This is a genomic window from Nocardioides zeae (assembly GCF_010686755.1).
GTDB classification, from domain to species: domain Bacteria; phylum Actinomycetota; class Actinomycetes; order Propionibacteriales; family Nocardioidaceae; genus Nocardioides; species Nocardioides zeae.
Genome location: NZ_JAAGXA010000007.1, coordinates 55,141 through 169,594 on the forward strand (window position 1 = coordinate 55,141; position 114,454 = coordinate 169,594).

108 protein-coding genes and 2 tRNA genes (2 of these 110 running past the window's edge) are annotated in these 114,454 nt (G+C 74.6%); 79 read left to right on the forward strand and 31 right to left on the reverse strand.

The window, feature by feature from the left end:
• The 3 genes in view from G3T38_RS11290 to ilvA are tightly spaced (at most 10 nt apart) and all read left to right on the forward strand, a layout consistent with a single transcriptional unit that may run on beyond the window.
• Positions 1-1,316, forward strand: the 3' portion of a protein-coding gene (locus tag G3T38_RS11290) for a glutamate mutase L (protein WP_338037597.1). It extends 97 nt beyond the left edge of the window; the window shows 1,316 of its 1,413 coding nt (coding positions 98-1,413); its start codon lies beyond the left edge, outside the window; it ends in the stop codon at positions 1,314-1,316.
• A gap of 10 nt (positions 1,317-1,326) precedes the next feature.
• Positions 1,327-2,751, forward strand: a complete 1,425-nt coding sequence (locus tag G3T38_RS11295; RefSeq protein WP_338037598.1) for an AI-2E family transporter — start codon at positions 1,327-1,329, stop codon at positions 2,749-2,751.
• A gap of 7 nt (positions 2,752-2,758) precedes the next feature.
• Positions 2,759-3,976: a threonine ammonia-lyase gene (gene ilvA / locus G3T38_RS11300; protein ID WP_163772416.1), complete on the forward strand. Its 1,218-nt coding sequence runs from the start codon at positions 2,759-2,761 to the stop codon at positions 3,974-3,976.
• A gap of 22 nt (positions 3,977-3,998) precedes the next feature.
• On the opposite strand, the gene greA is transcribed toward ilvA, so the two are convergent.
• Positions 3,999-4,502, reverse strand: coding sequence for a transcription elongation factor GreA (gene greA / locus G3T38_RS11305; RefSeq protein ID WP_163772417.1), 504 nt, complete (start codon positions 4,500-4,502; stop codon positions 3,999-4,001).
• Between the two features lie 169 nt (positions 4,503-4,671).
• Positions 4,672-5,091 (reverse strand): DUF4307 domain-containing protein, encoded by a 420-nt coding sequence (locus tag G3T38_RS11310; protein ID WP_163772418.1) that lies wholly within the window; start codon positions 5,089-5,091, stop codon positions 4,672-4,674.
• Positions 5,092-5,132: 41 nt separating this feature from the next.
• On the opposite strand from G3T38_RS11310, the gene mca reads away from it, so the two are divergent.
• Together mca and G3T38_RS11320 are read left to right on the forward strand one after the other, a co-directional pair.
• Positions 5,133-6,014, forward strand: a complete 882-nt coding sequence (mca, locus tag G3T38_RS11315) for a mycothiol conjugate amidase Mca (RefSeq protein ID WP_163772419.1) — start codon at positions 5,133-5,135, stop codon at positions 6,012-6,014.
• 7 nt (positions 6,015-6,021) lie between these two features.
• A complete protein-coding gene (locus G3T38_RS11320; protein ID WP_163772420.1) occupies positions 6,022-6,303 on the forward strand; it encodes a hypothetical protein in 282 nt (93 codons plus the stop codon).
• Positions 6,304-6,327: 24 nt separating this feature from the next.
• On the opposite strand, the gene G3T38_RS22665 is transcribed toward G3T38_RS11320, so the two are convergent.
• Both G3T38_RS22665 and G3T38_RS11330 read right to left on the reverse strand, forming a co-directional pair.
• Positions 6,328-6,966 carry a 4'-phosphopantetheinyl transferase superfamily protein gene (locus G3T38_RS22665; protein ID WP_163772421.1) on the reverse strand — a complete coding sequence of 213 codons (639 nt, stop codon included), beginning with the start codon at positions 6,964-6,966 and terminating at the stop codon, positions 6,328-6,330.
• Positions 6,959-8,503: a fatty acyl-CoA synthetase gene (locus G3T38_RS11330; protein WP_163772422.1), complete on the reverse strand. Its 1,545-nt coding sequence runs from the start codon at positions 8,501-8,503 to the stop codon at positions 6,959-6,961. The genes G3T38_RS22665 and G3T38_RS11330 overlap by 8 nt, the downstream gene beginning before the upstream one ends.
• 137 nt (positions 8,504-8,640) lie before the next feature.
• Between G3T38_RS11330 and G3T38_RS11335 the strand changes: the two genes are divergently transcribed.
• The 3 genes from G3T38_RS11335 to G3T38_RS11345 all read left to right on the forward strand — a co-directional run bounded on the left by G3T38_RS11335 (position 8,641) and on the right by G3T38_RS11345 (position 11,159).
• Positions 8,641-9,384, forward strand: coding sequence for a hypothetical protein (locus G3T38_RS11335; protein WP_163772423.1), 744 nt, complete (start codon positions 8,641-8,643; stop codon positions 9,382-9,384).
• Positions 9,385-9,501: 117 nt separating this feature from the next.
• Positions 9,502-9,852, forward strand: a complete 351-nt coding sequence (locus G3T38_RS11340; protein ID WP_163772424.1) for a hypothetical protein — start codon at positions 9,502-9,504, stop codon at positions 9,850-9,852.
• Positions 9,849-11,159, forward strand: coding sequence for a hypothetical protein (locus tag G3T38_RS11345; protein ID WP_163772362.1), 1,311 nt, complete (start codon positions 9,849-9,851; stop codon positions 11,157-11,159). Before G3T38_RS11340 ends, G3T38_RS11345 begins: the two co-directional genes overlap by 4 nt.
• A 75-nt stretch (positions 11,160-11,234) precedes the next feature.
• Here the strand turns inward: G3T38_RS11345 and G3T38_RS11350 are convergent, their stop codons facing one another.
• Together G3T38_RS11350 and G3T38_RS11355 are read right to left on the reverse strand one after the other, a co-directional pair.
• Positions 11,235-12,392 (reverse strand): acyl-CoA dehydrogenase family protein, encoded by a 1,158-nt coding sequence (locus tag G3T38_RS11350; RefSeq protein ID WP_163772425.1) that lies wholly within the window; start codon positions 12,390-12,392, stop codon positions 11,235-11,237.
• Positions 12,393-12,402: 10 nt separating this feature from the next.
• The gene (locus G3T38_RS11355) at positions 12,403-13,263 is read right to left on the reverse strand and encodes a 3-hydroxybutyryl-CoA dehydrogenase (protein WP_338037599.1); all 861 of its coding nucleotides are present in this window, start codon (positions 13,261-13,263) and stop codon (positions 12,403-12,405) included.
• Between the two features lie 74 nt (positions 13,264-13,337).
• Between G3T38_RS11355 and G3T38_RS11360 the strand changes: the two genes are divergently transcribed.
• Complete coding sequence (locus tag G3T38_RS11360; RefSeq protein WP_163772426.1) at positions 13,338-14,045, forward strand: TetR/AcrR family transcriptional regulator; 708 nt, start codon at positions 13,338-13,340, stop codon at positions 14,043-14,045.
• Between the two features lie 367 nt (positions 14,046-14,412).
• On the opposite strand, the gene G3T38_RS11365 is transcribed toward G3T38_RS11360, so the two are convergent.
• Positions 14,413-15,411, reverse strand: a complete 999-nt coding sequence (locus G3T38_RS11365) for a DUF4349 domain-containing protein (RefSeq protein WP_163772427.1) — start codon at positions 15,409-15,411, stop codon at positions 14,413-14,415.
• Positions 15,412-15,560: 149 nt separating this feature from the next.
• Between G3T38_RS11365 and G3T38_RS11370 the strand changes: the two genes are divergently transcribed.
• The 10 genes from G3T38_RS11370 (at position 15,561) to G3T38_RS11415 (ending at position 25,867) form a co-directional block, all read left to right on the forward strand.
• Positions 15,561-16,832 (forward strand): acyl-CoA dehydrogenase family protein, encoded by a 1,272-nt coding sequence (locus tag G3T38_RS11370; RefSeq protein ID WP_163772428.1) that lies wholly within the window; start codon positions 15,561-15,563, stop codon positions 16,830-16,832.
• Positions 16,833-16,842: 10 nt separating this feature from the next.
• Positions 16,843-18,120 carry an acyl-CoA dehydrogenase family protein gene (locus G3T38_RS11375; RefSeq protein WP_163772429.1) on the forward strand — a complete coding sequence of 426 codons (1,278 nt, stop codon included), beginning with the start codon at positions 16,843-16,845 and terminating at the stop codon, positions 18,118-18,120.
• 112 nt (positions 18,121-18,232) lie between these two features.
• Entirely contained in the window at positions 18,233-19,363 is a 1,131-nt protein-coding gene (gene sfnG / locus G3T38_RS11380; protein ID WP_163772430.1) for a dimethylsulfone monooxygenase SfnG, read from the forward strand.
• Positions 19,364-19,366: 3 nt separating this feature from the next.
• Entirely contained in the window at positions 19,367-20,620 is a 1,254-nt protein-coding gene (locus G3T38_RS11385; RefSeq protein WP_338037600.1) for an SfnB family sulfur acquisition oxidoreductase, read from the forward strand.
• A gap of 9 nt (positions 20,621-20,629) precedes the next feature.
• Positions 20,630-21,826 carry an LLM class flavin-dependent oxidoreductase gene (locus G3T38_RS11390; RefSeq protein ID WP_163772431.1) on the forward strand — a complete coding sequence of 399 codons (1,197 nt, stop codon included), beginning with the start codon at positions 20,630-20,632 and terminating at the stop codon, positions 21,824-21,826.
• Entirely contained in the window at positions 21,823-22,362 is a 540-nt protein-coding gene (locus tag G3T38_RS11395; protein ID WP_163772432.1) for a flavin reductase, read from the forward strand. Before G3T38_RS11390 ends, G3T38_RS11395 begins: the two co-directional genes overlap by 4 nt.
• 64 nt (positions 22,363-22,426) lie before the next feature.
• Complete coding sequence (gene hemG, locus G3T38_RS11400; protein WP_163772433.1) at positions 22,427-23,824, forward strand: protoporphyrinogen oxidase; 1,398 nt, start codon at positions 22,427-22,429, stop codon at positions 23,822-23,824.
• Positions 23,825-23,882: 58 nt separating this feature from the next.
• A complete protein-coding gene (gene hemQ, locus G3T38_RS11405) occupies positions 23,883-24,665 on the forward strand; it encodes a hydrogen peroxide-dependent heme synthase (RefSeq protein WP_163772434.1) in 783 nt (260 codons plus the stop codon).
• A 201-nt stretch (positions 24,666-24,866) separates the two neighbouring features.
• Entirely contained in the window at positions 24,867-25,367 is a 501-nt protein-coding gene (locus tag G3T38_RS11410) for a cysteine dioxygenase (protein WP_163772435.1), read from the forward strand.
• On the forward strand, positions 25,364-25,867 hold the full coding sequence (locus G3T38_RS11415; protein ID WP_338037601.1) for a rhodanese-like domain-containing protein: 504 nt from the start codon (positions 25,364-25,366) through the stop codon (positions 25,865-25,867). Before G3T38_RS11410 ends, G3T38_RS11415 begins: the two co-directional genes overlap by 4 nt.
• On the opposite strand, the gene msrB is transcribed toward G3T38_RS11415, so the two are convergent.
• On the reverse strand, positions 25,839-26,243 hold the full coding sequence (gene msrB, locus G3T38_RS11420; RefSeq protein WP_163772436.1) for a peptide-methionine (R)-S-oxide reductase MsrB: 405 nt from the start codon (positions 26,241-26,243) through the stop codon (positions 25,839-25,841). The genes G3T38_RS11415 and msrB overlap by 29 nt on opposite strands.
• Positions 26,244-26,272: 29 nt before the next feature.
• Positions 26,273-27,115, reverse strand: a complete 843-nt coding sequence (locus G3T38_RS22670; RefSeq protein ID WP_163772437.1) for an adenylate/guanylate cyclase domain-containing protein — start codon at positions 27,113-27,115, stop codon at positions 26,273-26,275.
• Positions 27,116-27,166: 51 nt separating this feature from the next.
• On the opposite strand from G3T38_RS22670, the gene G3T38_RS11430 reads away from it, so the two are divergent.
• On the forward strand, positions 27,167-28,255 hold the full coding sequence (locus tag G3T38_RS11430) for a DNA polymerase domain-containing protein (RefSeq protein WP_163772438.1): 1,089 nt from the start codon (positions 27,167-27,169) through the stop codon (positions 28,253-28,255).
• Between the two features lie 92 nt (positions 28,256-28,347).
• On the opposite strand, the gene G3T38_RS11435 is transcribed toward G3T38_RS11430, so the two are convergent.
• Both G3T38_RS11435 and G3T38_RS11440 read right to left on the reverse strand, forming a co-directional pair.
• Positions 28,348-28,884, reverse strand: coding sequence for a hypothetical protein (locus G3T38_RS11435; RefSeq protein ID WP_163772439.1), 537 nt, complete (start codon positions 28,882-28,884; stop codon positions 28,348-28,350).
• Positions 28,881-30,080 (reverse strand): ATP-dependent DNA ligase, encoded by a 1,200-nt coding sequence (locus tag G3T38_RS11440; RefSeq protein WP_338037602.1) that lies wholly within the window; start codon positions 30,078-30,080, stop codon positions 28,881-28,883. Before G3T38_RS11440 ends, G3T38_RS11435 begins: the two co-directional genes overlap by 4 nt.
• A gap of 44 nt (positions 30,081-30,124) precedes the next feature.
• On the opposite strand from G3T38_RS11440, the gene G3T38_RS11445 reads away from it, so the two are divergent.
• Positions 30,125-31,150 (forward strand): hypothetical protein, encoded by a 1,026-nt coding sequence (locus G3T38_RS11445; protein WP_163772440.1) that lies wholly within the window; start codon positions 30,125-30,127, stop codon positions 31,148-31,150.
• A 198-nt stretch (positions 31,151-31,348) separates the two neighbouring features.
• On the opposite strand, the gene G3T38_RS11450 is transcribed toward G3T38_RS11445, so the two are convergent.
• Positions 31,349-31,423 (reverse strand) — tRNA-Gln (locus G3T38_RS11450).
• Positions 31,424-31,500: 77 nt separating this feature from the next.
• On the opposite strand from G3T38_RS11450, the gene glmU reads away from it, so the two are divergent.
• The 8 genes from glmU to G3T38_RS11490 all read left to right on the forward strand — a co-directional run bounded on the left by glmU (position 31,501) and on the right by G3T38_RS11490 (position 43,659).
• Positions 31,501-33,021 (forward strand): bifunctional UDP-N-acetylglucosamine diphosphorylase/glucosamine-1-phosphate N-acetyltransferase GlmU, encoded by a 1,521-nt coding sequence (gene glmU / locus G3T38_RS11455; protein WP_163772441.1) that lies wholly within the window; start codon positions 31,501-31,503, stop codon positions 33,019-33,021.
• 127 nt (positions 33,022-33,148) lie between these two features.
• Complete coding sequence (locus G3T38_RS11460) at positions 33,149-34,132, forward strand: ribose-phosphate diphosphokinase (protein ID WP_460786238.1); 984 nt, start codon at positions 33,149-33,151, stop codon at positions 34,130-34,132.
• A gap of 226 nt (positions 34,133-34,358) precedes the next feature.
• Positions 34,359-37,226: a hypothetical protein gene (locus G3T38_RS11465; RefSeq protein ID WP_163772442.1), complete on the forward strand. Its 2,868-nt coding sequence runs from the start codon at positions 34,359-34,361 to the stop codon at positions 37,224-37,226.
• Between the two features lie 11 nt (positions 37,227-37,237).
• On the forward strand, positions 37,238-38,518 hold the full coding sequence (locus tag G3T38_RS11470) for an ABC transporter substrate-binding protein (protein WP_163772443.1): 1,281 nt from the start codon (positions 37,238-37,240) through the stop codon (positions 38,516-38,518).
• Complete coding sequence (locus G3T38_RS11475; protein WP_163772444.1) at positions 38,515-40,599, forward strand: protein kinase domain-containing protein; 2,085 nt, start codon at positions 38,515-38,517, stop codon at positions 40,597-40,599. Before G3T38_RS11470 ends, G3T38_RS11475 begins: the two co-directional genes overlap by 4 nt.
• Positions 40,600-41,228: 629 nt before the next feature.
• Positions 41,229-41,897 (forward strand): 50S ribosomal protein L25/general stress protein Ctc, encoded by a 669-nt coding sequence (locus tag G3T38_RS11480; RefSeq protein ID WP_163772445.1) that lies wholly within the window; start codon positions 41,229-41,231, stop codon positions 41,895-41,897.
• Positions 41,898-41,955: 58 nt separating this feature from the next.
• Entirely contained in the window at positions 41,956-42,555 is a 600-nt protein-coding gene (gene pth, locus G3T38_RS11485) for an aminoacyl-tRNA hydrolase (protein ID WP_163772446.1), read from the forward strand.
• Positions 42,556-42,771: 216 nt separating this feature from the next.
• Positions 42,772-43,659: a hypothetical protein gene (locus G3T38_RS11490; RefSeq protein WP_163772447.1), complete on the forward strand. Its 888-nt coding sequence runs from the start codon at positions 42,772-42,774 to the stop codon at positions 43,657-43,659.
• Between the two features lie 25 nt (positions 43,660-43,684).
• On the opposite strand, the gene G3T38_RS11495 is transcribed toward G3T38_RS11490, so the two are convergent.
• Complete coding sequence (locus tag G3T38_RS11495; protein ID WP_163772448.1) at positions 43,685-44,443, reverse strand: TetR/AcrR family transcriptional regulator; 759 nt, start codon at positions 44,441-44,443, stop codon at positions 43,685-43,687.
• Positions 44,444-44,617: 174 nt separating this feature from the next.
• Between G3T38_RS11495 and G3T38_RS20920 the strand changes: the two genes are divergently transcribed.
• The 24 genes from G3T38_RS20920 (at position 44,618) to G3T38_RS11615 (ending at position 75,632) form a co-directional block, all read left to right on the forward strand.
• Positions 44,618-46,021: a sugar transferase gene (locus G3T38_RS20920; RefSeq protein WP_338037603.1), complete on the forward strand. Its 1,404-nt coding sequence runs from the start codon at positions 44,618-44,620 to the stop codon at positions 46,019-46,021.
• Positions 46,021-46,524 carry a glycosyltransferase family protein gene (locus G3T38_RS11505; RefSeq protein WP_163772449.1) on the forward strand — a complete coding sequence of 168 codons (504 nt, stop codon included), beginning with the start codon at positions 46,021-46,023 and terminating at the stop codon, positions 46,522-46,524. The genes G3T38_RS20920 and G3T38_RS11505 overlap by 1 nt, the downstream gene beginning before the upstream one ends.
• Positions 46,521-47,087, forward strand: coding sequence for a glycosyltransferase (locus tag G3T38_RS11510; RefSeq protein WP_163772450.1), 567 nt, complete (start codon positions 46,521-46,523; stop codon positions 47,085-47,087). Before G3T38_RS11505 ends, G3T38_RS11510 begins: the two co-directional genes overlap by 4 nt.
• The gene (locus G3T38_RS11515) at positions 47,084-47,671 is read left to right on the forward strand and encodes an acyltransferase (protein WP_163772451.1); all 588 of its coding nucleotides are present in this window, start codon (positions 47,084-47,086) and stop codon (positions 47,669-47,671) included. The genes G3T38_RS11510 and G3T38_RS11515 overlap by 4 nt, the downstream gene beginning before the upstream one ends.
• The gene (locus tag G3T38_RS11520) at positions 47,668-48,945 is read left to right on the forward strand and encodes an O-antigen ligase family protein (protein WP_163772452.1); all 1,278 of its coding nucleotides are present in this window, start codon (positions 47,668-47,670) and stop codon (positions 48,943-48,945) included. Before G3T38_RS11515 ends, G3T38_RS11520 begins: the two co-directional genes overlap by 4 nt.
• Entirely contained in the window at positions 48,938-50,278 is a 1,341-nt protein-coding gene (locus G3T38_RS11525) for a hypothetical protein (RefSeq protein WP_163772453.1), read from the forward strand. The genes G3T38_RS11520 and G3T38_RS11525 overlap by 8 nt, the downstream gene beginning before the upstream one ends.
• A complete protein-coding gene (locus G3T38_RS11530) occupies positions 50,271-51,227 on the forward strand; it encodes a glycosyltransferase family 2 protein (protein WP_163772454.1) in 957 nt (318 codons plus the stop codon). The genes G3T38_RS11525 and G3T38_RS11530 overlap by 8 nt, the downstream gene beginning before the upstream one ends.
• Before the next feature lie 4 nt (positions 51,228-51,231).
• Complete coding sequence (locus tag G3T38_RS11535) at positions 51,232-52,812, forward strand: lipopolysaccharide biosynthesis protein (protein ID WP_163772455.1); 1,581 nt, start codon at positions 51,232-51,234, stop codon at positions 52,810-52,812.
• Complete coding sequence (locus G3T38_RS11540) at positions 52,809-53,714, forward strand: sulfotransferase family protein (RefSeq protein ID WP_163772456.1); 906 nt, start codon at positions 52,809-52,811, stop codon at positions 53,712-53,714. The genes G3T38_RS11535 and G3T38_RS11540 overlap by 4 nt, the downstream gene beginning before the upstream one ends.
• A 29-nt stretch (positions 53,715-53,743) precedes the next feature.
• On the forward strand, positions 53,744-55,006 hold the full coding sequence (locus G3T38_RS11545) for a YncE family protein (RefSeq protein ID WP_163772457.1): 1,263 nt from the start codon (positions 53,744-53,746) through the stop codon (positions 55,004-55,006).
• A gap of 5 nt (positions 55,007-55,011) precedes the next feature.
• Positions 55,012-56,337: a hypothetical protein gene (locus tag G3T38_RS11550; protein WP_163772458.1), complete on the forward strand. Its 1,326-nt coding sequence runs from the start codon at positions 55,012-55,014 to the stop codon at positions 56,335-56,337.
• 31 nt (positions 56,338-56,368) lie between these two features.
• Positions 56,369-57,226, forward strand: a complete 858-nt coding sequence (locus tag G3T38_RS11555) for a 3'(2'),5'-bisphosphate nucleotidase CysQ (protein ID WP_338037604.1) — start codon at positions 56,369-56,371, stop codon at positions 57,224-57,226.
• Between the two features lie 265 nt (positions 57,227-57,491).
• Positions 57,492-58,502 (forward strand): phosphate ABC transporter permease subunit PstC, encoded by a 1,011-nt coding sequence (pstC, locus tag G3T38_RS11560; protein ID WP_163772459.1) that lies wholly within the window; start codon positions 57,492-57,494, stop codon positions 58,500-58,502.
• On the forward strand, positions 58,499-59,644 hold the full coding sequence (gene pstA / locus G3T38_RS11565) for a phosphate ABC transporter permease PstA (RefSeq protein ID WP_163772460.1): 1,146 nt from the start codon (positions 58,499-58,501) through the stop codon (positions 59,642-59,644). The genes pstC and pstA overlap by 4 nt, the downstream gene beginning before the upstream one ends.
• Complete coding sequence (locus G3T38_RS11570) at positions 59,644-61,296, forward strand: phosphate ABC transporter substrate-binding protein PstS (RefSeq protein ID WP_163772461.1); 1,653 nt, start codon at positions 59,644-59,646, stop codon at positions 61,294-61,296. Before pstA ends, G3T38_RS11570 begins: the two co-directional genes overlap by 1 nt.
• Positions 61,293-63,872, forward strand: a complete 2,580-nt coding sequence (locus G3T38_RS11575) for a hypothetical protein (RefSeq protein WP_163772462.1) — start codon at positions 61,293-61,295, stop codon at positions 63,870-63,872. Before G3T38_RS11570 ends, G3T38_RS11575 begins: the two co-directional genes overlap by 4 nt.
• Positions 63,869-64,783, forward strand: coding sequence for a sortase domain-containing protein (locus G3T38_RS11580; RefSeq protein WP_163772463.1), 915 nt, complete (start codon positions 63,869-63,871; stop codon positions 64,781-64,783). Before G3T38_RS11575 ends, G3T38_RS11580 begins: the two co-directional genes overlap by 4 nt.
• 96 nt (positions 64,784-64,879) lie before the next feature.
• Complete coding sequence (locus G3T38_RS11585) at positions 64,880-66,727, forward strand: Ig-like domain repeat protein (RefSeq protein ID WP_163772464.1); 1,848 nt, start codon at positions 64,880-64,882, stop codon at positions 66,725-66,727.
• Positions 66,728-66,822: 95 nt separating this feature from the next.
• Complete coding sequence (locus tag G3T38_RS11590; RefSeq protein ID WP_163772465.1) at positions 66,823-67,728, forward strand: phosphate ABC transporter ATP-binding protein; 906 nt, start codon at positions 66,823-66,825, stop codon at positions 67,726-67,728.
• Complete coding sequence (locus G3T38_RS11595) at positions 67,725-68,681, forward strand: lysozyme family protein (protein WP_194247573.1); 957 nt, start codon at positions 67,725-67,727, stop codon at positions 68,679-68,681. The genes G3T38_RS11590 and G3T38_RS11595 overlap by 4 nt, the downstream gene beginning before the upstream one ends.
• Positions 68,682-69,078: 397 nt before the next feature.
• Positions 69,079-72,639, forward strand: coding sequence for a transcription-repair coupling factor (mfd, locus tag G3T38_RS11600; protein WP_163772466.1), 3,561 nt, complete (start codon positions 69,079-69,081; stop codon positions 72,637-72,639).
• 36 nt (positions 72,640-72,675) lie between these two features.
• Positions 72,676-73,308: a hypothetical protein gene (locus G3T38_RS11605; protein WP_163772467.1), complete on the forward strand. Its 633-nt coding sequence runs from the start codon at positions 72,676-72,678 to the stop codon at positions 73,306-73,308.
• Positions 73,305-73,547 carry a hypothetical protein gene (locus G3T38_RS11610; protein ID WP_163772468.1) on the forward strand — a complete coding sequence of 81 codons (243 nt, stop codon included), beginning with the start codon at positions 73,305-73,307 and terminating at the stop codon, positions 73,545-73,547. The genes G3T38_RS11605 and G3T38_RS11610 overlap by 4 nt, the downstream gene beginning before the upstream one ends.
• Before the next feature lie 174 nt (positions 73,548-73,721).
• The gene (locus tag G3T38_RS11615; protein ID WP_163772469.1) at positions 73,722-75,632 is read left to right on the forward strand and encodes a beta-propeller domain-containing protein; all 1,911 of its coding nucleotides are present in this window, start codon (positions 73,722-73,724) and stop codon (positions 75,630-75,632) included.
• 67 nt (positions 75,633-75,699) lie between these two features.
• On the opposite strand, the gene G3T38_RS11620 is transcribed toward G3T38_RS11615, so the two are convergent.
• From G3T38_RS11620 to G3T38_RS11630, 3 genes are all read right to left on the reverse strand, one after another.
• Entirely contained in the window at positions 75,700-76,254 is a 555-nt protein-coding gene (locus G3T38_RS11620) for a DUF2867 domain-containing protein (protein WP_163772470.1), read from the reverse strand.
• Positions 76,254-76,952, reverse strand: coding sequence for a nucleoside triphosphate pyrophosphohydrolase (locus tag G3T38_RS11625; protein WP_338037605.1), 699 nt, complete (start codon positions 76,950-76,952; stop codon positions 76,254-76,256). The genes G3T38_RS11620 and G3T38_RS11625 overlap by 1 nt, the downstream gene beginning before the upstream one ends.
• A gap of 162 nt (positions 76,953-77,114) precedes the next feature.
• Entirely contained in the window at positions 77,115-80,870 is a 3,756-nt protein-coding gene (locus G3T38_RS11630; RefSeq protein WP_163772471.1) for an esterase-like activity of phytase family protein, read from the reverse strand.
• 290 nt (positions 80,871-81,160) lie between these two features.
• Between G3T38_RS11630 and eno the strand changes: the two genes are divergently transcribed.
• The 7 genes from eno to G3T38_RS11665 all read left to right on the forward strand — a co-directional run bounded on the left by eno (position 81,161) and on the right by G3T38_RS11665 (position 85,841).
• The gene (gene eno, locus G3T38_RS11635) at positions 81,161-82,438 is read left to right on the forward strand and encodes a phosphopyruvate hydratase (RefSeq protein WP_163772472.1); all 1,278 of its coding nucleotides are present in this window, start codon (positions 81,161-81,163) and stop codon (positions 82,436-82,438) included.
• A 90-nt stretch (positions 82,439-82,528) separates the two neighbouring features.
• A complete protein-coding gene (locus tag G3T38_RS11640; RefSeq protein ID WP_163772473.1) occupies positions 82,529-83,152 on the forward strand; it encodes a septum formation initiator family protein in 624 nt (207 codons plus the stop codon).
• Complete coding sequence (locus G3T38_RS11645) at positions 83,149-83,670, forward strand: DUF501 domain-containing protein (RefSeq protein WP_163772474.1); 522 nt, start codon at positions 83,149-83,151, stop codon at positions 83,668-83,670. Before G3T38_RS11640 ends, G3T38_RS11645 begins: the two co-directional genes overlap by 4 nt.
• Positions 83,667-84,578, forward strand: coding sequence for a Ppx/GppA phosphatase family protein (locus G3T38_RS11650; RefSeq protein WP_338037606.1), 912 nt, complete (start codon positions 83,667-83,669; stop codon positions 84,576-84,578). Before G3T38_RS11645 ends, G3T38_RS11650 begins: the two co-directional genes overlap by 4 nt.
• A 73-nt stretch (positions 84,579-84,651) precedes the next feature.
• Positions 84,652-85,170 carry an ACT domain-containing protein gene (locus G3T38_RS22675; RefSeq protein WP_163772475.1) on the forward strand — a complete coding sequence of 173 codons (519 nt, stop codon included), beginning with the start codon at positions 84,652-84,654 and terminating at the stop codon, positions 85,168-85,170.
• A complete protein-coding gene (gene def, locus G3T38_RS11660; protein ID WP_163772476.1) occupies positions 85,167-85,751 on the forward strand; it encodes a peptide deformylase in 585 nt (194 codons plus the stop codon). Before G3T38_RS22675 ends, def begins: the two co-directional genes overlap by 4 nt.
• 16 nt (positions 85,752-85,767) lie before the next feature.
• A tRNA-Leu gene (locus tag G3T38_RS11665) sits at positions 85,768-85,841 on the forward strand.
• A gap of 3 nt (positions 85,842-85,844) precedes the next feature.
• On the opposite strand, the gene G3T38_RS11670 is transcribed toward G3T38_RS11665, so the two are convergent.
• Genes G3T38_RS11670 through G3T38_RS11685 form a run of 4 tightly spaced genes read right to left on the reverse strand, consistent with a single transcriptional unit; the run spans position 85,845 to position 88,970 of the window.
• Positions 85,845-86,843 (reverse strand): cobalamin-dependent protein, encoded by a 999-nt coding sequence (locus G3T38_RS11670; protein ID WP_163772477.1) that lies wholly within the window; start codon positions 86,841-86,843, stop codon positions 85,845-85,847.
• 26 nt (positions 86,844-86,869) lie between these two features.
• Entirely contained in the window at positions 86,870-88,225 is a 1,356-nt protein-coding gene (locus G3T38_RS11675; protein WP_163772478.1) for a SpoIIE family protein phosphatase, read from the reverse strand.
• Positions 88,222-88,635 (reverse strand): ATP-binding protein, encoded by a 414-nt coding sequence (locus G3T38_RS11680; RefSeq protein WP_163772479.1) that lies wholly within the window; start codon positions 88,633-88,635, stop codon positions 88,222-88,224. The genes G3T38_RS11675 and G3T38_RS11680 overlap by 4 nt, the downstream gene beginning before the upstream one ends.
• Before the next feature lie 26 nt (positions 88,636-88,661).
• Positions 88,662-88,970, reverse strand: coding sequence for an STAS domain-containing protein (locus G3T38_RS11685; protein ID WP_163772480.1), 309 nt, complete (start codon positions 88,968-88,970; stop codon positions 88,662-88,664).
• Positions 88,971-89,083: 113 nt separating this feature from the next.
• Here G3T38_RS11685 and G3T38_RS11690 point away from each other — a divergent pair, with 113 nt between their 5' ends.
• The 9 genes from G3T38_RS11690 to G3T38_RS11730 all read left to right on the forward strand — a co-directional run bounded on the left by G3T38_RS11690 (position 89,084) and on the right by G3T38_RS11730 (position 94,649).
• Complete coding sequence (locus G3T38_RS11690) at positions 89,084-90,145, forward strand: LLM class flavin-dependent oxidoreductase (RefSeq protein ID WP_163772481.1); 1,062 nt, start codon at positions 89,084-89,086, stop codon at positions 90,143-90,145.
• A gap of 316 nt (positions 90,146-90,461) precedes the next feature.
• A complete protein-coding gene (infA, locus tag G3T38_RS11695; protein ID WP_028473450.1) occupies positions 90,462-90,683 on the forward strand; it encodes a translation initiation factor IF-1 in 222 nt (73 codons plus the stop codon).
• A gap of 32 nt (positions 90,684-90,715) precedes the next feature.
• Positions 90,716-90,829: a 50S ribosomal protein L36 gene (gene rpmJ, locus G3T38_RS11700; protein ID WP_028473449.1), complete on the forward strand. Its 114-nt coding sequence runs from the start codon at positions 90,716-90,718 to the stop codon at positions 90,827-90,829.
• Positions 90,830-91,008: 179 nt separating this feature from the next.
• On the forward strand, positions 91,009-91,383 hold the full coding sequence (gene rpsM, locus G3T38_RS11705; RefSeq protein WP_163772482.1) for a 30S ribosomal protein S13: 375 nt from the start codon (positions 91,009-91,011) through the stop codon (positions 91,381-91,383).
• Between the two features lie 62 nt (positions 91,384-91,445).
• Positions 91,446-91,853 carry a 30S ribosomal protein S11 gene (gene rpsK / locus G3T38_RS11710; RefSeq protein ID WP_163772483.1) on the forward strand — a complete coding sequence of 136 codons (408 nt, stop codon included), beginning with the start codon at positions 91,446-91,448 and terminating at the stop codon, positions 91,851-91,853.
• Between the two features lie 31 nt (positions 91,854-91,884).
• The gene (gene rpsD, locus G3T38_RS11715) at positions 91,885-92,493 is read left to right on the forward strand and encodes a 30S ribosomal protein S4 (protein WP_163772484.1); all 609 of its coding nucleotides are present in this window, start codon (positions 91,885-91,887) and stop codon (positions 92,491-92,493) included.
• 118 nt (positions 92,494-92,611) lie between these two features.
• Positions 92,612-93,628, forward strand: coding sequence for a DNA-directed RNA polymerase subunit alpha (locus G3T38_RS11720; protein WP_163772485.1), 1,017 nt, complete (start codon positions 92,612-92,614; stop codon positions 93,626-93,628).
• Positions 93,629-93,741: 113 nt separating this feature from the next.
• Positions 93,742-94,308, forward strand: coding sequence for a 50S ribosomal protein L17 (gene rplQ / locus G3T38_RS11725; RefSeq protein WP_163772486.1), 567 nt, complete (start codon positions 93,742-93,744; stop codon positions 94,306-94,308).
• A gap of 92 nt (positions 94,309-94,400) precedes the next feature.
• On the forward strand, positions 94,401-94,649 hold the full coding sequence (locus G3T38_RS11730) for a hypothetical protein (protein ID WP_163772487.1): 249 nt from the start codon (positions 94,401-94,403) through the stop codon (positions 94,647-94,649).
• 96 nt (positions 94,650-94,745) lie between these two features.
• Here G3T38_RS11730 and G3T38_RS11735 read toward each other — a convergent pair whose 3' ends face one another.
• On the reverse strand, positions 94,746-95,102 hold the full coding sequence (locus G3T38_RS11735; RefSeq protein WP_163772488.1) for a GntR family transcriptional regulator: 357 nt from the start codon (positions 95,100-95,102) through the stop codon (positions 94,746-94,748).
• 59 nt (positions 95,103-95,161) lie between these two features.
• On the opposite strand from G3T38_RS11735, the gene G3T38_RS11740 reads away from it, so the two are divergent.
• From G3T38_RS11740 to G3T38_RS11750, 3 genes are read left to right on the forward strand one after another with little or no spacing between them, the layout of a single operon-like run.
• The gene (locus tag G3T38_RS11740) at positions 95,162-96,103 is read left to right on the forward strand and encodes a PfkB family carbohydrate kinase (protein WP_163772489.1); all 942 of its coding nucleotides are present in this window, start codon (positions 95,162-95,164) and stop codon (positions 96,101-96,103) included.
• Positions 96,104-96,113: 10 nt separating this feature from the next.
• Complete coding sequence (gene truA / locus G3T38_RS11745; protein ID WP_163772490.1) at positions 96,114-96,947, forward strand: tRNA pseudouridine(38-40) synthase TruA; 834 nt, start codon at positions 96,114-96,116, stop codon at positions 96,945-96,947.
• A complete protein-coding gene (locus G3T38_RS11750) occupies positions 96,940-97,551 on the forward strand; it encodes a methyltransferase (protein ID WP_163772491.1) in 612 nt (203 codons plus the stop codon). The genes truA and G3T38_RS11750 overlap by 8 nt, the downstream gene beginning before the upstream one ends.
• Positions 97,552-97,655: 104 nt before the next feature.
• Here G3T38_RS11750 and bla read toward each other — a convergent pair whose 3' ends face one another.
• Positions 97,656-98,615, reverse strand: a complete 960-nt coding sequence (gene bla, locus G3T38_RS11755; protein WP_174267890.1) for a class A beta-lactamase — start codon at positions 98,613-98,615, stop codon at positions 97,656-97,658.
• 118 nt (positions 98,616-98,733) lie between these two features.
• Here bla and G3T38_RS11760 point away from each other — a divergent pair, with 118 nt between their 5' ends.
• Entirely contained in the window at positions 98,734-99,615 is an 882-nt protein-coding gene (locus G3T38_RS11760) for a LysR family transcriptional regulator (protein ID WP_163772492.1), read from the forward strand.
• The gene (locus G3T38_RS11765) at positions 99,612-100,541 is read left to right on the forward strand and encodes a serine hydrolase (RefSeq protein ID WP_338037607.1); all 930 of its coding nucleotides are present in this window, start codon (positions 99,612-99,614) and stop codon (positions 100,539-100,541) included. The genes G3T38_RS11760 and G3T38_RS11765 overlap by 4 nt, the downstream gene beginning before the upstream one ends.
• A 71-nt stretch (positions 100,542-100,612) precedes the next feature.
• On the opposite strand, the gene G3T38_RS11770 is transcribed toward G3T38_RS11765, so the two are convergent.
• The 8 genes from G3T38_RS11770 to trhA all read right to left on the reverse strand — a co-directional run bounded on the left by G3T38_RS11770 (position 100,613) and on the right by trhA (position 108,084).
• On the reverse strand, positions 100,613-101,062 hold the full coding sequence (locus tag G3T38_RS11770; protein ID WP_163772493.1) for a hotdog domain-containing protein: 450 nt from the start codon (positions 101,060-101,062) through the stop codon (positions 100,613-100,615).
• A 4-nt stretch (positions 101,063-101,066) separates the two neighbouring features.
• Positions 101,067-102,119, reverse strand: coding sequence for an FUSC family protein (locus tag G3T38_RS22680; RefSeq protein ID WP_163772494.1), 1,053 nt, complete (start codon positions 102,117-102,119; stop codon positions 101,067-101,069).
• 29 nt (positions 102,120-102,148) lie between these two features.
• Positions 102,149-102,328, reverse strand: coding sequence for an EthD domain-containing protein (locus G3T38_RS11780; RefSeq protein WP_163772584.1), 180 nt, complete (start codon positions 102,326-102,328; stop codon positions 102,149-102,151).
• Positions 102,325-103,704 carry an MFS transporter gene (locus tag G3T38_RS11785; protein ID WP_163772495.1) on the reverse strand — a complete coding sequence of 460 codons (1,380 nt, stop codon included), beginning with the start codon at positions 103,702-103,704 and terminating at the stop codon, positions 102,325-102,327. The genes G3T38_RS11780 and G3T38_RS11785 overlap by 4 nt, the downstream gene beginning before the upstream one ends.
• A gap of 64 nt (positions 103,705-103,768) precedes the next feature.
• Positions 103,769-104,536, reverse strand: a complete 768-nt coding sequence (locus G3T38_RS11790) for a 3-hydroxybutyrate dehydrogenase (protein ID WP_163772496.1) — start codon at positions 104,534-104,536, stop codon at positions 103,769-103,771.
• A gap of 64 nt (positions 104,537-104,600) precedes the next feature.
• The gene (locus tag G3T38_RS11795) at positions 104,601-106,484 is read right to left on the reverse strand and encodes a GAF domain-containing protein (protein WP_163772497.1); all 1,884 of its coding nucleotides are present in this window, start codon (positions 106,482-106,484) and stop codon (positions 104,601-104,603) included.
• Between the two features lie 26 nt (positions 106,485-106,510).
• Complete coding sequence (locus tag G3T38_RS11800) at positions 106,511-107,260, reverse strand: hypothetical protein (RefSeq protein WP_163772498.1); 750 nt, start codon at positions 107,258-107,260, stop codon at positions 106,511-106,513.
• A 59-nt stretch (positions 107,261-107,319) separates the two neighbouring features.
• A complete protein-coding gene (gene trhA / locus G3T38_RS11805) occupies positions 107,320-108,084 on the reverse strand; it encodes a PAQR family membrane homeostasis protein TrhA (RefSeq protein ID WP_163772499.1) in 765 nt (254 codons plus the stop codon).
• Between the two features lie 99 nt (positions 108,085-108,183).
• Here trhA and G3T38_RS11810 point away from each other — a divergent pair, with 99 nt between their 5' ends.
• The 3 genes from G3T38_RS11810 (at position 108,184) to G3T38_RS21035 (ending at position 111,452) form a co-directional block, all read left to right on the forward strand.
• Entirely contained in the window at positions 108,184-108,963 is a 780-nt protein-coding gene (locus G3T38_RS11810; RefSeq protein WP_338037608.1) for an isoprenyl transferase, read from the forward strand.
• 281 nt (positions 108,964-109,244) lie between these two features.
• Complete coding sequence (locus G3T38_RS11815) at positions 109,245-110,579, forward strand: PhoH family protein (protein ID WP_338037609.1); 1,335 nt, start codon at positions 109,245-109,247, stop codon at positions 110,577-110,579.
• 171 nt (positions 110,580-110,750) lie between these two features.
• Entirely contained in the window at positions 110,751-111,452 is a 702-nt protein-coding gene (locus G3T38_RS21035) for an aggregation-promoting factor C-terminal-like domain-containing protein (RefSeq protein WP_194247574.1), read from the forward strand.
• Positions 111,453-111,470: 18 nt separating this feature from the next.
• Here G3T38_RS21035 and G3T38_RS11825 read toward each other — a convergent pair whose 3' ends face one another.
• Positions 111,471-112,898, reverse strand: a complete 1,428-nt coding sequence (locus tag G3T38_RS11825; RefSeq protein WP_163772500.1) for an AMP-binding protein — start codon at positions 112,896-112,898, stop codon at positions 111,471-111,473.
• A 98-nt stretch (positions 112,899-112,996) separates the two neighbouring features.
• Between G3T38_RS11825 and G3T38_RS11830 the strand changes: the two genes are divergently transcribed.
• Positions 112,997-113,272 (forward strand): DUF1490 family protein, encoded by a 276-nt coding sequence (locus G3T38_RS11830; protein ID WP_163772501.1) that lies wholly within the window; start codon positions 112,997-112,999, stop codon positions 113,270-113,272.
• Positions 113,273-113,276: 4 nt separating this feature from the next.
• Positions 113,277-114,454, forward strand: the 5' portion of a protein-coding gene (locus G3T38_RS11835; RefSeq protein ID WP_163772502.1) for a heavy metal translocating P-type ATPase. It continues 1,045 nt past the right edge of the window; the window shows 1,178 of its 2,223 coding nt (coding positions 1-1,178); its start codon is at positions 113,277-113,279; its stop codon lies beyond the right edge, outside the window.

Consider the following 114,454-nt stretch of genomic DNA (forward strand, 5'->3'; position numbering starts at 1 on the left):
GCACGGTGCTCGCGAGCGCCAGCCACCCGACCACGCTCCCCGACGCCGCGGGCCGCGGCGACCTCCTGGACGGGTACGACGCGTGCCGGGCCGCCCTCGCCGCGTCGTACCCGTGCGGGTCGGGCGCTGACGACGTCGTCGTGCTCGCCTGCTCCTCGGCCGGCGGTGGCCTGCGGATCGGGGTGCTCGGCAACGAGGCGCTGGTGACGGCCGAGGCCGGTCGCCGCGTGGCGCTCTCGAGCGGGGGCCGGGTCGTGGCCGTGCACGCGCTGGCCCAGGACGGCACGGACCCGGGTGCGCTGGCGGCAGCCCGTCCCGACGTCGTGCTGCTCACGGGCGGCACGGACGGCGGCAACCCGACGCCCCTCGTCGAGGGCGCGCGGGTGCTCGCCGCGCTGGCCCGTCAGGGGTGGGACGGAGCGGTCGTCGTGGCCGGCAACGTCGACGCGGCGCCGGCCGCGGCCGCGGTGCTCGAGGAGGCCGGGCTGGCGCACCGCACGGCGGGCAACGTCGTGCCGCGCATCGGCGTGCTCGCGCCCGCCTCCGCGCGGGCCCGCGTGCGCGAGCTCTTCCTCGCGCACGTCATCGGCGGACGTCGCCTGAGCCGCCGGCCCGAGCTCCCGCGGCTGCTCCGCGGCGCCACCCCCGACCTCGTGCTCGACGGCGTGGCCCTGCTCGCCGACGTCGTGGGCGACGTCGTCGTCGTGGACGTCGGCGGCGCGACGACCGACGTCTACTCCGCCACCGAGGTCGACCCGGAGCACGCGAGCCGCGAGGTCGTCGCCCGCACGCGGCTCAACCGCACGGTCGAGGGCGACCTCGGCATGCGGTGGTCCGCGCCGTCGACCGTCGCGGCGGCGGACGACCCGGGGGTGGCCCACGACCCGGCGCTGGTCGCGGCCGCGCAGCGCCGTGCCGACGACCCCGCACTGCTGCCCGCGACCCCCGAGGACCAGGCCGTGGACCTGCGCATCGCCGAGGTCGCCGTACGCACCGCCGTGCGGCGCCACGCGGGTCGCTTCGTCGACCGCGACCGCGACCGCACCGACGGCGGCGGCACCGACCTGCGCGAGGTCGCGCTGCTCCTCGGCTCGGGCGGGGTGCTGCGGCACGCCGGGACCGACCGGTCGCGCGCCGTGCTCCGCGCCGCGACGGGAGACGCCGGGGCCGGACCCGGCGGGTGGCTCGTGCCGGCCGCGCCGCGCACGGGGCTGGACGGCTCCTACGTGCTCGCGGCGGTGGGCCTCCTCGCCGCGGACCACCCGGAGGTAGCACGTTCCCTGGTCCGCTCCCTCGCCGCAGGTGCGGCAACGTAACGTGGCGCGGGTGGACGGGGACAGGACCGCCGGCGAGCAGGCCGACGACGGGCGGGAGCCGATCGGCGGCCCCGTGACGAAGGAGCCGGACGACGGCGAGGTGGGCGAGCTGCGGCGTCGGCTCGCCGCGCTGCTGGCCCGGCGCAGCCGCGACGAGGAGCGGCAGCACGAGGAGGCGCTGCGCCGCGACCTCCGCGCGCAGCTCACCGCGCAGTGGGCAGCGGCCCGCGCCGAGCGTCGACCGGTGGGTGCGGCGCCGCTGCCGATCGCCGCCGGGGAGTCCAACCTCGCACGCGCCGAGGTGCCGTGGGGCCTCGACCTCGCGGCCGCCTGGGCGTGGCGCTTCCTCGTGATCGTGGCCGCCACGGTCGTGCTGGTCTACGCCTTCTGGCAGGTCCGCGTCGTCACCCTCCCGCTGCTCATCGCCCTGCTCGTCGCGTCGCTCGGCCACCCCGTCGTGCGGTGGGGCCGTCGGATCAAGGTGCCGGCCAGCCTCTCGGCCATCGCGGTGGTCGTCGGCGGCCTGGGGTTCATCGCGCTGCTCATCACCTTCGTGAGCCAGCAGGTGATCGACGGCATGACCGACCTGGCCGACAAGGTGGTGGCCGGCCTCGGCGAGGTGCGCACGTGGCTCAAGGACGGGCCGCTCAACGCCAGCGACTCGCAGATCGACGGCTACATCAAGCAGGCGCAGCAATACCTGACCGAGTCCGGCGACAGCCAGCAGCTCGTGCGGCAGGTGACCGAGGTGGGCACCACGCTGACCCACATCGCGGCCGGCTTCTTCATCGTGCTCTTCGCGTCGTTCTTCTTCCTGGCCGACGGCGCCCGCATCTGGTCGTGGTGCGTCCGCCTGGCCCCCAAGGGGGCGCGCGAGCAGATCGACAGCTCGGGTCGGGTCGCATGGGTGTCCCTGACGCAGTTCATGCGGGCCACCGTCATCGTCGCCCTCGCCGACGCCATCGGCATCATGATCGTCGCGCTGGTCCTCGACGTCCCGCTGGTGGCCGCGATCGGCGTGCTCGTCTTCATCGGCGCCTTCGTGCCGATGATCGGCGCGACCATCGCGGGGTCGGTGGCGGTGCTCGTGGCCCTGGTGGACCAGGGACCGCTCGTCGCTCTCCTCATGCTGGGCGGCGTCATCCTCGTGCAGCAGATCGAGGGCCACATCCTCCAGCCCTTCCTCATGGGCCGCTTCGTCTCCGTGCACCCGCTCGGCGTCATCGTCGCGATCGGCATCGGCGTGCTGGTCGCCGGCATCGCGGGCGCCCTCATCGCCGTGCCGCTGGCGGCCGCCGTCAACGCCGTCGTGCTCCACCTCGCCGACGAGACGGCACCGCCACCGCCGACGGGCGACGACGACATGGGGGAGGAGCTCGGCGAGGACCCGGGCATCGTCGGCGACTTCGACGCCGTGGGCGGTCGTCCGGAATGATCGCCGGATGAGCATCCCCACCGTCACGCTGGCCGACGTGGAGGCCGCCCACGCGGTGCTCGCCGACATCGTCACCCGCACCCCGATGGAGGAGTCCCGCTGGCTGGGCGACCTGGTTGGCGGTCCGGTCTGGCTCAAGGCCGAGAACCTCCAACGCACGGGCTCGTTCAAGATCCGCGGCGCCTACCTGCGCATGGCCCGGCTGTCGCCGGAGGAGCGCGCCGCGGGCGTCGTCGCCGCCTCCGCCGGCAACCACGCGCAGGGCGTCGCGCTGGCCGCGCGCATGCTGGGGATCTCCGCACGCGTCTACATGCCCGAGGGCGCGCCGATCCCCAAGGAACGGGCGACGCGGGGGTACGGCGCGGAGGTCGTCTTCGCCGGACGCTACGTCGACGACGCGCTCGTCGCGGCCCGCGAGCACGCGGAGCGCACCGGCGCCGTGCTCATCCACCCCTTCGACCACGTCGACGTCGTCACGGGCCAGGGCACCTGCGGCCTCGAGATCGTCGACCAGCTGCCCGAGGCGGCGACCGTGCTCGTGCCGACGGGCGGCGGCGGGCTGGTCGCGGGGATCGCCGTCGCGGTCAAGGGCCGGCGCCCCGACGTGCGCGTCGTGGGCGTGCAGGCCGAGGGGGCCGCCGCGTTCCCGACGTCGCTCGCCCGCGGCGTACCGACGCCCGCGGGGGCGATGGCCACGATGGCCGACGGCATCGCGGTGGGGTGCCCGGGCGAGGTGCCGTTCGCGGTCGTGCAGGCCTCGGTCGACGACGTCGTCACGGTGAGCGAGGAAGGGATCTCGCGCGCGCTCGTCGGTCTGCTGGAGCGCGCCAAGCTGGTGGTGGAGCCGGCCGGGGCCGTCGCGGTCGCGGCCCTGCTCGAGCACCCGGGGCGCTTCGCCACCCCGGCGGTCGCCGTGCTCTCGGGCGGCAACATCGACCCGCTGCTCATGGGCCGCGTCATCCGGCACGGCATGGCCGCGGCGGGCCGCTACCTCTTCCTGCGCGTCACGCTCACCGACAGCCCGGGTGGTCTCGCGGGGCTGCTGGCCGAGCTGGCGGCCGCCGGTGCCAACGTGCTCGAGGTGGCCCACGAGCGCACCTCGCCGGCGCTCGGCATCGACGAGGTGCAGGTGCGCGTCCAGCTGGAGACCCGGGGACCCGCACACACGGAGGCCCTGCTCACCGGGCTCGGTGAGCAGGGCCTCCGGGTGACCCAGCCCTGGTAGGGCCGGGGACAGGTCGTGCGGCTCAGCCCGTGTAGGGCGTCGCGTCGAGGATGACCACCTTGAGGGTCTTGCCGTTGGGCGCCTCGTAGCTGACCTCGTCGCCCTTCTTGGCGCCGAGGATCGCGCCGCCGAGCGGCGACTGCGGCGAGTAGACCTTGAGGCCCTCGGGCTCGATCTCCCGGGCGCCGAGCAGGAACTCCTCGGCCTCCTCGTCGTCGTCGCCGACGAACTTGTAGGTGACCTTCATGCCGGGCTCGACGATGCCGTCGTCGGCCGGGGTCTCGCCGACCTGGGCCTTGGCGAGCATGTCCTCGAGCTGGCGGATGCGCCCCTCGAGCTTGCCCTGCTCCTCGCGTGCCGCGTGGTAGCCGCCGTTCTCCTTGAGGTCCCCCTCGTCGCGAGCAGCGGAGATGCGCTCGACGATCTCCTGACGCGCGGGGCCCTTCAGGTGCTCCAGCTCGGCCACCAGCTTCTCGTGAGCATCGGCGGTCAGCCAGATGACATCGGTGTCGCTGGACTGCGTCATAACCTCTCCTAGCAGCACGGCCGGGAGGGCTCTCGCCGACCCGGCCGATCCGTGTAGTGCGAAGCCCCGCCGGGTGTCGGTGCGCCGTCCCTCGGGGCGGCGCCCCGCGGCGGGGCAGATCAGAACGGTCAGTCTAACCACGACCCGGTGAGAACCGGGGCGTCGCCGCTCAGCGCGGTCGGTTCTGGCTGGCGGTGGTGCAGCCGACCAGCTCGACGGAGGTGGCCTGGGAGATGGTGCGGAACTCGGTCGTGATCTGGCCGCCGTCGGCGCCGCCCGCGTCGGTGGGCACCTGGAGCACCATGTCGCCGACCGCCTCGTGGTCGGCGGCCAGCGCCCGGGCACGACAGGTCGCGACCTCGTCGCCGTCGAGCGCGACGTCGAAGGTGATGCGCACGGTCGTGTCGTCGACGACCTCCCAGCGCAGCAGCTGGGACGACACCGCGGGGGAGCCGTGGAACCAGGCCGTCCACACCAGCCAGCCGCCGCCCACCAGGGCCAGCACGAGGGCCAGGGCGACGACCGGACCGCGCCGGGAGGGACGCTTCTTCCCGTACCTCTCGGCCAGGGCGGGGGCGCTCGTGCTCACCCCTCCATGGTGCCATCCGGCCCGCCACTAGGATTCTCCGCATGCCCAACCGCGCCGGTCTGCGCCTGATGCACGTGCACGCCCACCCCGATGACGAGTCCAGCAAGGGAGCCGCCTCGACGGCCCGCTACGTCGCGGAGGGAGCCGAGGTGCACGTGGTGACGTGCACCGGCGGTGAGCGGGGATCCGTGCTCAACCCGCGCATGGACCGGCCCGACGTGCTGGAGAACATCACCGAGATCCGCCGGGCCGAGATGGACGCGGCGCGCGAGATCCTCGGGATCACCCAGCACTGGCTCGGGTTCGTCGACTCCGGCTGGCCCGAGGGCGACCCCAAGCCCCCGCTGCCGGAGGGTTGCTTCGGCCTGGTCCCGCTCGACGAGGCCGTCGAGCGGCTGGTGCGCCTGATCCGGTCCGTGCGCCCCCACGTCGTGACGACGTACGACGAGCGCGGGGGCTACCCGCACCCCGACCACGTGCGGTGCCACGAGGTGTCGGTCGCGGCGTTCGCGGCGGCGGGTGACCCCGAGCGGTTCCCGGACGCAGGACCGGCGTGGCAGCCCGCGAAGCTCTACTACCACCACACGTTCAACCGCCCGCGCACCCAGGCGCTCAACGACGCCATGGTCGCCGCGGGCCTGGAGTCGCCGTACGCCGAGCGCCTGGCGAGCTGGAAGCCGGAGCCCGAGTGGGACGCGCGCATCACGACGCGGGTCGAGTGCGCGGCGTACTTCGGGGTGCGGGACCAGGCGCTGCTCGCCCACGCCACGCAGATCGACCCGGACGGCGCGTGGTTCGCGGTGCCGCTCGACCTCGCCCAGGAGGTGTGGCCGACGGAGGACTACGAGCTGGTCGTCTCCCACGTCACGACCGAGCTGCCGGAGGACGACCTCTTCGCGGGCATCGACGCGCCGGTGGCATGATGGGCCGGTGCTGCTGACCGCCCTCGTCCACGACGTCACCCACCTGCTCGCCGAGATCCCGGCCGACGTGCTGGGCCTGGCCGCGGACCGGGAGGAGGGCCCCGAGCCCGAGGACGTGAAGGCCGGCTGGACCGGGTTCGCCGTCTTCATCGGGCTCATCGTGGCCGTCGTGCTGCTGCTGGTGAGCATGACCCGCCACATCCGCAAGGTGCGACGCCAGGCGGAGGACGAGGCCGACGACGCGCGGTACGCCGCGGAGCAGCGCGACCTCGCCGACCGCGAGGACTGAGCCGGTCCCTGGCCGCTGGGGTGCTCAGCCGGCGAGCGCGATAGCGGCCAGCACGGCCGGGGGAGTGCCGAGGTCACGCACCCGCACGCCGGCCACCGGCTCCGCGCCCCGCACGTCGAGACGGGCGAGGTCCTCGAGGCCGGCGGCGCCGGTCTTCACGACCGCCTCCTTGCGGGTCCACAGCCGCAGGAACGCGGAGCTCCGGGCCGCGGCCGGGAGCTCGGCGAGCTCCGCGGCCTCGTCCGCGGTCAGCACGCCGTGCAGCGGTGCGACGGGCCTGACGGTCTCGACGTCGATCCCGCAGGGCCTCGTCGCCGCCGCGGCGGCGACCCAGCCGCGGGCGTGGGACAGCGACACGTGCAGGCCGATCTCGCCGGTGACGGCCGGGCGGCCGTGGGTGGCGCTGCCGCACCCGGGGCAGTGCTGCTCGAGCACGAGGTCCTCGGCCCCCACGGCGCGCCCGCCGTCGGCGAGCAGCGCGGCCGCCACGCGGCGTACCAGCACGTGGGCCGCGACGTGGTCGTCGCGGTCGCCGGCCCGCTCGAGGCGGTCGATCCGGGTGCGCTCGTACGGCGCGAGCAGCGCCCACGCCCGCTCGGCGCCGCCCGCTGCGGCGAGCACGTCGGGCGTCGCGTCCACGAGGGAGCGGACGCCGTCAGTCACCCCGCAGCTCGCGCTTGAGCAGCTTGCCGGACGCGTTGCGGGGGAGGGCGTCGACGAAGCGCACGTGCTTGGGGGTCTTGAACCCTGCGAGACGCTCCCGGGCGTGGGCCACGAGGGTGGCCTCGTCCAGCTCGGCGCCAGGACGCGGGACGACGACGGCGGTGACGGCCTCGATCCAGCGTTCGTCGGGGGTGCCGATCACGGCGACCTCGGCGACGTCGGGGTGGGTGTAGAGGGCGTCCTCCACCTCGCGGGACGCGACCAGCACGCCGCCGGTGTTGATGACGTCCTTGATGCGGTCGACGACGGTGATGTAGCCCTCCTCGTCGATCCGCACGAGGTCGCCGGAGTGGAACCAGCCGTCGCGGAACGCCTCGGCGGTCGCCTCCGGGTTGTCCCAGTAGCCGACGCAGAGCTGCGGGGAGCGGTAGACGACCTCGCCCTGACCGCCCGGCCCCACCTCGCGGCCCTCCTCGTCGAGCACGGCGAGCTCGACGAGCAGCACCGGACGGCCGCAGGAGTCGGGCCGGTCGGCGTGCTCCTCGGGGCGGAGCACCGTCGCCAGGGGACCGATCTCCGACTGCCCGAAGCAGTTGTAGAACCCGAGGTCGGGCAGCCGCTCCTGCAGGCGCTGCAGCACCGGCACCGGCATGATCGAGGCGCCGTAGAACGCCTTGCGCAGCGACGACAGGTCGCGGCGCTCGAGGTCGGGGTGCCCCGCCAGCGGTACCCACACGGTGGGCGCGAGGAACAGCGTGCCGAGCCGGCGCTCCTCGACGAGGCGCAGCAGCACGGGCACGTCGGGCGCCTCGACGAGGTGGTTGGTCGCCCCCACCGCCAGGTAGGGCAGCAGGAACACGTGCATCTGGGCCGAGTGGTAGAGCGGCATCGGGTGCAACGGGTCGTCGTCGGCGGCGAAGTCGAGGGCCGTGATCGCCGAGAGGTACTCCGCCACCAGCGCCCGGTGCGTCATCATCGCCCCCTTGGGGCGCGACGTGGTGCCCGACGTGTACAGCAGCTGCACCAGCTCGTCGTCCGCCACCGGGTCCTCGCCCTCGGGCAGCACCGGCCCGTCGCCGGCCTCCCGCGCGAGCTCGAGCAGGCTGCCGGGCGCGTCACGCAGGGGCACGACGTGGGCGACGTCGACGCCGTGGTCGGCGACCACCGCGTCGTACGCCGGCCGCAGTGCCGGGTCCACGAGCACCGCGCTCGCCCCCGACTGCTCGAGGAGGTAGCGCAGCTCCCCGCCCGTCAGCGCGAAGTTGACCGGCACGTGCACGAGGCCGGCGCGGGCGCACGCCAGGTACCCGACGAGGTAGGCGTCGGAGTTCTTCCCGTACGCCGCGACCCGGTCCCCGCGCGCCAGGCCGAGGCCACGCAGGGCGCGGGCCGCGCCCGTCACGGCGGCGTCGAGCTCGGCGTAGGTCCACGACGTGGGGGCGTCGGCGCCGACGACGAGCGCGGTACGCCGCGGGTGGCGCGCGGCGCTGCGGTGGAGGACGGCGTCGACGGTGTGCGAGCGGGTGAGGTCGGTCACCCCGCCATCATGCCCGTTCGGCGAGGTGCCGGTGCAGGCGGATCGGAGGTCGTTTGGCGGTCACCCGCCCCGGTTATCCTCGCCCGCGGGCTCGACGGGCCCGCTGGACGACTCGCTCTGGTCTCGGGAGGGTGCACGTGCGCAGGACGATGCAGGGACGACGGCCGCGGGCCGCGCTGGCCGTGGCGGCGACGCTGGTGCTGACGCTCGGGGCGTGCGCCGACGACGGCGGCGACGAGTCGGAGGACGGCCCGACGTCCGCGTCGTCCTCGACCCCCACGGACGACGCGGAGCCCACCGGGACCGCGACCGACGAGCCCGCCGAGGACCTCCCCGAGGTGGACCCGGACAACGGCTTCACGGCCGGGGGGGTGTGCCGCGGGGAGGCCACCCTGGCGGGCACGCAGCCGTTCCCCGACGATCCCTCGCAGATCTCCGCCCTGCTGCTGCAGGAGACGCTGCCGTTCCCCGACGCGACCACGGACGAGCCCTTCGTGCCCGTCTCGACCTCCTTCGACTGGAGCGTGCCGGGGGCGACGGACCTCACGAACGTGAACGCCATCGTGTGCATGTCGGTCGTGCCGGACTCGGTCGAGGTCCGCAAGAAGTGCGACGCGCCGGTCTACCCCGACCTGCAGCCCGACGCCTGGGAGGTCTGGTCGGCCGACTACGTCGTCTCGGTCGTGGACCCGACGACGGCCGAGGTGCTCGTCGAGGGCGAGCCGTTCTCGTCGGCCGACTTCCTGCCGGTGGACGACGTGGGCTGCGAGGTGACCGCTCCGGTCGGCGGCGCCGACGCGGCGTACGGCTACTCCTCCGACCTGCCCACGATCCGCTACTGGGGCGCGAAGGTGGACGAGACGGTGCAGCAGCTCTACTGACCCGCGACCGATCCGGCATCGGGTCGAGCCCGCCGGTTTACCCGCCCGGCGGTACGGATACAACCCCTCGCGGCGCCTTACGGGGGGCGCCGCACTCTTCGGGAAGGGCGAGACGTCATGGGAAACGTCACGACGCTGGACGAGGCTTCGATCCAGCGCATCCGCAACCTGCTGCTCAGCATGAGCCAGCAGGGCCAGGTGGAGCTCCTGAGCGTCGGGACGCTGCCGAGCATCAGCTTCGGCGGCTCCCCGGCCGCGGCCCGGGTGGCGACGCAGCGCACCGGCGCCGTCTCCACGCAGGGCACCGCCATCCAGCGCGACCTCGGCCAGATCGAGGGGCTCATCGAGGCCTTCGACCAGGCGGCCGCCGAGCTGCGGCTCACGGACGAGTACGCCGAGGCGACCGTGCGCGCCGTCGCCGCCGCGGTCGCGGGGGCCGGCGGCAGCCTGCGGGCGATGCTGGCATGAGCGCGGGCTACTGGGAGACGCGCCTCGTCCAGGCGCTCACGGGCGTGGACGACGTCGCGGTCAACGACGACCCCGTCGTGTGGCAGACCGGCGCCGAGGGTGCGACCACGGTGGGCGAGGGCCTGGAGCAGGCGCTGCAGGACGTGCTCGGCGACGAGGCGCTCGGCGAGAACACCCGCCAGGCGATGGCCGCCTCGGTGACCTCGATGAAGCAGGCCCTGAGCTACCGGTCGGGCCGGCTGACCATCGGCCAGGGCGCGGCGACCGCCGCGGCCGGGGCGCTCTCGACCGCGCGGACGCAGTTCGCCGCCGTCTCCGCGGTGCCGTCCGCTCCGACGCCGGAGACCCCGCTGCCCCTCGCCACGCCCGAGGAGCGCACCGCGATCGAGCAGTCGAACCACCAGGCGGCCAGCCAGCACGCCGCCCAGGTGGCGGCGCGCGAGGAGCAGTGTCGCCAGATCTACCAGGGCCTCCAGACGGAGCTGGACACCGCCGCGGACGAGTACGCCAAGATCAACGCGCAGTCGCCCGCCGGCCCCGGCAACGAGGGCGGCGGCAACGGCCCCGTCGGGCCCGGGATCAACCGGCCCACGCGCCCCGGTGGCCGTGACCGCGGCGAGGTCGACCTGGTCGTCTGGGAGCCGCGCGACCCCGACCGTCCCGACGACTCCGGGGGCGACCCCGACGAGACGCGCCCGACGCCCGTCGACCCGGGCTGGCCCACGCCGACGACCCCGGTCCAGCCGATCGGTCCGGGCGTCATCGGCCCTGGTGGGCCCGGCGAGAACGGCCTGCTCGAGGCCCGGCCCGGCGTCCCGCCCGCCCTCGGCGGCGGAGCCTCTCCGGGCGTCGTCGGAGCGGGCGGCGGTGGTGGCCTCGCGGGCAGTGCCGTCGCGGGCGGCGTGGCGGCCGGTGCCGGCCTGTCCGCCGCGATGCGGGGCGGTGGTCTGCTCGGGGGCAGCGGTTCCGCAGCCGGGTCGAGCCGTCCGTTCGTGGCGGGCGGCGGCCAGGGGGCCGGCGGCGCCCGCGGTGGCGGCGCCACCGCCGGACGCGGCATGGCCGGAGCGGGGGCCAACGGCCGCGGCGGTGCCGGTGGCCGGGGCGGTGCCGGTGGCCGGGGTGGCGCCGGTGGCCGCGGTGGTGCCGGTGGTGCCGGTGGTCGCGGTGCGACCGGTGGCGGGGCGACGGCCGGCCGCGGCACCGGGGGACGCCGCCGCGACCGCGACGAGGACGACCCGCGCTCGTTCCTCGGGCGTGAGGACGACTGGCTCGACGACGACCACACCGGGCCCGCCGTCATCGACTGACGAGCGAGCTGCGACGCACCGACGCCCGCCCCGTTGCTGCAGCGGGGCGGGCGTCGTCGCGTCGGGCGGCGAGCGTCAGCGGGTGAGCAGCTGACGCGCCATGACGACGCGCTGCACCTGGTTGGTGCCCTCGTAGATCTGGGTGATCTTGGCGTCGCGCATCATGCGCTCGACGGGGAAGTCGCTCGTGTAGCCGTAGCCGCCGAGCAGCTGCACGGCGTCCGTCGTCACCTTCATCGCCACGTCGGAGGCGAAGCACTTCGCGGCGGCGCCGAAGAAGGAGAGGTCGGCGTCCTCCCGCTCCGACTTGGCGGCCGCCACGTACACCATCTGGCGGGCCGCCTCGAGCTCCATCGCCATGTCGGCGAGCATGAACTGGATGCCCTGGAAGTCGGCGATGTGCTTGCCGAACTGGCTCCGCTCCTTGACGTAGCCGACCGCGAAGTCGAGCGCCCCCTGCGCCAGGCCGACGGCCTGGGCACCGATGGTCACGCGGGTGTGGTCGAGCGTGCGGAGGGCGAGCTGGAGCCCCGTGCCCGGCTCGCCGATCATCCGGTCGCCGGGGATGCGCACGTCGTCGAAGAGCAGCTCGCGGGTGGGGGAGCCCTTGATCCCGAGCTTCTTCTCCTTCTCGCCGAACGTGAAGCCCGCGTCGCCCTTTTCCACGACGAAGGCGCTGATGCCCTTGCCGCGCGGCGCGTCGGGGTCGGTCACGGCGAGCACCGTGTAGAACTCCGAGACGCCGGCGTTGGTGATCCAGGACTTCTGGCCGGACAGCACGTAGTCGTCGCCGTCGGGCCGCGCGCGGGTCTTCATCGACGCCGTGTCGGAGCCGGCGTCGCGCTCGGACAGCCCGTACGAGAAGAAGCCCTCGCCACGCGCGAGCGGAGGCAGGTACCGCTCCTTCAGCTCGTCCGAACCGCCCAGGACGAGCGGCATCGAGCCGAGCTTGTTGACCGCCGGGATGAGGGAGGACGAGACGCAGGCGCGGGCGACCTCCTCGATCACGATGCACGTCGCGAGGGCGTCCGCCCCGACCCCGTCGTACTTCTCGCCCACGTGCGGTGCGTGGAAGTCCGCGGCGACCAGGGCGTCGTGCGCTTCCTGCGGGTAGCGCGCCTCCTCGTCGACGGCGGCGGCGTGGGGCGCGACCTTGGCCTCGACCACGTCGCGCACGGCGGCGCGCAGCTCCTCGTGGTCCTCGCTGGTGCGGAACAGGTCGAACCGGCTCATCGTCAGCCCCTCACTTGTCGTAGGTGTAGAAGCCGCGCCCGGTCTTGCGGCCGAGCAGGCCAGCCTCGACCATGCGGGCGAGCAGCGGCGGCGGAGCGTAGAGCTGCTCCTTGAACTCCTCGTAGAGCGACTCCGCGACCGCCTTGGTGGTGTCGAGACCGATGAGGTCGGCCAGGGCGAGCGGGCCCTGTGGGTGGGCGGCGCCCAGCACGAGGCCGCGGTCGATGTCCTCCGCCGTCGCGAACCCGGACTCGAACATGCGGATGGCCGAGAGGATGAAGGGGATGAGGAGCGCGTTGACGACGAAGCCGGCGCGGTCCTGGCAGTCGATGGGCTCCTTGCCGAGGCCCTCGACGAAGGTGCGCGAGCGGGCGACGGTGTCGCGGTCGGTGAGGAGGCTGGGCACGATCTCGACGAGCTTGAGCACCGGCACCGGGTTGAAGAAGTGGATGCCGAGCACGTGGGTCGGGCGCGAGGTGACGACCGCGAGCTTCATGATCGGGATCGACGAGGTGTTGGAGGCCAGGATCGCGTCGGGCGACGTCACGATGGTGTCGAGCTGGCGGAACAACGCCGTCTTGGCGGCCTCGTCCTCGACGATCGCCTCCACCACGAGGTCCCGGTCGGCGAGCTCGTCCATGACGGTGACGACCCGGATGCGGGCGAGCACGTCGTCGGCGCTCGGGATCTTGCCCTTGCTCTCGGCGCGACGGAGCGACGCCTCCAGGCGGTCGCGGCCGGCGCTCGCGCGCGCCTCGTCCGACTCGACGACGACGACGTCGTGCCCGCTGCGGGCGGCGACCTCGGCGATGCCCGCGCCCATGAGCCCGCAGCCCACGACGCCGACGTTGGTGGCACTGGTGTGGTTCACCCTGGTCCTCCTTCTCAGTACGGTACTGAGTACCGTACACGTGGTCCGGCGTACACGTGCCTAGGATGCGGACCATGGCGACGAGCGAGGGCGGGCGGCCGCGGCCGACGGTGCGGGAGCGCCTCCAGCAGGCGGCCTTCGAGCTCTTCGACGAGCAGGGGTACGACGGCACCACCGTGGACGCGATCGCCGAGCGCGCCGGCGTCGGGCGCACCACCTTCTTCCGGGCGTTCCGGTCGAAGGAGGAGGTGATCTTCCCCCACCACGACGAGCTGCTCGAGCAGGTGCGGGGACGGCTGGACGCCGCCTCCGAGCGGCACAGCCTCGTCGCCGTCTTCGAGGCGTCGCGGCTCGTGCTCAAGCACTACCTCAACGAGGGCGAGCTGGCGCAGCGGCGCTACGACCTCACGCGGTCGGTGCCGAGCCTGCGCGAGCGGGAGATCGCCGGGATGCAGCAGTACCAGCGGGCGTTCCGCGAGTACATCCGCACCTGGATGGGCGACGAGCTGCGGGCCGAGCTGATGGCGGGCAGCGTCATCACCGCCCACAACGTCGTGCTCCGCCGGTGGCTCCGTGGTCTCGCCGAGGACCCGGTCGCCGAGTTCGACGTCGCCATGACCAAGGTCGTCGAGCTCTTCGGCGACCGGCGCGGGGATCCCGGTGGGGCCGGCGGTGCAGGCGCCACCGTGGTGGTCGTGACCCACGCCGGCGACGACCCGTCCAGCATCGCCGGCGCCGTCGAGGCCGCCCTGCGCAACGACCTGGCGCACCGCGCCCCCTGAGCAGGCGTCACGCGGGTCCGGGCGACCCTCCGGTGCGACGCGTGGCGGCGTGCGCCGCGACCTCGAGGGACCCCGGGAGGCCGAGCTGGGCTTGGACAGAACCGGCACCTCGACCTCGAGGGACCCCGGGAGGCCGAGCTGGGCTTGGACAGAACCGGCACCTCGACCGCGCCTCGTGATCGGTCGCGCACGGCGCCGTTCGCGTCGCACCAGCGCGGTGCGGCCTCGCTGAGCCTGTTCTGAGTCGAATCGCGTGGAATCGGGCCGGATCAGGGCGACGGGGGTGCGGCGCTGGTGCCGGTTCTGTCCAAGCCTCTTGGGGGCCCGCCGGAGATCGCTCCACTCGCGAACGCGACGGACGGCGGGCTCAGGGGCGACCGGGGTGCGCGGGCAGGTCCGGGCCGGGTCGGTCGGTGCCCGTGGTGACCGCGGTCGCGCGGCGGCGGCGCAGGCGGCGGAGTCCCCACGCGAGCGGCAGGCTGATCGCGGCGAGCAGCAGCACCCACGGGAGCAGCAGGCCGAGGGCGACCGCGAGTGCACCGAGCGTGCCGCTCAGGCCGTCCCAGCCGTCCGCGAGCCCGCCGAGGAACCCCCCGCGGTCCTCGTCGTCGTCCGCCTCGTCGACCGCGGCCTCGTCGGTCCGCTCCACGTAGACGGTGATGGTGGAATACGACGTGGCGTCCTGCAGGTAGTCGAGCTGGGAGGTCAGGCTGTCCAGCGCGGCCTGCCGCGAGGTCAGCTCGCTCTCGATCGCCACGAGCTCGGTGAGGTCCTCCGCCTCGGCGAGCAGCGCCTCGATGCGGGTCAGGCTCTGCTCCTGGGCGCGGATCCGCGCCTCGGTGTCCACGATCTCCGTCCCCACGTCCTCGAGGGACCGCGTGCTCGACGCGGTCGCGGCCACGTCCTCGACGGCGGCCATGGTGTCGTCGAAGGTCGCGCTCGGCACCTGGAGCTCGAGGCGGCTGCCGTCCATGACGCCGTCGCGGTCGGTCGTGGTCTCCTCGCTCGCCACGCGGCCGCCGGTCTCGTCGGCGAGCCGCTGGACGTCGCGCCGGGTCTCGGCCACGTCGTCGGCGACGAGGTCGATCGTGCCCGTGGCGATCACCGTCGACGGGTCGGGGGCGGGGGTCGCCGGTGGTGGGGCCCCCTCGGCGGACCCGCTCGACCCGCCGGCGCCCTCGTCGGCGCCCTCCGAGGGAGCCGCCTGTGGTGACTCCGCGCTCCCCGAGCGGTCCTCGAGGCGCTCGGCGCTCGAGGCTCCCTCGTCGCTGCGGGCGGCGCTGTCGCCACCGTCGCTGCTGCTGCAGGCGGTCAGGGCGACCGTCGTGGTGAGGGCGAGGGCGAGGAGGGTTCCGGTGCGGTTCATGCGGCTTCGACGCCGGAGGGCTCCGAGCGGTTCCGCAACCACTTCCGCGATGTGGGACGGCACGAGCGACCTCGCAAAGTCATTTAAGTTAATCGACATTGCAGGGCGGAGGGCTCGTTCCCCCGCCGTACCGACCCGAAGGAGCAACCATGTCCCTCCCCACCTCGTCCGCCGCCCCGGCGGACGTGACGCGTGCCCCGGAGTGGGGGCCTGCGCCCACGACTGCGGCCGGTTGGATCGAGCGCGCCCACGCCGTGGCCAACCGCCTGTCCCTCGATGCCGTCGACCGCGACCGTCGCGGCGCGACGCCGCACGACGAGGTGCGGCTGCTGAAGCAGTCCGGCCTGGTCACCCTGCTCGCCCCGGCCGCGCACGGCGGAGCCGGTCAGACCTGGAGCACGGCCCTGCACGTGGTGCGCGCGGTCTCCGCGGGCGACGGCTCCATCGGGCAGCTGCTCGGGTACCACTACCTGTGGGCCTGGGCAGCCCGCCTCGTCGGCACCCCGGAGCAGGTCGCCGCCGTCGAGCAGGCGGCGGGCGAGCAGGAGTGGTTCTTCGGGGGCGCGGTCAACCCGCGGGACGACGATCTCGTCATCCGGCTCGTCGACGGTCCGGACGGCCAGCAGCTGTCGTTCAACGGGCGCAAGTCGTTCTCGACCGGCGGCCGGGTCTCGGACGTGACCGTGCTCGAGGGCGTCATCGAGGGCACCGACCAGCACGTCTTCGCGATCGTCCCGACCGACCAGCCGGGCCTGCGGTTCGCGGGGGACTGGGACAACCTCGGCCAGCGACTCACGGAGTCCGGTTCCGTGGAGATCGACGACGTGCGCGTCGACTGGGCCTCGGCGGCCGGGTACGTCGCGACCGCGACCGGCCACGAGTTCGTGCCGCGGGTCTACAACACGCTCAACGTGCCGATCATTCAGGTGATCTTCACGAACCTCTACCTGGGCATCGCCCAGGGCGCACTGCGCACGGCCGCGACGTACACCCGGGGGACGACGCGGGCGTGGCCCTACGCGAAGGACGTGAAGGAGCGGGCGGTCGACGAGTTCCACGTGCAGGAGACCTACGGCGACCTGACCGCCAAGCTCTGGGCGGCCGAGGCGCTGGCCGACCGTGCGGCGGAGCACCTGGAGCGGATCAACGCCCACGCCGACAGCGTCACGCCGGAGGAGCGCGGGGAGGCGGCTGTCGTCATCGCGGCGTCCAAGCAGGTCGCGATCGACGTCGGTCTCGAGATCGGCACCAAGGTCTTCGAGGTCACCGGCGCCCGTGCCAGCGCGAACCACGTCGGCCTCGACATCTTCTGGCGCAACGTCCGCACGCACTCGCTGCACGACCCGGTGGCGCACAAGCGCGCCGAGGTCGGTCGCTACGTGCTGCTCGACGAGCTGCCCGAGCCGACCTGGTACACGTGAGGAGCCGGACATGACCCTCGATCGCACCCGGCGCTCGCCGGGCTTGGAGGAGCTGCGCGCCCGGTTCGCGCCCGTCCTCGCCACCATCGCCGCCGGTGCCCTCGAGCGTGAGCTCGACCGCCGCCTGCCCGTCGAGGAGGTCGAGCTGCTCAAGCGAGCCGGCTTCGGTGCCGTCCGCGTGCCCCGGGAGCACGGGGGCGCCGGGGCCTCGCTGGCCGAACTGACCCAGCTCTGGATCGACCTCGCCGCGGCCGACAACAACCTCGCCCAGGTGCTCCGCGGCCACTTCGCCTTCGCGGAGGACCGGCTGTGGCACCACGCCCGGCGCGGTGGGCAGGAGGTCTGGTTCGACCGGTTCGTCCGTGGCCAGATCGCGGGCAACGCGTGGTCGGAGGTCGGGGCGACCGCCATCGACACGCAGGGCACGGTGCTGCGCCCGGCGGGGGACGGGCAGTTCCGCCTCGACGGCACGAAGTACTACACGACCGGCACGATCTTCGCCGAGTGGGCGGACGTCTACGTGCGCCGCGGGGACGAGGTCGGCGGGTTCGCGATCGCCGTCGTCGAGACGGACCAGGCCGGCGTCTCCGTGCACGACGACTGGAACGGCTTCGGCCAGGTCGGTACGGGCTCGGGCACGGCGGTCTTCGTCGACGCCCGGGTCGCGGCGTCCGACGTGCTGCCCTTCGAGGAGCGGTTCCCCTACCAGACCGCGCTCTACCAGCTGAACCTCCTGGCGACGCTCGCCGGCATCGGTCGGGCGGCGCTGTCGGACGTGGTGCGCCACGTCCGCGGGCGCGAGCGCACCTACTCGCACGCGAACGCCCCGCGCGTCCGCGACGACGCGCAGGTGCTGGCGCGGGTCGGCGAGATCGCGTCGGCGGTGTACGCCGCGGAGGCCGTCACGCTGCGGGTGGCGGACGCGCTCGACGCGGCCCACGAGGCGGCGACCCTCGGGGCGGCCGAGGCGGCAGCGCGCGCCGAGGCCGCCGAGCTGGAGTCGTCGGCCGCCCAGGTCGTCGTCACCGACCTGGTGCTGCGGGCCACCTCCGACCTGTTCGACGCGCTGGGCGCCTCGGGAACCGCGCAGGACAAGGGGCTCGACCGGCACTGGCGCAACGCGCGCACGGTCGCGTCGCACAACCCCCGCATCCTCAAGGCGCGCGTCGTGGGCGACGCGGAGGTCAACGGCACCCCGCCGCCCTACGCGTGGGCGATCGGCCGCACCGAGCGCGACCGGGCCGACTGGACGCCGCGGGCGGTGCCGGTCGCGGAGGCGGTCGGGTGACCTCCCTGGTGTCCGATGGACGGAACAGGCGTCCACATCGCGGGACCACCGTGGTCCGCGCAAAGTCAACTATTACGGTCGAGTTCATCGACCACGTACGTGAGGAGGTCTCATGACCGACGTCCACGCGGAGGCGGTGCGCCGGGCGCACGCCGAGCCGCTGAAGTTCGCCTACTGGGTGCCCAACGTCTCGGGCGGCCTCGTGGTCAGCACGATCGAGCAGCGCACCGACTGGTCCTACGACTACAACAAGACCCTCGCCCGCCTGGCCGAGGACAACGGGTTCGACTACGCCCTGAGCCAGGTGCGCTATCTCGCGTCGTACGGCGCGGCGTACCAGCACGAGTCCACGAGCCTCAGCCTGGCCCTCGCCCTGGCCACCGAGCGCCTCACGGTGATCGCGGCGGTCCACCCGGGCCTGTGGCAGCCCGGGGTGCTGGCGAAGTGGCTGACGACCGCGGACCACCTCACGGGCGGGCGGATCGCCACCAACGTGGTGTCGGGCTGGTTCAAGGACGAGTTCACCAAGCTGGGCGAGCCGTGGCTGGAGCACGGCGAGCGCTACCGGCGGAGCGAGGAGTTCATCCGCTACCTGCGCGAGATCTGGACGAGCGACCACGCCGAGCTGCGGGGCGACTTCTACCGGCTCCACGACGTGGACCTGAAGCCGAAGCCGCTGGACCTGCCGGGCCGGCCCCACCCGGAGATCTTCCAGGGGGGCAACTCGACGGCCGCCCGCGGCCAGGCGGGTCGGGTCGCCGACTGGTACTTCGCGAACGGCAACACGCCCGAGGGCATCGCGGAGCAGGTCCGCGACGTCTCGGAGGTGGCGCACGTCCACGGGCGTACGGTGAAGTTCGGCGTCAACGGGTTCGTCGTGGCCCGCGACACCGAGGCCGAGGCCCGCGACGTGCTCCGCGAGATCATCGACAAGGCGGACCGCGAGGCCGTCGAGGGGTTCGGCGAGGCCGTCAAGCAGGCCGGCCGCTCGACGGGCGACGGCAAGGGCATGTGGCAGGACTCCGAGTTCGCCGACCTGGTGCAGTACAACGACGGGTTCCGCACGGGTCTCGTCGGCACGCCGGAGCAGGTCGCCGAGCGGATCCTCACCTACAAGCGGCAGGGCGCGAACCTGCTCCTCCTGGGCTTCCTGCACTACCACGAGGACGTCCAGTACTTCGGCGAGCGCATCCTGCCGCTCGTCCGGGAGCTCGAGGCCGCCGAGCTGGAGCGGGTGGGCTGAGCCGTGACCGCCGCCGGCACCGCACCGTTCTCCTCCCTGCCCGAGGGACACCGACCGCCCGTCCTCGACGCCGACCAGGCGGTCGAGGTGGCGGCCGAGCTCGCGTCGTACCTGGCCGCGGGGGCGGCCGAGCGCGACGCCGAGCGGGTGCTCCCGGCCGAGCCGCTCGACCGCCTCGCGGCGAGCGGGCTGCAGGGGATCACCGTCCCGACCGTCTTCGGCGGACCGGGGCTCGGTGCGGTGGCGGCGGCGGAGGTCACCCGCCTCCTGGCGACGGGCGACCCCAATGTCGCCCAGATCCCGCACAGCCACTTCGTCTACGTGAACGCGCTGCGGCACGCCGCCTCCGACGCGCAGCGGTCGTTCTTCTTCGGCGAGGTGCTGGCGGGACGCCGCTTCGGCAACGCGCAGTCCGAGGTCGGCACGCGGCACGTGCGGGAGTTCCGCACGGCGTTGACCGCGGTGCCCGCCGCCGAGGGCGGGGGATGGCGCCTCGACGGGGAGAAGGGCTATGCCACCGGCGCCCTCTTCGCCGACTGGATCCCCGTCCTCGCCCACCGGGGGGTGGGCGAGGACGGCACGGCCGGACCGCTGCACGTCGCGTGGGTCGAGCGCGAGGCCGCGGGCGTCAGCGTCGTCGACGACTGGGACGGCCTCGGCCAGCGCACGACCGCGTCCGGGACCGTGCGGCTCGAGGGCGTCCGCGTCCCCGACGCGCACGTGACGCCCTGGCACCTCACCTTCGACGGTCCCCAGGTGTACGGCGCGTTCGCGCAGCTCCTGCACGCCGCCATCGACACCGGGATCGCGCGGGCCGCGGTCGGCGACGCGGCGGCCTTCGTGACCACGACGAGCCGCCCGTACCCCGACGCAGGCGTCGAGCGGGCCGCCGAGGACCCCCTCGTCGTCCACGCGTTCGGCGAGGTGGAGCTCGCCGTGCGGTCGGCGGAGGCGCTGCTGCGCGAGGCGGCCATCGCGGTCGAGGCCGCGGAGGCCGACCTCACCGCGGTCTCGGCGGGCACCGCCAGCCTCGCGGTCGCGGCCGCGCGGGCGTCGTCCACCGCCGCGTCGCTCGAGGCCGGCACACGGCTGTTCGAGGTGGCCGGGACCCGGTCGGCGCTGGCCCGGCTCAACCTCGACCGGCACTGGCGCAACGCGCGCACCCACACCCTGCACGACCCGGCCGCGTGGAAGGTCCAGCACCTGGGCCGCCACGCCGTCGACGGAACCCTGCCCCCGAACCACGGCCAGATCTGAGGAAGCACCATGTCGTTGAAGTTCCACTGGTTCCTGCCCACCAACGGCGGCGACGGACGTCACGTCGTCGGCGGCGGCCACGGCGCCGACGTGGTCGGCGGGGGCCGGCCGGCCTCGGTGGCCTACCTGGGCCAGGTCGCGCGGAGCGCGGAGCAGCTCGGCTTCGAGGCCGCGTTGACGCCGACCGGCGCCTGGTGCGAGGACGCGTGGATCACGACCGCGATGCTCGCGCCCGTGACCGAGCGGCTGAAGTTCCTCGTGGCCTTCCGCCCCGGGCTGACGTCGCCGACGCTCGCGGCGCAGATGGCCGCGACCTACCAGAACCTCACCGGTGGCCGGCTCCTGCTCAACGTCGTCACCGGCGGCGAGAGCCGGGAGCAGCGTGCCTACGGCGACTTCCTCGACAAGGAGGGCCGCTACGCCCGCGGTGGGGAGTTCCTCGAGGTCGTGCGTCGCCTGTGGGCGGGGGAGACGGTGACCTACCAGGGCAAGCACCTGCGGGTCGAGGAGGCGAGCCTCGCGTCCGTTCCCGAGGTCACCCCCCGCATCTATTTCGGCGGGTCCTCGCCCGCGGCCGGCGAGGTCGCGGCGGAGCACGCCGACGTCTACCTGACCTGGGGCGAGCCGCCCGCTGCGGTCGCCGAGAAGATCCGCTGGATCCGGGAGCTGGCCGACCGCCGGGGTCGCGAGGTCCGGTTCGGCATCCGGCTCCACGTGATCCCGCGCGACACCGCGGAGGAGGCCTGGGCCGAGGCCGACCGCCTGCTCGCGGGCATCGACGAGGAGACGATCGCCCAGGTGCAGGCCGGGCTCCGGCGCAGCGAGTCGGTGGGCCAGCAGCGGATGCTCGACCTCAACCGCGGCACCAAGGACGGCCTCGAGATCTCACCGAACCTCTGGGCGGGCGTGGGCCTCGTGCGGGGCGGTGCGGGCACGGCCCTCGTGGGCTCCTACGAGGAGATCGCGGACCGGATCGAGGAGTACCGCGCCGTCGGCATCGACGAGTTCGTGCTCTCGGCCTACCCGCACCTCGAGGGTGCCTACTGGTTCGGCGAGGGCGTGCTGCCCGTGCTGGAGCGGCGGGGGCTCTGGACGAACCCGCTCGGTGCCCGTCCCGTCCTGTCGTCGGTGCCGTTCGGCGCGGCGTCCCCGGCATCTCCGGCATCCCCGGCCGCCGGCCGCGCGCGGGAGGTGTCGGCCCAGTGAGCCTCACGCCCCTCCTCGCCCCGTTCGCCACCAACCAGGACCTCGACCCCGCGCGCCTGCGCCAGGCGTTCGGCGTGTTCCCCAGCGGGGTCGTCGCCGTCGCCGCCGAGGTCGACGGTGCGCTGGTCGGTCTCGCCGCCAGCTCGTTCACCTCGGTGAGCCTGGAACCGCCGCTGGTGTCCTTCTCCATCGCCAACGGCTCGAAGACCTGGCCCGACCTCCGCCGCGCCCGGCACCTGGGCGTGACCATCCTGGCCGAGCACCACGGCGCGGTGTGCCGCCAGCTCGCCGGGCCGGTCGCGTCGCGCTTCGACGGGGTGGACGTCACGGTCACCGACGCGGGCGCGGTGACGCTCGCCGACGGCCTGGCCAGCTTCGACTGCACGATCTACGACGAGGTCGTCGCGGGCGACCACACGATCGTGCTGCTGCGCCTCCACGCGGTCGAGCACGTCGACCCCACCCTGGCGCCCGCGGACGCCGTCGTCCCGGGTCCGCTGGTGTTCCACCGGAGCGGGTTCAGCGCCCTCGTCTGAGCGCGGACCGGGTCGGGGCCGGGCCAGGGCTCGGCCGGAGCCGGGCTCTGGCAGGCTGGTCGGCATGACGGTCGACGGGCGCAGCACGCACGTGGTGGTGGTCGGCGGCGGCATCGCGGGGCTGGCCGCGGCGTACCGGCTCTCCGGCGCGGGCCACCGCGTCACGGTGCTCGAGGCGGACGACCGGGTCGGGGGCAAGCTGCGCACCGCGGAGGTGGCCGGCACCACCGTCGACGTCGGCGCGGAGGCCATGCTCAACCGGCGCCCGGAGGGCGTCGCACTGGCGCGGGACGTGGGGCTCGAGGTCGTGCACCCCGCCCTCGCCTCCTCGCGCATCTGGAGCCGCGGCGCCCTGCGACCGCTGCCCCGCAGCCTCATGGGGGTGCCCAGCGACCTCGAGGAGCTGCGGGCCTCCGGCCTGCTCGACGCCGCCGACCTCGCGCGCGTCGCCGCCGAGCCGAGCCTGCCCGCCGAGGCCGTCGAGACGGGGGAGGACATCACCATCGGCGACCTCGTCGACCGTCGGTTCGGTCCGGCGGTGACCGACCTGCTGGTGGAGCCGCTGCTCGGCGGGGTCTACGCCGGGCACGCGCGGCGCATCTCCGCCCGGGCCGCGATGCCGCAGCTGCTCACCATGGCCGCCCGGGGGTCGATCCTCGAGCAGGCCGCAGCCCTGCCGCGCACCTACGACGCGCCCGTCTTCGCCGGCATCCCGGGCGGCATGGGCCGGCTCCCGGCCGCGCTCGCCGCCGCCGTGGTGGCCGCCGGGGGCACCGTGCGCACCGGGACGCGGGCCACCGGTCTCCGGCGGGACGACGACGGCTTCGTCGTGACGGCCGCCGGTGGTCCCGGTGCGGAGGACCTGCGCGCGGACGCCGTCGTCGTGGCGACCCCCGCCGGGCCGTCGGCCGACCTGCTGGCGGAGGTCGCGCCCGCGGCGGCCGCGGGGCTGCGCTCGTTCACCGCGGCCTCGGTCGCCGTCGTCACCTTCGCCTTCCGCAGCGCGGACGTCGCGGCGTCCCGCGCGGAGGGCTCCGGCTTCCTCGTGCCGCCGGTGGAGGGCCGGAGGATCAAGGCGTCGACCTTCTCCTGGGCCAAGTGGGACTGGGTCGCCGCGGCGGGCGAGGAGGCCGGGCTGCGGTTCCTGCGCACGTCCATCGGACGGGCGGGCGACACGGACGCCGCGCGCCCCGACGCCGAGCTCGTGGCCGGCTCGCTCGCCGAGCTCGCCGCCGCTGTCGGTCTCGAGGCGGAGCCCGTCGCCCACCACGTGCAGCGCTGGCCGGACGGCCTCCCGCAGTACGCCCTGGGCCACACCGACCGGGTACGACGCGTGCGCACCGCCGTCGCGGGCGTCCCGGGCCTCGCGGTCGCGGGCGCGTCGTACGACGGCGTCGGCATCCCCGCGGTGGTGGCCTCCGCGGACCTCGCGGTCGCGGCGCTGGGCCTCGACCCGGCCTGAGCCTCCGCGGACCGAGCCCCCGGAGCGGCGCCGGGACCGCTGCGCGAGAATGACGGGCATGAGCACCGAGCCCGCCGAGACCACCACGGAGACGACCGCGACCACGGCTGCCGCGACGTCGGCCGACCCGCAGGAGCACGTCAAGACGAACGCGGCCAAGCTGCGCGAGATCAACGAGATGTCGCGCTACACGATGTGGTCGGTGTTCCGCCTCGCGCGCGTGCTCGGCCCCGACGCGAAGCGGCGTCGTGAGGCGAAGGAGGTCGAGAAGCTGTTCGCCGACCTCGCGGGCGACGACGTCGTGGTGCGCGGCGTCTACGACGTCAGCGGCCTCCGCGCCGACGCCGACCTCATGGTGTGGTGGCACGCGGAGACGTCGGAGCAGCTCCAGGCGGCCTACAACCGCTTCCGGCGCACGGCGTTCGGCAGCCGGCTCGAGCCCGTCTGGTCGCAGATGGCCCTCCACCGTCCGGCCGAGTTCAACCGCAGCCACGTGCCGGCGTTCCTCGCCGACGAGTCGGTCAAGAAGCACGTGTGCGTCTACCCGTTCGTGCGGTCCTACGAGTGGTACCTGCTGCCCGACGAGGAGCGCCGCGCCCTGCTCGTCGAGCACGGCAAGATGGCCCGCCCCTACCCCGACGTGCGCGCCAACACGGTGAGCTCGTTCGCCCTGGGCGACTACGAGTGGCTCCTCGCCTTCGAGGCCGACGACCTCGGTCGCATCGTCGACCTCATGCGCGAGCTGCGGGCCTCCGGCGCCCGGCGCCACGTGCGCGAGGAGATCCCGTTCTACACCGGCGCGCTGACCCCCGTGCGCGAGCTGGTCGAGCGCCTGCCGTGACGCCGGCCTGACCCCGGCGCGCGTCCCACCATGTGGGCGCCGCGCCGGTCGCAAGTCGAGTCCTCTGGTAGGAATTGGCTCGTGCTGATGCTGTGTCGCTGTTGTCGTCGCCCCCGCTGACCGACCACACCCCTGTCGCCCCGGACCGCCCGCGTCCGTGCCGGGCGACGACACAGCCGACACAGCCCCCAGGGAACAGCCATGACCACGCACAGCTCCGCATCCTCGACCGCGACCTCCGCCGACGTGCCGCCCGGCCTCGCGCTCCTGCCCCTCCTGCAGACGCTCCGCGAGATCGCCGCGGACCCCGACCTGCACCAGCTCGTCGACCTCGACCACCCCGAGCGCCAGTCGCTCGAGCTCCGCTCGACGCCCGACCTGCAGGTGTGGCTGCTGACGTGGCCGCCGGGCTTCAGCACGGGCTGGCACGACCACGGCGAGTCGCGGGGCGCCTACGCCACGCTGCGCGGGCGCCTCACCGAGAACACCTGGGCCCTCGGTGACCCGACCCCCTGGTACGTCGGTCGCGGCGAGTCCCGCGCCTACACGACGGGACACGTGCACGAGGTCCGCAACGAGACCGCGACCACGGCGCTGTCGGTGCACGCCTACGCGCCGCGGCTCACGACGATGACGCGGTACGTCGCGTCCCGCGGCCGCCTCGAGGTCGTCGGTGTCGAGCAGGCGGGGGTCCAGCTGTGAGCGCCGCCGCGATCGAGACCTGGCACGCGTCCGCCCGCCCCCCGCGGCCCCTCCGGCTCGTCGAGCCGGCCGGCAGCCGCTTCGAGGAGGTGTGGTTCGACGGGGTGGACGACATGCTCGCGGACGCCCGGGCCCGCCTGCAGCGGCTGAGCCCGCGCGCGGCGTACCAGGCGGTGCTCTGGGGGAGGGCGCTGCTCGTCGACGTCCGGCCCGCCGCCCAGCGCCGGGAGCAGGGCGAGATCGACCCCCGCCTGGGAGCGCTCGTCCTCGAGCGCGTCGACCTCGAGTGGCGCCTCGACCCGCGGAGCCCGAGCCGCATCGAGGCCGCGTCGTACGAGCTCCCCGTCGTGGTCCTCGACGCGGAGGGCACCACGTCCTCGCTGGCGGCGGACTCGCTGCAGCGCCTCGGCCTGACCGCGGCCACCGACGTCGTCGGCGGCTTCGCCGCCTGGCGTCGTCAGGGGATGCCGGTCAGGACTCCGGACGCGGCTCGAGGGTGAGCGCGATCGAGTTGATGCAGTAGCGGTCGCCGGTGGGCGTGCCGTACCCGTCGGGGAAGACGTGGCCGAGGTGTGAGCCGCAGCTGGCGCACCGCACCTCGACGCGCTTCATGCCGTGGGAGTTGTCCTCGATGTACTCGATCGTGTCGCTGACGGGCTGGTAGAACGACGGCCAGCCGCAGCCCGAGTGGAACTTCGTGTCGGACTCGAACAGCGTCGCGTCGCAGGCCTTGCAGCGGTAGACGCCGACCGTCTCGGTGTCCGTGTACTCACCCGTGAAGGCGCGCTCCGTGCCCGCCTGGCGCAGCACCGCGTACTCCGCCGGGGAGAGCTGCGCCTTCCACTCCGCGTCGGACTTCTCGACCTTGTGACCCATGCGCCCCACGGTACTGCGGCGGCCCAGGCTCACCCGGCCACGGTGGGCGGGACGAGCCGGTGGACGACCTGCGTGCCGGTGATGCCGCGCAGCTCCACCTCCCGGCTGCCCTCGGGGTCCAGCAGCGTGGCGCGCTCGTCGGCGTCGAGCGCGTCGGCGACGGCCTCGCTGACGAGCACCTCGCCCCCGTCGGCGAGGGAGGCGACCCGCGCGGCGTACGCGACGTTGCGGCCGAAGAGGTCGTTGTCGCGGTGCAGCACCGAGCCGCGGTGGATCCCGATCCGCACGCGGACGCGCGGTTCGGCGCGCCAGCCGGCGAGGTCGTGCTGGACGGCCAGCGCGGCGCCGACGGCGTCGGCGGCCGGGCCGAACGCCACCATGAACCCGTCGCCCTGCGTCTTGACGACCTGACCCGCGTGCGCCTCGACGGCGCGCCGCACCACCTCGTCGTGGCGCGCCAGGAGCCGCACCCAGGCGCGGTCGCCCAGGCGGTCGTTGAGGGTCGTCGACCCCTCGATGTCGGAGAAGAGGATGGTGACCCGACCGTCGTGGGTCGCCAGCCGCACCAGGTCGGGCCGCTCCACCTGCGCCCAGCCCGCGAGCTCCTCGATGGAGGACCGGAGCGCACCGCCGACGCCGCGGTCGCGCACGAGCTCCACCGTCTCCCAGACCGCCCGGACGGCCTCGCGGGGACGGGGCAGCCGCAGCCGCGAGGCCGGGGGAAGGGCCGCGGCGTCGCGGAGGGCGGCGACCTCGGCGTCGAGACGACGGACCCGCCGGCGGTCGACCACCAGCAGCACCCCGAACGTCACGGCCGCGGCCAGCGACGCCACCTGCAGCACGACGAGCAGCACGATCGACCAGGTCGGCACGGGCGCATCGTGCCAGACGAGGTCGCGTGGCCGGAGCGGTTACGGTGAGCCATGGCCAAGACGCCCGCCGCGCACGTCGTCGTAGGAGAGCGGGAGGTGCGTGTCTCGAGCCCCGACCGGGTGGTCTACGCGGCCACGGACCGCACGCCGGAGGTCACGAAGCTGCAGGTGTGCGCGTACTTCGCCGCGGTCGGCGACGCCTTCATGCACGCCAACGGGCAGCGGCCCGTCGCCCTCGAGCGGTGGCCCGACGGGTGGCGGGAGGGGATGACGCTCACGGTCGGGCCCGGGGGCCAGCAGCAGGGCGACGGCTTCTACTCGAAGCGGCTGCCCAAGGGCGCCCCCGACTGGGTCGAGACCTGCCGCGTCACCACGCCCAACGGGCGTCCGATCGACGAGCTGTGCCTCACGGAGCCGGCCGCCGCGGTCTGGGCGGCGCACATGGGGACGCTGACGTTCCACCCCTGGGCCGTGCGCGCGCCCGACGTCGAGCACCCGGACGAGCTCCGCGTCGACCTCGACCCCCAGGAGGGGGCGACGTTCGCCGACGCGCGGCGCGTCGCTGCGGCGACGCGAGAGCTGCTTGAGGAGCGCGGCCTGCGGCCGTTCGTCAAGACGAGCGGGAACCGCGGCATCCACGTGTACGTGCGGATCGAGCCCCGGTACGGGTTCGAGGAGGTCCGCCACGCGGCCATCGGGCTCGGCCGCGAGCTCGAGCGCCGCGACGTCGGGGCCACGACCAGCTGGTGGAAGGAGGAGCGGCCGGCAGGGTCGGTCTTCCTCGACTTCAACCAGAACCTCCGCGACCGGACGGTGGCTGGCGCGTGGTCGTTGCGGCCGCGGCCGGGCGCCCCCGTCAGCACACCGCTGACCTGGGAGCAGCTGGCCGACCTCGCGGACCCTCGCGAGCTCCACCTCTTCTCGGTCCCCGAGCGGCTCGCCGACGGCGACCCGTGGGCCGAGATCGACGCCACGGCCCACGCGATCGACCCGCTGCTGGAGCTCTGGGAGACGCTGCCCGGCGGGGAGCTGAGCTTCCCGCCGGACCACCCGAAGATGCCCGGCGAGCCGCCCCGCGTGCAGCCCAGCAAGAAGGTGGCCGAGCACTGGGACGACGCGGGCAACCGACGGCCCGACTGAGCCGTTCCCGCGGCCGCCGGGCGCCCCACCCCTCCAGGACGTCATGCGGTGCGGCGGCCCCGCCCACCGGGGCGCATGACGTCCGGGGTGGGTCAGAGACCGGTGACGCCCTCGCCGGCGCCGTCGGCCTGCTCGGCGAACGTCTCGTGCTCGAGCAGGTGCAGCACGGGCACGTCGAGGTGGCGCCGCGCCCGCGACGTCCAGTCGACGCCGAAGAACTCGGCGACCGCGTGCGAGCTCGTCAGCACGATGACCTCGCTCGCGTCCACGGTCGACACCGTCGAGAGCAGCGCCCCGATCGGGTCGTCGGCCACGACCGCGCCCTGGGCCTTCGCCCCCGTGGCCCGCAGCTGGGCGAGCGTCTCGGCGAGGCCCTCGTGGGCCTCCTCCTCGCTCTGCTCGTGGAGCCCGTCGAAGTCGATGCTCGCCAGGGCGTAGCTGGGGGAGCCGACCAGGTCGCCCGAGCCGAGGGTGCCGACCGCGGTGGCCATGCGCTCGGCGGCGTCGTCGACGGGCAGCAGCACGTCGTAGACCACCTCCTCGCCCAGCTCCACGTGGAGCGAGGTGACCTGGCGGGCGTCCAGCTCGGTCAACGGCTGCTCGACGAGCAGCACGACGTGGTACGTCATGGCGTCTCCTGGGGTGCGTCGGTTCCTGGGTCGGTCACGGGGTCGGTGCGGGGGGTCAGCACGGTCGTCAGGTCGTAGCCCACCGGTTCGTCGAGCTGCTCGTAGCCGCAGGACGTGGGCTCCCGGTCGGGGCGCCACCGCTTGAACTGCGCGGTGTGGCGGAACCGGCGGCCCTCCATGTGGTCGTAGCCCACCTCGAGCACGCGCTCGGGCCGCAGCGGCACGAAGGAGAGGTCCTTGCCGGCGCTCCACCGCGACTGGGTGCCGGGCACCCGGTCCGGGTTCGCGACCGCCCACTCCTCCCAGGCGCCCCACGGGTGCTCGCCGAGCGGGCAGACGAGCGGCGCGAGCTCCTCGATGAGCTCGGCCCGCCGGGCGGCGGTGAACGAGGCGGAGACGCCGATGTGCTGGAGGGAGCCGTCCGCGTCGTACAGGCCCAGCAGCAGCGACCCGAGCAGCGGCTGCTCCGGCGTGGAGGTCTTGTGCTCGCGGTAGCCGGCGACCACGACGTCGGCCGTGCGCGCGTGCTTGATCTTGAACATCGTGCGGCCGTTCTCGGTGTACGGCGCGTCCAGCGGCTTCGCGATGACGCCGTCGAGCCCGGCACCCTCGAACTGCTCGAACCAGGCACGGGCCTCGTCGGGGTCGGTCGTCGTGCGGACGAGGTGGCAGCCGGTGAGGGCGGGTCCGTCGTCCGTCGCGTCGGCGGGCCCCGCGAGGTGGGCGAGCGCCCGCTCGAGGGCGGCGCGGCGCTCGGCGAAGGGGCGCTCGACGTAGGACTCGTCGCCGAGGGCGAGCAGGTCGAACGCCACGAAGCCCGCGGGCGTCGTCGCGGCGAGCATGCGCACGCGCGAGTCGGCGGGGTGGATGCGCTCCTGGAGCACCTCGAACTCGAGCCGGGGGAGACCGGCGCCGTCGGCGCCGGCGGGCGTCGCGACGTACAGCTCCCCGTCGAGGACGCACCGGTCCGGGAGCTGCGCGCGGGCCGCGGCGACCACGTCGGGGAAGTAGCGCGTCAGGGGCTTCGTGTTGCGCGACGTCAGCTCGACCTCGTCGCCGTCCTTGAAGACGAGGCACCGGAAGCCGTCCCACTTGGGCTCGAACGACAGGCCGCCGGGGTGCCGTGCCGGATCGGGGACACCGGCGACCGACTTCGCCAGCATCGGCCGCACGGGCGGCATCACCGGAAGGTCCACGGCACGACCCTATCCCCGTCGCCCGACCGCCCTATGCTGCGCGGATGGTCGCCACCGACAAGCAGGCCCCCACCACCGCCGAGCGCCTCCTCGACGCCCAGGTCGCGTGGGTGCTCGACGAGCTCACCGGCCCGGGCGCGGCGGAGCGCCTGCCCCGGTACGTCGACGACGTGCTCGCCGTCGCCGCCGTGGTGCGGGTCGAGGAGGTCGTCGAGGCCGACGAGGTCGCGACCGCGGTCCACGCGCTGACCGCCACCGCCCCCGGCAGCGCCTTCGTCAGCACGGTCGTCGAGGCGATCGCCGACGCCGTGCACGCGGGACCGTCCGGACCCGTGACCCTCGACGACCTGGTCGACCGCGAGCAGCTGGTGGCGCTCCTCGACGCCTTCCTGGCCCGCACCGACGAGCTCGAGGCGCTGCTGGACGACCTGACCCGCAGCCCCGAGGCGGCGGGCCTGGCGGCCACGTTCCTCACCCGGGTCGTGGCCGAGGTCGTGCAGGCCAACCGGGCCGTGGCGGAGAAGATCCCCGGCGTCGGGTCGCTCGTGTCGTTCGGCGCCAGCGCGGCCGGCAAGGTGATGGGCGCCGCGGACCGCCAGGTCGAGCAGCTGGTCGGCGGTACCGCCGGCAAGGGCGCCGTGATCGCCATGAGGCGGCTCAACGCCGTGCTCCTCGCCACGCTCCGCGACCCCGGCACGCGCGACGCGCTCGTGGGCGTCCTCGAGACCTACGCGGACCGTCCGCTGCCGCGGCCGACCGGCGACGCCGAGGAGGTACGCCGCGTCGCCGGCACCGTCCAGGACCTCGTCATCGGCGTGCTCGCCTCCGAGGCCGCGCGGGAGCTAACCGCCGGGGTCGTGCGGAGCCTCGTCGCGACGTACGGCCCCCACACGCTCGCCGAGGTGCTCGACGACCTCGGGGTGGGCCGCGACGAGATCGCCGCCGTCGTGACCACCGCCGGCCCGCGGCTGCTCGCCGTCGCCCGCGAGAACGGCGAGCTCGAGCGGATCGTGCGCGAGCGGCTCGCGCCGTTCTTCGCCTCCGACGATGCCGTCGCGATCCTGGGCTGAGGAAAGTGCGCGGGGCGCTGGCCCCGGAGAAGGAAAACGCGGACCGGACGGGGCCGGGGGCCGGGCGTGTCGGCCCCGGAGTCCGCGTTTTCCTTCCCCGCTCGGGGGCCTGGTCCGCGTTTTCTTTCCTGGTTCTTTCCCGGCACCGGCCCGTCGCGACGAGTGCCGCGCCGCGTCGGAGCGCGTGGCGACGAGGGGCTCCCCGGGTTGGAATCGAACCAACGAAAGACGGATTCAAAGTCCGCCCGCCCGTGCCAGCAGAGCAACCGGGGAACGCCCGCGCGCGGAGCGGGGCGAGGCACCACCTTAGGTGAAGCCCGCGTCGTCCGGTCGGTCTAGGGTGTCCCCCCATGAGCCAGGTGACCGTCATCGTCCTCGCCGCCGGTGGCGGCACCCGCATGCGGTCCAAGACGATGAAGGTGCTCCACCGGGTCGGGGGCCGCACGATGGTGGGCCACGTGCTCGCCGCCACGCGCGCCGTCGCCCCTGCCCGGGTGGTCGCCGTGGTCGGTCACCAGCGCGAGGCCGTGGGGGCCCACGTGCGCGAGCTGGAGCCCGACGCGGTGCTGGCGGTGCAGGAGTCGCAGGACGGCACGGGGCACGCGGCCCGGGTGGCGGTCGACGCGCTCGGGGGCAGCGTCGAGGGCACCGTCGTCGTGCTCACCGCCGACACCCCCCTGCTGCGCGGCGAGAGCCTGGCGGCGTTCGTCGCCGACCACGAGGCGGCCGAGCGGGCCGTCAGCATCCTGTCGGCCGAGATCGACGACCCGACGGGCTACGGCCGCATCGTGCGCGACGAGGAGGGCGACGTGGTCGCCATCGTCGAGCAGAAGGAGGCGGACCACGACCAGCGCGAGATCCGGGAGATCAACTCGGGGATCCTCGCCTTCGACGGTGCGTTCCTCGGCGAGGCCCTGGCGGCGATCGGCAACGACAACGCCAAGGGCGAGTACTACCTGACCGATGCCGTCGGGATCGCCCGCGACACGGGGCTGACGGTCGGGGCCTACTGCATCGACGACGAGACCCAGACCCGCGGCGCGAACGACCGGGCGCAGCTGGCCGAGCTGGGCCGACTGCTCAACCGCCGCATCCTCGACCACTGGATGACCGAGGTCGGCGTCACGATCATGGACCCGGACACCACGTGGATCGACAGCGACGTCGTGCTCGCTCCCGACGTGACGATCCTCCCGGGCACGCAGCTCCTGGGCGCCACCGTCGTCGCCGAGGACGCGGTCATCGGCCCCGACACCACGCTCGAGGACTGCGAGGTCGGCGCCGGAGCGCGCGTCGTGCGCACCCACGGCCAGCTGGCCGTCATCGGGGGCGGTGCGACCGTGGGGCCGTACTCGTACCTGCGGCCCGGCACCCGGCTGGGCGCTGCCGGCAAGATCGGCGCCTTCGTCGAGACCAAGAACGCCGTGATCGGCGACGGGGCGAAGGTGCCGCACCTGTCCTACGTCGGGGACGCCGAGATCGGCGAGGGCACCAACATCGGAGCGGGCACGATCGTCGCGAACTACGACGGGATCGCCAAGCACCGCACCGTCGTCGGCCGGCACGCCCGCACCGGGTCGAACAACACCTTCGTGGCGCCCGTCAGCATCGGCGACGGCGCGAGCACGGGTGCCGGCACCGTCGTCCGCACGGACGTCCCCGCCGGGGCCCTGGCGGTGTCCGCCGGCCCGCAGCGCGCCATCGAGGGCTGGGTGGCGCGGCGTCGCCCCGGTACGGCGCAGGCCGCTGCCGCGGCGGAGGCGCAGGGCGCGGCGTACCCGGGCGGAGCGGACGGGAGCCACGACGGGAGCCACGACGGGAGCCACGACGTCGACAACGAGCCCGCGGACGGCCAGCCCCCGCTCTCCTGAGGTGACCACGTGGTGAGCCGGAGCCGACCCTGAGTTGGCGCCGCCGGAGGGGTGCGGGAGAATCGCCGAGGCCGACGCAGGGAAGCCGGCCGTGGTGACGGCATCGAGCGGTAGGAGCGCATCCGGCGTGAGCGGAATGAAGCTGGTAGGCGAGAAGAACCTCATGGTCTTCAGCGGGCGGGCACACCCCCGGCTGGCCGAGGAGGTCGCCGAGCTCGTCGGCACGGGCCTGGTGCCCTCGTCGATGTACGACTTCGCCAACTCGGAGAAGTACGTGCGCTACGAGGAGTCGGTGCGCGGCTGCGACGCGTTCGTGCTGCAGAGCCACACGGCGCCGATCAACGAGTGGATCATGGAGCACCTGATCATGGTCGACGCGCTCAAGCGCGCCTCGGCCAAGCGGATCACGGTGGTCATGCCGTTCTACGGCTACAGCCGCCAGGACAAGAAGCACCGGGGCCGCGAGCCCATCTCCGCCCGTCTCGTGGCGGACCTCTTCAAGACGGCCGGCGCCGACCGGCTGATCTCGGTCGACCTCCACGCCGACCAGATCCAGGGCTACTTCGACGGTCCCGTCGACCACCTCATGGCGCTGCCGATCCTGGCGGACTACGTCCGCGACAAGTACGGCGCGGAGTCCGACCTCGCCGTCGTGTCGCCCGACGCGGGCCGCATCAAGGTCGCCGAGCGCTGGTCGGCCCGCCTCGGCGGCGTGCCCCTCGCGTTCATCCACAAGACGCGCCGGACGGACCGTCCCAACGAGAGCGTCGCGAACCGCGTCGTCGGCGAGGTCGAGGGCCGCACCTGCGTGCTGGTCGACGACATGATCGACACCGGCGGCACGATCGTGAAGGCCGCCGAGGCCCTCATGCAGGAGGGCGCGAAGGCCGTCATCATCGCCGCCACCCACGGCATCCTGTCCGACCCCGCGGCCGAGCGCCTGAAGAACAGCCCGGCCGTCGAGGTCATCCTGACGAACACGCTGCCGCTCGCGGAGGAGAAGAGCTTCGACAAGCTCACCGTGCTCTCCATCGCGCCGCTGCTGGCGCAGGCGATCCAGGCGGTCTTCGAGGACGGCTCCGTGACGTCGATGTTCGACGGTCACGCCTGAGCGCGGCGGACCCACCAGCACCACCCGACCCGGACCCCGGCCCGGACCTCGGTCCCTCCCACGAGGACCCTGGTCTAGACCGGGGTCCGGGTGGTTTGGACCACTGCCGAACTTCGGCGAAGGTACCCCCGTCGCCGCACCGCCGACCTAGGCTGCCGGGGACACCGTCACGTCCACGGCCCCGGGGGGAGCGCCGCCCGGGGCGGAGCCTCTCGGAGGTCGCCGCATGGCACCCACGCATCGCGCGCCGTCGCGCGGTCGTCTCGTCACCCCCGCCGTGCGTCGCACCGCCCTCCTCGGGTCGGTGGCCCTGCTGGCCGCCGGTCTCGTGTCGGCGCCCCCGACGGCCTCCGCCGACGAGCCCCGCAGCCTCCGGAGCGTCGACGTCACGCTCACCGGGGACGGCGGGGTCGCCAGCGTGTCGAACCGTCTCGTGACCGAGGGCGGCGACGGCGAGGTGTCGACCACCGACGAGGCCGTCGACCCGGCCGACGCCGACCTGCCGGTGCGGGTGCTGACCTCCTACCGGGCCGACGGCCGCTCGGGGACCGACCTGGCCGACCTCGCCGGGCACGACGGCCGGGTGACCATCGACGTCACGGTGCAGAACACGACGGTGCGTCCGGCGCAGGTCGCCTACTCCTCCGAGGGCCGGCAGTACGACGAGTTCGCCCTCGTCGGGAGCCCCCTCACGGTCGTCGGCGGCGTCGGGCTCGACGCGTCCACCCGCGTCGTCACCGCGGCCGCCGACGGCGACGACGTCACCAACGGGGTGCTCGGACGCGACGCCGACGGTGCACCGGTGGTGCAGTGGGCCGCGATGCTGGCTCCGCCGCGCCTCGCGACGACCGCGACCTTCCGGCTGGTGCTCGAGGCCGACGACTTCGCGCCGCCCACGTTCGACCTCAGCGTGCAGCCCGGCCTCGTCAGCGACCCCTCGGTCGACGCCCTCGTGCAGGCGGCGTTCGTGGACCGCGCCGGCAGCGCCCGCCGCCTCCAGCAGGACACGATCACGACGATCGACGCCGTCAACCAGGTGCTGACCGGCGCGAGCACGGTGCTCACCGACATCCGTGCCGACCTCGAGAGCACCGCGAGCGGCGTCGGCGCCGAGGCCGTCGGACAGCTGCAGGGTTCCCGCGGCGACATCCCGGACCAGATCGCGACCATCGTGACCGACCTCGGCACGAAGAGCGCGGAGATCGACCGCACCCTCGACGCCGCGGGTCGCTCCGGGGCTGCCGACCTCGACACGGCGCTCGGCGACCTCGGCGCGCTCGTCGGGCCGCCCGACGTCGCGCCGCGCGAGCTCATCTCGGTGCGCCCCGTGGCCGGCAGCTGCGCCGTCGACGCGTCGCTGGCCGCCGGCGGCGATGCGACGCTCCGCGACCTCTTCACCTCCGTCGGGGCGCTGCTCGCGACGTACGCCGACGCGTCGGGGGAGTGCGCGGCCGTGACGACCGAGGCGCTCACGGCCCTCGTCGGCACCCGGGCGGAGGCGGAGTCGCCGGCCACGAGCTGCCCGAGCCCGGCGCAGGTCGCGACCGGCACCCCGCGCTCCGTCACCTGCCAGCTCGCCGCCACCGGCCAGGCCCTCGAGGGCACCGCCGGCGAGCTCGCCACCCTCGCCACGGACCTCGCCGGCGAGGTGCGCCCCGCCGGCTTCGGTGACGTGGCGACCGAGCTGGGCGACGTGCAGGCCGCCGTCTCCTCGCTCAACGGGCTGCTCACCGCCCTCAGCACCGCCGGGGTCGCGACCGAGGTGGAGGAGCTGCGCACGCAGCTGAGCGCCGCCCTGGCCACGCTGCGGGGCGAGCTCGTGGACCTGCAGGCCCTCGTGGCCGACGGCGGCGCGCTGGCCGGCAGCGTCACGACGATCCAGCAGATCGCCGACGCCCAGCTGGACGGCACCGGGACCGGGCCGAGCGCCCTCGTGTCGCTGGGCGCGGGCATCGACGACCTGCTCGGGGTCGTCTGTGCCCCGTTGTGGGACGGCACCTGGACACCCGGCAGCGGCGTCGGCGGACTCCTCGACGAGCTGCTCGGCGGGGTCACCGGCCTCGACCTGTGTCCGTCCACGCCGGAGGGCACGTCGGTGCTCGAGACCCGGCTCGACGAGCTGACGGCCGCCTGGAGCGAGGTGCGCGACCTCGTCGACGTCGACGTCCCCGGTGCCCTGGCGGGCATCAACGAGCAGGTCGGGCTGCTCGCCGACGCGCTCGACGCGGTCGACGACGCCCTCGCCGCAGGGACGGACGGGACCGACGACGTCGTCGCCGCGGTGACGACGCTGCAGGCCGAGATCGACGCCGCCCGGACCGCCGGCGGGGGCCTCGGCGCCACGGCTCCGACGACGGACTGCGCCACGCTGCCCGAGCCCGGCACGTCGGCCGGCTCGACCGCGCTCGACCTGCTGGCCGCCGCGTGGGCGGCGCTCGACTGCCAGAACCTGGCGCTGACCCAGGACGTCGGGGACTACTTCGACACGGCCGACGACGCGCTCGCCGCGGTCGGCACCGACCTCGACGGCAACCGCCTCGACCTGGCGGACGCCCAGGAGTCCGTCGACGGCCTGCTGCAGGACTTCATCGCGCAGTACGCCGCGGGCCTGGAGACCGACGGAGACGCCGTCGAGGGCTGGGGGTCGGCGGTCGCCGGTGACCTCGAGGGACGCGCCGACCGACGCCTGACGGGTGCGGCGCAGCTGTTGCAGGGCCGGCTGGGGGCCGCGGGCGACGCGCTGGTCGCCGACATGGGGGCCACCGGGGTCGACCTCGGCGGCACCAGCACGACGCTCGTCGCCTCGCTCGACGAGGCACTGCGCCAGTTCGGCTCGGCCGCCTCCGGCCGCGGCATCCTCGGCGCCCTCGCGTCCAACGCGTCGTCGGCCGGCCAGTCGCAGCGCACGGTCTTCGAGGAGCTCGGCAGCACCACCGGGTTCGCCGCCGTGCGGCGCCTCGACCTGCGCGACGTCGCACGCCAGCAGCGGCAGTTCGAGCTGGGCGTCGACCGGCAGGAGGAGCTCAACACCGCCGGCGTCGACGTCGACGGCAGCGTCCTCACCGTCTACACCTTCCACGTGGTGCCGCAGTGAGGCCCGGGCTCGTGGGCCGACGTGCCGCGGCGGCGCTGGTCGCGACCCTCCTCGTGCTGCCCCTGGCCGCGTGCAGCGACGACGACGAGACGAACGACGACGACGCGGTCGAGGTGACCCCCGTGCCCCCGGCCCGGGTGGCGCTGGAGGCCGACGTGGACGGGCCGGTCCGCATCGGCGTCGTGGTGAGCTCGGTGGGGTCCGGGGCGGAGGGCACCGACGTGCTCGCGCTCGCGCAGGGCGCGATGGTGGCCCAGCGGCGCCTGGCGGACGGCGGGGTCGACGTCGAGGTCCTGGGCCGCGACGACCGCGGCACCGCCGAGGGTGCGGCCGCCGTCGTCGACGAGCTCGTCGACGCCGGGGTCAGCGGGATCGTGCTCGGCACGACCGGCCCCCACACGACCGCCGCGCTCGAGCGGGCCGCGGAGTCCGGGGTGCCGGTCGTCGCGCCGTACCTGACGGCGGCGGAGCTGCCCGACGGCACCTGGAGCACGGCTCCGTCGGCCACTGCGGTCGACGACGGCCTGGGTGCGGCGCTCGCGGCGGTGGCCGCGTCGCGGCCCTACGTGATCACCATCGGCGCCGCGGAGCAACCGCAGGTGACGGGCGCACGCGCCGGGACCTTCGGGGCCGACGGCGTCGGCGCCGCGGTCACCGCGGTCGCGGACGCCGTGGACGAGCGGGCGATCGACAGCGTCGTGCTCGCGGGCGCCGCCGCCGACCAGGCTCGGTTCGTCCAGGGCATCCAGACCGTGGCCGACGTGCCCGTCGTGCTGACCCCCGACGCGCTGAGCCCGGTCTTCGCCGACGTGCTCGCCGACAGCGGCGGCGTGCTCTCCGCCCCGTTCCTCACCGCCGGACCCGACGCCGGCGACGCCACGACGCTGGCCGAGGGGCCGGCGGGGGACAGCGCCGCGGCGTACTTCGCGGCGCTCCGCTCGTTGACCGCCGACGCCGACGCGGTGGACGTGCTCGGTCGCCCGTTCGACGTCAACGGCGCCGACGCCGACCTCGCCAGCCACGACGCGGTCGTCGCCCTCGTGCGCGCCGTGGAGTCCGCCGGCAGCGGCACGTCCACCGACGTCGCCGCCGCGCTGCCCGCGCTGACCCTCGACGCGGGCGACGGCCTCGCCGGTCCCGCCCTGTCGTTCGCCACGCAGCAGGCTCTCCCCGACGCCGCCGTGGTCGCCCTGACCTCCACGACCCAGGACCCGGGTGTCCGCAGCGTCGTCGCCACCGGCGCCCCCGAGACCCAGCACCTGTACTGGCTCGCCGTCCCCACGGGCGCGTGAGCCCGGTGGAGGAGGGGCGCCCGCGGGCCCTGGGCAGCCGCTACGAGCTGCGCGAGCGGCTCGGCGCCGGCGCCATGGGCGAGGTGTGGCGGGCCGTCGACCGCACCACCGGCCAGCACGTCGCCGCGAAGCTGTTGCGCGAGACCTACGTGTACGACGCGGACATCGTCGGTCGCTTCATCCAGGAGCGCTCGATCCTGCTCAACCTCGAGCACCCGCGGATCGTGCGGGTGCGCGACCTCGTCGTCGAGGGCACCGACCTGGCGATCGTCATGGACCTCGTCGAGGGACGCGACCTGCGGCGCCACCTCCGCGAGGTGGGCACGCTGTCCGCGCGGGAGGCCGTGCTCGTCACGTGCGCCGTGCTGGACGCGCTCGCCGCCGCCCACGCCGCGAACTTCCTCCACCGGGACATCAAGCCCGACAACGTGCTGCTGGAGGGTGGCGTGCCGGGTGACGGGAGCGGCGTGCGGCTCTCCGACTTCGGCATCGCGCGGCTCGCGCAGGAGTCGACGGTGCAGGCGACCGGGCTCATCGGCACCCCGGGGTACATGCCGCCGGAGCTGTTCCAGTACGGCCGGTTCAGCCCCGCCTCCGACGTGTACGCCGCGGGCGTGCTCCTCTACGAGCTGCTCGCCGGCCGCACGCCGTTCGCCGGGAAGGGCACCGTCCACACCATCGGCAACCGCCACGTGACGGTCGAGCCGCCCGCGCTCCCGGTGCACCCGCTGCTCTGGACCGTCCTGGCCATCACCCTCGCGAAGGACCCGGCCACCCGGTTGTCCGCTGCCGCGACCGCCCAGGCGCTGCGGGACCTCCCGGCCGACGCGCTCGACGCCCCGGCGCTGCCCGCCCAGTCGGAGCCGATGTCGTGGAACACCGCCCAGCGCACCGTCGTGCGTCACCACGTCGGCCCCGCGGTGGTGGACGACGGTCGCGGTGCGCCCGGTGAGGTCGCGGGTGAGGTCGCGGGTGAGGTCGCCGGCGGGGTCGCGGGCGGGGTCGGGGGCGGGGTCCCCACCGGGGGCACGGAGCTGCGGCCGGTGCTGCCCGGCCCGGTGCCGACGGCCGCGGGCCTGCCGCCCCAGCCCGAGCGGTCGGGGCAGCCGGAGCACCCGGAGCACCCGGAGCACCCGGCACAGCCGGGGCGATCGGCCGAGCGGGGGCCCCACCGGGCGCACGCCGCGGGGTCCCGCGTCCCGACCTGGGCACTCGGCGTCGTCGTGGCCGTCTCCCTCGCGGTCGTCGCGGCCCTGGTCCTGCAGATGGTGCGGGGCGACGGGGACGCCGATCCCGGGGCGGGCACGGAGGCCCGCGCCTCGCTGCCCGTGCAGCGGGTCCAGTCGCCCCCCGCGTCGTACCCCAGCGGTCTGACCACGAGCCGCGCCGCGGCGTACGACCCCGCGGCCCGCACCGTCGACGTCGAGCTGACGGTGACGCTCCCGACCCGTCCGGGGGAGTCGCGGGACGCGGTGACGCTGCTGACGTTCCTGCCGGCCGCGGCGTCCGGGGGCTGCCCGCGCTCGGGGGTCACCTGGGACCCCGGCGTGGTGGCGGACCTCGCGCCGACCGACGCCGGCGTGCAGCAGGCGTGCGCGTGGCGGGTCGAGGTACCGCTCAGCGGGTCCCAGACCCAGGTCGCGGCGGAGGTCGAGCTGGACCTCGGGGCCGAGGACGACGCGCTGCAGCGCTGGGAGGAGGAGGCACGGTCCGACCTCGACGCCGCCCTCGCCGACGCGTCGAACAACCGGCTGGCGTTCCCGTTGCAGCAGACCCGCGGGATCGAGCTGCGCGTCGACCGCGGTGCGGTCACGCAGGGCGAGTCCGTCGACGTGCTCGTCGACGTGGCGTTCGCGGGAGGCACGGAACCCGTCTACGACAGCGCGGCCACCGGGACGGCCGCGCTCACCGACGCCGTCCGCCAGCTCGGCGGCGGACCCCCGACCCTCCGGGCCTGCGCCGCCCTCGTGCCCCAGGCCTCGGGCGGGCTGCTCGCCGAGCAGCCGTCGGCCCGCTGCGAGGTGTCGGCCGTCCTCGGCGTCCTCGAGAGCGCCCCGGCCGTGGTGACGGTCAGCCGCTGAGGGGTACGGCGCCGGGGTACGGCGCGCCCGGGGGCCTGGGGCCGGAGCCACGCCCGGGAGAAGAAAACGCGGACCGGCTCCGGCTGGAACCGGAAAACGCGGACTGCCGGGGGCGCCCGGTCCGCGTTTTCCTTCGAGCGACCGCGGTGGACGTCGTCCGGCGGGTGGCTGCGTCGGGCGGTGCCGGGCTGGTCCTGGTACGACGCGGGCGGCCCCGCGCCGTACCGGGACGTCATGCGGTCCGGTGCCCCTGGCCACCGCCGCGCATGACGTCGGACGGGTGGACGCGGGGTCGGTGCCGGAACTGTGCGCGTGGTGGTGCTCGGGTCGCGCTGGGGCTGTCCCAGCCGCACATCTTCGGTCGCCAGCGCCCCCGCGCCCCCGCGCCCCCGCGCCCCCCCGCGCCCCCGCGCCCCCAGCGCCCCCGCGCAGCCACGCCCCGCACGGGGTGTTTTGGTCCCTCGGGCGCGGCGTCGCTACACTCCTGCGGTTGCCTCGGCGAGGGAACCTCCGGGTTCCGTGATCGACAGGGCCGGCCGGACCTCTGGTTCGCCGCGCTGTGCTGCCGTGGCGCGACCGACCTGGCACCTCGCGGTGCCGCAGACGAAGTCCGACGAGGAGTCCTGAGCATGTCCAGCGAGAAGATCGCCGCCGAGGTCCGCAGCGAGTTCGGCAAGGGCGCCGCGCGCCGCATCCGCCGTGAGAACAAGATCCCGGCCGTGGTGTACGGCAACGGGATCGACCCGATCCACGTGACCCTCCCGGGCCACCAGACGATGCTCGCCCTCAAGCACGGTGGCGCCAACGCCCTGCTCGAGCTCGACGTCGACGGCGCCGTGCAGCTCGCCCTCACCAAGCACATCCAGGTGGACCCGCTGCGCCGCGTCATCGAGCACGTCGACTTCGTCGCCGTGAAGCGTGGCGAGAAGGTCACGGTCGACGTGCCCGTCACGGTCGTCGGCGACGCCGCGCCCGAGACGCTGGTCGTCACGGAGAACGCCACCGTCCAGCTCGAGGCCGAGGCGACCCACATCCCCGAGGCCCTCGAGGTCTCCGTCGAGGGTGCCGAGGCCGGCACGCAGATCACCGCCGGTGACCTCGAGATCCCGTCCGGCTCGACGCTCGTCACCGAGGCCGACGTGCTCGTCGTCAACGTGACCGCCGCGCAGACCGCCGAGGAGGTCGAGGCGGAGCTGGCCGAGGCCGAGGCCGAGGTCGGCATCGAGCGCGACGAGCCCGAGGACGAGGCCGGCGCCGAGGCCTCCTCCGATGACGAGGCCTCCTCCGACGACGAGTGACCTCCCGCCGGCCCGCCGCGGGCCGGCACACGCACGACACGAGAGGCCGGGGCTGCCCATGTCCGACACGACCACCGAGGTGTGGCTGGTCGTCGGGCTGGGCAACCCCGGCCCTTCGTACGCCCAGAACCGGCACAACGTGGGATACCTCGTCGTCGACGAGCTCGCCCAGCGCTGGGGCAGCCGGTTCCGGGCCCACAAGACGGGTCGCGCCGACGTCGTCGAGGGACGCGTCGGCGCCCCGGGCACGCCGGGACCCCGGGTGGTCCTGGCGAAGCCGCGCTCCTACATGAACGAGGTCGGCGGGCCGGTCAAGGCGCTCGCCACCTTCTACAAGATCGCCCCGGCGCGCATCGTCGCGGTGCACGACGAGCTCGACATCGCCTTCGGCACGCTGCGCCTCAAGCTCGGTGGGGGCGACAACGGGCACAACGGCCTGAAGTCGATGCGGTCGTCGCTCGGGACGGGCGACTTCCACCGGGTACGGGCCGGGATCGGCCGCCCGCCCGGACGCCAGGAGGTCGCGGACTTCGTGCTGGCGGACTACTCGCGCACGGAGCAGAAGGAGCTGCCGTTCCAGGTGGGCGACGCCGCCGACGCCGTGGAGTGCCTGGTGACGGAGGGGCTCGAGCAGGCCCAGCAGCGCTTCAACCGCTGAGTATCGTGGAACGGACGTGATCCGCGCCGCACCGGCGTGACGCGTCGACGAAACACTCGTTCAATGGACAAGCCGTTACCCAATCAGGGACGGCTGGCTCGCATCTCGGCGTGTGCTGGGCACCGCAGTCCTATCCGGGACGCGGTGCTCCAGCTCCCACGGAGCCGACGGACGGCGGAGAACCCCGCCGCAGGCGCGAGGACGGGCAGGACCATCGTGAGACAGAGCAAGACGACGCCGTGCCGCGTCACGGACTGGGTGGACCTCGTCGAGCGCACCCTGCGCGGCGCGCTGGGGGTCGACCACGTCACGGTGCTGACGCGATCCGGGTCGCCCCGGCTGCTCGCCGACACCCACCCCACGGCCTACCCCGACGTGCACCCCGACGCCTCGCCGCGCGGGTCGGACACCGGCGACCTGCTCGTGCTCCGGCACGTCGACCCGTCCGGATACCCCGTCGAGCTCGTCCTGCGCCGGGACGGACGCGACTTCACCGCTCTCGAGAGGCGCCTCGCCGTGGGCATCCTGGAGGCCCTCGAGCGTGCGGCCCGGGAGGAGGTGCAGCCCGCTCCGGAGCCGCTGGCCCAGGGCAACGTGGTCGACGCCCTCGAGCGCTGCCTCCACGACCTCGACGACATGGTCGCGGCTCCGCTCGTCGATCGGCTGAGCATGGTGGGCAACCGGTTCGCCTCGCGGCTCGACGCCGCGGGCTGGTGGATCGGCCGGCGGAGCGGCGAGTGGGCGATGACCACGATGGCCAGCGGCGTACGCCGGGGCGAGCGCGCCGGGAGCATGCCGAGCTGGCTGCGGCGCGCCCGCAGCGCGCACGAGATCACCTGGCACTCCCCGCTGACGTCGGCGGCGCTCGAGGGTGGGTCCGTCGTCGCCTGGCGGGGCGACGGGTCCGAGGTCGCCCAGATCCTCGAGTCGTGGGGTGACCTCGTGACGCTGGTCGCCGCCGGTGGCTACGACCTCGACGCACGGCAGTGGCTGCTCACCCTGGTGGGGGACGCGACGTCGCCCGACCTCCGCCAGGGCCAGGCGGCGCTCTCGGCTGCCGTGCAGGTCGCACTGGGCTTCCCGCGCGCCCCGCGCCACGCCTGACGCGAGGCACCGACGGTCCGGGCCGTCAGGCGTACTCCAGCACCGATCGCAGGACGAGCCGCACGTGGCGCTCGAAAGCGTCCTCGGGATCGTCGAGGATGCTCGGGACGTGCCCGAAGAGCTCGAGGCAGACGAAGCCGTGCACGGCGGCCCACACCGAGATCAGGTAGACGATCGTCGCGGGCTCGACGCCCTCGGGCGCGAGCCCTGCGGCCAGCTCGAGCACGTCGGCCCGCACGGTCGGCACCACGTCGGTGTGGGCGGGGATCCGCACGCGCTCGGCCCGCAGCTCCTCGAGGAGGATCTGCAGCGGCACGCTGTAGAAGGCGACGGTGTCGAGGCGCAGGGTGTCCGCGCGCTGGCCGTCGCGGAAGACGAGCGCGAACTCGGCCTGGTGGTCGAGACACCAGCGGCGGTACGCCGAGGCCAGCGCGACCGCCCGCGAGAAGGCGCTCGCGTGGGTGTCGGCCTCGTCAGCGGTCCGGAGGGCCGCTCCGGCCGACTCCAGCGCGTCACGGGCCAGTGCCTCGATGAGGTCCTGGCGGGACTCGAAGTAGCGGTAGATCGCGGACGGCGTCATGCCGATCTCCCGCGCCACGGCGCGTAGCGACAGGTCGCCGCCGCCCGGGGGTGGCAGGAGCAGCTCGCGGGCCGCGGCCTTGATCTCCTCGATCGTCGCGATGCGCAAGCGGTCCCGGCGTGACAGTCCGGCGGCACCGCCGTCAGGGACCGCCGAGGAATCGGACATCACCTCACCGGGCGAGTGGTCCGTGCTCGTGTCCATCCCTTCCATCCTACGCGGCGCGGCTCGTCCGGCGCAGCGCGCCGAGCCGGGAAGAGCGACACCGGAAAAGTAAAAGAAACAGCCGTCACGTTTGAGCCCCCTGTTCGTTTGGGAGAACAGTGTTCACTCGACCGGTCTAGTCCAGTGACCGGACCCTCTGCGGAAGGAGCCGCCGTGCCGCGCGCACTCGCACCGTCGCCGAACGACGCGGCGTCGCGCCCGCTGCCAGGACCGACAGCCGCGCGTGGCGCGGCGTCGCCGTCCGGTGCCGTCGCGACCCGGCGACGGGTCGCGCTGCCGCGGTGCGCGGAGGTGTCGGCGATCGTCGGGGGACTGGTCGTGTCCCTCGCGGTCACGGGCGACGTGCTGGCGGTCGCCCTCCTGGGTGTCGCGTGGCCGCTGGCCCGCGCCGTCGTCGGTGTCACCCGCCCGCACCCCGCGCTCTCGAGCACGGACCTCGGTGCCGTCGCGACCTCCGGGTTGGTGGCGCTGGGGGTGCTGGTGCTCGCCGACGCCGCCCTGCCGGACACGCTGTCCGGTGAGCGGACCGCCGCGCTCGTCGGTCTCGTCGGCCTCGTGGTCGTCGCCCGCTGCGTCGCGGGCGTCCTCCGCGGGCGCCCACGCGCCCTGGTGCTGGTGGACCCGGACGACCTGGACGCGATGACGGCGACGGAGCGCGACGTGCGGGTCGTGGGCAGGCTCCCGGTCGAGCGTCGCACGGGCCGGGTGACGGGCAGCGCCGCCCGCTTCGCCGAGGCCCCGCTCGCCCGGGAGGTCGCGGAGAAGCACGCCGACATCGTGCTCGTCGACCCCGGCCTCGGCCTCGGTGCCGAGGGTCTGCGACGGCTCACCTGGGAGCTCCAGCCCACGGGTGTCCCGCTGGGCTTCCCGGCGCCGCCCGTGGCGCCGCACCGCATGGGCGTCGGCCGTCTGGCGGGTCGCGCGATCGTGTCCGTGGCGCCGCCCCAGGCGTCGCGGGCGCGGGCCGTCGCCAAGGGGGTGCTCGACCGTGTCGTCGGCTCGGTCGCGCTCGTGCTGGTGGCCCCGGTGCTGCTCGTCCTGGCTCTCGCCGTCCGTGCCGACAGCCCCGGTCCCGCGTTCTTCCGCCAGGTCCGCGTCGGGCGCGACGGTGTGCCCTTCGTCATGGTGAAGCTCCGCACGATGAGCGTCGACGCCGAGGTCGTCCGTGCGGACGTCGTGCACCTCAACGACTCCGACGCCGTGCTCTTCAAGATCCGCGCCGACCCGCGCGTCACCCGGGTGGGGCGCGTCCTGCGCCGTACGTCGCTGGACGAGCTCCCGCAGCTCTGGAACGTCGTGCGGGGGGAGATGTCCCTCGTCGGCCCGCGCCCGGCGCTGCCGGAGGAGGTCGCGGCGTACGACGCCACGGAGCGGCGGCGGCTGCGGGTGAAGCCGGGCCTCACCGGCCTGTGGCAGGTGAGCGGCCGTTCCGACCTGTCGTGGGCGACCAGCGTCGACCTCGACCTGACCTACACCGACAACCACACCATCGCGGGTGACCTCGTCATCTGCGCGCGCACCGTCTCCGCGGTGCTGCGCGGGAAGGGAGCGTACTGATGTCCGAACTCCTCGCCGAGGCCGCGCGAGCGCGGCCCGAGGACGGCCCGCGGGGCACGGCCCTGCTGGTCAGCACGCAGGGCGGCCACCTCGCGCAGCTCCTCGCCCTCCGGCCGTGGTGGGAGATCCGCGACCGCGTGTGGGTCTGCCCCGACACGCCGGACGTGCGCGACCGCCTGGCCGACGAGCGCGTCGTGACGTCGCACTCGCCGACCACGCGCAACGTCCCCAACCTGCTGCGCAACCTGCTGCTCGCGTGGCGGGTGCTGCGGCGCGAGCGGCCCGCCGTGGTCGTCAGCGCGGGGGCGGGCGTGGCCGTGCCGTTCTTCGTGCTCGCCTGGCTGCTCCGGATCCCGACGGTGTTCGTGGAGGTCTACGATCGGGTGGACTCGCCGACCATGACGGGGCGGCTCGTCGGCCCGTTCACGACGCGCCGCGTCGTGCAGTGGGACACGCAGCTCGACGTCTACCCGGACGCCGTCGTCGTGGGACCGCTGCTGTGAGCGCGCCGCTCGTCGTCGCGATGGTGGGCACGGACCACCACCCCTTCGACCGTCTCGTCGGCTGGCTCGACCGGCTGGCCGCCTCCCTGGGCCCGCGGGCGGAGATCGTGGTGCAGCACGGCCACAGCGTCCGGCCGCAGGTCGCGAGCGGCGTGGAGTTCGTCGACCAGGAGCAGCTGACCGACCTGCTCGACCGCGCCGCCGTCGTCGTGTGCCACGGCGGCCCCGGAACGATCATGGACGCACGCCGGGCCGGGCACGTCCCGGTGTGCGTGCCCCGCGACCCCTCGCGCGGCGAGCACGTCGACGCCCACCAGGAGCGGTTCGCCGCCGTCGTCGAGGACGCCGGCGTCGTGCGGCTGGCCACCGACTTCCCGGCGCTGGCCGACCAGGTCGCCGCCACGCTGCGCGCGCGTGGCCCGCAGGCGGACGTGACCGAGATCGAGGCCGCCGCCGAGGAGTCCGCAGCCCGTTTCGCCCGCCAGATCGATCCCGTGGTCGGCCGACCGGTCCGCCGCGTGCGCTCGGTCCGTCGTGCCCTGCTGTCGCGGGTCGCCCGATGACGCGGCCCGGCTTCCTCGGACGCGCGGTCGGCGCGCTCCGTCTCGACCTCGCCATCGCGCTGCGCCACGTGCTGCTCGACCTGCTGGCCGGCTCGGCGCTGGTGCCGCGGCCGCTGCGCTGGGCGGTCTACCGCGCGGCGGGTCTCGACGTGCGCACCGCGAACGTGTTCAGCGGCGTCCGCATCACCGGTCGCGGGCTGCGCATCGGGCGCCGCACCTTCGTCAACCACGACTGCTACCTCGACGTCGCCCGCGGTCGCGTCGAGATCGGCGAGGACTGCCACCTCGGCCCCGGCGTCATGGTGCTGACCGCGACCCACGGCCGGGACGAGGGCGGTCGTGCGGCGAAGGTGGCGGACTACCTGACGACCCGGATCGAGGACGAGGTCTGGTTGGGCGCACGCGTCACCGTGCTGCCGGGCGCCGTCGTCGAGCGCGGGGCCGTCGTCGCGGCCGGCGCGGTCGTGCGGGGGCGCCTCGCCTCCGGCGGCACCTACGCGGGCGTCCCCGCCCGCCCGGTGGACGGCCCGACGTCCTCGTCGGCCCCGGCCGCCGCCTCCACCGGGGGGACGGTCCGCTCGTGAACGACGTCGCCGAGCTGCGCCGCGCCCTGCGCCCGGTCGCTGCGCTCTTCCTGCTCTACCCGCTGTGGTGGGCGCTGGGGGTGCAGGTGCCGGCGTGGGCGTTGGTCGCGCTGCCCGTCGGGATGTGGCTGCTGCTCAACCGGCGCGTGCTCGTGCTGCCGCCCGGGTACGTCGCGCTGCTGCTCTTCCTCGGCTGGGTCGGCGTCTCGGCGGTCATGCTGTCGGGTCCGCGCTACCTCGCGGCGTACGGGTTCCGGCTCGTGCTCTACACGGCCGTGGTCGTCATCGCCGTCGCGGTGTGGAACGCGCTGGACCGTGGGATGCCCGGCCGCACGGTGGTGCGGTGGGTGGTCGCCCTGTGGGGCGCTGCCGTGCTGCTCGCCTACCCGGGGATCCTCGTCAACAACCTGGAGTTCACCAGCCCGTTCGAGGCCGGCCTGCGCCTCGTCGGCTTCGTCGACCCGTTCGTGACGGCGCTGACCCACCCGGAGTTCTCGGAGTACGACGGCCTCTACGGCTCGCCGCGTCCGAGCCCCCTGTTCGCCTACACCAACGACTGGGGTGCGGCGGTCGGCATCGGCTTCCCCGTCGCGGTCCACGCCCTCGTCACGGCCCGCGGCCGCGCCGAGCGGCTCCTGCTGGCCGGTCTCGTGCTGGCGTCGGTGCCGCCGATCCTGGTCTCCCTGAACCGTGGCTGCTGGATCACGATCGGCGTGGCGGTGGGCTACGTGGTCGTGCGCCGCGCGGCCGCCGGCGACTTCCGGGCGCTGGCCGCGGTCGTCGTCGGCGTCGTCGGCATCGTCGGCTCCGTGCTCGCCGTCGAGCCCGTGCGCCGCGTCATCACGGCCCGCTTCGAGTACGGCAACACGAGCACCCGCGCGACCCTGTACGAGGCGTCGTGGTCGCTGGCCCTCCGCTCGCCGCTCTTCGGCTGGGGGGCGCCGCAGTCGTCGGCGGGACTGGCCGACAGCAACGACGTCTCCATCGGCACCCACGGCCAGCTCTGGACCATCCTGGTCTCGCAGGGGATCGCCGGTCTCGCCCTCTTCGTCGGCGCCGTGCTGCTCGTGTGGTGGCACGCCCGCCCGCTCTCCGGCCGCGATGCCGACGTGTGGCTCCACGCCACCGGCGCCGCCCTGCTCGTGCAGATCGCCTTCTACGAGGTGCTGCCCGTCCCGCTGGCCGTCACCCTCCTCGCTCTCGCCGTCGTCGGCGTGCACCGGCGTCGCGCTCTCGACCACTCGCACACCAGAAAGGTGATCACCCATGCATGACGACACCGAGCTCGCCTCGGAGACACGACCCGGCTCCGAGCTGCGTCGTCCGCCGAGCCTGGCCGGCGCCGTCCGCAGGCGCTGGATCCACGTGGTCGTCGGCCTCGTCGTCGGCCTGCTCCTCGGCACCGCCGTGGCGGCGACGTCCGCACCGGAGTACCACGCGCAGGCCACCGTCCGGGTGGGTGGCGGCCTCGTGGCCGTGGGCGACTTCTCGACCACCACCCTGTGGGCGGACGACCAGGTCGCGCTGACCCGCACGGACCCGGTCCGGCGCGCCATCGCCGAGCGCATCGGCGACGGCGTGGACCTCGACGACGTGGCGGACCGCCTGTCCGTCACGGTCGAGGAGAGCAGCAACTACCTCGTCTTCAGCTGGACCGACGACTCCGCCGACCGTGCCGAGTCGCGGGCCGAGGCCGCGGCCGAGGTCTACCTGGACGAGGCGGAGCAGCAGGCCGTCACCCGGTGGCGGGCCCACGACGCGCGCCTCGCCGGTCTCCAGGACGAGACCGACCCCGAGGGCAACCGCGGCCGCCAGCTCGTCCTCGAGCGGATGCAGCTGGAGGAGACGGTCGTCGACCCCGGGAGCGTGGCGAGCGAGGCCGCCGGCACGGCGGAGCGCGCGTCGCTGCCGGCTGCGGCCCACGTGGTCGCCGGCGGGCTCGGCGGTCTCCTCGTGGGCGTCGCCTCGGCGTACCTCGCCCAGGTGCGCAGCCCGCGTCGCCCCACCCCCGCCGTGGCACCCGCGGCGGCCGCCGTCGCGGCGGCCCCGCCGCGGCCGGTCAAGCCGACGCCCGACGCGCCCCGCAACCGTCACGACCGTCCGCGGGACGACCGCGACCCCGCTGCGGCCCCGCGGCGCCCGACCGGCGGCCTCGCGACGTTCTTCCGCGAGCGGGGCGGCAACGGCAGCGAGCCGCTCGACGACACGGGTCTGCCCGTGCTCGCCGAGGTCCGCGACGGCCGCGCCGACGGCAGCGACGTCACCGCCGTCGGGGTCGCCATCGCACCCTGGCTGCTCGAGCGCGAGGCGGAGGACCCGGGCGAGGAGTTCCGCCTCGGTGTCTACGTCACGCCCGACCTCCCGGAGGACTCGGCCGAGATCGTCCGTCGCGGGCTGCGCGTCGTGGGGGCCGAGAACCGGCTCCAGGTCGAGGCCGTCGACCTCGGTCGCTCCACGTGGCGGGTCGACTTCGAGGCCTGCGACGCCGTCGTGGTGCTCGTCGGCTCCACGAGCTGGTCGAACGACGCCCTCCGGGTGGCGCGTCTCCACCTGGCCGCGGTCGACGTCGAGGTGCTCGGACTGGTGCGGGTGGCGTCCGATGCCTGAGGCCACGACGCCCCGCGTGCGCGCGGAGCACAGCCTGCCGCCGGTCTCCGTCGCCATCGCGACGCGGGGTCGCACGACGACCCTCCGTCGCGCGGTCGGCGCGATCTGGGCGCAGACCTATCGCGGGCGCATCGACGTCGTCGTCGTCATCGACGACACGCGCGCGCCGGCGGACCTCGACCTGCCCGCGCCGCTCGACCCCTCCCGCCAGTCCCTGCAGGTCGTCGTCAACGACCGACGTCAGGGCGTGGCCGGGGCACGGAACACGGCGCTCGCGCTCGCTGCGCACGACCTGCTGGCGACCTGCGACGACGACGACGTCTGGCTGCCGGGGCGCCTCGACTGCCAGGTGCGGGCGCTGCAGGCCGACCCGGCGCTGCTCGTCGTCGGGGGCAGCGTGCGCATCGTCCGCGGCGACGTCCACACGGTGCGTCGCGCGCCCCGCCACCGGGTCCACCTCCAGGACCTGCTCGACTCCCGCGTCATGGAGCTGCACCCCTCCGCGCTGCTCTACCGCACGCGGCCGCTCCGGGTCGTCGGCGGCTGGAACGAGGACATCCCGGGCGGCTACGCCGAGGACTACGAGCTGCTCCTCCGGCTCGCGCGGTGCGGCTCCCTGGGGCTCGTGGACGACGTCGTCGCCGACGTGCACTGGAACGGGGGGTCCCACTTCTTCAGCCGGTGGCGCACGGTGTCCGCCGCGCTCTCCACCCTGCTGGGGGCCTTCCCCGAGTTCGCCGCGTCTCCCCGGGGCCGCGCGCGGATCAGCGGGCAGATCGCGTTCGCGCACGCTGCGGCGGGGGAGCGCTCGGAGGCGCGCACCTGGATGCGGCGCGCCTGGAGCGACAACCGTCGGGAGCCGCGTCTCGCGCTCACGGCGCTGGTGCTGGCCGGCGTCGGTCCGGACCGCATCCAGGACGTCCTCCACGCACGGGGACGGGGCATCTGAGCCGATGTCCGTCCCGTCCGTCCTCTCCGGTGCCGAGCCGGTCGCGCCCGTCGCGGCCGGCGGTCGGCGCGACCTCGCGCGCAGCGGCGCGGTCTCCCTCGTGGGTGCCGTGTTCGCCGCCGCGGGCGGCTTCGCGCTGACGGTGCTGGTGGGGCGGTTGTTCGGTGCCCACGTCGCGGGCCTCTACTACCAGGCCGTCGCCGTCTTCATGATCCTCAACGGCGTCGCGCTCGCGGGCAGCGACACCGGCATCGTCCGATCGGTCTCCGGACACCGGGCGGTCGGGCGTCACGCCCGCGCCTTCGCGGCGATGCGGTGGACCCTGACCCCGGTGCTCCTGTGGAGCCTGGTCGTCGCCCTCGCGCTGGGGGTCTCGGTCGAGCACGTCGTGGCCACGTTCCCGACCGACGACCGACCGGCGGTGGCGGCGTTCCTCTGGGTGCTCGTCGGGACGCTCGTGGTCTCCGCCGTCGGGCAGGCGTCGCTGAACGGCACCCGGGCGCTCGGCTCCGTCCTGCCCTTCGTGTGGCTCTACCAGGTGGCACTGCCGGTCACCCGTCTGCTGGGGGTCGCCCTCCTGTGGCTGCTCGACGCCCCGGTCGAGTGGCTCCTGCTCAGCTACGCGCTGCCCCTCGTGCTCCTCGACGTCGTCGCGACGACGCTCCTGGTGCGGGGGTTGGCGAGGGCGCGCCGTACGGCGGGGGAGCCGGCCCCGGCGGACGCTGAGGTGCCGGTGCGGGCCGAGCTCCGCGAGCTCTGGGGCTTCAACCTCCCGCGGGGCGTCGCGTCGTGCCTCGAGCTGGCCATCGTGTGGGCCGACGTGATCATCGTGGGCGTGCTGCTCGGGCCGGCCGCTGCGGGCGCGTGGGCGGCCGCGAGCCGGTTCGTCACCACCGGCACGATGGCGATGGAGGCCCTCCGCCTGCAGAGCGCGCCGGCCATGGCGGCGGCGTGGGCGCGGGGCGACCGGCGGGGGTACGACGAGGTCTACCGCGTCACGGCGGTCTGGCTGGTGCTCGTCTCGTGGCCGTTGTTCCTCGGCCTCGCGACGTGGTCGCCGCTCGTGCTCGGCCTCGTCGGTCCGGAGTTCGCGGAGGCGGCCCCGGCCCTGACCGTGATGGCGCTGGGCATGCTGGCCTACGTCGCGATGGGGAACGTGAACGCGGCCCTCCTCATGGCCGGCCGGAGCGGCATCACCGCCGGCAACACCGCGGTGGCGCTCGCGCTCAACATCACGCTCAACCTGGCGCTCGTGCCGTGGCTCGGGCTCACGGGCGCTGCCGTCGCCTGGGCCAGCTGCCTGACCCTCGACTCCGTGCTCTGCCTCGTCCGGGGGCGCCGCCTGGGGCTGCGCCTGCCCGTGCGCCAGGTCGCGCTCGCCGGCGCGGCAGCGCTGGTGGCCTTCGGCCTGCCCGGGCTCGCGGTGCACCTCCTGGCCGCGCCCACCGTGCCGGCGCTGGTGCTCCACGTGGTGGCCGGGCTCACCGGCTACGGCGTGCTGCTGCACCTCCTGCGCCGCCCCCTCGACCTGCCCGACGTCCGTTCCCTGATCCGCCGACCCCGTCCGAACCGGAGAAACCGATGAGCAGTCTCGACGACACTCGACTCGTCCGCCGTGCGAAGGACCTGGTGCCCGAGCCGGCGAAGGCCGGCGTGGCGGGCCTCGTGCGTCTCGCCGGCCAGGCGACCGCACCCCTGCGTCCCGGGGCGGACCTGCTCGTGGTGGGCGCGAAGCGCAGCGGCACCACGTTCCTGTGGTCCTCGCTGCTGGCGCACCCCCAGGTGCTCCCGCTCGTGCCCGCGGCGCAGCACATCAAGAGCCCGCACTGGTTCACGCGGTACTCGGGCCGACCGGAGAGCTGGTACCGCGGACACTTCCCCACGCAGCAGACCCGGCGTCGGCATGCCGCCCGCGCCGGCGCGGCGTTCACCGTGGAGGCCGACCCGCTGCTGCTCCACGACCCGCGGGCCGCGGGCCGCGCGCGGGCCGTGCTGCCCGGTGCGCGCGTCGTCGTGCTGCTGCGCGACCCCGTCGCCCGGGCGCACTCGCACTACCGCGAGCGGGTCAAGGCCGGGGTCGAGGGGCTCACCTTCGCGGAGGCCCTGGCGGCCGAGCCGGGGCGCACGGCCGGTGAGCTGGACCGCCTGCGCGAGCGTCCGGCGTACTACGCCCGGGCCTGGGACTGGTACGCCTACCGCGCGCGCGGCGAGTACGCAGGCCCCGTCGCGGCCTGGATGGCGGCGTACGGCGAGGGCCGCGTGCTCGTGCTGCGCAGCGAGGACCTCTACGCCGACCCGACGGGCACGCTCCGCCGGGTCACCGACTTCGCCGGGATGGACCCGGTGGCGGCCGGACCCTCGTCGACCAGGCGCAACCGTGCGCCCGGGGTCGACCTCGACGACGCGGTCGCCGAGGAGCTGAGGGCTCACTACGAGCCGCACAACAAGGACCTGGCGCGACTGCTGGGGACGGAGATCTGGTGGTGAGCACGATGACGAGACGGATGACGACACGGATGACGACACGCGGGTGGGCCGCCCTGGCTGCGCTGTGCGTGGCGCTGGGCCTGCAGCTGGTGACGCCGCCCGCGCAGGCGCTGGTGTCGACGACGCCCGCGGCGATGGAGCAGACGAACGGGCCCGTCTGGGCCTCCGAGATGGCGGCCGGGCGGATCTACGTGGGCGGTGCGTTCACCTCGACGCGACCCTCGGGCGCGGCGGCGGGCACGAACGAGTCCGGGCAGGCGCACCTGGTGGCGATCGACGCCGCGACGGGCAAGCGCATCACCGGCTTCGCGCCCGTGCTGCGCAACTCGTGGGACGGATCGCCGGGCACGGTGCACGCCATGGCGCTGTCGCCGGACAAGGCGACGCTGTACGTGGGCGGCGACTTCAACGAGGTGAACGGTCAGAAGGCCGAGCACCTCGCTGCGTTCGACACCGCGACCGGGCGCTTCCTCGGCCAGGTGGGCTGGAACGGCGTCAACGGCAGCGTGCGGGCGCTCGAGGTCTCGCCCGACGGCGCGACCCTCTACGTCGGCGGCATCTTCAGCGTCGCCAACTGGAGCTCCCGCGACCGGCTGGCCGCGTTCGACCTGGCCGGCGGCGGCCTGACGTCCTGGCAGCCGAAGATGAGCGTCGCGGTGCCCGGTGAGGGCCTGCGCCCCACGGCCCTCGCCGTCTCGGGTGACGGCGCCAAGGTCTTCGTCGGCGGCACGTTCCAGCAGATGAACGGCGTCGCCTACCAGGGCGTCGCCGCCGTCAACGGCACCACCGGCGCCAACGCCAGCGGCTTCGGTCGCAGCTACCTGCTGGCTCCGACGAACTGGGCGACGACGCTCGAGGTGGCGGACGGGGTGCTCTACATGGGCGGCCGCGACGACCGCTCCGGGTCGTCGGCGCGCAAGGAGGGCGTGCAGGCCATCACGGTCTCCAACGGCCAGGTGAGGTGGTTCGCGCGCTGCTACGGCGACACCTTCGACGTGCTCGTCCAGGGCAGTGACGTGTACGTCGCGTCCCACGCCCACGACTGCAGCGCCGCCGGCGGGTTCGGCGAGACCAGCCCGACCCGCTACGTCGCCATGCACGTGCTGGACCGGAGCACGGGCCGGGTGCGCAGCGGGTTCCAGGTGACCACGAGCGGCACGACGTCCAACCAGGACTCCCTGCTGCTGTCCCGCACGCTCGCCAGCGACGGGTCGCAGGTCGTCATGGGCGGCGGGTTCGACTGGGTGCAGAACCAGCGCCAGGCCAACCTGGCGCGGTTCACGGCGCGCTGAGGGCGGTGGCGCTCGTCATGCACGTCGCGCCGGGAGAGGTCGAGGGCCGGGGGCACGCCCCCGACCCGGACCCCGCCTGGGCGCGCACGGCTGCGGTCGTGTGGCCGTCGGTCGACGAGCCGGGACGCACGGCGGCCCGTCCCGCGGCGCGGCGGCGTCGGGGCGACGTCCCGCGCGAGCGGTACCGGCTCGTGCGCTTCGAGGGGAGGGTGCGCTTCGCGGTGGACGCCGGGCTGGGCCGCCGCGCGCGCCGGGCGGTGCTGCGCTACGGCAACGACCTGCGCGCGCCGTCCCGTCGCTGGGCCCGGCGGCTCGTCGGTTCCTGGTTCCTCCTCGGCGCGGGCGACCGGGTGGGGGACCTCGTGGCGGTGCCCGGGGACGACGACGCGCTGGGTCTGCGCACGGCAGCCGCGGCCGCGCTGGGCTGCGACGAGGGCACGGTGCACCTCAGCTTCGCGGTGATCGACCGGGAGGGCAGTGCCCGTCCCACGGTGCTCGTCTCCGACGGGCGCGGGCGGCCACGGCTGTTCCTCAAGGTCGGGGCGGGTGCGGCCCGGCTCGCCGCGCTCGAGCGGGAGCACGACGCCACCGACGTCGCGGCGGCCCGCAGCCACCGCGAGGACGTGGGGATCCTCGTGCCCCGTCCCGTGCTCCTGCACCGGGCGGGTCAGGGGGGTGCCCTGGGCCTGACCCCGCTGCCCGACGACGTCACGCCCGTCGACGCGGAGGACCCGACCCCGACGTGGCGGGTGCTCGACCGGCTCGTGGCGGCCGGCCCGACGTCCGCGCCCCGTCTCGAGGACTCGCCGTGGCTGCGGCGCCTGCTCGCCGACGCCCGGGGACTGCGCGACGGACGGGGGCCGCTCGGCGTACCGGTCGGACCGGTCGTCGCCCACCTCGGTCGACGCGCGGTGGAGATGGCGGCCGAGTACCACCGGCACCACGGTGACGCGTTCCTGCTCCACGGGCTGCGGCACGGCGACTGGTCCCCGTGGAACCTCGGTTGGACGGGCACGGGCGCGCAGCGCCGGCTCGTCGCGTGGGACTGGGAGTTCGGGGAGGCGGAGGCGCCGGTCGCCCTCGACCGGCACAACTGGCAGTTCGCGCGCGCCACGAGCGTCGACCGCGTCGCGGCCGGGCCGGCAGCGCGGGCGCTGCTCGAACGCAGCACGACGGACGGCCCCGCCGCCCTGGGCACGAGCCCGTTGACCGCCCGCCTGTTCCTCCTCGACATGGCGGTACGGCGCGCGTTGCTCGCTGCCGCGGGCGAGCGCCGCGCGGTGGAGGCGGCCTCGGCCCTGCTCGACGTGCTGGCTGCGGACGTCGTCTGATCCAGGGCCCCGCGCGCTCTAGGCTGGCGGCGTGCCCGACACCACGAGCCCGTCCGACCCGTCCCCGCGGTCCACCCCCCAGCACGGCACCGACGATCCGCTGGTCGCCGCCCTCGCGGGCCTCGACGACCACCGGCTCGCCGAGCGGCTGGCGACGCTCGCGGGGGAGCGGCTCGTCGACCTGCGCACGACGGCCGTGGCCGAGTCGTGGGACACGACCGACCTGAAGGACGCGGGCGACCGCGCCGCGCACGTGCTGCTGACCGGGCTGCTCGCCCGGCTGAGGCCGGGGGATGCCGTCCTCTCCGAGGAGGGGGCCGACGACCCGGCCCGCCTCGACGCGGACCGGGTCTGGATCGTCGACCCCCTCGACGGCACCCGGGAGTTCGGCGAGCCGCCCCGCGACGACTGGGCGGTGCACGTGGCGCTCTGGGAGCGGGGCGCCGGCGCCCCGGGCGAGGTCGGCGACCTGACGGCCGGTGCCGTCGCCCAGGCCGCGCTCGGCGAGACCTGGAGCACCGCCGACGTGCCGGTGCCCCCGCCGTACGACGCGGGAGTGCCGCGCCTCGTCGTCAGCCGCAGCCGCCCGCCGGCGGTGAGCGACGTCGTCGCCGGCGCGATCGGCGCCCGGCTGGTGCCCATGGGCTCCGCGGGCGCGAAGGTGATGGCGGTCGTGCGGGGCGTGGCGGACGTCTACGTGCACGCCGGGGGCCAGTACGAGTGGGACTCCGCCGCGCCGGTCGCCGTCGCGCGGGCCGCGGGCCTCCACACGAGCCGGATCGACGGGTCGCCGCTGCGCTACAACGCCGCCGACGTCTACCTGCCCGACCTGGTCGTCTGCCGCACCGAGCTCGCCGACGCCGTGCTCGCGGCGATCGCGGCCGGCTGAGACCCGCCGGCCCGTCCAGACCGGTCCAGTCCGGGGACCGTCCGTCACGGGTGGGTCCTAGCCCGTCCGGGCCATGCCCGCACCACCCCTCCTGACCCCTCCCGGGGACCCGGGATAGCCCCGTCGGGCTGCTGTGCCGAGGGGCCGGTCGGCGTTGGTCCGACGTTCACCGGAAGCGGTCGGTCCGTTGGCGGACCGCCCCCAGATTTCCCGTCGGTCCGCGGCCGTCAGGTGGTCGCCCGCACCCGATGGGGGACACCCACCCGTGACGACGGTTCCGACGCAGCACGACGAGGTCGAGGCGCTCCCGCGCGCGATCTCCCGACGCCCGACCGGCGCGGACCGGGTGTTCGTGCACGGTTTCCGGGCGATCGGGGCGACGGTGCTCGTCGTCACCGGCAGCATCGGGCTCTTCCTCGCCTGGCAGGCCGTGCCGACGCTGCGGCACTACGGGCTCTCGTTCTTCACCGAGGAGGCCTGGGCCCCCGAGCAGGGCACGGTCGGGATCGCCGGGATCCTCGTCGGCACGGTCTCCGTGGCGGGCGTCGCGCTGGTCATCGCGTTCCCGCTCGCCCTGCTGACGGCGCTGTTCATCTCCGAGTACGCCCCGCACTCGGTGCGTGCCACCCTCGTGTCGTTGGTCGACCTCATGGCGGCGGTACCGAGCATCGTGTACGGGCTCTGGGGCGCCCTGCTCGTGCAGCCGTACGCCGCGGAGATCGCCCGCTGGCTCCACGGCACGCTCGGCTGGATCCCGCTCTTCGACGTCCCGAGCGCCGACCCGGACGCCGCGGTCTGGGACCAGACCCGCTACATCGCCAGCGCGTTCTGCGCCGCGATCGCGGTGGCGATGATGGTGCTGCCGATGTCGTGCGCGGTGATGCGCCAGGTCTTCAGCCAGACCCCGCAGGCGGAGAAGGAAGCCGCCCTCGCCCTGGGCGCCACGCGCTGGGGGATGGTGCGCACCGTCGTGCTGCCCTTCGGACGCGGCGGCATCGTCGGCGGCACCATGCTCGGCCTGGGTCGTGCGCTGGGCGAGACCATCGCGGTCTACCTGATCATCAGCCCCGCGTTCGACATCAAGCCGCACGTCCTCGAGGTCGGCACCAACACCGTGGCCGCGCTCATCGCCGCCCGCTTCGGCGACGCCAGCGCCGCCCAGCTCTCGGCCCTGCTCGCCGCCGGGTTCGCGCTGTTCCTCATCACGCTGGCGGTCAACACGCTCGCCGCGATCATCGTCAACCGCAGCCGCTCGGGACAGGGGACGGACGCATGACCACGGCTCCCGAGCGCCCCGTCCTCGACGAGGCCCGCCACGCCGCCGTACCGCCGCGGACGGTGCTGCCCGTGACCGAACCGACCGCTCCGCCCCCCGTGCGCCGGACGGGCCTGGGGCGCGCGACCGCCGAGGAGCGCGTCGCCCGCGCGGGTGCGTGGGTCGCGGGCTTCGCCCTGGCCTGGCTGCTGACACAGCGGGTGCTGCCGCTGCCCTCCGTCGGCTGGCTGCTCGTGCTGTGGTTCGTGCTCGGCATGGGCCTCGTCGCCGTCACCACGGCCCTCGTCGGCGACCGCAACGAGGTTGCCGACCAGCTGGTGCGGTCCGCCGTGACGGTCGGTGCCCTCGTCGTCGGCGCGGCGCTCGTCAGCGTCATGGTCTTCACCCTGGCGAAGGGCTGGCGTCCGCTCCTGCACCTCAACTTCCTCACCGACGACATGGCGGGCATCGGCCCGCGGGACGCCTTCGACCGGGGCGGGATCCTCCACGCCGTCGCGGGCTCCCTCATCCAGCTGGGCATCGCGATCGCGATCACGGTGCCGCTCGGCATCGGCACCGCGGTGTTCATGACGGAGGTCGGCGGTCGGTTCGCCACCGTCGTGCGGACCGTCGTCGAGGCCATGACCGCGCTGCCCTCCATCGTGGCCGGGCTGTTCGTCTACACGGTGATGGTGGTCGCGCTCGGCTACCCCCGCTCCGGCCTGGCGGCCGGTCTGGCCATCGCCGTCATGATGCTGCCGATCATCGCCCGGGCCTCCGACGTCGTGCTCCGCGTCGTGCCGAGCGGGCTCCGCGAGGCGGGCCTGGCCCTGGGGGCCAGCCGCTGGCGCGTCGTCTGGCACGTCGTGCTGCCGACCGCCCGGCCCGGTCTGGCGACGGCCCTGATCCTCGGCGTCGCCCGAGGCGTCGGCGAGACCTCACCCGTGCTGCTCACGTCCGGCGCGGCGCCGTTCCTCACGCTCGACCCGACGTCGGGGTTCATGAACTCCCTGCCGCTCTACGTCTTCAGCACCGTGCGCTCCGGCGAGCCCCAGGCCATCGCCCGCGGCTTCGCCGCCGCGAGCGTGCTGCTCGTGCTGGTGCTCGTGCTGTTCGTCACCGCCCGGCTCCTGGCCCGTGGCCCGCTCTCGAAGAGGTCCTGATGCGACTCCCCGTCCCGCCCCGCCCCCGGCGCGCCGCCCGGTCGTCCCGGGTGCTCCGGCCCGCCGCCCTCGTCGCCACCCTCCTCCTGCTGCTGGGGACGACGTCCGGCAACGCGGCCGCCGCGCGCTCGGTCGTCTACGCCCAGATCGAGGGCACGGGGTCGACGTGGAGCCAGCTCATCGTCGAGCAGTGGATCGCCGACGTCGAGGCCACCGGCATGCGCGTCGCCTACACGGGCGGGGGCTCGTCCCTCGGCCGCAAGAACTTCGCCCAGGGCAGCACCGACTTCGCGATCTCGGAGATCCCCTACCAGGGGGTCGACGAGTTCGGCAACGCCGACACCGCGGGCAACCGGCAGTTCGCCTACCTGCCGATCGTCGCGGGCGGCACGGCCTTCACCTACCAGCTGAAGGTGGGCAACCAGCAGGTGCGCAACCTGCGGCTGTCGGGGGACACGATCGCCAAGATCTTCACCAACCAGATCACGAGCTGGGACGACCCGGCGATCAAGGCCGACAACAACGGCCGCACGTTCCCCAAGATCCCCATCACGCCGGTCGTGCGCGCCGACGGCTCGGGCACCACGGCCCAGTTCACGGCGTGGCTGGCGGCGCGCCACGGCAGCACGTGGAAGTCCCTCTTCCCCCGGGGCACGCTGACGTCGTACTTCCCGAGGGAGGGACGCGCGATCGCCCAGGCCGGCTCCGACCAGGTGATGAACACGGTCGCGAGCTCGTCGGGCAACGGCACGATCGGGTACGTCGAGTACTCCTACCCGGTCAACGAGGACTACCCGGTCGTCAAGGTGCTCAACGAGGGCGGGTACTACGTCGAACCGACCCAGTACAACGTCGCGGTGGCCCTGACCCAGGCCCGGATCAAGACCGAGGACCCGTCGGCGTCCGACTACCTGACCCAGGACCTGCGGGGCGTCTACGCCGCGACGGACCCGCGGGCCTACCCCCTGTCGTCGTACTCCTACATGATCATCCCGGTCGGCGCCCAGGACCGGCGCATGACGACCGCGAAGCGGCAGACGCTCGTCGACTTCATGTACTACTCGCTCTGCCAGGGCCAGACGAAGGCCGGTCCCTACGGCTACTCGCCGCTGCCGCTCAACCTCGTGCAGGCGGGCTTCACCCAGCTCGCCCGGCTCGGCACGGCCGACAGCGGCGTCGAGCTCGCCAACCGCGACGTACGGTCCTGCAACAACCCGACCTTCAACGGTCGCAACTTGAACGAGAACCGGCTCGCGACCGTCGCGCCGGCACCGGCGGCCTGCGACAGGCAGGGCGCGGGACCGTGCGGCACCGACACCGGCACCGGTGAGCCCTCCACCGACGACCCCGCCGCGGGCGGGAGCGGCGGGGCCGCCGGGGGAGGCGGTACGGCGACAGGCCCGGCCGGTGCCGGCACCGGGACCGCCCCGGTGGCGGCCGACGTGCAGGTCGACCCGACGACCGGCCAACCGGTGGCCGCCGCGGCGACGGGCGGGGGAGCCGTCTTCGCGAACCCGCTCGAGCTGACCTCCGACCGGCCGGGGGACCGGGGACCGTTCGCCTGGGTGGTCGCCGCCGAGGTGCTGGCCCTCGTCTTCCTGCCCGCGATGATCACCGTCTGGCTTCGCCGCCGTCAGCAGGCCTCGCGATGAGGCGGCGGCTCGCGGCGGTCCGCGGTCGGGCGCTGGCCGGCCTGCTGCTCGCCGCGGCGGTGCTCGTCGGGCTGCCCTCCGCCGAGGTCCCGCCCGCCCAGGCGGCGCCGGCATCGGACGGCTTCGAGCAGACCCGCACGCTCGAGCGCACCTTCACCGAGGCGGACGGCACCCGCGAGGTGGTCGACAGCCGTGACGTCACCGTGACGGTCGACAAGACGCAACAGCTGCGCTCGCGCGAGCGGGTGCACGTCAGCTGGTCGGGCGCGCGCCCGAGCGGCGGCCGGGCGGCGGACCCCTACGGCGAGACGGGACTGGCGCAGGAGTACCCGGTCGTCGTCCTGCAGTGCCGGGGCCTCGACGATCCCGACCTGCCCGCCGCGCAGCGGCTCTCCCGCGACACCTGCTGGACCTCGACCCGGGCCCAGCGCTCGCAGAGCCTGCCCGACCGCACCGCCGTGTGGCGCCACGACACCGCCGCCACCGAGGAGGAGCGGTCCGCGCGGGCGGGGACGGCGCCACTGGCGGACGCAGCGACCTGCCCCGCCGCCGACGGCTTCTCGACCTGGGCGACCGGGTTCACCGCCGCGGACGGCGACCGGTTCGCCTCCTGCAGCGCCGAGTCGATGGCGCCCGAGGCGGCGGTCGACGGCGCGCTGCCGCCGGCCGAGGTCGCGGCCTTCACCGACGCCGACGGCCGCGGGTCGGTCGATCTCGAGGTGCGCACCGACGTCGAGAACGCCTCGCTCGGCTGCAACGCGACGACCCCGTGCTCCATCGTCGTCATCCCGATCATGGGCCTGTCCTGCGACACCGATCCCGAGTGCCGACGCAGCGGTCGCTGGCTCGAGGGTTCCAGCAACTACGCCGCCGAGGGTGTCGACCTCGCCGTCTCGCCCGCGCTGTGGTGGTCGGCGTCGAACTGGCAGCACCGGTTCTCCGTCCCGCTGACCTTCGGTCTCGCCCCCAACGTCTGCGACGTGCTCGACCCACGGGCGCCGGTCGGGTTCTACGGCTCCGAGCTGCTCGCGCAGGCCTCGCTGCAGTGGGCACCGGCCTACTGCCTCGAGGACGGGCGCTTCAAGTTCCAGCACAACCGGATGAGCGACGAGGCGGGCTTCGCCCTCATGGAGAGCGGCGAGGGCGCGGCGGCGCTCGTGTCCGGTCCGCACGACGCCCGGGGCACGACCACGACCGCCTTCGGGCCGACCGCCGTCACCGGGTTCGGCATCGCCTACGTCGTCGACCGGCCCGGCAACGCCGGACCCGTCGAGGGTCTGCGGCTGAACGCGCGCCTCGTCGCGAAGCTGCTGACGCAGTCGTACGTCGCGTCCGACCTGGGGCGCGGACATCCCGGCATGGCGGACAACCCGACCTCGATCAACCAGGACCCCGAGTTCATCGCGCTCAACCCCGACCTCGATCAGATCGCGCGAGAGGCCGCGGCGACCGTGCTCTCGATCTCGGAGTCCTCAGACGTCATCGGCGCGCTGACGGCGTACGTCGCGGCCGACCCCGATGCAGCTGCCTTCGTGCGCGGCGAGCCGGACCCCTCGGGCATGCGGGTCAACCCCTCCTACGCTCGGATGGCCCTGCCCGTGCGGGACTTCCCGCTGCTCGACACCTACGTGCCGCCGAGCGAGCAGGACTGCCTCAAGGCCAACCCGACCGTGTACTTCAACCAGGTCGCCGCGCCCGTCACGACGCTGCGGCGGGTGGCCGAGGCCGTGCTCGACGCCTGGCCCAACGTGCAGACGAAGTGCGAGCGGGCCTCGGCCAACGATCCGTGGAAGGTGGGGCGCGTCAACCGGCAGGGGCTCGGCACCCGGTTCATGCTCGGTATCGTCAGCCTCGGTGACGCCGCCCGCCTCGGGCTGTCCGTCGCCGAGCTCGAGACCCGGGACGGCACGTTCGTGGGACCGACGACGGAGGGGCTGACGAAGGCGGTCGCCCTGGCCCGGCCCGCCACCGACACCGTCGGCGTGGCGGAGGCCGGGGTCGCGCCGTACGTCGTCGACCAGGCGGAGGTGCGGCAGGCAGGCGACGCCTACCCGGGGACCCTCGTCGTGCACACGGTGGCCCGCACCCACGGGTTGTCGGCGGAGCAGGCCGAGGACGTCGCGCAGTTCCTCCGGGTGGCCACGACCGAGGGCCAGCGGCCCGGGCGCGGCAACGGGGCGCTGCCGGAGGGGTACCTGCCGATCGTCGACGCCGGCGCGACCGCTCCGCTCTGGCGCAGCGCGCAGCGCGCGGCCGAGCTGGTCGCCGCCCAGGAGGCACCGCCGGCCGCGCCCCCGGTCGCTCCCGGCGCCGGCGGGGGAGCCCCGTCGTTCCCCGCCGGGGGAGGCGTGGGCGCGCTGCCGGGCACCCTCCCGGCAGTGGACGCCCCTGCTGCTGGTGGCGGAGCGCCGCAGCCAGGTGCGCCGGCGACGGTCACCTCCGCCGCCACCGCGCCCGTGAGCTCGCCCTGGACGTCGAGCGCGCTGCTCCCCCTGCTGCTGGTCCTCACCCTCGTCGGTGCGCTCGGCGGGGCCGTCGGGCGGGTCCTCCTCGTCGTGCGGGGAGCCCGGTCGTGAGCGCCGACGTGGCGGATCGCGCCACCGAGGCGGCTCCGTCGGGCCCGACACGGCCAGCCGGACCGCCACGCACGCGGCTCGAGGTCGGCTCGTCCGCCGCGTTCACGCTCGCGCTGCTGAGCCTGACCCTGCTGCTCCACCTGATGGTGCTGTCCGGGGTCTCGCAGGCGCGGGAGCAGGCGGTCCTCTACGACGCCTTCCGTGCCGACGTGGCGGGCGGCTTCGTCCCCGTCGGGCCCACGGCCGAGGTCGGCTCGGCCGTCGCGCTGCTGACGATCCCCGCCATCGGCGTCGACGAGGTGGTCGTCGAGGGGAGCGCGTCGGGCGACCTGCGGGCAGGCCCGGGGCACCGTCGCGACACCGTGCTCCCGGGCCAGGTGGGCGTCAGCGTCGTGCAGGGCCGGGCCGTGACCTACGGCGGGCCCTTCGCCCGCCTCGACGAGCTCGCCGTGGGCGACGTGGTCGAGGTGGTCGGAGCCCAGGGCCGCCAGCGCCTCGCCGTCACGGGCCTCCGGCGCGCGGGCGACCCGCTGCCCGGTCCGCTCGCCGACGGCGAGGCCCGTCTGACGCTCGTCACCGCGGCGACCGACACGTCCCTCGGTCCGTTCGGCACGGGAGAGGTGCTCTACGTCGACACCTCCACCGTGCCCGTGGACGGCGAGGGCTTCCCGGCGCCGGGCGGCGTGCCCGGCGCCGTACCCGCGGGGGAGAAGCCCCAGCACGTCGACACCGCGGCGCTGCCCCTGCTCGCCCTGCAGCTCGGCGGGCTCTGCGTCGCCGTCGTCGGCATCGCCCTGCTCCGCCGCCGGGTCACGGGGGCCCTCGTGTGGGTCGTCAGCACCCCCGTCGTGCTCGCGCTCGCGTGGGCGACCGCCGACAGCGCGTCCCGGCTCCTCCCCAACCTCCTCTGACCCTTCCTCGCGCACCATCCGCTCCTCCCGCTCCACCCCACCCGAGAAGAACGCACCGCGATCGCGGTGCTCAGCAGATGACAGGAGATCCACCCGATGTTCGCTCGTCCGCTCCTCTCCACCGTGCTCGCCGGGTCGCTGGCGACCGCCGCGCTCGCCCTGGGCTCGCTCGCCCCCGCCTCGGCCGACCCGGCCGCCCCGCCCGCCGCCGGTGACATCGTCGGCGTCGGCTCCGACACCAGCCAGTTCGTGCTCGACAACCTCGCCGACGGTGCGACCGTCGGCGGCACGTCGGTGCCGGGCTACAACGCCGGGGTCACCACCGGCAAGCTGCGGAGCTTCCACGCCCTCACGGCCGGCACCAGCGCGCAGATCGTCGTGCGCCAGGGCTCGCAGCCGATCAACCGCCCCAACGGCTCGGGACAGGGCAAGGCGACGCTCTACAACCCCTCGAACCCGAACATCGACTTCGCGCGCTCCTCCTCGGCGCTCAACGACGCCGAGGTCAACGCCGGCCTCTACGCCTACCCGTTCGCGGTCGACGGTCTCGGGCTCGCGACGGCCCGCACGACCAACGCGCCGGCCACCCTGACGTCGGCGCAGATCGTCGGGATCTACCAGGGCACGATCAAGAACTGGAGCGAGGTCGGCGGCAAGGCGGGCACGATCGTCCCGCAGATCCCCCAGTCGGGCTCCGGCACGCGCTCGTTCTTCACCTCCGAGCTGAAGAAGCTCAACGGGGGCGTCGACGTCACGCTGGCCGCGACGGTGGTGGACGTGCAGGAGCACGACGACGCCACCGTGAAGTCAAACCCCAACGCGATCGCGCCGTTCTCGACCGGCCGCGCCGAGCTGGCCGGCACCGTCACCATCGTCGGCGGGTTCACCGCCAAGCGTGCCCTGTACAACGTGGTGCGCGCGGCCGACCGCACCCGCCTCGCCGGCGTCTTCGGCGCCGACGGGTTCGTGTGCTCCACCGACGCGCGGCCGCTCATCGAGGCCGCGGGCTTCGACCAGCTCGCCCGTGACGAGTTCGGCGGCGTCTGCGGCGAGGCGACCCAGACCGCCACGTCGAACTTCACCACCAACGAGGTCGTCGTGACCGGAACGACCCTCGCCGCGTCCTCGCCGTCGGCGGGCAGCGTGGCGTTCGCCGCGACGGTCGACGCGAAGGGCGCCGACGTCTCCGCCGGCACCGTCGAGCTCCTCGAGGGCACGACCAAGGTCGCCACGGCGCGCTTCGCGCAGGGCAGGTTCGCCACGACGCTGACCGGTGTCTCCGCGGGCAGCCACAGCTACACGGCGCGCTACGTGCCCGCGGCCGGCGTGCTGCAGGAGGGCTCCACCTCGGCAGCCACCTCCGTCGTCGTCCGGGTCGCGCCCGTGCTCCGTGCCGGTGTGTCGCCGAGCCGCAGCAGCTTCGGCCAGGCCCGGGTGTTGTCGGCCGTGGTCACCACGCCGAGCGGCGCCGCGGCCACCGGCCAGGTCCGCTTCACCTTCGGCGGCGCCCGCACCACGGTGGCCCTCGACGCCAACGGCAAGGCGACCCTGACCGCCGGGGCCTCGACGCCCGCGGGCGCCTACGCCATCAAGATGGAGTACCTCGGCAACGACGCCCTCGTCCCCGCCTCCGCGTCGGGCACCCACACCATCCAGAAGGCGACGCCGGCCATCGGCGAGACGTTCCCGTCGGCCGTGTCCACCAGCGCGTCCGGCACCCGGGGGACCGTCGTCGTCAACGTGCCCGGCGTGCAGCAGGCCATCAGCGGCAGCGTGACGATCTACGCCGGCAGCAAGGTCTTCGCCCGCGGAACGGTGAGCCGCGGCGTCGCCACCATCACCCTGCCGAAGGTCGGCCGCGGCACGCACACCCTGCGCGCGGTCTACTCCGGCGACCGCAGCGTCAACGGCCGCAGCCAGACCTTCACGGTCACCGGTCGCTGACCCACCCGCCGGACCGCTCCACCGCACACCCCGGCCCGCCGTCGTCGGACACCGTCCGGCGGCGGCGGGCCACCCCCGTGAGAGGAACCAGACCCATGCGCCACGACTCCGTCGTCCCCGCCCCGGCGGCGTTCGACCTGTACGCCGACGACCAGGCCACCACCGTCATCCCGGCCGTCCCCGGGGAGGTGCCGGGCGGTGCGCCCGCGGCGTACCGTGTCGCGGCAGGCGGCGAGCTCGAGGCGCGCGAGGTGTCGGCGTGGTTCGGCGAGCGGCTGGTGCTCGACCGCGTCTCGCTGACGATGCCGGCACGGAGCGTCACCGCGCTCATCGGACCCTCCGGGTGCGGGAAGTCGACCTTCCTGCGCATCCTCAACCGCATGCACGAGCTGGTGCCCTCGGCGGCGCTGGCGGGCGAGGTGCTCCTCGACGGCGAGGACGTCTACGACCCGCGGCGGAAGCTGACCGACGCCCGTCGCTCGATCGGGATGGTGTTCCAGAAGCCGAACCCGTTCCCGGCCATGTCGATCCGGGAGAACGTGCTCGCCGGACTGCGCCTCACCGGCACGAAGGCGTCGCGCGCCGAGAAGGACGAGCTGGTCGAGAGCTCGCTCGTGCGGGCCGGTCTGTGGACCGAGGTGCGGGACCGGCTCAGCGCGCCCGGCGGCGGCCTGTCGGGCGGTCAGCAGCAGCGGCTGTGCATCGCCCGTTCCCTGGCGGTGCGGCCCGAGGTGCTGCTCATGGACGAGCCGTGCTCGGCGCTCGACCCCACCTCGACCCGCGTGATCGAGGAGACGATGACGGAGCTCGCCCGCGAGATCACGATCGTCATCGTCACCCACAACATGCAGCAGGCGCGGCGGGTCTCGCAGACCTGCGCGTTCTTCCTCGCCGCGCAGGGCACTCCCGGTGTGATCGTCGAGCACGGGGATACTGACGCCATGTTCTCCACACCCCGCGACCAGCGCACGAGCGACTACGTCAACGGCCGCTTCGGGTGACGTCGCCGGGTCCGCGGCGGCCGGCGCCGCGGAGCCAGCCAAGGCCGCGGGGGACCGCGGCGAAGAAGACGGCCGCCAAGAAGACGGCCGCCAAGAAGACGGCCGCCACGAAGACTGCGGCGAGGAAGCCTGCGTCGCGGTCGGCGGGTCGCGCGCCGACCGCCGCCCAGCGCCGACGCCGGGCGGCGCAGCGGCGGCAGCGGGCACGGCGCCTCGTCGTACCCCTCGTCGTCGCGGTGCTCGGGCTCGCCCTCGTCGGCACCGCCTGGTGGCTCGGCCGCGACACCCCGGCACCGGCGCCGGAGGCGGGCACGTCCGCGCCCGGCGGGGTGGTGCCGCCGGCGTCCGACCCCGCGCCGATCGTGCCGGCCGGACGCCCCGTCGTCCCCGTCGTCGACGCCGCCTGGACGGCGCAGGTCGCCGAGGCGACGGGGATCCCGCCGGTGGCGGTCAACGCGTACGCCGTGGCCGAGCTGCGCCTGCGCACCGAGGCGCCGTCGTGCTCGATGGGGTGGTCGACGCTGGCCGGCATCGGGTGGGTCGAGTCCCACCACGGCTCGATCCACGGCAGCATCCTCGGCCTCGACGGCCGCGCGGAGCCCCCCATCGTGGGCCCGGCGCTCGACGGGACCGGCGGGTTCGCCGCCATCCCGTCCGACCCGCTGCTCGCCGCGTGGCACGGCGACCCGACGTGGGACCACGCGGTCGGTCCGCTCCAGTTCATCTCCTCGACGTGGGACCGCTGGCGTTCCGACGGCGACGGCGACGGCGTGATGGACCCCAACGACCTCGACGACGCGGCCTACGCCGCCGCCCGCTACCTCTGCCACGACGGCCACGACCTCGCGACGGGGGAGGGCTGGGCCGAGGCGGTGTTCTCCTACAACCACGACGACGCCTACGTCGCATCGGTCTACGCGGCAGCGAGCGGGTACGCGGCCTCCGCCGGCTGAGCCCCGCCCGGCCCGCCCCGGCGGCCCGGCCCGGCTCGGCCCGGCCCCGCCCGGCCCCGCCCGGCCCCGGCCCGGCGCAGGAAAACGCGGACGGCCGAGGAAAGTGCGCGGGCCGCACGACGCGGAGGAAGAAAACGCGGACCCGAACCCGCGACACGCCGAGGTCCCGGGCCCTCCGGTCCGCGTTTTCATTCCCCGGGTCCGCGCCCGGTCCGCGTTTTCATTCCCCGGGTCCGCGCCCGGTCCGCGTTTTCATTCCCCGGGTCCGCGCCCGGTCCGCGTTTTCATTCCCCGGGCCCGCGCCCGGTCCGCGTTTTCCTTCCCCGGGCCCGACCCCCCGCGGCCCCACCCGTCCTCGAATGGTGACGCGCGGGGGCCCCGACTAGGCTCCTTCCTCGTGCAACTCTCCGGGCTCGCCGACGCCGTCCTGGCCGATCCGACCCTCGACGAGGCGCTCGCGGGAGCACGGGACCGCTCCGAGCGGGTCCTCGACCTGACCGGTCCCGCCGCGGTCCGGCCGTTCGTCGTGAAGGGGCTCGCCGACCTCGGGCGCACCGTCCTCGCCGTGACCGCGACGACCCGGGACGCCGAGGAGCTCGTCGCCGCGTTGGGCGACCTCCTCGACCCGGCGACGGTCGGCTACTTCCCGAGCTGGGAGACCCTCCCGCACGAGCGGCTGAGCCCCCGCAGCGACACGGTCGGCCGCCGGCTCGCCGTGCTGCGCCGCCTCGCCCACCCCGGGGACGACGCGGCCAACGGCCCGCTCTCCGTGGTGGTCGCGCCCGTGCGCAGCGTGCTGCAGCCGCAGGTCAAGGGGCTGGGTGACCTGGTCCCGGTCGAGCTGACCCCCGGTGCCGAGGCGTCGCTCGAGGGCGTGGTCCGCGGGCTGGAGGCGGCGGCGTACACCCGGGTCGACCTCGTCGAGAAGCGCGGGGAGTACGCCGTGCGCGGCGGCATCGTCGACGTCTTCCCCCCGACGGACGAGCACCCGATGCGCGTCGAGTTCTGGGGCGACGAGGTGGAGGACATCCGCACCTTCTCGGTCGCCGACCAGCGCACGCTGGAGAAGGTGGAGCGGCTGTGGGCGCCGCCGTGCCGCGAGCTGCTGCTGACGCCCGACGTGCGGGAGCGGGCCCGCGTGCTGGGCGAGCAGCACCCGCAGCTGCGGGAGCTCACCGAGAAGCTCGCCGAGGGCATCGCGGTCGAGGGCATGGAGTCGCTCGCGCCGGTGCTCGTCGACGAGCTGGAGCTGCTCCTCGACGTGCTGCCGGCCGACGCCCACGTGCTCGTCCTCGACCCCGAGCGCGGCCGCCGTCGCGCGGCCGACCTGGTCGCGACGAGCGAGGAGTTCCTCGCGGCCTCCTGGGCGGCCGCCGCCGGTGGGGGCCAGGCGCCGATCGACCTGGGGGCCGCGTCGTACCGCTCCTACGCGGACGTGCGCGAGCACGCCCTGGCCCGCGGCCAGGCGTGGTGGAGCGTGAGCCCGTTCGGCATCGCCGACGACGGCACGACCCCGGCCGACGCTCCCGTCACCGAGGCCGCCATCGCCGGCGTGCCGAGCCGTCCGCTGTCGGTGAAGCCCGCCGAGGCCTACCGCGGCGACGTCGAGAAGGCGCTCGCCGACGTGGGGGGCTGGCTCACCCAGGGCTACCGCGTCGTGGTGGTGCACCCGGGCCACGGTCCCGCCCAGCGCACCGTGGAGGCGCTGGCGGACCGCGACGTACCGGCCCGTCTCGTCGACGCCGTCGACACCCTGCCGCCGACCGACGTCGTGACGGTGACCTGCGGTGCGCTCACGCACGGCCTCGTCGACGAGCCCAACCGCCTCGCCCTCCTCACCGGCGAGGACATCTCCGGCCAGAAGGCGTCGACGCGCGACATGCGCAAGATGCCCGCCCGGCGCAAGCGCCAGATCGACCCGCTCGAGCTGAAGGCCGGCGACTTCGTCGTGCACGAGCAGCACGGCGTGGGCCGCTTCATCGAGATGAAGCAGCGCGAGGTGCAGGGGGCGGTGCGGGAGTACCTCGTGCTCGAGTACGGCGCCTCCAAGCGCGGCGCCCCGCCGGACCGGCTCTACGTGCCCGCCGACGCCCTCGACCAGGTGACGCGCTACGTCGGCGGCGAGCAGCCGGCGCTCGACCGGCTCGGCGGCGGCGACTGGACGAAGCGCAAGGCGCGCGCCCGCAAGGCGGTCAAGGAGATAGCGGCGGAGCTCATCAAGCTGTACGCCGCGCGTCAGGCCACCCAGGGCCACGCCTTCGGCCCCGACACTCCGTGGCAGCGCGAGCTCGAGGACGCGTTCCCCTTCGCGGAGACCCCCGACCAGCTCTCCACGGTCGACGAGGTCAAGGGCGACATGGAGCGGCTGGTGCCGATGGACCGGCTCGTCTGCGGCGACGTCGGCTACGGCAAGACCGAGATCGCCGTGCGGGCGGCGTTCAAGGCGGTGCAGGACGGCAAGCAGGTCGCCGTGCTCGTGCCCACGACGCTGCTCGTGACGCAGCACTTCTCGACCTTCGCCGAGCGGATGAGCGGCTTCCCCGTCGTGCTGAAGGCGCTGAGCCGCTTCCAGTCCGACAAGGAGGCGAAGGCGGTGCTGGAGGGCCTCACCACCGGGGAGGTCGACATCGTGATCGGCACCCACCGCCTGCTCAACCCCGACATCCGGTTCAAGGACCTCGGCCTCATCATCGTCGACGAGGAGCAGCGCTTCGGCGTGGAGCACAAGGAGCAGATGAAGCGGCTCCGCACCAGCGTCGACGTGCTCGCCATGTCGGCGACGCCGATCCCGCGCACGCTCGAGATGGCGGTCACCGGCATCCGCGAGATGTCGACGATCACCACGCCGCCGGAGGAGCGGCACCCGGTGCTGACGTACGTCGGCGCGTACGAGGACCGCCAGGTCATCGCCGCCATCCGGCGGGAGCTGCTGCGCGACGGGCAGGTGTTCTACATCCACAACCGCGTGCAGTCGATCGAGAAGGCCGCGCAGCACCTGACCGAGCTCGTGCCCGAGGCCCGGGTGGCGACGGCCCACGGCCAGATGAACGAGAAGCAGCTCGAGCAGGTGATGCTCGACTTCTGGGAGAAGCGCTTCGACGTGCTCGTCTGCACGACGCTCGTCGAGTCGGGCCTCGACGTCTCCAACGCCAACACGATGATCATCGAGCGGTCCGACACCCTCGGTCTCTCGCAGCTGCACCAGCTGCGCGGACGCGTGGGCCGGTCGCGTGAGCGGGCCTACGCCTACTTCCTCTACCCGAGCGAGAAGCCCCTGACGGAGACCGCGCACGAGCGGCTCGCGACGCTCGCGCAGCACTCCGACCTCGGCGGCGGCATGGCGATCGCCATGAAGGACCTCGAGATCCGCGGCGCCGGCAACCTGCTCGGCGGGGAGCAGTCGGGCCACATCGCCGACGTCGGCTTCGACCTCTACGTGCGGCTCGTCGGCGAGGCCGTCGCCGACTTCAAGGGCGCGCCGGACGACCAGCTGGAGGAGGTGCGCATCGAGCTGCCCGTCGAGGCGCACCTGCCCCACGGGTACGTGCCGAGCGAGCGCCTGCGGCTGGAGATGTACAAGCGCCTCTCCGAGGTGCGCAGCAACGAGGACGTCGACACGATCCGCGAGGAGCTCGTCGACCGGTACGGCGAGCCCCCGGTCGAGGTGGAGAGCCTGCTCTACGTCGCGCGGTTCCGCGCACGGGCCCGTGCCGCCGGGATCCGCGAGGTCACGTCGGCGGGCAAGAACGTGCGGTTCGCCCCCGTCTCGCTGCCGGAGTCGCGCGCGGTGCGGCTGCAGCGGCTCTACCCGAAGTCGTTGGTGAAGCCGGCGACGGACACGGTGCTCGTGCCCCGGCCGCAGACCGCCGTGGTCGCGGGCAAGCCCATCACCGGGCTCGCCCTGCTCGAGTGGGCGGCGAAGGTCATCGACTCGGTGCTCGACCCGAAGGATGCCTGACCTGCGGAGATCACCATGGGCCGCTACGGTGTGAGCGTGGTCACCTCGTCCCGCGCCCGTGTCGGCCCCCGCGTCCTGGCAGCCACCGCCGTCGTGCTCCTCGGTGGCGGCCTCCTCGCGGGGTGCGACAGCGACCCCCGTGCCGCCGCCACCGCCGGCGAGGCGACGTTGACGGTCGACCGGCTGGACGCCGCCACCGCGGCGTACTGCGACTACGTCGCGGACGTCGGCGTCGAGGCGGTGCCGCGCGCCATCGTGCGGAGCGGTCTGACGGAGCTGTGGCTCTACGACACGGCGTTGACGGAGGCGGCCGGTCCCGATGCCCTCGACCCGCCGCCGGCGGCCGACGACATCGCCCGCGAGATGCAGGCGGTCGGCGCGGACGCCGACGTCGCGTCGTTCACGGTGCGGCTGCTGACGGTGTCCAACGCGCTGTCGGACCCGACGGTCGGGCAGCTGGCCTCCTCGACCCTCGCCGACCTCGACGTCACCGTGAACCCGGCGGTCGGCAGCTACGCCGACGGTGCCGTGTCGACGGGCGGCGACGGCGTGAGCGTCGCCGCGAGCGACACCGCGCTCGGCGCGACCTTCACCCTCGACGACCCGCCCACGCCCGAGGAGGTCGCCGCGCTGCCCGCCGCGCAGCGGTGCGGCGGTTCCGCGGAGTGAGCGCCGCGACCCTGGTTCCGATCGCCGCGTTCGTCTGCATCCTGGCCGGGTGGTCGCTGGTGTGGCGGGGCCAGGTGCTCGACAGCCGCTACCGCGACGCCAAGGAGCGCGCGGGCGAGTGGCCGCGGCACCCGTCCGTGCGGCACACGACGCCGGAGTCGAAGCGCCTGCAGCGGATGGGGTTCCCGTTGTTGTTCGTGGGGCTCGGGCTGCAGGCGTTCAGCATCTTCGTGCTCTAGGTCGAGCGAGCGATCGGGCGGCACTTTCCCCGGCTGACCGGGGAACACGCCGCTTGGACCATCGAATTTGATGGTCAGAGCGGCACTTTCCCCGGTCGACCGGGGAACGTGCCACCCCGTCTCCCGCGTCCCAGGGGCATGAACCGCGTACCCGACGCCTGGAGGTGCGGCGGCATGGCCGCCGTGGTCGCCGCCCCGCTGCTCCTCGCCGCCTGTACGTCGACGCCCGACGCCGCCCCGGATCCCGCGGGCCCGACGGGTGTCGCGAGCCTCGTCCGCTTCACGAGCTGCGACGACCTCCTCGGCTACTTCCAGGAGAACGCGCTCGAGCGCGTCACGGCGTGGGGGCTGGAGGGCCTCGGCCTCGGAGGGGGGATCCCGGCCGCCACCGGGTTCTTCGAGTCCGACCTGGCCGCCGACGCCGCCTCCCCGCGAACGAGCGTGATGCCGCGCGGCGGCTACGTCGGCCCCGACCACGGCACGTCGGCGACCAACACCCAGGAGGAGGGCGTCGACGAGGCCGACATCGTGAAGACCGACGGCGACGTGCTGGTGGCGGTCGTCGGCGGCGAGGTGCGGGTGGTCGACGTCGCGTCGGCGGAGGCGCTGGCCACCGTCGACCTTCCCGACGACGGCCACCCGTCGGAGCTGCTGCTCCGCGTCTCGACCCTGCTCGTCCTGGGGCAGGAGGGGGCGGGCTACGTCCCGCTCGACACCGAGATCGGCGACTCGGCGTACCCGGCTGGGCGTCCGGCCCGCACCGTGCTGACCGAGGTCGACCTCACGGACCCGGCCGCACCGGAGGTGGTGCGCTCGACGCGGGTCGAGGGCGAGTACCGCAGCGCCCGCCTCGTCGGCGACACCGTGCGTCTCGTCATGGTGAGCGAACCACCCGGCCTGGACTGGGTCTCGCCGGAGGGCCGCTCGCTCGAGGACGAGAACGCGGCGCTCGAGGCCAACCGCGACCTGGTCGAGGCCAGCACCATCACCGACTGGCTGCCGCAGCTCTCGATCGACGGGGGCGACGTCGAACCGCTGCTCGGCTGCGGCGACGTCGGCGTGCCGACCGAGTTCAGCGGCTTCACCACCGTCTCCGTGGCGGGCCTCGAGATCGGCGGCGGCACCGCGCCGACCTCGTCGGCGGGCGTCGTGGGCTCCGGCGGCACCGTCTACGCCTCCACCGAGCGCATGGTCGTGGCCTCCTCGCCCTGGTCGACCGTGCGCGACGCGGACGCCGAGGACGCCGACCGGGGCCCGTCGTCCGACCTCCACGCCTTCGACATCAGCGAGCCCGACGCGACGACGTACGTCGGTTCCGGCCGCGTGGAGGGACGCCTCCTCGACCAGTTCGCGATCGACGAGGCCGCCGGCATCGTGCGGGTTGCCGTGACGCGGGACGGGAGGCCGGGGGAGCCGTCCAGCTCCTCGCTCGTCGTGCTCGCCGAGCGCCCGGGCGAGGGTCTCGTCGAGACGGGTCGTGTCGACGGCATGGGCCTGACGGAGCAGATCCAGGCGGTGCGGTTCCTCTCGCCCGACCTGGCCGCGGTCGTCACGTTCCGCCAGGTCGACCCGCTCTACCTCGTGGACACGAGCGACCCGACGGCCCCGACGCTGGCGGGGGAGCTGAAGGTGCCGGGCTACTCGGCGTACCTCCACCCCCTCGACGACGGCATGCTCCTCGGCATCGGCCAGCACGCGACCGAGGACGGCCGCACCACCGGCCTCCAGGCGTCGCTGTTCGACATCACCGACCCGAGCGCGCCGCGGCAGGTCACCACGGTGACGTGGGAGGGACGGCAGTCGCTCGTCGAGGGCGACCACCGCGCGTTCCTGCTGTGGCAGGACCGGGCGTACCTGCCCTCCCAGGGCTGGGGCCGCGGACCGCAGGAGACGGTCGAGTCGGTGGACGTCGCGCCCGGGCTGCTCGAGCGCGGTCCGACCATCGACGCCACGGGCATGCCGAGCGGCTACGCCGGCGTACGCCGCGTGCTCGTCGCCGACGACCGCATCTGGCTGGTCGGCGAGTCCACCGTCGTCCGCGTCGCGGAGGGCAATCGCGCCGTTGGCGACGTGGTCGGCTTCTGACCCCCGCGGGACGTCATGCGCTGCGGTGCTCGGGGCCGCCGCTCCGCATGACGTCCGGAGGAGGGGGTCAGGCGACGCCCGCCGCCACGTCCGCCGCGAGGCGCCGGGCGACGCCCTCGACGACGACCTCGCGCGCGGGCAGGTCGGCCACGAGGTACCCCGCACCCACGAGTCCCCGCGGCCGGAACCCGATCCGGACGTGCACGCGACAGGACCCCGGCAGGCCGGAGAGCGCGGTCAGCCAGACGCTGAGCCGCACCGTCCCCGGGGCGTGGACGCGGGCGTGCAGCCGCAGCCGGTACGCCGCGGGGTCGGCCTCCAGCACGGTCCAGAAGCCCGCCTCGTCGCCGGGGCGGAGCAGGTCGTCGCCGCCCGCGGGGCCCGGCGGCGCGACGGGGGCGGCCGGCGGCGGACCGAGCACGGTCCGCGCGGCCTCGTCGAGCCGCCCGCGGAACGCGAGGGGGGCGGCGTCGGCGTACCAGCGCTCGCAGCCCGGTGCCGGGGGAGCGGCGACGACGCGCCACGCCTCCGCCGGGGGCACGTCGACCTGCACGTGCCGCTCGCTCACCCCGGGCCGGGGCAGCAGCCGCCGCACCGGGCCGACCGGTCGGGACGAGCCCATCAGAGCCAGGCCCGGACCGCGTCGCGCAGCGCCTGCTCGGGATCGACCCCGGCCTCCCGTGCCTCGGCGACGAGCCCGAGCAGGCGGTCGCCGATCGTGCCGGCGTCGGAGCCGGTACGGCGCGGGGCGAGGTCCAGCGGCGTACCGGCCCGTGCGGACCGGTCGAGCACCTTGTCGGCCCACAGCAGTGCCGGCAGGGTCGGCGGCAGGCCGTCGGTCGGGTCGGTGCGTGTCTTCTCGGTCGCCTTGACGGCCTCCCACGCCTCGTTGACCGCTGCGGCGTCGAGAGGTTGGTCGTCCGCGGTCCGGTCGGCTCCGAACACGTGCGGGTTGCGGCGCACCAGCTTCGCCGTGAGGTCGGCGGCCACGTCGTCGATGGTGAAGGCCGTCGCGTCGGTGCGCTCGGCGGCGATCGCGGCGTGGAAGTAGACCTGCAGCAGGAGGTCGCCGAGCTCCTCCCGCAGCAGCGCGGCGTCGCCGGTGTCGAGGGCCTCGAGCACCTCGTGGGCCTCCTCGAGCAGGTAGCGCGCCAGCGAGCGGTGCGTCTGCTCCGCCTTCCACGGGCACTCCCGCCGCAGCCGGGCCATCACCCCGACGAGCTCGACGAGAGCGTGGCCGTCGGCGGGGTCCGGCGTGGGGGCGGGCGTGGGGGCGGGCGTGGGGGCGGGCGTGGGGGCGGGAGCGGGGGCGGCGTCCACGTGGCCCAGCCTAGGAGCGGGGTGGGAGCAACCGACGACCTGCGGACGTCATGCGAACCGCGGGCTCGGGGCGCCACCGCGCATGACGTCCCGGGTGGGTGGGCATGAGCCCGACGGCCCGGCACCCCCGCGGGGCACCGGGCCGTCGGCCCCACGCGAGCGTCAGCGCGCGACCGTGCGGAACGTGAGCTGCGACCGGGCGAACGTGGCGCCGCCGTCGAACTCCGCGCGCAGGTCGTAGGTGCCCCGCGCCAGGCCCGGCAGCGTCACCGTCGCTCGCCCGTTGCGCACCTCGGCGGTCGTGAGGTGCCGGCCGCCGTGGTAGATCCGGATCGCGCCCCGCGCCGGGACCTGCGACCCGGGCGCGGTGACGTAGAACGAGCTGGTCACCGACCGGCCTGCCGCGATCGTGCCGGGCAGCGCCTCGTCGATCCGCGTCCCCGCGGGCCGCACGACCAGGTCGATCGTGCCGGAGGACGCCCCGTGGGTCGCGTCCCCGGCGAACACGGCGAGCGCCGTGTGGGTGCCGACCGCGAGACCCGACGGGATGGTGATCCGACCGACGCCGTCGACCAGCGTGACGTTCCACCGGATGCCGCCGAGGTGGACCTGCGCCACGCCGTCGACCGGCGTGCCGCCGGTCACCTTGACGCCGACGGTGCGGGTGCGGCCGTACGGCGCGTCGACCGGCGTCGCCCCGACGTAGAGCGAGGTCACGGCGCCGACACCCAGCTCGACCTCCGGCGACGTCGAGGAGGCCACGAGGCTCTCGCCGGCGGGGACGTACATCGCGGTGTAGGTGTGCGCACCGCCGCTGACGCCGGTGAGGTCGGCGGTCGCCTGGCCGTCGACGACCGGGCCGACGCCGACGAGCTCGACCCCCTCGAAGAAGGCGACGTTGCCGAGCACGGGGGACTCCACGCGCGGCGTCACCACGGCGCGCAGCTGGGCCCGACCGGCGCCGGACGACACCGCGGTGAGGAGCGTCGTCGACGACGTCAGCACCGTGACGTCGCTCGAGGTCGAGGAGGAGCCGGCGGCGTGGGCGCCCTCGGCCGGGACGTAGGTCGCCGTGAGCGTGTGCCGCCCGGGCGGCAGCGCCGCCTGGAGGCTGGCCCGACCGTCGACGAGCTCGGCGGCGGCGACCTCGGTCTCGCCCTCGCGCACGACCACCCGGCCGGTGACCGGGGTGGAGGCCGCCGGGGCGACGACCACGGTGAGGTTCGCGACGTCGCGGTTGAGGGCGGACGCCGTCAGGGTCGTGGTGGTGGTCGTCGTGACCGTCACGGTGCCGGGGTCCGACGTCGACGCCGCGAGGCCGGAGGAGGTCGCCGGCACGAACCGGGCGGTGTAGGAGTGCGGGCCGAGCGCCACCCCGGTGAGGTCGACCGTGGCCGCGCCCGCCGTCACCGGCGCCGTGCCGACGACCGTGTCGCCCTCGAGGAACTCGACCTCGCCGGCGGCGCTGCCACCGGTGACCGTGGCGGAGAGGCGCACGGCGCCCGCCCCGGTCTGCTGCGCCGCGAGCGTGGTCGTCGTGGTGGCCAGCTCGGTGTCGAGTGCGCGGCCGAGGCGCAGGAGCTGGGTCTCGCCCGTGGCGTCCTTGAGGCCGTCGTTGTCGGTGACCGCGTAGACCTCGCCGTCGGCGGCGATGGTGAGGCCCTCGAGCTTCTCCTGCGTCCAGCCGTGCTGCTCGGTGAGGACCGGCAGCACGTCGACCGCGAGCTCCTTCTCGACGGGGGTGACCGTGCCGGGCGTGCCGGCCGGGAGGTCGACCGTGTAGACGCGCTTGATGCGCGCGTTCGGGCCGTTGAGCTTGTCCCGCTCGATCACGGCGACGGTGTCGGCGTCGACGGTGACGATCTCCGACAGGCCGACCCAGTCCCCGCTCGTGCTCGTCTGCTCGAGCGTGTAGCCGAACCAGGTCCACTCGCCGGTCACGGTGTCGTAGCGGCCGATCCGCGTGGTGGCCTCCGGCGTCGCCCCGCTGACGCCGGTGCCCAGCGGGCGCTGGAGCGCGACGTACAGGGTCTCGTTCGCGAACCCCTGGGCGATCGAGACGCCCTCGAGGCCCCAGTTCCTGAGCCCCGCGGTGACGTCGGTGGGCAGGCTGACGGTCTGCTGCACGACGCCGTCGGCGTCGATCCGCACCAGGGCGTTCGCCGGCCCGGTCGCGCCCTCGCTGGCCAGCCAGAACCCGCCCTCGGGGCGGGCGGCGAGCCCCTCGATGTCGAGGTTCTCCCGTGTGCCCGCGGAGCTCCGCACGTCGACGACCGACGTGATCTCGGCGGGGGTGCTGGACACGTCGACGGTGTAGACCCGACCGGGCTTGTACGCCGAGTCGCTCGCCGCGTAGAGGACGTCCGGGTTCGTCGGGTCCGCGCTGAGCGCGCTGAGCGCGCCCCACCCGATGGGCTGCGCCGGGTCGGCGCCCGGGACGTCGCCCGCCACGATCGAGGGGAAGGACGGGGCGTCGGCGCCGAGCTCGTAGAGGCTGACGCTGGCGCGCACCCCCGCTGCGGCGTTGTCGGTCTCCGACGACACCGCCAGCAGGTCGCGCCCGGGGACGGGGAGGATGCCCTCGGGCCCGTTGGTGGCGGGCAGCACCTGCCGGAACGCCGGGTTCCGCGGGTCGGTCATGTCGTAGACCGCGACGAAGTTGCTGCGCTCGGAGCCGACGAAGGCGTACGGCGTGCCCCCGACCTCGGCGAACGCGAGGCCCTCCGGCTCGGTGCCCTTCGACGAGGCCTTGGCGCGGGCGTCGTTGAACAGGCCGTGGCGCACGGCGATCTGCTCGAAGCTGTTGCCCGCGTCCCACACGACGTCGCCGCTCGTGGTGTCGAAGACCGTCCAGCCGCGCGTGCCGCCCTTCCAGTCGCCCTCGTTGGCGGTCGCGACGAGACCGTCGCCCACCCAGGCGATCGCGTCGGGCTCCCGCGGCTTGTCGAGCGAGCCGGTCGGGTTGAAGACCCCGTCGGAGGTGGTGTCGATGCCGCTGACGCGGGCGTTGCCGGCGGAGAAGACCTTCTCGATCGCTCCGGTGGGCAGGTCCACCACGACGACGCCGTTGTTCTCCTGCAGGGTGACGGCGACCTTGCCGTCGGCGTTGATCGCGACGTACTCGGGCTCGGGGTCGACGGGGGTGTCGATGCCGGCCGCGGCGAAGGCCGCCAGTGCGCTGCCGTCGGGGTTGGTGAACGGCACCGGGCGCGCCGTCCACGTCGTCGGGTCGCCGGTGAGGGCCACGGTCTGGAGGAAGCCGGCGGGGGCCTGCGGGAGCGCGGCGCCGTTGGCGTCCTCGTCGCGCTGGTTCTCCATGGCGATCGCGGCCCAGGCGCCGTCGGCGCTGATGGCGATGGAGTCGGGCTGGCCGCCCAGGTCGATGCGGTGGACGAGGCTCCCGTCGCTCGTGCGCACGGCGAGGAGGGCGCCCGAGGGGGCCGTGAACGACGTGCTGGTGTCGACGACGGCGAGCAGGTGGTCGCCGACGACCGCGACCGAGGTCGGCTGCACGGGGGTGCCGGCGTCGAAGTAGCGGGTGAGGTCGAGCGTCCCCCGGCCCGCCGGTGCGGACGGGTCGGAGATGTCGAGGACGCCGACCCGCTGGCCGGCCGCGTCGGTGTAGTAGAGCGTGCGGCCGTCGTCGGAGACGTCGGAGATCTCGGCGACCGTCTCGGTCGCGACGGGCTCCCCGTAGGGCCGGTTGAGGTGGACGGGGTACGTCGCGGTGCGGTCGAAGTAGGCGGCGCCGTCCGCGGGGGCGGTGGGGTCGGCGGCAGGCGCCAGGGGGGCGACCGGGCCGCGCACGGCGGCCGCGGCGAGCCCCGGCGTGCCCAGCTCGACGCCGGCGAGGACGGCGGCACCCAGGGCCAGGGTGACGGTGGTGCCGACGGAGCGGCGGACGGTCCGGAGGGACATGCGGGGTTCCCTTTCGGGGGACGGCGTGACGACGGGGCGGGTCCGGTGCGCACGCACCGTCCCGCGCGCATCTTCGGGGCACCGGCAGGTGCGACGGACGACGCTCGGGATGCCCGGCGGTGGCCGCTGGGTGAACGCTCGGCGACACCGCACGGCGCGCTGCGGCACGCCTGGTCTCACGGAGGTCGTCGCTTGGCTAGGCTGACCGGCGGTCGCCCGGGCCAACCCCGGTGACCATCGTCCGGCCCGTCGTACGCCGACACGCGGCGTACCCCCGTCCCAGGAGCAACATGGCAAGCATCGTCGCCGTCGGCGCCCGCGAGATCCTCGACTCGCGCGGCAACCCCACCGTCGAGGTCGAGGTCCTCCTCGAGGACGGGGTGCTCGGTCGGGCAGCCGTCCCGAGCGGCGCCTCCACGGGCGCGTTCGAGGCGGTGGAGCTGCGCGACGGCGGCGACCGCTACCTCGGCAAGGGCGTCCAGGGAGCCGTCGACGGCGTGGCCGAGCGCATCGCGCCCGCGATCGTCGGTCTCGACGCCGACGACCAGCGCCTCGTCGACCAGACGATGCTCGAGCTCGACGGCACGCCGAACAAGGCCGACCTCGGCGCGAACGCGATCCTCGGCGTCTCGCTCGCGACGGCGCAGGCGGCGGCGGAGTCCGCGGGCCTCCCGCTCTACAAGTACGTCGGCGGCCCGAACGCCCACGTGCTCCCGGTGCCGATGATGAACATCCTCAACGGCGGCGCCCACGCGGACACCAACGTGGACATCCAGGAGTTCATGATCGCGCCGATCGGTGCGCCGAGCTTCTCCGAGGCCGTCCGCAGCGGCGCCGAGGTCTACCACTCGCTCAAGGCGGTGCTGAAGAAGCGCGGCCTCGCCACGGGCGTCGGCGACGAGGGTGGCTTCGCGCCCGAGCTCGCCTCCAACCGCGCCGCGCTCGACCTCATCGCCGAGGCCGTCGGCGCCGCCGGCTACCAGCTCGGCACCGACATCGTGCTCGCGCTCGACGTCGCCGCCACGGAGTTCTGCACCGACGGCGTCTACACCTTCGAGGGCGCGTCGAAGTCGGCCGAGGAGATGACGGCCTACTACGCCGAGCTCGTCGCCGCCTACCCGATCGTCTCGATCGAGGACCCGCTGGACGAGGACGACTGGGCCGGCTGGAAGGCCATCACCGACAGCCTGGGCTCGAAGACGCAGCTCGTCGGCGACGACCTGTTCGTCACCAACGTGGAGCGCCTGCAGCGCGGCATCACCGGCGGCCAGGCGAACGCGCTGCTGGTGAAGGTCAACCAGATCGGCTCGCTGACGGAGACGCTCGACTCGGTCGAGCTGGCCCACCGCAACGGCTACCGCTGCATGATGAGCCACCGCTCGGGCGAGACCGAGGACGTCACCATCGCCGACCTCGCCGTCGCCACCAACTGCGGCCAGATCAAGACCGGCGCCCCGGCGCGCTCGGAGCGCGTGGCGAAGTACAACCAGCTCCTCCGCATCGAGTCGGAGCTCGGTGACGCGGCTCGCTACGCCGGCGCCGGCTCCTTCCCGCGCTACCGCGCCTGATCGACCGCAGCACCAGCAGCACCAGCAGCACCCGCATCCCCGTCCCGCACCCCGTCCCGCACCCCGTCCCGCGCCCGAGAGGAGCCGACCGTGGCCGACGAGCGTCGTCGCACCAACCGCGGTCCCGGTCCCCGGGCCGGGACGGGGCCGGGGCGGGCCCGGGCCGGCGGGCGGGGGAGCACCCCGCCCGGGGTGCGGCCGGCGGCGGCGCGCACCGGTGCGTCCGCCCGACCGCGCCCCCGGTTCACCGGCCGCGCCGCGATCCTCGTGCTCGTGCTGGCCGTGCTCACGGTCTCCTACGCGTCGTCGCTGCGGGCCTACCTCACGCAGCGCGCCCACCTCGAGGACCTGCGGGTGCAGATCGAGGAGAAGAGCGCGAACATCGAGGCCTACGAGCGTGAGGCGCGCCGCTGGGACGACGACGAGTTCGTCGCGCAGCAGGCCCGCGAGCGGCTCGACTACGTCAATCCCGGCGAGACGTCCTACGTCGTGATCGGACCCGACGGCGCGCCGCTGGGCGGCAACGACGCCAGCCTCTCCGAGCCGGTCGCTGCACCGACGGACGACGAGGTCCCGCCCGCGTGGTGGGACACGGCCTGGGACTCGGTGGAGGCCGCGGGCGACCCGCAGGCCGCCGCCGAGGAGGAGGCCGAGCAGCAGCCGGCGGACGAGATCGTCCCGCCGCCGGAGCAGACCGAGGAAGGAACCGAGTGAGCGTCTCCGACGCCGACCGCGCCGCCATCGCCGCCCAGCTGGGGCGGGAGCCGCGCGGCATCGCGGGCATCGGGCACCGCTGCCCGTGCGGCAACCCCGACGTGGTGACGACGTTGCCGCGGCTGCCCAACGGCACGCCGTTCCCCACGACGTACTACCTGACGTGCCCCCGCGCCGCCTCCCGCATCGGGACCCTCGAGGGCGGCGGCACCATGAAGGAGATGCAGGCGCGCCTCGGCGACGACGAGGAGCTGGCCGCGGCGTACCGCGCCGCCCACGAGCGCTACCTCGCCGCCCGCGCCGAGCTCGAGCCGCAGGTCGGGGGCGTGCCGGAGATCGCCGGGATCTCGGCCGGCGGGATGCCCGACCGCGTCAAGTGCCTCCACGTGCTCGCCGGCCAGTCGCTGGCCCAGGGGCGCGGCGTCAACCCGCTCGGCGACGAGGTGCTCGACGAGCTCGGCGACTGGTGGGCCGCAGGCCCCTGCGTCGGCTCCCCGGCCGAGCAGGACGACGCGTGATCGCCGCCGTCGACTGCGGCACCAACACCATCAAGCTCTTCGTCGGCACGCCGCCCCACGCGGTGGTGCGCACGTCGCGGATGGTGCGGCTCGGCGAGGGCGTCGACCGCACGGGGCGGCTGGACGACGCCGCGGTGCAGCGTGCGTTCGCCGCCCTGGACGAGTACGCCGCGATCATCGCCGCCCACGACGTGGAGCGCATCCGGTTCTGCGCCACGTCGGCCACCCGCGACGCCTCCAACGCCGACGTGTTCCGCGCCGGCGTGCTGGAGCGCCTCGGGGTGGAGCCCGAGGTGCTGAGCGGCGCCGAGGAGGCCGCCCTGTCCTTCGGTGGTGCGGTGGCCCACCTGCGCCACGAGCCCCGGCTGCCCGTGCTCGTGGTGGACATCGGCGGCGGCTCGACCGAGCTCGTCCGGGGCGACCGCGACGCCGACGGCGTGCTCGCGCCGACGGCCGCGCACTCGATGGACGTGGGCTCCGTGCGGCTGCACGAGCGGCACCTCGCGGGCGACCCGCCGACCGGCGCCGAGGTGCAGCGGCTCCTCGCCGACGTCGACGCGGCGCTGGACGCGAGCCCGGTGGACGTCGCGGGCGTCGCGCAGGTCGTGTGCGTGGCCGGCACGGCCCTGACCGTGGGGGCCGGGGCGCTCGGGCTGCCGGCCTTCGACCCGGTCCTGCTCGACCAGGCCGTCGTCCCGCGGAGCGCCGTGCGGGCCGAGGTGGACCGGCTGCTGGCCATGACGGTCGAGGAGCGTCGCGCCCTCGGCCACGTGCACCCCGGCCGCGCCGACGTCATCGGCGCCGGGGCGCTCATCCTCGACCGGGTGCTCGAGCGCGCAGGTGTCGACGAGCTGACGCTGTCGGTGGCCGACATCCTCGACGGCATCGCCGCGTCGCTCGTCGACTGACGCGTCCGGCGGGGCCGACCGGGAGACCGGGGCCGAGCGCGCACGCCGCGGCCCCGGCTGAGAGGATGCGCGGGTGACGCAGCACGCCATCACCGTCCTCGGCCACGACCGTCCCGGCATCATCGCGCAGGCCACGGCGGTCCTCGCCGACCTCGGGCTCAACATCGAGGACACCTCGATGACCCTGCTCCGCGGCCACTTCGCGATGACCCTCATCTGCGCCGGCGGCGCGACCGAGGGGCGCATCGTGGACGCGCTCGCACCCCTCGCGGAGGACGGCTCGCTGACCGTCACCGTGCGCGAGGTGTCGGGCGAGCACGCGGCGGGCGACGGCGGCACGCCGCACGTGCTCACCGTCCACGGCGGCGACCGCCCCGGCATCGTCTCCGGCGTCGTGGCCGTGGTCGCGGGCGTCGGTGGCAACGTCACGGACCTCACGACCCGGCTCTCGGGGGACCTCTACGTCCTCCTCGCCGAGGTCGACCTGCCGGCGGGCGTGGACGTCGACGCCCTGCGTGCCGCCCTGACGGACGAGGGCGCCCGGCTCGGCGTCGGCGTCACCCTGCGCGCCGCGGAGGCCGACGAGCTGTGAGCCAGACCCCCGAGGGCGCCACGAACCAGGTCGACGCCCGGGTCGCGGGCTGGAGCGAGACCGAGCTCGGCGTCGAGGGCCGGGTGCTCGAGGTCGTGCGCGCGCCCGCCGCCGTGCTGTCGACCGACGGCGAGCGCGTCGACCCCACCGCCCCCGAGACCGTGCAGCTGGCGGCCGACCTCGTCGCCACCATGCGCGTGAGCCCCGGCTGCGTCGGCCTCGCCGCGCCCCAGGTCGGCGTCGGGGTGAAGGTCTTCTGCGTCGACGTGTCCGAGCACCCCAAGACCCGCGACCACCACGGCACGTTCGTGCTGTGCAACGCCGAGGTCGTCACCTCCAGCCGCAACGAGAAGGCCCGCGAGGGCTGCATGTCGGTGCCCGACCTCACGGGCGACGTCAAGCGACCGTCGCGCATCGTCGTCCGGGGTCAGCTGCCCGGCACGGGCGAGGCCGTCGAGGTGACGGCCAACGCCTTCGAGGCCCGGGCCCTGCAGCACGAGATCGACCACTGCGACGGGTTTCTCTTCCTCGACAAGGTCGCCGGAGCCCACGCGATCTACCAGCGCAAGACCTACCTGTAGGGTCGCGCTCCGTCCGGCCCCCGTGTCCCAACCGGTAGAGGAAGCCGGCTTAAACCCGGCGTGTTGTGGGTTCGAGTCCCACCGGGGGCACCGTCAGGCCGCGTCGGCGAGCATGCGGCGCCCCAACGGGTAGTCGGCGACCTGCTCGGTGACGGCCGCCCAGACCTCCGCGAGGGTGGACCGCTCGCAGCGGCGGGCGTCGCCGACGGCGTCGAGCCACGTCCGGGTCTCGCTGACGATGCTCGCGTCGTCCGTGAGGAGCGCGGCGGCGAGTGCGCCGAGCACGTGGGGCACCTGGTCGAGCACCGCGGTGGTGCCGGGGCCGCCCCGCCGCGCGACCCGCTGGGTGACCGCGTCGGTGTGGGGGCCGACGGCGGCCAGCAGCGCGAAGGCCTCCCGCGCGGCGTCGGTGCGCAGGGGCGGCACCGCGGGCACCCGCCGGGGGAGCGTGGCGAGCAGGCTCCCGACGTCCGCGGGGTCGAGGGCCTGCGCCGTCGCACCGATGCGGCGGGCCCGCAGGCCGGCGGGGTCGAACGCGGCGCCCCCGACCACGACGGGCACACCGGAGGCGGTGGCGGTCTCGACGTGGCGGCGCACGAACACCAGTGACGACGAGAGCGACGCGCTCACCAGGGTGACCCGCGGCTCGTGGTCGGCGATCGCCCGCTGGAGGGCGAGCGTGGAGACGTCGGCGCCGAGGTAGGCCACCGCGTAGCCCTCGCTCTCGAGCCGAGCGGTCAGCATGAGCGCGGGGAGGGCGTGCCACTCGCGCTCGGCGCACACCACGAGCAGCGGCGGGGTGCCCCGCGCCGCACGGACCGCCGCGTCATCCCGCCACGAGCGGATGCGACGGCGCAGGTGCTGCACGACCTGCTCGTTGACCGCGGTCGCGGCGTGCTCGCGGGCCACGGTCCACTCGTCGGCGGCCCACAGGCTGCCCACCCGGCGCTGGGCGTCGCCGACCAGGCCGGTGAGGATCCCGTCCAGGGGCGTGCCGTCGGTGAGGACCGTGTCCACGATCGCGCGCGCCCCCGCGCCGTCGTTGTGCACGACGCGGTCCCAGTACCGGTCCTGCACGGCGGTGGCGACCACGGGGCGGGCAGGCGGGCGGGCCGGGCTCAGAGCGGGGCCGAGGGCTGCAGCGCGATGATGGCGGCGTCGTCGCGGTCGAGGGAGTCGGGCCCGAGGAAGGACGAGACGCTCATCGCCAGACGCTCGACGACCGCGCTGCTGGGGGCGCCTCCGAGGCCGGCCAGGGCGGTCGCGATGCCGTCCTCGCCGAACATGTCGATGCGCCCGCGGGCCTCGGTGATCCCGTCGGTGTAGCAGATGAGGGTGTCGCCCGGCGCGAGCCGGTGGACCGACCGCCCGAACTCCGCGTCCTCGAAGATGCCGAGGGCCGGGCCGTGGGACTCCACGTACTCCAGGGTGCCCTCCCGCCGCAGGATGATCGGCGGCGGGTGGCCGGCGTTGCTCAGGGTCACCTCGAACGAGCCGTCGTCCTGGCGCCGCAGGCGACCGCAGACCGCCGTCGCGAAGCTCTCGACGGGCGACTCGGCCTCGTGCACGAGCACCTGGTTCGTCAGGGTCAGGACGCGGTCGGGGGAGCGGTCGACGAGCGCGGCGGTGCGCACGGACGTGCGGATCCGCTTCGCGGCGACGGCCGCGCCGACGCCCTTGCCCACGGCGTCGCCGAGCAGCAGGGTCAGGTCGGTCTCACCGCCGTGGAGGTCGATGAAGTCGCCGCCGACCGTCACCTCCTCCTGCGCCACGCGGTTGTACGACGCGACGTCGAGCCCGGCGCTCGCGGGAAGGGGCGGCGGGAGCAGGGCGGTGCGCAGCGTGGTCGCGGCGTGGCGGTTGTCCGCGACCACGATGGTCACGTCGAGGGCGACGGCGATCCGGTGGGCGACGTCCTCGAGGAAGAGCACGTCGTCGGCGGTGAGGTCCCGACCACGGGCCCGGGCGAGCGTCAGGAGCCCGATGCCGCGGCCGCGCGCGACCAGCGGCAGGCTCAGCACCGAGGCGGCGTCGAGCTCGTTCAGCTGCCCCACCAGCGGGCTCTCGCCGAGGAGCTGCGTCAACATGACCTCGCGCTCCGGGGTCTCGGGCGGCAGCAGCCAGTGCTCGGGGGCCTGGCGGGACAGCACGTCACGCACGGCCTCGGCCTGGCGACGGCTGATGGGACGGTCGCGCTCGCCGACGAGGTCGTGGCCGCGCGTGCGGCCGACCGACATCCAGCCCTGGTGGCTGTGGAGGGCGACCTGCGCGAAGTCGACCGCGTGGTCGACGAAGGTGTCGACCGTCAGCTCGAGCGCCCGGGCGGGACGGTGCACGGCCCCGAGCACCTCGCCCAGGTGCTGCTGGAGGGCCTCGCGCGCGAGGAGCGCCTGGTCGTCCACCACCAGGGGCGTGGCGTGCCGGTCCCAGCCGGGAGCCGCGGCCGGTGTGGGTCGGCTCCCGGTGTCGGTCACAGCGCGATCCTGGCGGTGACGGTCGTACCGGTGCTGCGGGTGACGCTCCAGTCGTCGCAGATCGCGGCGACCATGGCGAGGCCCCGGCCGCGCAGGCCGTCGTCGGAGACGGGCTGCACGGTGATCGCCGGACCGGCGCCGCCGTCCGTCACGCGCAGCACGACGTGGGACGGATCGACACTCCAGGCGAGCTCGATCTGGTCGCCCGGTCCGGGGGCGCCGTGCTCGACGGCGTTGATCACGAGCTCGCCGGCGACGATGACCGCGTCGTTGAGCACGGGGGTCGGGAGGCCGAGCGCCTCGAGCGCGCCGCGCACCACGTCGCAGGTCCGCCGGGCGGCCTCGTCGGAGTGAGGCACGTCGACGACGTGCCAGCCCGGCGGCGGGGGAGTGAGGGGGCTCGCGGTCATGGCGGGGCGGTGGGGGGCGGGACCCCTCAGGCGTCGACCTGCTCGAAGGGGATCTTGCAGACCGTCAGCACGCGCTGTGGCACGCTGCCCTCGGCGGCGACCAGGGTGACCTGGGCGCCGTTCTTCTTCGCCAGCACGGTGGCGCGGGCGAGGACGCCGACGATGATGCTCGGCAGGAACGTCACGGCGCGGAGGTCGACCGTGAGGTTCTGCGTGAACGTCTCGCTGGCCTGCTCGATGAGGTCGTTGAGGGCGCGGTGGTCAGCAGCGTCGATGTCTCCCGACAGGACGAGGCTCCCCGGCGCCGACGTGGCGGAGAAGGAGGTAGCGGTCACGGGGGCACTCTACGGGAGGCCCCGGAACCGGCCTGCGACCGAGGTCGGCCCGCTCACCCCGAGGGGTGGCGGCCGCGGGAATATCCGACCCGTCTCGGGTGCTGGCCCCTGCGATGTCCGAGACCACCGCCGCCCGTCCCCGTCTGTCCGTCCTCGACCTCGTGCCGGTACGGCGCGCGCAGTCGACCGGTGAGGCGCTCGCCGCCTCCCGGTCGCTCGCCCAGGTGGCCGACGCCGCCGGGTACGAGCGCTACTGGGTGGCGGAGCACCACAACATGCCGGCCGTCGCGGCCACGAACCCGCCCGTCATCATCGCGATGCTGGCGGCGGCCACCGAGCGGATCCGCGTGGGCTCGGGGGGCGTGATGCTCCCCAACCACGCCCCGCTCGCCGTGGCGGAGCAGTTCGCCCTGCTGGAGGCGGCGTACCCCGGCCGCATCGACCTGGGGATCGGACGGGCGCCCGGGTCCGATCCCGTGACGAGCTACGCGCTGCGCCACGGGGGACCGGTCGGCGGCGACGACGAGGCGGTCGCGCGCTTCGCCGAGCACGTCGGCAACGTGGTGGCGATGATGTCGCCCGACGGCGTGGGGGTGCAGGTGCAGGGACGCACGCACGAGCTGCGCGCCACGCCCGTCGCGACCTCGGTGCCGCAGCTGTGGCTGCTCGGCTCCTCCGACTACTCGGCGCACCTGGCGGCGCAGCGGGGCCTGCCCTACGTGTTCGCGCACCACTTCTCGGGCGAGGGCACCGAGCGCGCCCTCGAGATCTACCGCCGGGAGTTCCGACCCTCCGCGGAGCTCGACGCCCCCCGCACGTTCCTCACCGTCAACGCGGCGGTGGCGGAGACGGACGCCGAGGCCCGACGGCGGGCGCGTCCCCAGCAGCTGATGATGCTCGCGCTGCGCACCGGCGCCCCGCTGGGTCCCCAGCTCAGCGTGGAGGAGGCGGCGGCGGTGGAGCTGCCCCCGTCGCACCAGGAGTTCGCCGATGCCATGCTCGCGCGGTGGGTCGTGGGGGACGCCGCGACGGCCCGCGCGCAGGTCGCGACGCTCGCCGCGACGTACGGCGTGGACGAGGTGATGGTGAACCCCGTCGACGGGGCGACGGACGGGACGCCGATGACCGCTGCACCGGCGCGCGAGGAGACGCTGCGCCTGCTCGCGGCGGCCTGAGGACGGTTCCCCGCGAGCAACGGCCGGGGCGCCGCTGGGGCGCCGTCGGGGCCACCTGGCCCGATTAGGAATTGTTGGGGCGTTTCCCTAGACTCGTACGTCGGCCCAACGTGGGTCTGCTTCGCCGTGTCCTGCGGCTGCCCGGTTCGCCGGGATGGGACCCGGCGGGCGGCTGCACGAGGTCCACTGGACCGCCCTCCGCGGAGGGTCCCAGGCGGTTCCCGGGCCAGCCGCGCGACCCCACGGTCGCGGGGTGCACGACACGGTAGACGAGACGACAAGCACCGGTCAGCCGGTACGACGGATTGTGGAGGACATGGCCAAGAAGGAAGGCGTCATCGAGATCGAGGGCTCCGTCATCGAGGCTCTCCCGAACGCGATGTTCCGCGTGGAGCTGAGCAACGGGCACAAGGTCCTCGCGCACATCAGCGGCAAGATGCGTCAGCACTACATCCGGATCCTCCCCGAGGACCGCGTGGTGGTGGAGCTCTCGCCGTACGACCTGACCCGCGGGCGCATCGTCTACCGCTACAAGTGACATCAGCCGAGACACGTTGAAAGGACCTCCTCGTGAAGGTCAAGCCGAGCGTCAAGAAGATCTGTGACAAGTGCAAGGTGATCCGTCGCCACTCGCGCGTCATGGTGATCTGCGAGAACCCGCGTCACAAGCAGCGCCAGGGCTGACGCCCTCGGCCGGTCCGCCGGCCACCCGCACCACCCCACCCACGTGATCGCTCAACCCGCCGCACGGCGGGGGATGCACCTCCGGAGCAGAGGCCGGAGCCCGTGGTCGACCAGCCGGTCGGCCGTCCGGGAGGCGACACGACCGAGACCTCTGTGCACATCGAAGGGAAACGCCATTCATGGCACGCCTCGTTGGTGTTGACCTCCCGCGCGACAAGCGCGTCGAGATCGCACTCACCTACATCTACGGCATCGGCCGTACCAGCTCCCAGCAGATCCTCGCGGCGACCGGGGTCGACCCGAACGCCCGCGTGCACACGCTGGGTGACGAGGAGCTGGTGAAGCTCCGCGACGAGATCGAGGCCAACTACAAGTTCGAGGGTGACCTCCGACGCGAGGTCCAGGCCGACATCCGCCGCAAGATCGAGATCGGCAGCTACCAGGGTCGCCGTCACCGCATGGGCCTCCCGGTCCGCGGTCAGCGCACCAAGACCAACGCGCGCACCCGCAAGGGCCCGAAGCGCACGGTCGCCGGCAAGAAGAAGGCCCGCTGATCCCGCTGCGCGGGTCAACGGTCCACTCGTCACGAGCTCACCAGACTTTCAGGAGATAACGCATGCCCCCCAAGGGACGCGCTGCGGCTGGCGCCAAGAAGGTGCGCCGCAAGGAGAAGAAGAACGTCGCCGCCGGCGAGGCTCACATCAAGAGCACGTTCAACAACACCATCGTCACCATCACGGACCCCACCGGTGCCGTGATCTCGTGGGCCTCCGCCGGCACCGTCGGCTTCAAGGGCTCGCGCAAGTCCACGCCGTACGCCGCGCAGATGGCTGCTGAGGCCGCTGGTCGTCGGGCGATGGAGCACGGCATGAAGAAGATCGACGTCTTCGTGAAGGGCCCGGGCTCGGGCCGCGAGACGGCGATCCGCTCGCTGGGTGCGATCGGCCTCGAGGTCGGCACCATCCAGGACGTCACGCCGCAGCCCCACAACGGATGCCGGCCGCCCAAGCGCCGCCGCGTCTGAGACGACACCAGAGACCTAGGAGACTGATCAGATGGCCCGTTACACCGGCCCCATGACCAAGAAGTCGCGCCGTCTCGGTGTCGACCTCGTCGGTGGCGACGCTGCGTTCGAGCGCCGCCCCTACCCGCCCGGCATGCACGGCCGCGCGCGGGTGAAGGAGAGCGAGTACCGCGCGCAGCTGCAGGAGAAGCAGAAGGCGCGCATCAGCTACGGCGTGCTCGAGCGCCAGTTCTACAACTACTACGTCGAGGCGTCGCGCCGCACGGGCAAGACGGGTGACAACCTGCTCCAGCTCCTGGAGTGCCGTCTCGACAACGTGGTGTACCGCGCCGGGTTCGCCCGCACGCGTCGCCACGCCCGCCAGCTCGTGAGCCACGGCCACTTCCTGGTGAACGGCAAGAAGGTCAACATCCCGAGCTACCAGGTGGCGCAGTACGACGTCATCGACGTGCGGGAGAAGTCGCTCGAGACGACGCCGTTCATCGTCGCGCGCGAGACCCACGGCGAGCGCGTCGTCCCGGCGTGGCTCGAGGCCGTCCCGAGCCGCATGCGGATCCTGGTGCACTCGCGCCCGGTCCGTGCGCAGATCGACGTGCCCGTCCAGGAGCAGCTGATCGTGGAGTTCTACTCCAAGAAGTGATCCAGCGGTGCGGGGTCCCCGGCTCGTCGAGCCGGGTGCCCCGCACTGTCGTTCGACCTTTCCTTCCATCACGTTCGGGCCCATCAAATAGTGGGTGAGCCCGGAAAGGAACCAACCAGTGCTCATCGCTCAGCGCCCGACCCTGGACGAGGTTGTCGCCGGGGACTACCGGTCCCGGTTCGTCATCGAGCCCCTGGAGCCGGGCTTCGGCTACACGCTCGGCAACTCCCTGCGCCGCACGCTCCTGTCCTCGATCCCGGGCGCCGCGGTCACCAGCATCAAGCTCGACAACGTGCTCCACGAGTTCTCGACGGTCGAGGGCGTCAAGGAGGACGTCACCGAGATCATCCTGAACCTCAAGGGCCTCGTGGTCTCCTCCGAGCACGACGAGCCGGTCACGATGTACCTGCGCAAGTCGGGTGCCGGTGACGTCACCGCCGCGGACATCGCTCCGCCGGCCGGCGTCGAGGTGCACAACCCCGACCTGAAGATCGCCACGCTGTCCGACAAGGGCCGCCTGGAGATGGAGCTGGTCGTCGAGCGTGGCCGCGGCTACGTCTCGGCCGTCCAGAACAAGGGTGCCGACAACGAGATCGGCCGCATCCCGGTCGACTCCATCTACAGCCCCGTGCTGAAGGTGACCTACAAGGTCGAGGCCACCCGTGTCGAGCAGCGCACCGACTTCGACAAGCTGATCATCGACGTCGAGACCAAGCCGTCGATCCAGCCCCGCGACGCGCTCGCCTCGGCGGGCAAGACGCTGGTCGAGCTCTTCGGCCTGGCCCGCGAGCTCAACGTCGAGGCCGAGGGCATCGACATCGGCCCGTCGCCCGTCGACGAGCAGCTGGCGGCCGACCTGGCCCTGCCGGTCGAGGACCTGCAGCTCACCGTGCGGTCCTACAACTGCCTCAAGCGCGAGGGCATCCACACCGTGGGCGAGCTCATCTCGCGCTCGGAGCAGGACCTGCTGGACATCCGCAACTTCGGTGCGAAGTCGATCGACGAGGTGAAGGCCAAGCTCGTCGAGATGGGTCTCTCGCTCAAGGACAGCGCGCCGGGCTTCGACCCCGCCACCGCCCTCGCGGCGTACGGCGACGACGAGGACGACGCGTTCGTCGAGGACGAGCAGTACTGATCCACCCCTGCTCGGGCGGCCGACCGGTCGCCCGAGCCCGCCCCTGGGGTCGCACCGCGACCCCGTGTCTATCCCGGTACCTGGTACGGCCGGGAAGAAGGTAGAGATCTGCGATGCCCACCCCCAAGAAGGGTCCCCGCCTCGGCGGCAGCCCGGCCCACCAGCGCCTGATCCTGTCGAACCTGGCCACCCAGCTGTTCGAGCACGGCCGCATCGTCACGACGGAGTCGCGTGCCCGCACGCTCCGCCCCGTCGCGGAGAAGCTGATCACCAAGGCCGTCAAGGCCCACAAGGCGGAGCAGGCCGACGAGGCCGTCGTGTCGCTCCACCAGCGTCGTGAGGTCCTCAAGACCGTCCGCGACAAGAGCATCGTGCACGTCCTCTTCACGGAGATCGCGCCGACGTTCGCGGAGCGTCCGGGCGGCTACACCCGCATCACGAAGCTCGGCCCCCGCAAGGGCGACAACGCCCCCATGGCGGTCATCGAGCTCGTGACGGAGGAGTACGTCGCCAAGGCCGTCACCAAGCCCGCCGCGCCCGCCGCGCCGGTCGAGGAGCCCGCCGAGGAGACGCCCGCCGCCGAGGAGACCACCGAGGAGACCACCGAGGAGACCACGGACGAGGCCGCTGAGGCCCCGGCCGAGGAGTCCGACGAGGCCACCGACGAGGCCAAGGCCTGACGCAGGTCGCACGCTCCACCGCGAACGGCCCGCCATCCCCGCAGGGGGTGGCGGGCCGTTCCGCATTTCGTGGTGCTCCCTACGGTGGGCCCATGAGCACCGAGAAGTCTCCCGCCGAGGAGCTGCGCACCGAGGACCCGACCACCGAGCCGACCCTCGAGGGCGACGCCCGCGAGGCCGAGGCGGGCCAGCCCGTCGCGGGCGCGGAGGAGGAGCCCGACGGCGGCGACGACCCGACGCCGGCGGCTGCGGACGTCGCGCCGACGACGGACGCCCCCGACGCCGCGGCGGCCCTCGAGGAGTCGGGCGGGGAGCACATCATCGAGGCGCGGCAGGACTGACCCCTCGCGCCGAGTTGTCACGTACGACGCGACGCGACGCGGCGTACGTGACAACTCGGCGAACCTGGCGCGCCCTCCGACCCAGCTCGACGGGGCTCAGGGCCAGGCGCGGTCGAGCGCGTTGTGGGCCTCGGGTCGGGTGAGGCCGGCGCGGCGGGCGGCGGCGACGTACGCCGCGGCGGCAGCGCCGACGTCGCCCGTGGTCGCCGCCGTCGTCTCGGCCACGAAGGTGCCGGCCCGACCGCGGGTCTCGACGACGCCGTCGGCCTCCAGCTCGCGGTAGACCCGGGCCACGGTGCCGGCGGCCAGCCCCAGCTGCTCGGCCAACCCGCGCACGGTGGGCAGCCGCTCTCCGGCGGACAGGTCGCCCGTGGCGACGAGCGCCGCGACCTGGGCCCGCAGCTGCTCGAACGGGGGCGTGGCCGACGCGGGGTCGGGCGGCTGGATCGTCACCGGCAGCACGGTAGCGGCCCGCGCTGGCCCGCGCCGTACCCGTGTGATGAGGTGGCCCCGTGGCACAGGAGCAGCAGGTGGCGCTGGTGGTGGGCGAGGCGCTCGTGGACGTGGTGCGCCGCGCCGACGGGGAGAGCGACGAGCGGGCTGGCGGGAGCGCGGCCAACGTCGCCGTCGCGCTGGCGCGGCTCGGCCGCCCGACGTGGTTCGCCACCGCCATGGCCGACGACCGGTACGGCGCGATCCTCGCCGCCCACATCGGCCGCGACGGCGTGCGGCTCGCCGCCGACCCCGAGACGATCGAGCGCACCTCCTCGGCGGTGGCGACGATCGCGGCGGACGGCGCCGCGTCGTACGAGTTCGACCTCGAGTGGCGCCTCGGCGAGGTAGCGGTGGGTGAGGGCGTGCCCGGCTGGGTGCACGTCTGCTCCATCGCCGCGGTCCTGCCGCCAGGGTGCGACGACGTCCTGGCGGTCGTGCGGCGGGAGCGGGAGCGGGCGCTGGTGAGCTATGACGTCAACGCGCGGCCCGCGATCACGGGCACGGGCGTCGAGGTCGTCGCGCGGGTGGAGACGCTGGTGGCGGAGTCCGACGTCGTGAAGGCGTCCGACGAGGACCTGGCGGCGCTGTGGCCGGCGCTCACCGAGGAGGAGGCCGTCGACCGCCTCCTGGGCCTGGGCGCCCGCCTCGTCGTCGTGACGCGCGGCGCGAGCGGTGCCGAGTGCCACCGGGCGGACACCGTCGCCGGCGTGCCGGCCGTCACCGACCTGGGGGTCGTCGACACGATCGGGGCCGGTGACACCCTCGCAGCCGCCTTCGTCGACGCGCTGTGGGAGCGCGGCGTCGTGGGGGCCGCCTCGCGCGAACGGCTCGACGACCTGCCGCCCGAGGACCTCGGAGCGGCCCTCGCCTGGGCCGCACGGGCGGCGGCGCTCACGGTGTCGCGGCCGGGTGCGGATCCGCCGTACCTCGCCGAGGTCGGCCCGCGCCGACGCTCGTAGGATCCTCGGCGTGCGCCTGCGGATCGATCTCGCCTACGACGGCACCGACTTCCACGGCTGGGCGACCCAGCCGGCGCTGCGCACCGTGCAGGGCGAGCTCGAGCAGGGGCTCGCGACCGTGCTGCGGCTGCCGGAGCCCGTCTCCGTGGTGGTCGCCGGCCGCACCGACGCCGGCGTGCACGCCCGCGGCCAGGTGGTGCACGTCGACCTCGACGACGAGCGCGTCGCCGCCTCCGCGAGCCGCGGTGTCACCGATCCCGTCCCCGCGCTGGCCCGCAAGCTCAACGGCGTGCTGCCCGGCGACGTCCGCGTGCACCGCACGCGCCTCGCCCCGGAGGGTTTCGACGCGCGGTTCTCGGCGGTCTGGCGCCGCTACGCCTACCGGATCGCCGACCGGCCCGAGCTGGTCGACCCGCTCGCGCGGCGACACGTGCTGGCCTGGGGGCAGCCGGTCGACGAGACCCTCATGAACGCGGCCTCCGCCGACCTGGTCGGCGAGCAGGACTTCGCGGCGTTCTGCAAGAAGCGACCGGGCGCCACGACGATCCGCACGCTCCTCGACCTGCAGTGGGCACGGCGCGAGGACGGGGTGCTCGAGGGCACCATCCGCGCCGACGCGTTCTGCCACAACATGGTCCGGGCGCTCGTCGGCTGCCTCCTGGCGGTGGGGGAGGGACGCCGCTCCCCGGCCTGGGCGCGCGAGGTGCTCCTCGCCGGCGTGCGCGACCCGTCGGTGCAGGTGGTGCACGCCCACGGCCTGGTGCTCGAGGAGGTCGGCTACCCCGACGACGCCGCCCTCGCGCTGCGCGCGGAGGAGACCCGGAAGGTGCGGACCCGTGACTGAGCAGCCCGACGAGCACTACTTCACGGCGGACCCCTCGGTGCCGTTCACGCGCGAGCGGATCGAGGTGGAGGTCTGGGACGAGCGCCTGCGCCTCGACACCGGCTCCGGCGTCTTCGCCCGCGGTCGGCTCGACGTCGGCACCGCGGTCCTGTTCCGCGAGACCGACCCGCCGTCCGGCGTGGAGCGGCTGCTGGACCTCGGCTGCGGGTACGGCGTGATCGGCCTCGCGCTCGCCCGTCGCCTCCCGGCCGCGCACGTCACGGCGGTCGACGTCAACGAGCGGGCCCTCCTGCTGGCGCGCGAGAACGCGGCGGGGCTGGGGGTGGCGGACCGCTACGAGGCGCTGCTGCCCGGCGAGGTGGCGCTTGACGCGACGTACGACGAGATCTGGTCCAACCCGCCCATCCGCATCGGCAAGGCCGCGCTCCACGAGCTGCTGCTGACCTGGTTGCCGCGCCTGGCGCCGGGCGGCCGTGCCGTGCTGGTCGTCGGCCGCAACCTGGGCGCCGACTCGCTGCAACGCTGGCTGGGAGAGCAGGGCTGGCCGACCGAGCGCATCGCCAGCGCCAAGGGCTTCCGCGTGCTCGAGGTGCGGCGGGGTTGATGCCGCGGGGCCGGCACTTTCCCCGGTCGACCGGGGAACACGCCGCCCTGACCATCAACATTGATGGTCAAAGCGACACTTTCCCCGGCTGACCGGGGAAAGTGTCACCCCGCCCGACCCACCCCGAGGGCGGCGAAGGTGACGCGGGTGGCGTCGGCGACGAGGGCGTCGTGGGTGGGGTCGTCCGCCTCGTCGCCGCTGGTCAGCACCGCGATGACGACGGGCGAGCGGTTCGAGCCGGCGGGCGGCCACGCCACGGCGATGTCGTTGCGCGTGCCGTACGCAGCCGATCCGGTCTTGTCGCCGACCGTCCAGCCGTCGGGGGCGCCGGCCCGCACGAGGGCGTCGCCGGTCGTGTTGCGCACGAGGAGGTCGACGAGCTCGGCCCGGCGGTCGGGTGCGAGCACGCAGCCGAGCGTGTACGACGCGAGCGACCGCGCGAGGGCACGCGGGGTGCTCGTGTCGCGGACGTCGCCCGGCACGGCCGTGTTGAGGTCCGGCTCCTCGCGCACCGAGGTCGTCGTGGTGTCGCCGATCCGCCGCAGCTCCGCCGTCAGCCCCGCGGGTCCGCCGAGCTCGTCGAAGAGCAGGTTCGCTGCGGTGTTGTCGCTGTAGCGGACCGCGGCGTCAGCGAGCTCGCGCACGGTCAGGCCGTCCGCGACGTGCTGCTCGGTGACGGGGGAGTAGGTGACGAGGTCGTCCTCGGTCCAGCGCACCGTCCGGTCGAGGTCGGCCTCGGTGGCGGTGCGGAGCAGGGCACCGACCTGCAGCGCCTTGACGGTGGAGGCGAAGGCGAAGCGCTCGTCGGGACGGTGGGCCACGACCCGGCCCGTGTCGACCTCGAGGGCCACCACGCCCAGGCGCGCGTCGTACTGCCGCTCCAACGCCGCGAACCGCGCCGCCGCGGCGCGCTCGGACGGGACGCCGGCCACCGCTACGGACGGGGCCGCGACAGACGGGGCCGCGACGGATGGTGCCCCCACCGACGGGGAGGCGGCGGGCGCGACGAGCGCCGCGCCGAGGACGGCGGCGGCGAGCAGGGAGCGGGTGGGCAGGAGGCGCATGGTCGACCTTCCGAGAGAGGTGCGGGACGCACCGCACTCTGCGGGGTGGCGACCCATGCCGTCCAAGACCGGATCGCGGCAGACGATGCTGTTCCGGCATGAGTGGCAGACTGCCCCCGTGGACCTCGTCACGGCGTGCCGGGTGCTCGTCCAGGTGGCCGAGCAGGGGAGCGTGACCCGCGGTGCCTCCGTGCTGGGCATCCCCCAGTCGGTCGCGAGCCGGCGTCTCGCCGCGCTCGAGCGCACCCTCGGCGCCGACCTGCTCGACCGTCGCGCCCGTCGTGCGCGCCTCACCCCCACCGCCCTGGACCTGCTGCCGCTGGCCCGGCGGCTCGTGCGGGCGGCCGACGAGCTCGCTGTCGCCGCCGAGCGGGCCGGTGCCCGGCCGCGGTCCCTGCTCGTCGGCGTGGGCCCCCTCGTGACGCCGCGCGCGCTCGCCGACGTCGTCGCGGCCGGACGTGACGCCGGGCTGCGCCTCGAGGTGGACGCGCAGGGTGCCGGTGCCCGGCGCGCCGCCGTCGACGAGCGCGTCGCCGACGCCGCCGTGGTGCCGGTGCCGCCCGACCGGGCGACGTGGCGGGTGCCCCTCGGGGTCGCCGAGGACGCCGTCGGACCGGGAGCCCGGGTGCACCTCGCGGCGCTGCGGGTGGTGCGGGGCGCTGAGCGGGTACGCCGCGTCCTCCTCCTCCCCGAGGACGACGTGCCCCACGTGCGCGACCCCTTGCTGCGCCTGCGCGACGCGCTCGGCCTGCGGCCCGGGCAGGTCGTCGTGGCGCCCTCCGACGCGTCGGCGACCGCCGCCGTCCTGGCCGGCGACCTCGTCGTCTGCTCGGCGGCCGAGGCGACGGCGCTCGACCTCCGGTGGCGCCCGCTCGGCGAGCTGGGCGACGGCACGTGGGCGCGGGGGCACGCGCTGGTGGCCGTCGACCGGGGCGAGCAGGCGACCCTGGTCGCCGCGCTCGCCGCACCGCTCCGCCGGATGCTGGGGGTGCCCGCGTGAGCGGGCCTGCCGAGGACCTGCGGGTGCGTCGGCTCCGCACGCGCTTGCACGAGGCGGGCCTGTCGGGCTCGTTCCTCGTCCGTGACCTCCGCACCGGGCAGCAGGTGGCGATCGGCCCGGAGGAGCGGTACGCCGTGGCCTCGCTCGTGAAGGTCCCGCTGGCGATGGCCGTGCTGGAGCGGGTGGCGACGGGCGTCATCGACCCGGCCCGACGGCTGCGGGTCGGGCCGGGGGACCCGGCGCTGGCCGACCGTCCGGGTCCGCCGGGCACGGGGCGCTTCCGACACGCGGTGGACGTCGCGGTGGAGGACCTGCTCTACCTGGCTGTCTCGTTGAGCGACTCGACGGCCGCGGACGCGCTGTTCGGCCTCGTGCCGCCGCCGGAGGTCGGGGCCCACCTGGCCGCGATCGGGATCGAGGGCATCGAGGTGCGGCACCCGGTGGGCGACCTCAACGCGACCCCGGCGGAGCGGCTCGACGCCGCCGAGGGCCACCTGGCCCACCGGCTGGCCATCGGCACGGGCACGGCCGACGGCGGCCACGCCGTGGCCCAGCTGGACCTGACCCGGGCCTCGACCGCCACCGCGACGGCGCTGGCCGACCTGCTGGAGGTGCTGTGGGCGCCGGCTGGCGCGTCGCGCGTGCGCCCGGAGGTGGCGCTCCGGGTGCGCACCCTCCTCGGGCTCAACGTCATGCGGCAGCGCCTCGCCACGGAGCTGGCCAGCGACGCGGCACGCTGGTCGTCGAAGACCGGGACCCTGCTCAACGAGCGCCACGAGGCGGGCGTGGTCGAGCACGACGACGGCGGGGTGCTGGCCGTCGTGGCCCTCACGCGCTCGCGGGTGCCCGCGGTCGTGCAGCCGGTCGCGGAGGCGGAGATGGCTGCGGTCGCGCGCGGTCTCCACGACGTGCTCCGCGCGGGCTGAGCCCGGTCCCGGCTCCGGACGTCATGCGGATCGCCGCCCCCGGGCACCGCGGCGCATGACGTCCCGCGGGGTCAGCGCGCGCGCCACCGCTTCCACACGGCGTCGGCCTCGGCACGGACCTTCCCGTCGTGCTCGAGCCAGACGTGCGCCGTGATCTCGTCGCGGCTGGCCTCCCGCACCTCGGCGCCCAGCGTGAGCGTGGCCTCCAGCGGGGTGGGGCGTCGGTAGCGCACGTCGAGGCCGGCGGTCACGTAGGGCAGCGGCACGCCCGGGTCGGCCGGCCACCCCCGCTCGTGCGCGGCGTGGGTGACGGCGGCGGCGGAGTGGCAGTCGAGGACGGTGGCGATGATGCCCCCGTTGAGGAACCCCAGGCCGTTGTCGTGCTCGGGCCACGGCGTGAAGGACGCGGTCACGCGGTCGCCGTCGGCGAAGCTCTGCAGCTGCAGGCCCTTCGCGTTCGCCGGTCCGCAGCCGAAGCACGGCAGGTCGGGGAAGTAGGTCTGCTGCAGGCTGGTGTCCACCCGGCTACCCTGCCACCCCGTCGGCCGACGGACCCGGCGGGCTGACCGGTGCCGGGCGGTCCCGCGTCGCCGCGGCGACGCCCATCCCGACCGCCGTGCCCAGCAACGTCTCGACGAGTCGGTCGAGCACGAGCGGCCCGACGGGCAACGGCGCCGCCAGCTGCCCCATGAGCAGCGCCAGGGGCGTGATGAACACGAGGGCCGCGGCGTAGTTGCGGACCACCAGCAGCTCGGCGGCTCCCTGGAGCACGGCGGCGAGCAGCACCGCCGCGAGCGGCGGCAGGTGGAGGGAGAGCACCACGAAGGCGACGCCGACGCCCAGCAGCGTGCCGACCGCCCGCTGCGAGCCCCGGGCGACCTGCGCCCGCAGCCGGGGTGCGCTGAGGGGCGCCACCGCCGCCACCATCGCCCAGTAGGGATGCCCGATCCCGGCCGCGGTGGCGACGGCGCCCGCCACGAGCACCGCGGCGGCGACGCGGGCGACGTGCCGTCGCCGCACGGGAGCGGCGGCGCTCGGCGGCCGGGCGGGCACGGGCTCGCTCCGGGTCCTGGCCCGGTGCTCGTCGAGCCGGCCGAGCGTGACCGCCAGGGCCGCCGTACCCGTGGCGACGCCGAGGGCGGCCAGGAGGTCGCCGGGTCGGCTCGGGTGGGCGGCGCAGGCGCCGACGGCGAAGACGGCGAAGAGCGGGCCGGGCGGGATCCACCGGCGCCGGTCCGAGACGGCCGTGGCCACCGCGCCGACGGCTGCGGCGGCGGGGACGACCAGCCAGGCGCGGTCGGGGCTGAGCCCCACGGCCGTGCCGACCAGGGTGGCGCCGACCAGCAGGACGCCGGCGTGCGCCTGGACGCGCCAGCGGTCGGGGGAGGGCGAGCTCCCGCCGTACACCGCGGCGAACGCCCCGAACACGGCGAACAGGCCCCACGCCAGGTGGTCGGTCGCGAGCAGGACGAGGAGGGGGAGGAGCACGGACAGCGCGGCCCGCAGCGCCACCACCCGCGTGCCGCTCGCCGGGTGGAACCTCAGCACGTCCCGCAGGTGCGCACCGAACCGTTCCACCCGGCGATGGTGCCAGGTGCCGGGTGGGGTCAGTCCTGCGCCTCCCACATCGTGACCTCCACGCCGGCCACGGCGAAGTTCCCCATGTCCGCGGACCCGGCCTGCCCCTCGGGCGAGGCGAGCGCGGCGAGCGCCGCCTCGCGGTCCGCGAACGTGAGGACGGCGACGACGAAGTACGGCACGGTGGCGGGACCGGCGAGCGCGCTCAGTCGAGCGCGCGGTCGTGACGCAGCGAGGACCGCGCCGTCTCGCGGGCCAGCACGACGGAGACGATCGTGATGACCGACGCCACCGTGACGTAGAGCGCCACGGCCGTCGTGTTGCCGTCCTCGACGTCGCCCAGCAGGCGGAGGGCGATGATCGGCGCGAGGGCGCCGGCGAAGATCGACGCGAGCTGGTAGCCCACCGAGGCGCCGGTGTAGCGCACCGACGTGCCGAACAGCTCGGAGAAGAAGGCGGCCTGCGGGGCGTACATGAGGGCGTGCAGCGTCAGGCCCACCACGACGGCCAGGATGATCAGGCCCTGCGAGCCCGACTCGACGAGGTCGAAGAAGAAGAACGACCACACGGCGACGCCCACCGCGCCGACGAGGTACAGCGGTCGTCGGCCGATCCGGTCCGACCACGCGCCGAAGGCGGGGATGACGAAGAAGTGGACGACGGACCCCACCAGCAGCGCCTGCAGGATCGGGCCGCGATCGCCGCCGGCGTACTCCACGAGGTAGGTGATCGAGATGACCGTGAAGATGTAGTAGCTGATGTTCTCGGCCATCCGCATGCCCATCGCGACGGCCACCTCGCGGGGGTACAGCCGGATCACCTCGAGGATCGGGAGCTGCTCCTTGCCTCCCTCGGCCTGCTGGGCCTCGCGCTCCCGGCGGGCCTCCGCGAACACGGGCGACTCCTCGATGCTCAGGCGGACCCACAGGCCGATGAGCACGAGCACGGCGGACAGCACGAACGGGATCCGCCAGCCCCAGGCCTCGAAGGTCTCGTCGGACTGCACGAGCGCGAGGATCCACAGCACGGCGGTCGCGAGCAGGTTGCCGAGCGCCACGCCGGCCTGCGTCCACGACGACCAGAAGCCACGGTGCTCGTCCTTGCCGTGCTCGGCCGCCATCAGCACGGCGCCTCCCCACTCGCCGCCGACGGCGAAGCCCTGCACGAGACGGCAGGTGAGCAGGAGGAGCGGGGCCGCGACGCCGACGGTCGCGTACGTCGGGAGCAGGCCGATCGCGACCGTCGCCGCCCCCATGAGGACGAGGGAGAGCACCAGCATCTTCTTGCGGCCGACCTTGTCGCCGTAGTGGCCGAAGACCACGCCGCCGAGGGGGCGGGCCACGAAACCGAGGGCGTAGGTGCCGAACGCGAGCAGCGTCCCGGTCACCGGGTCGGACTCGGGGAAGAACAGCGTGCCGAACACGAGGGCGGCGGCGGAGCCGTAGAGGAAGAAGTCGTACCACTCGACGGCCGTGCCGATGAGGGACGCGAAGACGACCTTGACGATCGGCGTGCGCGGTGGTGCGGCGGGGCTGCCGGGGCTGCCGGGGCTGCCGGGTGCGCCGGGCTGCAGGGACGTGGACATGGGGGAGCCTCTCTGGCGGTGCGGGTGGGGGATCGGGGAGGAGGGGAGCGGGTCGGTGGCCGGGTCAGGTCGCGCTCCACCCGCCGTCCAGCAGGTGGGAGGTGCCGGTCACGGAGACGGCGTCGGGGCCGCACAGCCACCCCACGACGGAGGCGACCTCGCTCGGCTCGACCATCCGCTTCAACGGGCTGCGGGCGAGGAGCACCTCGTCGACGACCCGGTCGGCCGGCAGGTCGTGCTGCTGCGCCTGGTCGGCGATCTGCTGCTCGACGAGCGGGGTCCGCACGTAGCCGGGGGCCACCGTCGTCGAGGTGACGCCGTGCGGGGCGCCCTCGATGGCGATCACCTTCGACAGGCCCTCGAGGCCGTGCTTCGCCGCGACGTACGGGGCCTTGAAGGGCGATGCCCGGTGGCCGTGGATGCTCGTCACGTGGACGAGGCGGCCCCAGCCGCGCTCGTACATGCCGGGCAGGACGCCGCGGCTCAGCAGGAAGGGCGCCTCGAGCATGAGGGCGTGCATCCGGCGCCAGACGGTCGGGTCGAGCTCGTGCACCGGCGCCACGTGCTGGAACCCCGCGTTGTTGACGAGCACGTCGACCGTGTCGAGCGGGAGCGAGGCGAGGTCCTCGGGATCCGTCAGGTCGACGACGAGGGCGGTGCCGCCGACGCGGGACGCGACGGTCGTCGCGCCCTCGGTGTCGCGGTCGACGACGAGGACGTGGGCGCCGTCGCCCGCGAGCCGCTCCGCGACCGCGGCGCCGATCCCGCTCGCGGCCCCGGTGACGAGGGCCGTGCGGCCGGCGAGCGGGGGTGTGAGGTGGGTCTCAGGCATGCGCGCCACGCTAGGGCGGCGCTCGGCCGCGCCACCATGTCTCCTGTCACCACATCCGTGCCGCTCAGGTGGGTGGTGGGGACACCTCGCCACGGCGCAGACGGACGACGCGGAGCGCGAGCTGGAGGTCGAGGGCCCGCTCGGGGGCGCGCCAGTCCGTCCCCAGCAGCTCGCCGACGCGGTCGAGGCGCTGGGTGACGGTGTTGGGGTGCAGGTGGAGCCGCGCGGCGGTGGCGCGCACGACCCCGCCGGTCGCGAACCACGCCTCCAGCGTGCCGCGCAGGTCCGTGCCCCGGCGTCGGTCGTGCTCGAGCACGGCGCCGAGCGTCGCGGTGACGAAGTCGCCGACGCTCTCCGGCCCGGCGGTGCCGAGGAGCAGGCGGGTCACGCCGAGCGCGGCGGGGTCGGCGACCTCCCCCCGTCGTCCGAGGACGAGGAGGGTCTCGAGGACGCGTACCGCCTCGGTCAACGCGCGTCGCGCCGCACCCGCGTGGACGTCGCCGTCGCACGTCGCGACGCCGACGGTGACGTGGGCCCCGGCAGCCTCGAGCGGTGCGGCGAGGGCGGCGCCGACGGCGCGCGGTCCGTCGTCCCCCACCGGCAGCAGCGCGACGAGCCGCCCGTCGTGGTCGGCCGCCAGGCCGCCCGAGCGGCGTGCGACGCGCGCCAGCGACCGGAGCGCGGAGGGCCGGTCGAGGCCCTCCACGTCGAGGGCCGCCACGGCCGAGGCACCAGCGAGGGCGGCGCCCTGCAGCCGGGCCCGGTGGCGGAGGTGGGCGGCGTCCTCGCGCGGCCGCTCGCGCAGGAGGTCGGCCAGCAGCGCCCCGCCCACCCGCTCCTCCGCGTCGGCCACGGACCGGTCGAAGAGCACGACGAGCCCGGCGACCATCGCGGCGCGCTCGAGGGTGCGTTCCTCCGAGGCGTCGAGCGGCGGCGTCCCGTGGACCACGAGGGTCGCCAGGTGCTCCTGGCCGGCGAGGGCCGGGGCCACGTGACCGGCGGCGGTCGCGACCCCGCGGCCGGAGGCGACGGCACGGGCGACGGCCTCGTCCCGTGCGTCGCCCTCCGCGAAGGGGCCGGGGTCGCCGGCGAGCGTCGTGCCCGCGGCGTCCAGGACGCCGACCCCTGCGCCGAGCCCGTCCGTCAGCACCGCGACCACGTCGGCGAGGCCGCCGCCCCGCAGGAGCAGGTCGGTCAGGCGGTCGTGGGTCAGCGCGGCGGCCTCCACCACGGCCGTCCAGCCCCGCAGCTCGCGGTTGGCCGCGTCCAGCTCCGCGAACAGCCGCGCGTTCTCGAGGGCGACCGCCGCGTGCGCGGCGAACGAGGTCAGCAGCGAGACCTCCTCCGGCGGGAAGGGACGCACGGTGCGGTGCGTCGCCAGCAGCGTCCCGATGACGCGCCCCTCGATCAGCAGCGGCACGCCGAGGATGGCGCGGATCTGCTCGCCGGCGACCGCGTCGTCGATGTAGCGCCGGTGCCGGAAGCGCTCGTCGTGCTGGTAGTCGGGGGTGAAGTAGGGGGCCCCGGTCTGCGCCACGAGGCCGAGCAGGCCGTCGCCGAGGGGGAGGCGCAGCTTGCGGAACTCCGCGGTGAGCGCGCCGTCGGTGACCCGCATGTACGACGCGCCCTCGCCCTCGTCGTTGAGGGAGAGGTAGGTCATGTCGGCCTGCAGCAGCTGGCGCGCCCGACGCACGATGGCAGCCAGCACCGCGTCGACGTCACGGAGCGCCGAGAGGTCGCTCGCCGTGTCGTAGAGCGCCGAGAGCTCGGCCTCGCGGAGCCGTTGCCGGGCGATGAGGTCGCGCAGGCGCAGGGCCACGTCGTACCGGCGCCGTTCCTCGGCCGCAGCGGCCGGGTCGGGACTCTGCGCGACCCGCGCCTCGACGAGCGCGTCGAACTCCGAGCGGGCCGCCTCGGCGTACAGGAGGTCCAGGAACGTGGTCGGCACGGGGCCATGATGCGCCACGTCGGGGCTCAGGTGGCGACGCGCAGGTCCCCGTGGCCGAGGAGCGGGAGGGTGCGCCCGAGAGCGCGGCCGAAGGCGGCGTAGACGGGGTCGTCGAGGACGGGCCGCGCACCGCTCGGGGAGGGGACGGCGACGGTGGCGCGCACGTGGACGGTGAGGTCGCCGCCGTCGGGCAGCGCGAGCACGCCGCCGTCCTGCCGGGTGGCCGTGGTCCACCCCTGCGCGTGCCAGAGCACCGCGTCGGCCACGAGGTAGGCCGCGAGGCCCGAGGGGGCGTCGGCGAGGAAGGCGGGGAGCGCGACCTCGTAGGCGGGGTTCCCGGTCAGTGCGGCCATCGTCTCGGCCTGCTCGCCCGGCACGAGGACGCTCCCGCCGTCGGCGGTGAAGCGCGTGCGGTGACCTCCGCGGCGCAGGCGGTCGTTGACCGCCTCGGCACCGCCGAGCAGCGCGACGAGGGTGGCGAGCGCCGCGTCCGGGGACCCGCTGGTCGGCCGCGCCGCGCGGGCGGCGGCGTCGAGGACGGTGGCGAGGTCCGGTGCCTCCTCCGCTGCGGACGCAGCGCCGAGGTCGACGGCCTGGGCGGCCAGGAGCGGGCTCGCGGCCCCGGCGCCCGGGGCGGGGCGGAGGTCGCCGTGGCCGAGCTCGATCTCGGGGCTGGACAGCAGCAGCGACCACTCCCGGGCGACGGGCGCCAGCTCCGCGCGCCACACGTCGAGCACGCGCTGCGACGTGCCGACGTGGTCGGGGTGAGTGGTCACGACTGATGGAACCACTTCCAGGGGGCCTGCAGGGGACGAACGGGAAAGGTCGGGCCCGCTCAGCGGAGCGCGTACGTCGCGAGCGAGACCCCGACGTAGTGGGTGGCGAACGCGAGGATGGTGAACGTGTGGAACACCTCGTGGAACCCGAACCACCGCGGGGACGGGTTGGGCCGCTTCAGGGCGTACACCACCCCGCCGATCGTGTAGAGCGCACCGCCCGCGCAGATGAGCACGAAGACCGCGACGCCGATCCCGGTGCCGTACTGGTCCACGGCACCCGAGGCGAAGTCGGGGATGAAGAAGACGGCGGCCCAGCCGAGGGCGATGTAGATCGGGGCGCTCAGCCAGCGGGGCGCGCCCGCCCAGAAGACCTTCATGAGCACGCCGGAGACGGCGCCCGTCCACACGACCCACAGCAGCGCCTCCTGCTGCCAGCCGTCGAGCAGGAGCAGGGTGAACGGGGTGTAGGAGCCGGCGATCAGCAGGAAGATGTTGGAGTGGTCGAAGCGCCGCAGGAAGGTCCACACGCCGTGGGACCAGGTGCCCCGGTGGTAGACCGCCGAGACCGTGAACAGCAGGAGCGCCGAGACCGTGAAGACGGTCGAGCCGATCCGGGTCGTCGCGTCGGGTGACAGCACGACGAGCACGATGCCGGCGGCCAGCGTCAGCGGCGCGGTGCCGAGGTGGAGCCAGCCCCGCAGCTTCGGCTTCACCTCGTCGAGGGCGTCGCGTACGTGCTTGCTGGCGGCGTCGATGCGGTGGCCCGCCGAGTCACGCAGGTCCGCGATGCTCTCGGAGAGGCGCTGGGTCGGGGCGTTCATGGGCTCCAATGTAAGCGCTGGTGGGCCGTTCGACGCCGCCGTGAGCATGAGTTCACCCACGCTGCGGACGAACGTCGCCGAGCCACTAGCATCGCCCGGGTGACCCGCAGCTGGAGGACCGTGGTGCGCCGTGCGCTCTACCCGGTCTACGAGGCACGGATCGAGAAGCACCTCGATCCCGCCGCCCTCCCCGCCCACATCGGCGTCATGCTCGACGGCAACCGGCGCTGGGCCCGCGCGGTCGGCGCCGACTCGGCCCACGGTCACCGGGCGGGGGCGGCCAACATCGAGCCGCTGCTCGGCTGGTGCGAGGAGATCGGCGTCCAGGTCGTGACGCTGTGGCTGCTCTCCACCGACAACCTGCACCGGGAGCCGGCCGAGCTCGAGCCGCTGCTCGAGATCATCGGCGAGGCGGTCGACAGCCTCGCCGTGCAACGCCGCTGGCGCCTCCACCCCGTCGGGGCGCTCGACCTCCTGCCCCCCGCGGTGCGCACCCGGCTGAAGGAGGCGGAGGCGGCCACCGCCGAGGTGGACGGGCTGCTCGTCAACATCGCGGTGGGCTACGGCGGGCGCCAGGAGATCGCCGACGCGGTGCGCTCCTTGCTCGCGGAGCACGCGGAGCGCGGCACCCCGCTCGACGAGCTGGCCGCGACGGTCGACGTCGACGCGATCGGCGCGCACCTCTACACGAAGGGCCAGCCCGATCCCGACCTCGTCATCCGCACGTCCGGCGAGCAGCGGCTCGGCGGCTTCCTGCTGTGGCAGAGCGCGGGCAGCGAGTTCTACTTCTGCGAGGCGTTCTGGCCCGACTTCCGCAAGGTGGACTTCCTGCGGGCCGTGCGGGCCTACGCGCAGCGCGAGCGGCGTCACGGGCGCTGACCCGTGTGACCCGTCGCTGACGCTTAACACAGCGTTCACGAACGACTTCTCCGACGTCCCGTGTCGCGCTGGCGAGCAGGAGTAGCGTCCCCGGCATCGGCGGGTGGGGAAGCCCGCCGAACTCGAGGAGGCCCGTTCGTGAGCACTCACGACCGCACCGTGTGGCGTCGCTGCCGCGCGGGAGGAGGCGGGCACTCCCGTCTTCGGGCGTGCCTGGAGTCCAACCGCTGGAGCTAGGGCCGGGACGACGAGTGCGCGTGCTGGTTCGTGAGGGGTAGATCGTGGCCTCGAACCCGACGCGCACCACGTCCGTCCGCACCTACGTTCTCGACACCAGCGTGCTGCTGGCCGACCCCGGTGCGTTGCGCCGGTTCGACGAGCACGAGGTGGTCCTCCCGGTGGTGGTCATCACCGAGCTGGAGGGCAAGCGTCACCACCCCGAGCTGGGGTACTTCGCCCGCACCGCACTCCGCACCCTCGACGAGCTGCGCGTCGCCAACGGCCGGCTCGACGAGCCCGTGCCAGTGGGCTCGCTCGGCGGCACCGTGCGGGTCGAGCTGAACCACACGGACCCGCAGTCGCTGCCGTCCGGCTTCCGGCTCGGGGACAACGACACGCGGATCCTCGCGGTGGCCCGCAACCTCGCCAACGAGGGCCACGCCGTCACGCTCGTGTCGAAGGACCTGCCGATGCGGATCAAGGCGTCGGCGGTCGGTCTCGACGCCGAGGAGTACCGCGGCGAGGCGATCTCCGACTCCGACACCGGCTACACCGGCATGGCGGAGCTCGACGTTCCCGCCGAGCTGCTCGACGACCTCTACGACGCGGGCGTCGTCGACGTCCCGACCGTCGACGAAGTGCGCCCCGACCTCGTGTGCCACCAGGGCCTGGTGCTCCTCTCCGACCGCGGTACGGCGCTGGGCCGCGTCGGCGCGGACAAGCGGATCCACCTCGTGCGCGGCGACCGGGAGGCGTTCGGCATCCACGGCCGCTCGGCCGAGCAGCGGATCGCGCTCGAGATGCTGCTCGACCCCGAGGTGGGCATCGCCTCCCTCGGCGGACGCGCCGGCACCGGCAAGTCGGCCCTCGCGCTGTGCGCCGGTCTGGAGACGGTGCTGGAGCGGCAGCAGCACAAGAAGGTCGTCGTCTTCCGTCCGCTCTTCGCCGTCGGCGGCCAGGAGCTGGGCTACCTGCCGGGCAGCGAGAGCGAGAAGATGTCGCCCTGGGCGCAGGCGGTCTTCGACACGCTCGGTGCGGTCACGTCGCGCGACGTGATCGAGGAGGTGCTGGCCCGCGGGATGCTCGAGGTGCTGCCGCTGACCCACATCCGCGGACGCTCCCTGCACGACGCGTTCGTGATCGTCGACGAGGCGCAGTCGCTCGAGCGCAACGTGCTGCTGACGGTGCTCTCGCGCATCGGCGCGAACTCGAAGGTGGTGCTGACGCACGACGTGGCGCAGCGCGACAACCTCCGGGTCGGCCGGCACGACGGCGTCGTCGCGGTGGTGGACAAGCTCAAGGGCCACCCCCTCTTCGCGCACGTCACGCTCACCCGGTCGGAGCGTTCGCCCATCGCGGCGCTCGTCACGGAGATGCTGGAGAACGTGGTGCTCTGACGGTTCCTGCCCGTCCCTGCCCGTCCCCGCCCGACCCCGCCCGTCCCCGGGAGGGATCCCCGGGACCTGTCCGATCGGACGGGTCCCGGGGATCGTCGGTTTGCCTCCCGCGGGGGCATCGGGCACGCTGGCACGCGGTCCACACGTCCCCTCACGTGAGAACTCCTGATCTTGACGAAGCCCGAACCTAAGCACCGCAAGGCCAAGCACCGCGCCCCCGGGCGGGCGGTGCTGCCCGTCGACCCCGCGAAGGCGCTCCGCTCCGGCGTGGTCCTGACCTCCGTCGCCGCCGCGACCACGGGTGTGGTCGTCGGTGGCGGCGTCCTCGCCTCCGGCGCCTCGGGCGGGACCGCGGACGGCCAGGTGGCCGCCGCGGCCGCTGCCGAGGCAGCCGACTCCGGCGACACCGCAGCGGCCCCCCGGGACGCCGAGGTCGAGGCCATGCTGTCCGACCGCGCGTCGGACGCCACGGTGTCGCGCTCCGACACCCGCAGCGCCACCGACCCGACGAAGGCCGTCGCCCTCTCGGTCGAGGCCGGCCCCGCCGTCACCCAGCAGGAGAACGGGTCCGACCTGGCGCCCCGCGAGCTCGGCCAGCTGCTGCTCGCCGAGGCCGGGTTCGGCCAGGACCAGTGGAGCTGCCTCGACTCGCTGTGGACGAAGGAGTCGGGCTGGCGCGTGGACGCCGACAACCCGTCCTCGTCGGCCTACGGCATCCCGCAGGCGCTGCCCGGCTCGAAGATGTCGTCCGAGGGCTCCGACTGGGCGACCAACGCCGTCACGCAGATCCGCTGGGGCCTGGGCTACATCGAGAACCGCTACGGCACCCCGTGCTCGGCCTGGGCGCACAGCCAGGCCACCAACTGGTACTGAGCGCGCCGCCCCCGCGGGTCACCCCGCGCTGAGCGCCGCCTTCTGCACCTTGCCGAGCGCGGTGCGGGGGAGCCCCGCGACGAACCGCACCTCCCGCGGCCGCTTGTGCGCGTTGAGCTCCGTCCCGACGTGGGCGACGAGCTCCGCGGCCAGGGCGTCGCCCGCGGCGTACCCGTCGCGGAGCACGACGTGGGCCACCACCCGCTGCCCCAGATCCGGGTCGGGGACACCGACCACGGCGACCTCGACGACGGCGGGGTGCCCGAGCAGCACGGTCTCGACCTCGCCGGCCCCGATGCGGTACCCGCCGGACTTGATGAGGTCGACCGACGCGCGTCCGACGATCCGGTGCCACCCGTCCGGGTCGACGACGGCGACGTCGCCGGTGCGGAACCAGCCGTCCGCGGTCCAGGCGTCGGCGTCGGCGTCGGGTCGGCCCAGGTAGCCGTCGAGGAGCGACGGGCCGCGCACCTCCAGCTGTCCCACCGCGTCGCCGTCGTGGGGCACCGGGCGTCCGTCCTCGTCCCGCAGCCGGGTCTCGACGCCGGCCACGGGCACGCCGACCCAGCCGGCACGGGGTTCGGCGTCCGCGCGCGTCGCCAGCGTCACGAGCGTCTCCGACATGCCGTACCGCTCCACGACGCCGTGCCCGGTGAGCTCCCGTAGGCGGTCGTGGAGGGGGGCAGGGAGCGGCGCACTGCCCGACACGAGCAGCCGCGCGGGCCGCAGCGCGTCGGCGTCGTCGGGCGAGGCTGCGATCCGCGACCACACGGTGGGCACGCCGAACAGCACGGTCGCGCCGTGGCGGACCGCGTCGGCGTACGCCGCGGGGGTGGGCTTCCCGACGTGCCGCAGCCCGCAGCCGAGGCGGAGCGCCCCGAGCACCCCGAGCACCAGCCCGTGGACGTGGAAGAGCGGCAGGCCGTGGGCGAGCGTGTCGCGGGAGTCCCAGCCCCACGCACCGGCGAGCGCGTCGAGGCCGGCGGCCACGGCGCGCCGTGACAGCACCACGCCCTTGGGCAGCCCGGTCGTCCCCGACGTGTAGACGACCATCGCGGTGGCGTCGGCGGGCACGCCGAGCGGCTCGTACGGCGCGCGTGCGTCCGGGTCGAGCCGGACGGTCGGGAGCCCGGAGGCGCGGTCGGCCGGGACCGGGCCGACCCACGCCTCGGCGCCGGAGTCGGCGAGGAGGTGGGCGAGCTCGCTGCGCCCGGCGTCCGGCGGCACGGGCACGACCTCGGCACCCGCCAGCACGGCCGCGACCACGGCGAGCACGGTCGTCGCCGACGGCGTGGCGTGCACGGCGACCCGTCGGTACGGCGCGAGTCCGGGCCCCGCGGCCGCCGCGGCGCCCAGCAGCTCGTCGTACGTCCACGTCGTCGTGCCGATGCGGACCTGCGTGGTGGCGTGCGCGCCGCCGGTGAGCCCGGGCAGGAGGTCTGTCACGGGGCGACCGTATCGATCTAGGCTACGTGACCGGCGCCACGTCGCCTTTTGAGAACCGTTCCCGCTAAGGTGGCGGCTCCCGACCCGAGAGGACCCTCATGATCGCGCTGCTGGGCAAGGTGGGCTCGACCCTCGTCACCGGACTGGTCGGCGCCGCCGCCTGGGACGGGGTGAAGAAGGCCGCCGACTCCGGCGCCGTGCGGGAGGGCGCCGTCGCTGCCGTCGCCGTGGGGCTGAAGGGCAAGCGTCACCTCGAGGCCGGCGCCGAGCGCGTGCGCCTCACGACCGGCGACATCGTCGCCGAGGCCCGCGAGCGCGTCGGTGAGCAGGCGCCGCCGCCGGGCTCCGACGTCGGCCACGGTCACGACCACTGAGCGGGTGACGGGCCAGAGCGGCACGCTCGTGCCGGCGGTGGAGCGGGTCGCGCTGGCGGCGGGCGCAGGTCGGGTCCGCTTCGCGGTCGCCGGCATCCGGCACTCCGACGCGCGAGCGGTGGCGGTCGAGAACGCCGTCGACCTGGTCGAGGGCGTCCGCGCGGTGCACGCCTTCCCGCGCACCGGCGCCGTCGTCGTGTGGTTCCGGCCGGGGCGGTGCGACCTGACGGCGCTGGCGGACGCGATCGCCGCCGCTGTGGCGTCGCCGGCGGCGGCACCGGCGGTTCCGGCGCGGCTGCCGCGCTCCGCCGAGGTGTCCAACGGCGACCTGGCCCGGATGGTGGTCGGCGGGGCGGCGCTGCTGCTCCTCGGCGGCCGTCGCTACGTGCTGCGTCGGCCGCCCGTGCTCGGGCCGACCAGCCGGACGTTCGCGACCGGCGTCACGATCTTCACGGGCTACCCGTTCCTCCGCGGCGGCCTCCGCAGCCTCGCGGGAGGGCGCGCCGCCGGCACGGACGCGCTCGTCTCCGCCGCCACCCTGGCCAGCCTGGTGCTGCGCGAGAACGTGGTCGCGCTGACGGTGCTGTGGCTGCTCAACATCGGGGAGTACCTGCAGGACCTGACCCTGCGTCGCACGCGCAACGCCATCCGCGACCTGCTCAGCGGCACCCAGGCCGACGCGTGGGTGCGGGCGGCGGACGGCACGGAGACGCTCGTCGACATCGACCGCCTCGCGGTGGGGGACGAGGTCGTCGTGCACGAGCACGTGGCGATCCCCGTCGACGGCGTCGTGGTCGAGGGCGACGGCGTGCTCGACCAGTCCGCCATCACGGGCGAGACGCTCCCGGTGGCCGTGGCCGCCGGCACGCGGGTGCACGCCGGCAGCGTGCTCATGAAGGGGCGCCTCGTCGTGCGCGCGACGGCCGTCGGGCGCGACACCGCGATCGGGCGCATCATCACGCGCGTCGAGCTGGCGCAGGAGGACCGCGCGCCCATCCAGACCGTGGGCGAGAGCTTCTCGCGCCGCTTCGTGCCCGCCTCCTTCGCGCTGGCCGGGGCGACGTTCCTGCTCACCCGCGACGTACGGCGTGCCATGACCATGCTGCTCGTCGCGTGCCCCTGTGCGGTCGGGCTCGCCACGCCCACCGCGATCAGCGCCGCCATCGGCAACGGGGCGCGCCG

Excerpts from the sequence above, each read along its gene's own strand:
- ilvA (WP_163772416.1), top strand. The coding sequence starts at position 2,759 with ATGAGCATCCCCACCGTCACGCTGGCCGACGTGGAGGCCGCCCACGCG.
- greA (WP_163772417.1), bottom strand. The coding sequence starts at position 4,502 with ATGACGCAGTCCAGCGACACCGATGTCATCTGGCTGACCGCCGATGCT.
- mca (WP_163772419.1), top strand. The coding sequence starts at position 5,133 with ATGCCCAACCGCGCCGGTCTGCGCCTGATGCACGTGCACGCCCACCCC.
- G3T38_RS11340 (WP_163772424.1), top strand. The coding sequence starts at position 9,502 with ATGGGAAACGTCACGACGCTGGACGAGGCTTCGATCCAGCGCATCCGC.
- G3T38_RS11345 (WP_163772362.1), top strand. The coding sequence starts at position 9,849 with ATGAGCGCGGGCTACTGGGAGACGCGCCTCGTCCAGGCGCTCACGGGC.
- G3T38_RS11350 (WP_163772425.1), bottom strand. The coding sequence starts at position 12,392 with ATGAGCCGGTTCGACCTGTTCCGCACCAGCGAGGACCACGAGGAGCTG.
- G3T38_RS11360 (WP_163772426.1), top strand. The coding sequence starts at position 13,338 with ATGGCGACGAGCGAGGGCGGGCGGCCGCGGCCGACGGTGCGGGAGCGC.
- G3T38_RS11365 (WP_163772427.1), bottom strand. The coding sequence starts at position 15,411 with ATGAACCGCACCGGAACCCTCCTCGCCCTCGCCCTCACCACGACGGTC.
- G3T38_RS11370 (WP_163772428.1), top strand. The coding sequence starts at position 15,561 with ATGTCCCTCCCCACCTCGTCCGCCGCCCCGGCGGACGTGACGCGTGCC.
- G3T38_RS11375 (WP_163772429.1), top strand. The coding sequence starts at position 16,843 with ATGACCCTCGATCGCACCCGGCGCTCGCCGGGCTTGGAGGAGCTGCGC.
- sfnG (WP_163772430.1), top strand. The coding sequence starts at position 18,233 with ATGACCGACGTCCACGCGGAGGCGGTGCGCCGGGCGCACGCCGAGCCG.
- G3T38_RS11390 (WP_163772431.1), top strand. The coding sequence starts at position 20,630 with ATGTCGTTGAAGTTCCACTGGTTCCTGCCCACCAACGGCGGCGACGGA.
- hemG (WP_163772433.1), top strand. The coding sequence starts at position 22,427 with ATGACGGTCGACGGGCGCAGCACGCACGTGGTGGTGGTCGGCGGCGGC.
- hemQ (WP_163772434.1), top strand. The coding sequence starts at position 23,883 with ATGAGCACCGAGCCCGCCGAGACCACCACGGAGACGACCGCGACCACG.
- G3T38_RS11410 (WP_163772435.1), top strand. The coding sequence starts at position 24,867 with ATGACCACGCACAGCTCCGCATCCTCGACCGCGACCTCCGCCGACGTG.
- msrB (WP_163772436.1), bottom strand. The coding sequence starts at position 26,243 with ATGGGTCACAAGGTCGAGAAGTCCGACGCGGAGTGGAAGGCGCAGCTC.
- G3T38_RS11430 (WP_163772438.1), top strand. The coding sequence starts at position 27,167 with ATGGCCAAGACGCCCGCCGCGCACGTCGTCGTAGGAGAGCGGGAGGTG.
- G3T38_RS11435 (WP_163772439.1), bottom strand. The coding sequence starts at position 28,884 with ATGACGTACCACGTCGTGCTGCTCGTCGAGCAGCCGTTGACCGAGCTG.
- G3T38_RS11445 (WP_163772440.1), top strand. The coding sequence starts at position 30,125 with ATGGTCGCCACCGACAAGCAGGCCCCCACCACCGCCGAGCGCCTCCTC.
- glmU (WP_163772441.1), top strand. The coding sequence starts at position 31,501 with ATGAGCCAGGTGACCGTCATCGTCCTCGCCGCCGGTGGCGGCACCCGC.
- G3T38_RS11465 (WP_163772442.1), top strand. The coding sequence starts at position 34,359 with ATGGCACCCACGCATCGCGCGCCGTCGCGCGGTCGTCTCGTCACCCCC.
- G3T38_RS11480 (WP_163772445.1), top strand. The coding sequence starts at position 41,229 with ATGTCCAGCGAGAAGATCGCCGCCGAGGTCCGCAGCGAGTTCGGCAAG.
- pth (WP_163772446.1), top strand. The coding sequence starts at position 41,956 with ATGTCCGACACGACCACCGAGGTGTGGCTGGTCGTCGGGCTGGGCAAC.
- G3T38_RS11495 (WP_163772448.1), bottom strand. The coding sequence starts at position 44,443 with ATGGACACGAGCACGGACCACTCGCCCGGTGAGGTGATGTCCGATTCC.
- G3T38_RS11505 (WP_163772449.1), top strand. The coding sequence starts at position 46,021 with ATGTCCGAACTCCTCGCCGAGGCCGCGCGAGCGCGGCCCGAGGACGGC.
- G3T38_RS11515 (WP_163772451.1), top strand. The coding sequence starts at position 47,084 with ATGACGCGGCCCGGCTTCCTCGGACGCGCGGTCGGCGCGCTCCGTCTC.
- G3T38_RS11525 (WP_163772453.1), top strand. The coding sequence starts at position 48,938 with ATGCATGACGACACCGAGCTCGCCTCGGAGACACGACCCGGCTCCGAG.
- G3T38_RS11530 (WP_163772454.1), top strand. The coding sequence starts at position 50,271 with ATGCCTGAGGCCACGACGCCCCGCGTGCGCGCGGAGCACAGCCTGCCG.
- G3T38_RS11535 (WP_163772455.1), top strand. The coding sequence starts at position 51,232 with ATGTCCGTCCCGTCCGTCCTCTCCGGTGCCGAGCCGGTCGCGCCCGTC.
- G3T38_RS11540 (WP_163772456.1), top strand. The coding sequence starts at position 52,809 with ATGAGCAGTCTCGACGACACTCGACTCGTCCGCCGTGCGAAGGACCTG.
- G3T38_RS11545 (WP_163772457.1), top strand. The coding sequence starts at position 53,744 with ATGACGACACGCGGGTGGGCCGCCCTGGCTGCGCTGTGCGTGGCGCTG.
- pstA (WP_163772460.1), top strand. The coding sequence starts at position 58,499 with ATGACCACGGCTCCCGAGCGCCCCGTCCTCGACGAGGCCCGCCACGCC.
- G3T38_RS11570 (WP_163772461.1), top strand. The coding sequence starts at position 59,644 with ATGCGACTCCCCGTCCCGCCCCGCCCCCGGCGCGCCGCCCGGTCGTCC.
- G3T38_RS11575 (WP_163772462.1), top strand. The coding sequence starts at position 61,293 with ATGAGGCGGCGGCTCGCGGCGGTCCGCGGTCGGGCGCTGGCCGGCCTG.
- G3T38_RS11585 (WP_163772464.1), top strand. The coding sequence starts at position 64,880 with ATGTTCGCTCGTCCGCTCCTCTCCACCGTGCTCGCCGGGTCGCTGGCG.
- G3T38_RS11590 (WP_163772465.1), top strand. The coding sequence starts at position 66,823 with ATGCGCCACGACTCCGTCGTCCCCGCCCCGGCGGCGTTCGACCTGTAC.
- G3T38_RS11615 (WP_163772469.1), top strand. The coding sequence starts at position 73,722 with ATGGCCGCCGTGGTCGCCGCCCCGCTGCTCCTCGCCGCCTGTACGTCG.
- G3T38_RS11620 (WP_163772470.1), bottom strand. The coding sequence starts at position 76,254 with ATGGGCTCGTCCCGACCGGTCGGCCCGGTGCGGCGGCTGCTGCCCCGG.
- G3T38_RS11630 (WP_163772471.1), bottom strand. The coding sequence starts at position 80,870 with ATGTCCCTCCGGACCGTCCGCCGCTCCGTCGGCACCACCGTCACCCTG.
- eno (WP_163772472.1), top strand. The coding sequence starts at position 81,161 with ATGGCAAGCATCGTCGCCGTCGGCGCCCGCGAGATCCTCGACTCGCGC.
- G3T38_RS11680 (WP_163772479.1), bottom strand. The coding sequence starts at position 88,635 with ATGACCGCGAGCCCCCTCACTCCCCCGCCGCCGGGCTGGCACGTCGTC.
- G3T38_RS11690 (WP_163772481.1), top strand. The coding sequence starts at position 89,084 with ATGTCCGAGACCACCGCCGCCCGTCCCCGTCTGTCCGTCCTCGACCTC.
- infA (WP_028473450.1), top strand. The coding sequence starts at position 90,462 with ATGGCCAAGAAGGAAGGCGTCATCGAGATCGAGGGCTCCGTCATCGAG.
- rpsM (WP_163772482.1), top strand. The coding sequence starts at position 91,009 with ATGGCACGCCTCGTTGGTGTTGACCTCCCGCGCGACAAGCGCGTCGAG.
- rpsK (WP_163772483.1), top strand. The coding sequence starts at position 91,446 with ATGCCCCCCAAGGGACGCGCTGCGGCTGGCGCCAAGAAGGTGCGCCGC.
- rpsD (WP_163772484.1), top strand. The coding sequence starts at position 91,885 with ATGGCCCGTTACACCGGCCCCATGACCAAGAAGTCGCGCCGTCTCGGT.
- rplQ (WP_163772486.1), top strand. The coding sequence starts at position 93,742 with ATGCCCACCCCCAAGAAGGGTCCCCGCCTCGGCGGCAGCCCGGCCCAC.
- G3T38_RS11730 (WP_163772487.1), top strand. The coding sequence starts at position 94,401 with ATGAGCACCGAGAAGTCTCCCGCCGAGGAGCTGCGCACCGAGGACCCG.
- bla (WP_174267890.1), bottom strand. The coding sequence starts at position 98,615 with ATGCGCCTCCTGCCCACCCGCTCCCTGCTCGCCGCCGCCGTCCTCGGC.
- G3T38_RS11785 (WP_163772495.1), bottom strand. The coding sequence starts at position 103,704 with ATGTCCACGTCCCTGCAGCCCGGCGCACCCGGCAGCCCCGGCAGCCCC.
- G3T38_RS11790 (WP_163772496.1), bottom strand. The coding sequence starts at position 104,536 with ATGCCTGAGACCCACCTCACACCCCCGCTCGCCGGCCGCACGGCCCTC.
- trhA (WP_163772499.1), bottom strand. The coding sequence starts at position 108,084 with ATGAACGCCCCGACCCAGCGCCTCTCCGAGAGCATCGCGGACCTGCGT.
- G3T38_RS11830 (WP_163772501.1), top strand. The coding sequence starts at position 112,997 with ATGATCGCGCTGCTGGGCAAGGTGGGCTCGACCCTCGTCACCGGACTG.